Annotated in this window: 115 protein-coding genes, 1 tRNA gene and 1 pseudogene (1 of these 117 only partly in view); 64 read left to right on the forward strand and 53 right to left on the reverse strand. The window is 64.5% G+C overall.

Translation table 11 applies throughout. The features are described 5' to 3' along the window. The first annotated feature begins 33 nt into the window (after positions 1-33). Positions 34-222 carry a transposase gene (tnpB, locus tag AKG11_RS02535; RefSeq protein ID WP_256364416.1) on the forward strand — a complete coding sequence of 63 codons (189 nt, stop codon included), beginning with the start codon at positions 34-36 and terminating at the stop codon, positions 220-222. Positions 223-291: 69 nt separating this feature from the next. After that, positions 292-1,824, forward strand: coding sequence for an IS66 family transposase (locus AKG11_RS02540; RefSeq protein ID WP_050742833.1), 1,533 nt, complete (start codon positions 292-294; stop codon positions 1,822-1,824). 34 nt (positions 1,825-1,858) lie between these two features. Here the strand turns inward: AKG11_RS02540 and AKG11_RS34340 are convergent, their stop codons facing one another. From AKG11_RS34340 to AKG11_RS35075, 8 genes are all read right to left on the reverse strand, one after another. Beyond that, the gene (locus AKG11_RS34340) at positions 1,859-2,179 is read right to left on the reverse strand and encodes a hypothetical protein (protein ID WP_050742834.1); all 321 of its coding nucleotides are present in this window, start codon (positions 2,177-2,179) and stop codon (positions 1,859-1,861) included. 12 nt (positions 2,180-2,191) lie between these two features. Beyond that, positions 2,192-2,827, reverse strand: coding sequence for an SH3 domain-containing protein (locus AKG11_RS02550; RefSeq protein ID WP_078706666.1), 636 nt, complete (start codon positions 2,825-2,827; stop codon positions 2,192-2,194). A gap of 121 nt (positions 2,828-2,948) precedes the next feature. Then, positions 2,949-3,668, reverse strand: coding sequence for an ABC transporter ATP-binding protein (locus tag AKG11_RS02555; RefSeq protein ID WP_050742835.1), 720 nt, complete (start codon positions 3,666-3,668; stop codon positions 2,949-2,951). Next, a complete protein-coding gene (locus AKG11_RS02560; protein ID WP_050742836.1) occupies positions 3,665-4,828 on the reverse strand; it encodes an ABC transporter permease in 1,164 nt (387 codons plus the stop codon). The genes AKG11_RS02555 and AKG11_RS02560 overlap by 4 nt, the downstream gene beginning before the upstream one ends. Next, complete coding sequence (locus AKG11_RS02565; protein ID WP_050742837.1) at positions 4,825-6,123, reverse strand: efflux RND transporter periplasmic adaptor subunit; 1,299 nt, start codon at positions 6,121-6,123, stop codon at positions 4,825-4,827. The genes AKG11_RS02560 and AKG11_RS02565 overlap by 4 nt, the downstream gene beginning before the upstream one ends. Positions 6,124-6,129: 6 nt before the next feature. Further along, entirely contained in the window at positions 6,130-6,408 is a 279-nt protein-coding gene (locus tag AKG11_RS02570; RefSeq protein WP_245290093.1) for a cysteine rich repeat-containing protein, read from the reverse strand. Further along, complete coding sequence (locus AKG11_RS02575) at positions 6,405-6,899, reverse strand: sterol desaturase family protein (RefSeq protein WP_245290094.1); 495 nt, start codon at positions 6,897-6,899, stop codon at positions 6,405-6,407. The genes AKG11_RS02570 and AKG11_RS02575 overlap by 4 nt, the downstream gene beginning before the upstream one ends. Before the next feature lie 129 nt (positions 6,900-7,028). After that, the gene (locus tag AKG11_RS35075) at positions 7,029-7,544 is read right to left on the reverse strand and encodes a hypothetical protein (protein WP_197283952.1); all 516 of its coding nucleotides are present in this window, start codon (positions 7,542-7,544) and stop codon (positions 7,029-7,031) included. A gap of 9 nt (positions 7,545-7,553) precedes the next feature. Here AKG11_RS35075 and AKG11_RS02585 point away from each other — a divergent pair, with 9 nt between their 5' ends. Beyond that, the gene (locus tag AKG11_RS02585; protein ID WP_050742840.1) at positions 7,554-8,270 is read left to right on the forward strand and encodes a response regulator; all 717 of its coding nucleotides are present in this window, start codon (positions 7,554-7,556) and stop codon (positions 8,268-8,270) included. Beyond that, positions 8,267-9,634 carry a sensor histidine kinase gene (locus AKG11_RS02590; RefSeq protein ID WP_245293360.1) on the forward strand — a complete coding sequence of 456 codons (1,368 nt, stop codon included), beginning with the start codon at positions 8,267-8,269 and terminating at the stop codon, positions 9,632-9,634. Before AKG11_RS02585 ends, AKG11_RS02590 begins: the two co-directional genes overlap by 4 nt. 235 nt (positions 9,635-9,869) lie before the next feature. Here AKG11_RS02590 and AKG11_RS02595 read toward each other — a convergent pair whose 3' ends face one another. Together AKG11_RS02595 and AKG11_RS02600 are read right to left on the reverse strand one after the other, a co-directional pair. Continuing rightward, positions 9,870-10,142 (reverse strand): conjugal transfer protein TraD, encoded by a 273-nt coding sequence (locus AKG11_RS02595; RefSeq protein WP_050742841.1) that lies wholly within the window; start codon positions 10,140-10,142, stop codon positions 9,870-9,872. Between the two features lies 1 nt (position 10,143). Continuing rightward, complete coding sequence (locus tag AKG11_RS02600) at positions 10,144-10,470, reverse strand: conjugal transfer protein TraD (RefSeq protein ID WP_197283953.1); 327 nt, start codon at positions 10,468-10,470, stop codon at positions 10,144-10,146. A 171-nt stretch (positions 10,471-10,641) separates the two neighbouring features. Between AKG11_RS02600 and traA the strand changes: the two genes are divergently transcribed. The 6 genes and pseudogenes from traA to AKG11_RS35825 all read left to right on the forward strand — a co-directional run. Then, positions 10,642-13,596 (forward strand): Ti-type conjugative transfer relaxase TraA, encoded by a 2,955-nt coding sequence (traA, locus tag AKG11_RS02605; RefSeq protein ID WP_050743145.1) that lies wholly within the window; start codon positions 10,642-10,644, stop codon positions 13,594-13,596. 137 nt (positions 13,597-13,733) lie between these two features. Then, a complete protein-coding gene (locus AKG11_RS02610; RefSeq protein ID WP_050742843.1) occupies positions 13,734-13,961 on the forward strand; it encodes a helix-turn-helix transcriptional regulator in 228 nt (75 codons plus the stop codon). Beyond that, positions 13,951-14,268, forward strand: a complete 318-nt coding sequence (locus AKG11_RS02615; RefSeq protein WP_050742844.1) for a hypothetical protein — start codon at positions 13,951-13,953, stop codon at positions 14,266-14,268. Before AKG11_RS02610 ends, AKG11_RS02615 begins: the two co-directional genes overlap by 11 nt. A gap of 13 nt (positions 14,269-14,281) precedes the next feature. Beyond that, positions 14,282-14,536 carry a type II toxin-antitoxin system HicA family toxin gene (locus AKG11_RS02620; RefSeq protein ID WP_050742845.1) on the forward strand — a complete coding sequence of 85 codons (255 nt, stop codon included), beginning with the start codon at positions 14,282-14,284 and terminating at the stop codon, positions 14,534-14,536. Continuing rightward, entirely contained in the window at positions 14,533-14,865 is a 333-nt protein-coding gene (locus tag AKG11_RS35345; protein ID WP_012090880.1) for a type II toxin-antitoxin system HicB family antitoxin, read from the forward strand. The genes AKG11_RS02620 and AKG11_RS35345 overlap by 4 nt, the downstream gene beginning before the upstream one ends. Positions 14,866-14,905: 40 nt before the next feature. Next, positions 14,906-15,940 (forward strand): annotated as a pseudogene (locus AKG11_RS35825) (recombinase family protein); the annotation flags it as partial. 174 nt (positions 15,941-16,114) lie between these two features. Here AKG11_RS35825 and AKG11_RS34355 read toward each other — a convergent pair. Together AKG11_RS34355 and AKG11_RS02640 are read right to left on the reverse strand one after the other, a co-directional pair. Beyond that, on the reverse strand, positions 16,115-16,375 hold the full coding sequence (locus AKG11_RS34355) for a hypothetical protein (protein WP_050742847.1): 261 nt from the start codon (positions 16,373-16,375) through the stop codon (positions 16,115-16,117). 129 nt (positions 16,376-16,504) lie between these two features. After that, positions 16,505-16,594 (reverse strand) — tRNA-Ser (locus AKG11_RS02640). 781 nt (positions 16,595-17,375) lie between these two features. Here AKG11_RS02640 and AKG11_RS02645 point away from each other — a divergent pair. Beyond that, the gene (locus AKG11_RS02645; protein WP_024269985.1) at positions 17,376-18,431 is read left to right on the forward strand and encodes a porin; all 1,056 of its coding nucleotides are present in this window, start codon (positions 17,376-17,378) and stop codon (positions 18,429-18,431) included. 139 nt (positions 18,432-18,570) lie between these two features. Here the strand turns inward: AKG11_RS02645 and AKG11_RS02650 are convergent, their stop codons facing one another. Next, positions 18,571-19,446, reverse strand: a complete 876-nt coding sequence (locus tag AKG11_RS02650; protein ID WP_050742848.1) for an alpha/beta fold hydrolase — start codon at positions 19,444-19,446, stop codon at positions 18,571-18,573. Positions 19,447-19,821: 375 nt separating this feature from the next. Further along, positions 19,822-21,891, reverse strand: coding sequence for a lytic transglycosylase domain-containing protein (locus AKG11_RS02655; protein WP_050742849.1), 2,070 nt, complete (start codon positions 21,889-21,891; stop codon positions 19,822-19,824). Positions 21,892-22,215: 324 nt separating this feature from the next. On the opposite strand from AKG11_RS02655, the gene dapA reads away from it, so the two are divergent. Both dapA and smpB read left to right on the forward strand, forming a co-directional pair. After that, entirely contained in the window at positions 22,216-23,100 is an 885-nt protein-coding gene (dapA, locus tag AKG11_RS02660) for a 4-hydroxy-tetrahydrodipicolinate synthase (protein ID WP_023515411.1), read from the forward strand. Between the two features lies 1 nt (position 23,101). Further along, a complete protein-coding gene (gene smpB / locus AKG11_RS02665) occupies positions 23,102-23,581 on the forward strand; it encodes an SsrA-binding protein SmpB (protein WP_023515412.1) in 480 nt (159 codons plus the stop codon). Between the two features lie 29 nt (positions 23,582-23,610). Here smpB and AKG11_RS02670 read toward each other — a convergent pair whose 3' ends face one another. After that, positions 23,611-24,087, reverse strand: a complete 477-nt coding sequence (locus AKG11_RS02670) for a hypothetical protein (RefSeq protein ID WP_156334050.1) — start codon at positions 24,085-24,087, stop codon at positions 23,611-23,613. 255 nt (positions 24,088-24,342) lie between these two features. Next, positions 24,343-24,918, reverse strand: coding sequence for a LabA-like NYN domain-containing protein (locus AKG11_RS02675; protein WP_024269987.1), 576 nt, complete (start codon positions 24,916-24,918; stop codon positions 24,343-24,345). Positions 24,919-25,329: 411 nt separating this feature from the next. Here AKG11_RS02675 and rpoZ point away from each other — a divergent pair, with 411 nt between their 5' ends. The 8 genes from rpoZ to era all read left to right on the forward strand — a co-directional run bounded on the left by rpoZ (position 25,330) and on the right by era (position 32,010). Further along, on the forward strand, positions 25,330-25,734 hold the full coding sequence (gene rpoZ / locus AKG11_RS02680) for a DNA-directed RNA polymerase subunit omega (RefSeq protein ID WP_024269988.1): 405 nt from the start codon (positions 25,330-25,332) through the stop codon (positions 25,732-25,734). A 110-nt stretch (positions 25,735-25,844) separates the two neighbouring features. After that, complete coding sequence (locus AKG11_RS02685) at positions 25,845-28,073, forward strand: RelA/SpoT family protein (protein WP_050742851.1); 2,229 nt, start codon at positions 25,845-25,847, stop codon at positions 28,071-28,073. A 170-nt stretch (positions 28,074-28,243) separates the two neighbouring features. After that, the gene (locus AKG11_RS33590; protein ID WP_023513882.1) at positions 28,244-28,396 is read left to right on the forward strand and encodes a DUF3563 family protein; all 153 of its coding nucleotides are present in this window, start codon (positions 28,244-28,246) and stop codon (positions 28,394-28,396) included. A 106-nt stretch (positions 28,397-28,502) separates the two neighbouring features. Continuing rightward, the gene (locus tag AKG11_RS02690) at positions 28,503-29,096 is read left to right on the forward strand and encodes a DUF2062 domain-containing protein (protein WP_050742852.1); all 594 of its coding nucleotides are present in this window, start codon (positions 28,503-28,505) and stop codon (positions 29,094-29,096) included. Continuing rightward, positions 29,093-29,503, forward strand: coding sequence for a holo-ACP synthase (gene acpS, locus AKG11_RS02695; RefSeq protein WP_023513880.1), 411 nt, complete (start codon positions 29,093-29,095; stop codon positions 29,501-29,503). Before AKG11_RS02690 ends, acpS begins: the two co-directional genes overlap by 4 nt. Positions 29,504-29,570: 67 nt before the next feature. Then, positions 29,571-30,341, forward strand: coding sequence for a signal peptidase I (gene lepB, locus AKG11_RS02700; protein ID WP_165909292.1), 771 nt, complete (start codon positions 29,571-29,573; stop codon positions 30,339-30,341). After that, positions 30,338-31,057, forward strand: coding sequence for a ribonuclease III (gene rnc, locus AKG11_RS02705; protein WP_023513878.1), 720 nt, complete (start codon positions 30,338-30,340; stop codon positions 31,055-31,057). Before lepB ends, rnc begins: the two co-directional genes overlap by 4 nt. An 8-nt stretch (positions 31,058-31,065) precedes the next feature. Next, on the forward strand, positions 31,066-32,010 hold the full coding sequence (gene era, locus AKG11_RS02710; protein WP_050743146.1) for a GTPase Era: 945 nt from the start codon (positions 31,066-31,068) through the stop codon (positions 32,008-32,010). A gap of 4 nt (positions 32,011-32,014) precedes the next feature. Here era and AKG11_RS02715 read toward each other — a convergent pair whose 3' ends face one another. The 3 genes from AKG11_RS02715 to AKG11_RS02725 form a co-directional block, all read right to left on the reverse strand. Then, a complete protein-coding gene (locus AKG11_RS02715) occupies positions 32,015-32,980 on the reverse strand; it encodes a glycerophosphodiester phosphodiesterase family protein (RefSeq protein ID WP_050742853.1) in 966 nt (321 codons plus the stop codon). Between the two features lie 69 nt (positions 32,981-33,049). Continuing rightward, the gene (locus tag AKG11_RS02720) at positions 33,050-35,413 is read right to left on the reverse strand and encodes a putative bifunctional diguanylate cyclase/phosphodiesterase (protein WP_050742854.1); all 2,364 of its coding nucleotides are present in this window, start codon (positions 35,411-35,413) and stop codon (positions 33,050-33,052) included. Beyond that, positions 35,400-36,449, reverse strand: a complete 1,050-nt coding sequence (locus tag AKG11_RS02725; RefSeq protein ID WP_050742855.1) for a polyamine ABC transporter substrate-binding protein — start codon at positions 36,447-36,449, stop codon at positions 35,400-35,402. The genes AKG11_RS02720 and AKG11_RS02725 overlap by 14 nt, the downstream gene beginning before the upstream one ends. A 229-nt stretch (positions 36,450-36,678) precedes the next feature. On the opposite strand from AKG11_RS02725, the gene AKG11_RS02730 reads away from it, so the two are divergent. Further along, complete coding sequence (locus AKG11_RS02730; protein WP_050743147.1) at positions 36,679-38,988, forward strand: Tex family protein; 2,310 nt, start codon at positions 36,679-36,681, stop codon at positions 38,986-38,988. A gap of 147 nt (positions 38,989-39,135) precedes the next feature. Further along, entirely contained in the window at positions 39,136-40,029 is an 894-nt protein-coding gene (bla, locus tag AKG11_RS02735; RefSeq protein WP_050742856.1) for a BKC/GPC family carbapenem-hydrolyzing class A beta-lactamase, read from the forward strand. Positions 40,030-40,072: 43 nt separating this feature from the next. Here bla and AKG11_RS02740 read toward each other — a convergent pair whose 3' ends face one another. Next, the gene (locus tag AKG11_RS02740) at positions 40,073-40,396 is read right to left on the reverse strand and encodes an ArsR/SmtB family transcription factor (protein ID WP_023512988.1); all 324 of its coding nucleotides are present in this window, start codon (positions 40,394-40,396) and stop codon (positions 40,073-40,075) included. A 73-nt stretch (positions 40,397-40,469) separates the two neighbouring features. Between AKG11_RS02740 and AKG11_RS02745 the strand changes: the two genes are divergently transcribed. Further along, positions 40,470-40,958 (forward strand): SRPBCC domain-containing protein, encoded by a 489-nt coding sequence (locus AKG11_RS02745; RefSeq protein WP_050742857.1) that lies wholly within the window; start codon positions 40,470-40,472, stop codon positions 40,956-40,958. Positions 40,959-40,972: 14 nt separating this feature from the next. After that, on the forward strand, positions 40,973-41,335 hold the full coding sequence (locus tag AKG11_RS02750; RefSeq protein ID WP_050742858.1) for a glyoxalase/bleomycin resistance/dioxygenase family protein: 363 nt from the start codon (positions 40,973-40,975) through the stop codon (positions 41,333-41,335). A 45-nt stretch (positions 41,336-41,380) separates the two neighbouring features. Here AKG11_RS02750 and AKG11_RS02755 read toward each other — a convergent pair whose 3' ends face one another. Further along, positions 41,381-42,112 (reverse strand): L,D-transpeptidase, encoded by a 732-nt coding sequence (locus AKG11_RS02755; RefSeq protein ID WP_050742859.1) that lies wholly within the window; start codon positions 42,110-42,112, stop codon positions 41,381-41,383. A 204-nt stretch (positions 42,113-42,316) separates the two neighbouring features. Here AKG11_RS02755 and recO point away from each other — a divergent pair, with 204 nt between their 5' ends. Continuing rightward, positions 42,317-43,081, forward strand: a complete 765-nt coding sequence (gene recO, locus AKG11_RS02760) for a DNA repair protein RecO (protein WP_050742860.1) — start codon at positions 42,317-42,319, stop codon at positions 43,079-43,081. Then, positions 43,078-43,587, forward strand: a complete 510-nt coding sequence (locus tag AKG11_RS02765) for a PaaI family thioesterase (protein WP_050742861.1) — start codon at positions 43,078-43,080, stop codon at positions 43,585-43,587. The genes recO and AKG11_RS02765 overlap by 4 nt, the downstream gene beginning before the upstream one ends. Positions 43,588-43,708: 121 nt before the next feature. On the opposite strand, the gene AKG11_RS02770 is transcribed toward AKG11_RS02765, so the two are convergent. Beyond that, complete coding sequence (locus AKG11_RS02770) at positions 43,709-44,647, reverse strand: PhoX family protein (RefSeq protein WP_157255808.1); 939 nt, start codon at positions 44,645-44,647, stop codon at positions 43,709-43,711. A 161-nt stretch (positions 44,648-44,808) separates the two neighbouring features. Between AKG11_RS02770 and AKG11_RS02775 the strand changes: the two genes are divergently transcribed. The 3 genes from AKG11_RS02775 (at position 44,809) to AKG11_RS02785 (ending at position 49,283) form a co-directional block, all read left to right on the forward strand. Next, positions 44,809-47,670 carry a DUF2339 domain-containing protein gene (locus AKG11_RS02775; protein WP_050742863.1) on the forward strand — a complete coding sequence of 954 codons (2,862 nt, stop codon included), beginning with the start codon at positions 44,809-44,811 and terminating at the stop codon, positions 47,668-47,670. Between the two features lie 34 nt (positions 47,671-47,704). After that, positions 47,705-48,358 (forward strand): HD domain-containing protein, encoded by a 654-nt coding sequence (locus tag AKG11_RS02780; RefSeq protein WP_023512996.1) that lies wholly within the window; start codon positions 47,705-47,707, stop codon positions 48,356-48,358. A 79-nt stretch (positions 48,359-48,437) separates the two neighbouring features. After that, the gene (locus AKG11_RS02785; protein WP_050742864.1) at positions 48,438-49,283 is read left to right on the forward strand and encodes an MOSC domain-containing protein; all 846 of its coding nucleotides are present in this window, start codon (positions 48,438-48,440) and stop codon (positions 49,281-49,283) included. Between the two features lie 2 nt (positions 49,284-49,285). Here AKG11_RS02785 and AKG11_RS02790 read toward each other — a convergent pair whose 3' ends face one another. Together AKG11_RS02790 and AKG11_RS02795 are read right to left on the reverse strand one after the other, a co-directional pair. After that, positions 49,286-50,047 carry a Stf0 family sulfotransferase gene (locus AKG11_RS02790; protein WP_050742865.1) on the reverse strand — a complete coding sequence of 254 codons (762 nt, stop codon included), beginning with the start codon at positions 50,045-50,047 and terminating at the stop codon, positions 49,286-49,288. Positions 50,048-50,110: 63 nt separating this feature from the next. After that, complete coding sequence (locus tag AKG11_RS02795; RefSeq protein WP_023512999.1) at positions 50,111-51,103, reverse strand: magnesium transporter CorA family protein; 993 nt, start codon at positions 51,101-51,103, stop codon at positions 50,111-50,113. Between the two features lie 304 nt (positions 51,104-51,407). Here AKG11_RS02795 and AKG11_RS02800 point away from each other — a divergent pair, with 304 nt between their 5' ends. From AKG11_RS02800 to AKG11_RS02830, 7 genes are all read left to right on the forward strand, one after another. Further along, the gene (locus AKG11_RS02800; RefSeq protein WP_023513000.1) at positions 51,408-52,643 is read left to right on the forward strand and encodes an MFS transporter; all 1,236 of its coding nucleotides are present in this window, start codon (positions 51,408-51,410) and stop codon (positions 52,641-52,643) included. Between the two features lie 171 nt (positions 52,644-52,814). Next, a complete protein-coding gene (gene nadA / locus AKG11_RS02805; protein WP_050742866.1) occupies positions 52,815-53,894 on the forward strand; it encodes a quinolinate synthase NadA in 1,080 nt (359 codons plus the stop codon). A 167-nt stretch (positions 53,895-54,061) separates the two neighbouring features. Continuing rightward, the gene (locus tag AKG11_RS02810) at positions 54,062-55,660 is read left to right on the forward strand and encodes an L-aspartate oxidase (RefSeq protein WP_024271433.1); all 1,599 of its coding nucleotides are present in this window, start codon (positions 54,062-54,064) and stop codon (positions 55,658-55,660) included. A 60-nt stretch (positions 55,661-55,720) separates the two neighbouring features. Then, on the forward strand, positions 55,721-55,978 hold the full coding sequence (locus AKG11_RS02815; protein WP_050742867.1) for a type II toxin-antitoxin system ParD family antitoxin: 258 nt from the start codon (positions 55,721-55,723) through the stop codon (positions 55,976-55,978). Then, entirely contained in the window at positions 55,975-56,346 is a 372-nt protein-coding gene (locus AKG11_RS02820; RefSeq protein WP_050742868.1) for a type II toxin-antitoxin system RelE/ParE family toxin, read from the forward strand. The genes AKG11_RS02815 and AKG11_RS02820 overlap by 4 nt, the downstream gene beginning before the upstream one ends. Then, a complete protein-coding gene (nadC, locus tag AKG11_RS02825; protein ID WP_050742869.1) occupies positions 56,343-57,248 on the forward strand; it encodes a carboxylating nicotinate-nucleotide diphosphorylase in 906 nt (301 codons plus the stop codon). Before AKG11_RS02820 ends, nadC begins: the two co-directional genes overlap by 4 nt. A 70-nt stretch (positions 57,249-57,318) precedes the next feature. Then, entirely contained in the window at positions 57,319-57,834 is a 516-nt protein-coding gene (locus tag AKG11_RS02830; protein ID WP_050743148.1) for a superoxide dismutase family protein, read from the forward strand. 2 nt (positions 57,835-57,836) lie between these two features. Here the strand turns inward: AKG11_RS02830 and AKG11_RS02835 are convergent, their stop codons facing one another. The 5 genes from AKG11_RS02835 to AKG11_RS02855 all read right to left on the reverse strand — a co-directional run bounded on the left by AKG11_RS02835 (position 57,837) and on the right by AKG11_RS02855 (position 61,768). Continuing rightward, positions 57,837-58,667 (reverse strand): mechanosensitive ion channel family protein, encoded by an 831-nt coding sequence (locus AKG11_RS02835; protein WP_050742870.1) that lies wholly within the window; start codon positions 58,665-58,667, stop codon positions 57,837-57,839. A 122-nt stretch (positions 58,668-58,789) separates the two neighbouring features. Then, positions 58,790-59,764: an NUDIX hydrolase gene (locus tag AKG11_RS02840; RefSeq protein ID WP_050742871.1), complete on the reverse strand. Its 975-nt coding sequence runs from the start codon at positions 59,762-59,764 to the stop codon at positions 58,790-58,792. Further along, complete coding sequence (locus AKG11_RS02845; protein WP_050742872.1) at positions 59,761-60,294, reverse strand: tyrosine phosphatase family protein; 534 nt, start codon at positions 60,292-60,294, stop codon at positions 59,761-59,763. The genes AKG11_RS02840 and AKG11_RS02845 overlap by 4 nt, the downstream gene beginning before the upstream one ends. A 2-nt stretch (positions 60,295-60,296) precedes the next feature. Further along, entirely contained in the window at positions 60,297-60,926 is a 630-nt protein-coding gene (locus AKG11_RS02850) for a YfbR-like 5'-deoxynucleotidase (protein ID WP_050742873.1), read from the reverse strand. Beyond that, positions 60,923-61,768 carry a CAF17-like 4Fe-4S cluster assembly/insertion protein YgfZ gene (locus AKG11_RS02855; protein WP_050742874.1) on the reverse strand — a complete coding sequence of 282 codons (846 nt, stop codon included), beginning with the start codon at positions 61,766-61,768 and terminating at the stop codon, positions 60,923-60,925. Before AKG11_RS02855 ends, AKG11_RS02850 begins: the two co-directional genes overlap by 4 nt. A gap of 167 nt (positions 61,769-61,935) precedes the next feature. Between AKG11_RS02855 and AKG11_RS02860 the strand changes: the two genes are divergently transcribed. Next, a complete protein-coding gene (locus tag AKG11_RS02860; protein WP_088016388.1) occupies positions 61,936-62,544 on the forward strand; it encodes a nucleotidyltransferase domain-containing protein in 609 nt (202 codons plus the stop codon). Between the two features lie 3 nt (positions 62,545-62,547). On the opposite strand, the gene AKG11_RS02865 is transcribed toward AKG11_RS02860, so the two are convergent. From AKG11_RS02865 to AKG11_RS02880, 4 genes are all read right to left on the reverse strand, one after another. After that, a complete protein-coding gene (locus tag AKG11_RS02865) occupies positions 62,548-63,330 on the reverse strand; it encodes a hypothetical protein (RefSeq protein WP_050742875.1) in 783 nt (260 codons plus the stop codon). A 16-nt stretch (positions 63,331-63,346) separates the two neighbouring features. Then, positions 63,347-63,616: a hypothetical protein gene (locus tag AKG11_RS02870; RefSeq protein ID WP_037409294.1), complete on the reverse strand. Its 270-nt coding sequence runs from the start codon at positions 63,614-63,616 to the stop codon at positions 63,347-63,349. A gap of 92 nt (positions 63,617-63,708) precedes the next feature. Further along, positions 63,709-64,131, reverse strand: a complete 423-nt coding sequence (locus AKG11_RS02875) for a TIGR02301 family protein (protein WP_050742876.1) — start codon at positions 64,129-64,131, stop codon at positions 63,709-63,711. Further along, the gene (locus AKG11_RS02880; RefSeq protein ID WP_050742877.1) at positions 64,128-64,562 is read right to left on the reverse strand and encodes an NUDIX hydrolase; all 435 of its coding nucleotides are present in this window, start codon (positions 64,560-64,562) and stop codon (positions 64,128-64,130) included. The genes AKG11_RS02875 and AKG11_RS02880 overlap by 4 nt, the downstream gene beginning before the upstream one ends. A 60-nt stretch (positions 64,563-64,622) precedes the next feature. Between AKG11_RS02880 and AKG11_RS02885 the strand changes: the two genes are divergently transcribed. Beyond that, positions 64,623-65,402 (forward strand): SOS response-associated peptidase, encoded by a 780-nt coding sequence (locus AKG11_RS02885; RefSeq protein WP_050742878.1) that lies wholly within the window; start codon positions 64,623-64,625, stop codon positions 65,400-65,402. A 31-nt stretch (positions 65,403-65,433) separates the two neighbouring features. On the opposite strand, the gene AKG11_RS02890 is transcribed toward AKG11_RS02885, so the two are convergent. Continuing rightward, complete coding sequence (locus AKG11_RS02890) at positions 65,434-65,616, reverse strand: hypothetical protein (protein ID WP_023513237.1); 183 nt, start codon at positions 65,614-65,616, stop codon at positions 65,434-65,436. A 175-nt stretch (positions 65,617-65,791) separates the two neighbouring features. Then, complete coding sequence (locus AKG11_RS35650; RefSeq protein ID WP_023513238.1) at positions 65,792-65,917, reverse strand: hypothetical protein; 126 nt, start codon at positions 65,915-65,917, stop codon at positions 65,792-65,794. 304 nt (positions 65,918-66,221) lie between these two features. On the opposite strand from AKG11_RS35650, the gene cysS reads away from it, so the two are divergent. From cysS to AKG11_RS02930, 8 genes are all read left to right on the forward strand, one after another. Next, positions 66,222-67,655 (forward strand): cysteine--tRNA ligase, encoded by a 1,434-nt coding sequence (cysS, locus tag AKG11_RS02895; protein ID WP_023513239.1) that lies wholly within the window; start codon positions 66,222-66,224, stop codon positions 67,653-67,655. Continuing rightward, positions 67,637-68,134, forward strand: coding sequence for a GFA family protein (locus AKG11_RS02900; protein WP_037409296.1), 498 nt, complete (start codon positions 67,637-67,639; stop codon positions 68,132-68,134). Before cysS ends, AKG11_RS02900 begins: the two co-directional genes overlap by 19 nt. Beyond that, positions 68,131-68,628: a GFA family protein gene (locus tag AKG11_RS02905; protein WP_050742879.1), complete on the forward strand. Its 498-nt coding sequence runs from the start codon at positions 68,131-68,133 to the stop codon at positions 68,626-68,628. Before AKG11_RS02900 ends, AKG11_RS02905 begins: the two co-directional genes overlap by 4 nt. Positions 68,629-68,754: 126 nt before the next feature. Further along, the gene (locus tag AKG11_RS02910; RefSeq protein WP_023513243.1) at positions 68,755-69,237 is read left to right on the forward strand and encodes a GFA family protein; all 483 of its coding nucleotides are present in this window, start codon (positions 68,755-68,757) and stop codon (positions 69,235-69,237) included. Then, a complete protein-coding gene (gene pip, locus AKG11_RS02915; protein WP_050742880.1) occupies positions 69,234-70,193 on the forward strand; it encodes a prolyl aminopeptidase in 960 nt (319 codons plus the stop codon). Before AKG11_RS02910 ends, pip begins: the two co-directional genes overlap by 4 nt. A gap of 181 nt (positions 70,194-70,374) precedes the next feature. Next, positions 70,375-71,991, forward strand: coding sequence for a citramalate synthase (gene cimA, locus AKG11_RS02920; protein WP_050742881.1), 1,617 nt, complete (start codon positions 70,375-70,377; stop codon positions 71,989-71,991). 110 nt (positions 71,992-72,101) lie between these two features. Then, entirely contained in the window at positions 72,102-73,046 is a 945-nt protein-coding gene (gene rarD, locus AKG11_RS02925) for an EamA family transporter RarD (RefSeq protein WP_050742882.1), read from the forward strand. Between the two features lie 3 nt (positions 73,047-73,049). After that, a complete protein-coding gene (locus AKG11_RS02930) occupies positions 73,050-73,568 on the forward strand; it encodes a GNAT family N-acetyltransferase (protein WP_050742883.1) in 519 nt (172 codons plus the stop codon). 27 nt (positions 73,569-73,595) lie between these two features. Here AKG11_RS02930 and AKG11_RS02935 read toward each other — a convergent pair whose 3' ends face one another. Then, positions 73,596-74,216, reverse strand: a complete 621-nt coding sequence (locus AKG11_RS02935; RefSeq protein ID WP_050743150.1) for an LOG family protein — start codon at positions 74,214-74,216, stop codon at positions 73,596-73,598. Between the two features lie 159 nt (positions 74,217-74,375). Between AKG11_RS02935 and AKG11_RS33595 the strand changes: the two genes are divergently transcribed. Continuing rightward, on the forward strand, positions 74,376-76,739 hold the full coding sequence (locus tag AKG11_RS33595) for a LysM peptidoglycan-binding domain-containing protein (RefSeq protein ID WP_050742884.1): 2,364 nt from the start codon (positions 74,376-74,378) through the stop codon (positions 76,737-76,739). 189 nt (positions 76,740-76,928) lie between these two features. After that, positions 76,929-78,824, forward strand: coding sequence for an ABCB family ABC transporter ATP-binding protein/permease (locus AKG11_RS02945; RefSeq protein WP_050743151.1), 1,896 nt, complete (start codon positions 76,929-76,931; stop codon positions 78,822-78,824). On the opposite strand, the gene AKG11_RS02950 is transcribed toward AKG11_RS02945, so the two are convergent. After that, positions 78,825-79,472, reverse strand: a complete 648-nt coding sequence (locus tag AKG11_RS02950) for a VOC family protein (RefSeq protein WP_050742885.1) — start codon at positions 79,470-79,472, stop codon at positions 78,825-78,827. It lies immediately after the preceding gene. Positions 79,473-79,747: 275 nt separating this feature from the next. On the opposite strand from AKG11_RS02950, the gene AKG11_RS02955 reads away from it, so the two are divergent. From AKG11_RS02955 to AKG11_RS02975, 5 genes are all read left to right on the forward strand, one after another. Next, positions 79,748-80,446: a phosphatidylserine decarboxylase gene (locus AKG11_RS02955; protein WP_023512608.1), complete on the forward strand. Its 699-nt coding sequence runs from the start codon at positions 79,748-79,750 to the stop codon at positions 80,444-80,446. Positions 80,447-80,540: 94 nt separating this feature from the next. Next, positions 80,541-81,392, forward strand: coding sequence for a CDP-diacylglycerol--serine O-phosphatidyltransferase (pssA, locus tag AKG11_RS02960; RefSeq protein WP_023512609.1), 852 nt, complete (start codon positions 80,541-80,543; stop codon positions 81,390-81,392). Positions 81,393-81,525: 133 nt separating this feature from the next. Then, a complete protein-coding gene (locus tag AKG11_RS02965; protein WP_023512610.1) occupies positions 81,526-81,981 on the forward strand; it encodes a MarR family winged helix-turn-helix transcriptional regulator in 456 nt (151 codons plus the stop codon). A 107-nt stretch (positions 81,982-82,088) separates the two neighbouring features. Then, positions 82,089-83,663 (forward strand): MFS transporter, encoded by a 1,575-nt coding sequence (locus tag AKG11_RS02970; protein WP_050742886.1) that lies wholly within the window; start codon positions 82,089-82,091, stop codon positions 83,661-83,663. 5 nt (positions 83,664-83,668) lie between these two features. Then, positions 83,669-84,706 carry an HlyD family secretion protein gene (locus AKG11_RS02975; protein WP_050742887.1) on the forward strand — a complete coding sequence of 346 codons (1,038 nt, stop codon included), beginning with the start codon at positions 83,669-83,671 and terminating at the stop codon, positions 84,704-84,706. Positions 84,707-84,893: 187 nt separating this feature from the next. Here the strand turns inward: AKG11_RS02975 and AKG11_RS02980 are convergent, their stop codons facing one another. From AKG11_RS02980 to alr, 5 genes are all read right to left on the reverse strand, one after another. Then, positions 84,894-85,634 carry an SDR family NAD(P)-dependent oxidoreductase gene (locus AKG11_RS02980; protein WP_050742888.1) on the reverse strand — a complete coding sequence of 247 codons (741 nt, stop codon included), beginning with the start codon at positions 85,632-85,634 and terminating at the stop codon, positions 84,894-84,896. Positions 85,635-85,645: 11 nt separating this feature from the next. Further along, positions 85,646-87,139, reverse strand: a complete 1,494-nt coding sequence (gene purF / locus AKG11_RS02985) for an amidophosphoribosyltransferase (protein ID WP_050742889.1) — start codon at positions 87,137-87,139, stop codon at positions 85,646-85,648. 192 nt (positions 87,140-87,331) lie between these two features. After that, the gene (locus AKG11_RS02990) at positions 87,332-87,949 is read right to left on the reverse strand and encodes a CvpA family protein (RefSeq protein WP_023516732.1); all 618 of its coding nucleotides are present in this window, start codon (positions 87,947-87,949) and stop codon (positions 87,332-87,334) included. Positions 87,950-88,093: 144 nt separating this feature from the next. After that, positions 88,094-89,497, reverse strand: a complete 1,404-nt coding sequence (gene radA, locus AKG11_RS02995) for a DNA repair protein RadA (RefSeq protein ID WP_023516733.1) — start codon at positions 89,495-89,497, stop codon at positions 88,094-88,096. Between the two features lie 57 nt (positions 89,498-89,554). After that, the gene (gene alr, locus AKG11_RS03000; protein WP_050743152.1) at positions 89,555-90,724 is read right to left on the reverse strand and encodes an alanine racemase; all 1,170 of its coding nucleotides are present in this window, start codon (positions 90,722-90,724) and stop codon (positions 89,555-89,557) included. Between the two features lie 115 nt (positions 90,725-90,839). Between alr and AKG11_RS03005 the strand changes: the two genes are divergently transcribed. Continuing rightward, positions 90,840-91,427: a hypothetical protein gene (locus AKG11_RS03005; protein ID WP_156334051.1), complete on the forward strand. Its 588-nt coding sequence runs from the start codon at positions 90,840-90,842 to the stop codon at positions 91,425-91,427. Between the two features lie 167 nt (positions 91,428-91,594). Here the strand turns inward: AKG11_RS03005 and AKG11_RS03010 are convergent, their stop codons facing one another. The 6 genes from AKG11_RS03010 to rpsF form a co-directional block, all read right to left on the reverse strand. Then, a complete protein-coding gene (locus AKG11_RS03010; RefSeq protein WP_023515061.1) occupies positions 91,595-93,094 on the reverse strand; it encodes a replicative DNA helicase in 1,500 nt (499 codons plus the stop codon). Between the two features lie 187 nt (positions 93,095-93,281). Beyond that, entirely contained in the window at positions 93,282-94,568 is a 1,287-nt protein-coding gene (locus AKG11_RS03015; protein WP_050742891.1) for an SAM-dependent methyltransferase, read from the reverse strand. Between the two features lie 220 nt (positions 94,569-94,788). Beyond that, positions 94,789-95,367: a 50S ribosomal protein L9 gene (gene rplI, locus AKG11_RS03020; protein WP_023515799.1), complete on the reverse strand. Its 579-nt coding sequence runs from the start codon at positions 95,365-95,367 to the stop codon at positions 94,789-94,791. A 21-nt stretch (positions 95,368-95,388) separates the two neighbouring features. After that, entirely contained in the window at positions 95,389-96,363 is a 975-nt protein-coding gene (locus tag AKG11_RS03025) for a YybS family protein (RefSeq protein ID WP_023515800.1), read from the reverse strand. A gap of 265 nt (positions 96,364-96,628) precedes the next feature. Further along, positions 96,629-96,877: a 30S ribosomal protein S18 gene (rpsR, locus tag AKG11_RS03030; RefSeq protein ID WP_023515801.1), complete on the reverse strand. Its 249-nt coding sequence runs from the start codon at positions 96,875-96,877 to the stop codon at positions 96,629-96,631. 24 nt (positions 96,878-96,901) lie between these two features. Further along, entirely contained in the window at positions 96,902-97,354 is a 453-nt protein-coding gene (rpsF, locus tag AKG11_RS03035) for a 30S ribosomal protein S6 (RefSeq protein WP_023515802.1), read from the reverse strand. A 348-nt stretch (positions 97,355-97,702) separates the two neighbouring features. Here rpsF and AKG11_RS03040 point away from each other — a divergent pair, with 348 nt between their 5' ends. Together AKG11_RS03040 and AKG11_RS03045 are read left to right on the forward strand one after the other, a co-directional pair. Further along, the gene (locus AKG11_RS03040; RefSeq protein ID WP_050742892.1) at positions 97,703-98,068 is read left to right on the forward strand and encodes a hypothetical protein; all 366 of its coding nucleotides are present in this window, start codon (positions 97,703-97,705) and stop codon (positions 98,066-98,068) included. 164 nt (positions 98,069-98,232) lie between these two features. Next, positions 98,233-98,706 (forward strand): VOC family protein, encoded by a 474-nt coding sequence (locus AKG11_RS03045; RefSeq protein ID WP_023515804.1) that lies wholly within the window; start codon positions 98,233-98,235, stop codon positions 98,704-98,706. Positions 98,707-98,762: 56 nt separating this feature from the next. Here the strand turns inward: AKG11_RS03045 and AKG11_RS03050 are convergent, their stop codons facing one another. Then, positions 98,763-99,806: an aldo/keto reductase gene (locus tag AKG11_RS03050; protein WP_050742893.1), complete on the reverse strand. Its 1,044-nt coding sequence runs from the start codon at positions 99,804-99,806 to the stop codon at positions 98,763-98,765. A gap of 193 nt (positions 99,807-99,999) precedes the next feature. On the opposite strand from AKG11_RS03050, the gene fabD reads away from it, so the two are divergent. The 7 genes from fabD (at position 100,000) to gmk (ending at position 106,679) form a co-directional block, all read left to right on the forward strand. Then, positions 100,000-100,944, forward strand: coding sequence for an ACP S-malonyltransferase (gene fabD / locus AKG11_RS03055; RefSeq protein ID WP_050742894.1), 945 nt, complete (start codon positions 100,000-100,002; stop codon positions 100,942-100,944). Positions 100,945-100,967: 23 nt separating this feature from the next. After that, positions 100,968-101,705: a 3-oxoacyl-[acyl-carrier-protein] reductase gene (fabG, locus tag AKG11_RS03060; RefSeq protein WP_023513139.1), complete on the forward strand. Its 738-nt coding sequence runs from the start codon at positions 100,968-100,970 to the stop codon at positions 101,703-101,705. 283 nt (positions 101,706-101,988) lie between these two features. Beyond that, positions 101,989-102,225: an acyl carrier protein gene (locus AKG11_RS03065; protein WP_018327362.1), complete on the forward strand. Its 237-nt coding sequence runs from the start codon at positions 101,989-101,991 to the stop codon at positions 102,223-102,225. A gap of 106 nt (positions 102,226-102,331) precedes the next feature. Further along, a complete protein-coding gene (gene fabF / locus AKG11_RS03070) occupies positions 102,332-103,591 on the forward strand; it encodes a beta-ketoacyl-ACP synthase II (protein ID WP_023513998.1) in 1,260 nt (419 codons plus the stop codon). 118 nt (positions 103,592-103,709) lie between these two features. Further along, positions 103,710-104,891, forward strand: coding sequence for an endolytic transglycosylase MltG (gene mltG, locus AKG11_RS03075; RefSeq protein WP_050742895.1), 1,182 nt, complete (start codon positions 103,710-103,712; stop codon positions 104,889-104,891). A 237-nt stretch (positions 104,892-105,128) separates the two neighbouring features. After that, positions 105,129-106,016, forward strand: a complete 888-nt coding sequence (locus AKG11_RS03080) for a YicC/YloC family endoribonuclease (protein ID WP_050742896.1) — start codon at positions 105,129-105,131, stop codon at positions 106,014-106,016. 3 nt (positions 106,017-106,019) lie between these two features. After that, positions 106,020-106,679, forward strand: coding sequence for a guanylate kinase (gene gmk / locus AKG11_RS03085; RefSeq protein WP_023513995.1), 660 nt, complete (start codon positions 106,020-106,022; stop codon positions 106,677-106,679). 177 nt (positions 106,680-106,856) lie between these two features. On the opposite strand, the gene rsmA is transcribed toward gmk, so the two are convergent. The 4 genes from rsmA to AKG11_RS03105 all read right to left on the reverse strand — a co-directional run. Continuing rightward, positions 106,857-107,684 (reverse strand): 16S rRNA (adenine(1518)-N(6)/adenine(1519)-N(6))-dimethyltransferase RsmA, encoded by an 828-nt coding sequence (gene rsmA / locus AKG11_RS03090; protein ID WP_050742897.1) that lies wholly within the window; start codon positions 107,682-107,684, stop codon positions 106,857-106,859. Continuing rightward, positions 107,684-108,718: a 4-hydroxythreonine-4-phosphate dehydrogenase PdxA gene (gene pdxA / locus AKG11_RS03095; RefSeq protein WP_050742898.1), complete on the reverse strand. Its 1,035-nt coding sequence runs from the start codon at positions 108,716-108,718 to the stop codon at positions 107,684-107,686. The genes rsmA and pdxA overlap by 1 nt, the downstream gene beginning before the upstream one ends. Positions 108,719-108,801: 83 nt before the next feature. Beyond that, a complete protein-coding gene (locus AKG11_RS03100) occupies positions 108,802-109,740 on the reverse strand; it encodes a SurA N-terminal domain-containing protein (protein ID WP_023513992.1) in 939 nt (312 codons plus the stop codon). A 145-nt stretch (positions 109,741-109,885) separates the two neighbouring features. Next, on the reverse strand, positions 109,886-110,430 hold the 3' portion of the coding sequence (locus tag AKG11_RS03105) for an LPS-assembly protein LptD (protein WP_023513991.1). The gene runs 1,786 nt beyond the window's last position; 545 of the gene's 2,331 nt are visible here — the last part of the coding sequence; its start codon lies off the right edge, out of view — the gene reads right to left on this strand; its stop codon occupies positions 109,886-109,888.

The raw sequence follows: 110,430 nt of genomic DNA on the forward strand, positions 1-110,430 counted from the left end.
GAAACGGGTGCATGACCCGCACTAACTGCTGACCTGCGCTGGTCGGGGCTGCATTCTCAGATGAGGTACAAGCGGCTGGAGGATGGCGAGTTCCGCTGGCCGAAGGTGCAGGACGGGATCATGCGGCTGACCGCCGCGCAGCTGTCGGCGCTGCTCGAAGGTCTCGACTGGCGACGGGTCCATGAAGCCCGCCCGACGCGCGTTCCGGCGCAGGCGGGTTGATCCGCGACCAAGTGAATCAGCCCGGATTCCACGGTCGCCCGGTGCCGGCGAATATGGTCTGATCCGCTCATGGCGATGACGGCGGACCAGCTTCCCGACGATCCGGATGCGCTGAAGGCGATGGTCCTGGCGCGCGACGTCGAGAATGCGCGGCTGATCCAGATCATCAGGGAACTGCAGCGTCACCGCTTCGGCCGGCGCGCCGAGACGCTGCCGGAAGACCAGTTGCTGCTGGGCCTCGAAGAGGCCGAGCAGATCGAGGCCGCCGGCGAGGAAGAGGCCGAACGTGTCGACCCGCGCGAACGCAATGAGCGCGCCACAAAGCGGCGAGCCAACCGTGGCGCGCTGCCGGCGCATCTGCCTCGCATCGAAACGATCGTCGACATCGACAATCACGTCTGTCCGTGCTGTCGCAATGGCCTGCACCGGATCGGCGAGGATGTGAGCGAGCGGCTCGACATCGTTCCGGCGCAGCTGCGCGTGATCGTGGTGCGCCGGCCCAAATACGCCTGCCGCGCCTGCGACGATGTGGTCGTTCAGGCTCCGGCTCCCGGCCGGCTGATCGAAGGCGGCCTGCCGACCGATGCGACCGTCGCCCAGGTGCTGGTCTCCAAATACGCCGATCACCTGCCGCTCTATCGCCAGGCGCAGATCTACGCCCGGCAGGGCATCAATCTCGACCGCTCGACGCTCGCCGACTGGGTCGGCCGCGCCGCCTGGCACCTGCGTCCGGTGCACGAGCGACTGCTGGCGAAGTTGAAGGCTTCGCCAAAACTGTTCGCCGACGAGACGACGGCGCCGGTGCTCGATCCCGGCCGTGGCAAGACCAGGACCGGGCAACTCTGGGCCTATGCCCGCGATGATCGGCCGTGGCAAGGAGCCGACCCGCCGGGCGTCGCCTATGTCTATGCGCCGGACCGAAAGGCCGAACGTCCGATCACTCATCTGGCGGGCTTTACTGGCATCCTGCAGGTCGACGGCTATGGTGGCTATCGCGTGCTCGCCGACAAGAGCGGTGCCACGCTCGCCTTCTGCTGGGCACATGTGCGCCGCCGCTTCTACGAACTTGCCGCAGCCGGTCCCGCGCCGATCGCCAGCGAGGCGCTCCGGCGGATCGCGGAGCTCTACAGAATCGAAGATGACATTCGTGGACGATCGGCGGAGCAGCGTCGTGCCGTGCGCCAGGAAAAGAGCCTCCCGATCGTCGCCGATCTCGTACCCTGGCTGCGCGAGAAGCTCGAGCTGATCAGCCAGAAGACAAAGCTCGCCGAGGCGATCCGCTACACGCTCTCGCGCCGGGATGGCCTCTCGCGCTTCCTCGACGACGGTCGCATCGAGATCGACAGCAACACCGTCGAACGCTCGATCCGCCCGATCGCGCTGAACCGCAAGAATGCACTCTTCGCTGGATCGGATGGCGGCGCCGAGCACTGGGCCGTCGTCGCTTCGCTGATCGAAACCTGCAAGCTCAACGGCGTCGAGCCGCTCGGCTACCTCGCCGACGTGCTCACCAGGATCGTCAACGGCCACCCCAACAGCCAGATCGACGATCTCCTCCCCTGGGCCTACATTCAGGCTCCCGAGTTCAGGGCCGTGGCCTGACAACAGCGCTTACGAATAAGAACCGTACCGAGGGTTAGCAATCGATCAGGCGGACGGTTGAGGTCGCTAGAGAATCGTAGTCATCGCCCGGATAGTCCGGTTGACTATAGTAGCTCACGCAGCGTTCCGTTTCGGCAGCCTCGTCGGAAAGGCAGACCTGGTATCCATCCTCGTCAAGATAGAGACTCACGCATACCTCTCCCCGACCGCCATCCGGCGTGATGCAAAAAAATTCCAACGGCTCTTCCTCGAATTCGCTGCCGTCCATTCCGGCAAGTGCCAGTTCAAACGGACCAGCACCAGCCAGAAACAACGTCAATAAAAGCAGCGTCCATCGCACGCGGTGAGACGACATGGGCAGTCTCCTTTACCAACGGAAATGCCCTGCGCCGCTTCGCGTGCCGCCATTCGGACCGACGGCGCGATAGCCGCCGACACAACCATAGGGACCGCATCTACGGGCGCCCTGGACACTACCCCCATTGGGGCCGATGATTGTGCCAGCGCCAGCACAGCCGCGGGGACCGCATCCACGGGCTCCGGAGGCGGTGCCGCCATAGGGGCCTGTTACCGTGCCGGAGCAGCCGTTTGGTCCGCAGCTGCGAGCCGCCTGGCCGTAATAGGCGGGGCCGCGATAGTACCAGGGATAGCTGGCGTAGTGGTTGTCCCAATAGGCCTTGTTGAAGGCAACAACGGCGACCCCGACACTTGCGGCAACGGCCGGCGACAGGACGACCGGGGCACCATTGTAGACCACCTGAACATAGCGTGCCGACACCCAGCCCCGGTAGCTGCCGAAACCGATATCGCACCAGGTGTAGCCCGGCAGACAGCCATGGGTGACGATGCGTGCGCCGACCGGAACGACGACAACGACAGGATATCCCGTCGAGGGTCCGGCCCTTAGATTGACGTTGCCGGTGGCAACTGCAACGGTCGCCGCCGCAGCCATGGATGCCATGGCAAATACCATGACGATCGCGATGCATAATCTCTTGATCATATCCCTATCCCTTATGATGGACCGCGACTGCGGAGCCTTCCAACCGCGAGGCTAGGCCCCGAACATCGCTCGCCCATCTCGCGGACGTAGAAATTTGTAGCTTTTTGTTGCATGGCCGGACTCAGAGAACCTGCAGGCGGTCCGGCCCCGCTCGTTCGCCGACGACGCGACCATCGGTCAGCTCGATCGTCCGGTCAAAGAGATCGAGCGACCGGGGATCATGTGTCACAACCACGATCCCGGCTCCCCTCGTGTCGGCAATCTGACGGAAGAGTTCGATCACCTGACGCCCGCGAACACCGTCGAGCGCTGCGGTCGGCTCGTCCGCCAGGATGAGGGTGGGATCGTTGGCGAGAGCGCGGGCAATCGCCACGCGTTGCTGTTCGCCGCCGGAAAGCCGCGATGGGCGATTGCCGATGCGATGTCCGAGACCGAGCCCTGCCAGCAGCCGCTCGGCGTGGCGGCGGGCATCGCGGGCAGGCACGTCATCGATTTCCATTGCCAGCGCCACATTTTCCGAAGCCGTCAGGAAGGGAATGAGGTTGGCCTTTTGAAACACGAAACCGATATTACGTCGTCGGAAGTCGCGCAGCCTGTCGAGCTCTTCTCCTGCCTTCGAAACGAGGGCGCCGCGAATTCTCACCTCGCCTTCGGTTGGCGGCTCCAGCAGGCCGGCGATCAGAAGCAGCGTGCTTTTTCCCGATCCGCTCGGTCCGAGGATCGCAACCAGCTCGCCGGCATTGATATCCAGCGAGACCCCGTCGAGCGCCTTGACGATGCTGTCGCCGCTGCGGTAATGCCGGGTGGCATCGCGCACCGACAGGATCGGCTCGGCCGTCACGACAGCACCTCCTGCGCCCTGACTTTCAGCGCCCTCCAGATCCCGAGCAGGCTCGCAAAGGCGCAAACGGCTCCTACGGCGAGCGCAAGACCCGCGAAATCCCATGGATCGATGACAACCCTTCGCGGAAAGAACGGGAAAACCAGTTTCGACATCGCCAATCCGAGAACAAGCGCACCAGCGCCGATCAGGAAGGACTGCTGGGCGATCATCGCGACGATGACGCTGTTTCGCGCACCGATGAGCTTCAGCATGGCGATCTGATGAAGCTTTTCCATCGTCAGCATATAGATGATGAGGGAGATGACGATCGCCATCACCACCAGCAGGACGCCGGTAAAAGCCAGAATCTGCAGTCTGAGGCGCCAGAGGCGCTGGTTCAGCAAAAGGTCCCGCTGGTCCGCACGCGACAGGATGTTGGCATCGCCCCATGCAAGGACATCGGCTCGGACCCGATCCTCGTTCGCCCCCTTGTCGAGGCTGACGAGAACGGCGGCGATCTTGCTGTCCTGCGGCACGGAACTTTCGGAGGCATCCGCAGCTCCCGTCCTGCCCGCCGCGTTGCGCGCCAGCAAGACCTCTTCGCTGGTGCGCCGCTTTGCGATCGCCATCGCGTCGTTGACGGTAACGAACATCAGTCCATCGCCGCTGGCGTCGACCATGCCGCGCGTCAGACCGACGATCAGGTAGTCATCCTGACCCAGGCGCACCCGGTCCTCCAGCGAGAGCCCGATACTTTCGTCGGCGATCGCCTCGAAGTGCCCGGCAGTCAGATACCGTCCTCGCTGCAGCTCAACCCACTCTCCTCGATCCTTTGGAAAATCGAGGCCGGTGATGGAGGCGCGCAAATCACGTCCTTCGAAGCTGAATTGCTGACTGATCTGAACAAAGCGCCGGACCACAGATACGCCGGCGATACCCTCGACGCGCCGGTCCATGTTTGCTGAAACGGCAGAGCTTTCGGAGAAGGGCCCGGCCCGGCCCCCTTGGACCACCCAGAGATCCGCGCCGATCTTATCCACCACGAGAAGCGCATCTCCGACGATACCCCGGTAAAGACCGACCATTCCGGTCGAGGCCATGATCAGGAAGCCGACGCCTGCCGTCGTGAGCAGAAAGCGCAGGAAATTGTATTTGACGTCCTTGAAGGCAAGATTCATCGCCTTGTTCCACCTTCGGCTATCTTCATGCCGTAATAGGCATCGCGCGGCTCGCTCAGAATGACATCGTCCGGTTGAAGTCCATGCACGACCTCCACGAACGGCCCGCCGGTGTCTCCGAGCGTCACCACGATCCAGTAGGCCCGACCGCTCTCGATGATCCAGACGCCCGATTTTCCCTGTCGCCTTTCGATCGCGCCGACCGGCACGGCAAGGACACCTTTCCTGGTGCCGACTTCGATCGTCGTCATCGCACGCTGACCCAAGGCCCAGTTTGGCGGCAGTGTTCCAGGGTGCATATCGACGGAAAATTCGCGCGTTTCGGTGTCGACTTGCCGGCTGACGCGCAGCACGGTCGCCGTCACCGAATGTCCCTTGCCGGCGCCGTTGAACCGGATGACGGCCTTTTGGTCTGGCGAAAGGCGGTAAATCGCGCTCTCGTCGAAGCGCGCCGACAGGATGACCGAAGCCGGATCAACGAGCCGGACAATCTCGGCGCCGGGTGTGATCGTGTCGCCGACATAGTGATCGCGTGAGACGACAACGCCGTCGAAGGGTGCGCGAATGGTTCCTTCAGCGAGTTTAACCCCCTGGGCCTCCGCAGTCGCGGCGGCCGAGGTTTCCTGAGCCTTGGCCTGCTCTATCGCCGCCCGTGACCGCTTGAGATCGGCTTCGGCCTGCCGGAGCGTGGCCACCGCGGTATCATAGGATTCCTGGCTTGCGATGGTTTTTTCGAGTAGCCTTTTCTTGCGATCGAAATTCTGCTGGGCATTGGCGAGTACCGCTTCGGCGTGCTCACGGTCGGCGTTGGCCAGATCGACGGCCTTGCGGGCGGCGTCGACCGAGGCCAGCGATGCGCCAAGCTCACTCTTCAGATCGTCGGTGACGATCTCGGCAATGACATCCCCCTGGCTGACCTGGTCGTTGCGATCGACCCGCATCGTCGCGATCACCCCCTGCAGTCGGGAGCTGACCGCGCTTATGCGCGTCGCGTCCAGCGTGCCGGGGCCGGTCAATTCGATAGTCAGGTCGACAGGTTTCACGGTGAATTGGTCGACGGCGTGCGAGACCAGATAGCGGTTGCCCAGCCATACGACGCAAAGGACCGCGAGCGCCATGGTGACGGCGCTAACACGTCTGAACCGCCCGCCGGGGCGCGAGGGCGGCCGGGAACCGATGACCTTGGCATCATTGGAAGCGAAACCGTCCGGCGGGGCGCCGGCATTTCTGCCGGCGTCCTTGTCCTTGGCCGTTCGCTTCTGCCGAGCGCGCGCATCTTCAACCGTCTGATCCATGAGCCGTCACTTCGGAAGAGCCTCAGCGAGCGCGGCCTGGCAGCTCGGCGTGAGGTTCGCCCGATTTGCCTGAAGGCAAGCGGCAATCCGGCCGCCACCCGGCTGAATGCCCTGGCAATACTGCTTGAGATCAGCCTTGCAAGCCTGGACGACTTTCCTCGCCAGCGCCTGCATTTCGGGGGTCATCTGGCTTTGAGCCATAGCGGCTGCGGGCGCTGCGCAAGCAGCGGCGAGCAGCGCAATGCTCAGCCAACGGGTCGGGGTCAGGCGATTGATGGCACTCATAATATTTCCTTCCATTGATCTGTCTGTTGGGGAGCATCAGCCTTCGCTCGCCCGGTTGTGGGCGATTTAGGTTTGGCTGCCGACGCCTTTTTGCGCGTGACGGGGCCGAAGAGAACGGCGATTTTTTGCTTGAGCGTGGAAGCTGCGCGCACATCTCGTATCATTGCGCTCCATTCGGAAAACGCGATGCGCAGCGGATGATGCGATGCCGAGCCGCCACGCAGACCGTAGGTCAGCGGCTTGCCGTCCGGCGCTTCGGCAAAGGTGCCGAACAGCCGGTCGAAGACGATCAGTATGCCGCCGAAGTTCCTGTCGAGGTACTCGGCGTCCGAAGCATGGTGCACCCGATGATGGGAAGGCGTGTTGAATATCCATTCGAACGAGCCGAAGCCGGGTGAGAGCTCGGTATGAAGGAAGAACTGATAGGCAAGGTTTGCCGCGAGCGTCGCGACGATGGCGAACGGATGAAAGCCAAGAAAGGCCAGCGGCAATACAAAGGGACGAAGGACTGCATGGCCGAGCCTCGATATCGCGCGAGATGATCATGAAATTGCAAGCCGGCGGCTTCCTGGGGTTCGGCGTGCCGCCGGCTCGTCACGGTGCGGACTGGCTATGGTCGACTACCAGTTGACGCTCCCCTGACGGGTGACGGTATTGCCGTTCGGGCCTGTCGTGGCCGCCGATCCGCTGCAGGAGCCACCCTCCTGGCAGGTTACCGTTCGTGACCGGGAATAGGTCTGGCCGTCCGGACCGCTTCGGGTCACATCGCGCGAGCAGGAGCCGCCCGAGCAGCCGCCGCTTGCGTGCATCGAGGCTGTGCCGTTGGCGCCGCTCACCGAACGATCGCGGCTCCACGCATTTGCGTCAGCGGCTGCCGTCAATGCAAATGTGCCGGCCAGAACCGCGGCGGTGATGGTCTTCATCATGATCTTGTCCTCTCTGTCATCAGACTTTGCAGGAATGAGACTTTGCAGGAATGCCGAAAGCCGGGTGCATTCGACATACGGACAAGATTCGACGCTTTCGGTATCACGCCGATAAACAGCCTGTGTCGAGATGTTCGGTTTTGTTGCTGACGTGTAGAGAATTGTAGCAGCGGCCTCCGCATTCTTGATCGCACTCTGGTTTCGGTTCATTTTCCGGCCATGGAAGACTTGGTACGCACAATCCTCGTCGTGGACGATGATCCGGAGATAAGGCGACTCGTCGCAGCCTTGCTGTCACGCGAAGGCTTCGACGTCCGAACCGCCGAAAACGGCCTGGAACTGGACGATGTTCTGCGCAGGGTTCGGCCGGATCTGATCATCCTCGACCTGATGCTGCCGGGAGAGGACGGGCTTTCGATCTGTCGTCGCATGCGCTCCGAGGGCGCTTTTCCCATACTGATGCTGACCGCCAAGAACGACGAAATGGATCGGGTGGTGGGACTGGAGGTCGGTGCCGACGACTATGTTTCGAAACCGTTCGGACCGCGCGAACTCCTTGCGCGCGTGCGCGCCCTTCTTCGCCGCAGCCAGTCCCAGCCTCTCCAGGCCGCGAGCCGGCGGTACGGTTTCGATCGCTTCATCATCGATCTCGATGCTCGCCAATTGACTGACGAGGACGGCGAACCGGCAACACTGACGAGCGCGGAATTCGACCTTCTGACGTGCTTCGTGCTGCGCCCTCGCCGCGTTCTCTCTCGCGATCAGATTCTCGACTGGACGCATGGCCGCAATGCCGATCCGCTCGACCGGACGGTCGACATCCTGGTGTCGCGGCTGCGCAAGAAACTGGAGAGTCTCAGCCCCGGCAACACCCTGATCAGTACGGTCCGCAACGGCGGCTATCTGCTGACGGTGCCGGTGCGGCAGGTACTATGATGTTCCGTCTTGGGCTGTCCACTCGGATCCTCGGCGTAGGCGTAACGTTCCTTTTGACCGCCTGGATCGCGCTCGTGGCGTTTTACTACTGGTCGAACGGCCTCAGTCGCATCTCCACCTATCCCCCCACCACCCAGATTCTCATGGTGGCAGATGTATTGTCGGAGGCCGGACCGCAAGCGCGCAGAAAACTTGCTGCGGCGATCGGTTCGTCCGTCCTGACCGTGGAGATCGATCCGCCCGGCGTGACGGCGCCGGAACCGGTCACGCGCGAGCATATGGAAGATCTGCCGGAGTTTGCCGGCTACCGCGATGCGCTGGGAGAGAGGCTTGTTTCGATCAGTAGACTTGGCGCTGCCGAATCCGGTGCCAGGCGGCCGCGTTTGTTGGCAGGAGCGATAGACCCCATCGAGTTCCGGGTGCGGCTGAACGATGGCGCCATCGCGCGGCTGCAAACAAAGACGCCGTTTATCGTCACACTGTTCGGTCTTCCGGCCGGCATGGGTGCCGGCTTGGTGGGAACGCTTTTCGCGCTGGCTGCCTTCATTCTTCTTCACCGGGAAATACGACTGTTGACCCAGCTTGCAGCCGCGGTGGACAGGATGGATCCCTCCGTGGAGCCGGTGCAGTTGACCAAAATCCCTTTCCGGACGCCGGAAACCGTTGCTCTCGTGAAGGCATTCGAGCGGCTGCAGAACCGGCTTCAGTCCATAATCAGCAGCCGGTTCGCGCTCATCAGCGGCGTTCAACATGACGTGCGATCTTTTGCGACGCGTCTGCGGCTGAAAATCGACCACATCTGCGATCCGACAGAGCGGGAGAAGGCGATCCGCGATATCGCCGATATGGTTGACCTTCTCGACAACGCTCTGCTGACCGCCCGGGCCGGCGTCGGCGCACTCGATGAAGAGCTTCTGGATCTCGTCGCCCTTGTCGAGCAGGAGACCGCCGATCTGAAGGCATCGGGCTGGAATGTGGCCCTGAAACCCCCGCCACAATATCGAGAGATACTCGTTATAGTCGATCGCCTCGCAGTCAGGCGAATCCTCGCGAACCTCGTCGACAACGCCATGAAGTATGGGCAGATCGCAAATGTTACGCTAAAGGAGCGCGACAACACAGCGGTCATCCTGGTCGAAGACAATGGTCCGGGCATTGCTGAAGGCGAAATCGATCTTCTTTTGGAACCGTTTGTTCGCGCGGAGCCCTCGCGTGCCCGCAAAACCGGTGGGGCCGGGCTTGGCCTTGCTGTGGTTAGAAACCTTGTAGAAGCCCAAGGCGGGACGATAGTTCTAGGCAACCGTCCCGAAGGCGGAGCCCGTGTAGAAATCCGCTTCCCACTATTCGAATCTCAAAAGGCATAGCCTTGGGTCAACGACTCTTATCACATCTGCGCCCGAGACGACGCCAATCGCCTTCAATCGCAAGGGCGCTGATCCGGGACAACGCGGAAGATCGCGATCGCATCTTCAACCATCTCTTCAGTCGGACCTTACGCGAGGTATGCGAAACTCCGACTTCCTGATCCACATCAATTTTGCGCGGCAAGCCGCGCGATAGCGGGCGGCGCTGCGATATGTGGGGTCTCCGCACCGCCCGCTATCGCTCACGCCCTGTCGTGCTGGTCGCAACCGAAGTGAGATTCATGCCGTCACGTTCCGCCTCGAACGCCTCTTTCCCCTTTCCGGCCCACAGCGCCCGCGCCCGTTCGCTGTCCTCGCTCTGCAACTTGTCCGCCATCCAGATCATCGCGCCGTAGATCATGGCGCGATCGTCGCCGGTCAGGTCCACGATCCCGGCTTTGACGACGAGACCACCCAGCTCAATCAGATGCCGCGTGCGCTTGCGGCGCTCGACCTGCCAGCTTCGCATGTCATGCCGCGCCCGTGCCGCCTGATGGCGGTTGCGCGCCGCCCGATTGCGCCGGAGCGCCGCCGTTGTCGCGCTCAGATGCCGGAGCAGATCGCCGCGATCGGCCCTGAAAAAACGCGGCCCCGCGCTTCGCCCACGCCTCCCTCTTTCCGGCTTCCTTGGTTTCGGCCAGCACGATCAGCGCGCCCGCCAGTTCCTCGGCGCTGAGGGCGTCGGCGCCAGTCGAGATGACCAGCTCGCCAAGCTGTTGCACTTTGCGGGCTTTCAGGTCTCGCGCCTTGTCTTCCAGCGACTTCAGTTCCGCATCGAAGTCCCGTGGCTTGCGCATCGCCATCTCCATAAGCTGTTGCTGGAGCGATGATAGTTGAGCGTCTGCCGCAATGCTGTAAGGTTGCCGAGACAAGCTGAAACGGCGCGGGATGTCCCGAGAAATTCATTTCGAGGGCGCGCTTATACGTCGTTCCGACGTGCGCTCAGAGGTGTAGATGATTTGATCGCGATGGCGATCTATCATCTTCACGTCAAGGTCATTGGCCGTAAGGCCGGAAGCAGCGCGGTGGCCTCCGCCGCCTACCGCTCGGCCTCGCGAATGCGCGACGAGCGCATCGACCGCGTGCAGGATTTTTCCAACAAACGCGGCGTCGTCCATTCCGAGGTGCTATTGCCGGACGGTGCGCCCGAAGTCTGGTCCGACCGCGAACGCCTCTGGAACGATGTGGAGGCATTCGAGGTGCGCAAGGATGCGCAGCTTGCGCGCGAGGTCGAATTCGCCATTCCGCGCGAGATGAGCGAGGAACAAGGGATTTCCCTTGCCCGCGACTTCGCACAGTCGGAATTCGTCGATCAGGGCATGATCGCCGATCTGAATGTGCATTGGGATTTTGCCGAGGACGGCAACCCCAAGCCCCATGCCCATGTGATGCTCACCATGCGCAGCGTGGATGAAAACGGTTTCGGCCAGAAGGTGCGCGACTGGAACCGGACGGAGATGGTCGAGCGCTGGCGGGAACGCTGGGCCGATCATGTCAACGAGCGGCTTGCCGAACTCGACATTGACGCGCGCATCGATCACCGCAGCCTAGAAGCACAGGGCATCGGCCTTGAGCCGCAAAGCCAGATTGGCGCACCGGCGCAGCGCATCGAGGGCGAAGGCGTTGAAGCCGCCGACCGCACGGACATGCACCGCGAGATTGCCCGCAACAATGGCGAGCGGATCATTGCCGATCCTTCCATTGCACTGGACGCGATCACGCAGCAGCAATCAACCTTCACGCGGCGCGACATGGCGAAGTTCGCCCATCGCCACAGCGACGGGTTGGACCAGTTCAACGAGGTCATGGGCGCGATGGGAAACGCCCCTGACCTGATCGAACTCGGCAAGGATTCTCGTGGCGAGGATCGGTTCACCACGCGCGACATGATCGAGGCCGAACAGCGCCTGCACCGCGCGGCGGAAATGATGGCCGAGAAGCAGTTGCACGAAGTCAGCGACCGGGACCGCGAAGCCGCATTGGTCCGCGCCGAACAGCGCGGCCTTGTCCTGTCCGGCGAGCAGGCCGACGCGCTGGCGCATGTCACGGACGGGCGCGACCTTGGTATTGTCGTCGGCTACGCCGGAACGGGAAAGAGCGCCATGCTCGGTGTGGCGCGCGAGGCATGGGAGGCGGCAGGCTACGAGGTGCGCGGCGTGGCCCTGTCGGGTATCGCCGCCGAGAATCTGGAAAGCGGTTCTGGCATTGCGTCCCGCACCATCGCCAGCATGGAACACGGCTGGAAAAACGGTCGCGACATGCTGACTTCGCGCGACGTGCTGGTGATCGACGAGGCGGGCATGGTCGGCACGCGGCAGATGGAGCGCGTCCTGTCCTATGCGGCCGAAGCCGGGGCCAAGGTGGTGCTGGTCGGCGATCCGCAGCAGTTGCAATCCATTGAGGCAGGCGCGGCATTCCGGTCGATCCATGAGCGCCACGGCGGCGCGGAAATCGGCGAGGTGCGCCGCCAGCGCGAGGATTGGCAGCGCGACGCCACCCGCGATCTGGCGAGCGACAGGACCGGCAAAGCGATCAACGCTTATGATAGTCACGACATGGTGCATTCCGCTGAAACCCGCGAACAGGCACGCGGCGATCTGATCGACCGCTGGGACCGCGACCGGCAGGCTAACCCCGACGCAAGCCGCATCATCCTCACCCACACCAATGCCGAGGTGCGAGAACTCAACGAGGCCGCCCGTGACCGGATGCGGGAGGCTGGCGATCTGGGCGAGGATGTGCGCGTCAAGGTCGAGCGCGGAGACAGAAATTTCGCCAGTGGCGAGCGCGTGATGTTCCTGCAAAACGAACGCGGGCTTGGCGTGAAGAATGGCACGCTCGGCACAATCGAACAAGTCAGCACCCAGAGCATGACGGTTCGCACCGATGACGGGCGCAACGTCTCGTTCGAATTGAAGGACTATGACCGGATCGACCACGGCTATGCCGCGACCATCCACAAGGCGCAGGGCATGACCGTGGACCGGACGCATGTGCTGGCAACGCCCGGCATGGACGCCCACGGCAGCTATGTCGCCCTGTCTCGGCACCGTGACGGCATGGACCTGCATTATGGCCGCGACGACTTCGCCAGTCAGGACAAGCTCATCAGCACCCTGTCGCGCGACCGGGCCAAGGACATGGCGTCGGACTACGAGCGCGCCGACCCGGCCCAAAGCTTTGCCGAGCGGCGCGGCATCACTTTCCGCGAGCGGATGGAGCGGGTTGTCAAGATCGTCAAGCGGGTTCCCGAAAAGGTGCGCGGCATGTTTGATGGCCTGCACCTGGCCGCAGACGGTGCAGCCGTTTCGGACGCGGTTAGGCAGCCGGAAAGGAAGGATGAGGAAGACCCGGAAGCCGCCTTGCGCCGCGCCCGCAGGCAGGCGCTTGTCCGCCATGCCCGCGCCTCCGATGCGATCCTTGACGCCAAGCAACAGGGTCTCACGCCTTCCGACGAGCAGCGGCGTGAGTTGGGCGCGGCACGGCGGGCCTTCGAGGAAGTCCGCCCGCACGGCTGGCAGGATGCGGAGGCGGCTTACAGCAAGGACAACAGCCTTGCCCGCGAGGCGGGCGGCGGCAGGATCGACCGCGCCATCCGCGCCCTCCAGCTCGAAACAGAAATCCGCACCGATCCGGCCCGTGATCCGAACTGGCGCGCGGATCGTTTCGTGGAGCGCTTTCAGGAACTCGGGCAGGCGGGCGAACACAGATATGCGGCTGGCGACTATTCCGGCCACAGAGCCGCGCGGGCGGAGATGGGCAACATGGCGATGAGCCTCGAACGCGATCCGCAGATGGAATCCCTGCTCGAAGGCCGCAAGAAGCAACTCGGCATCAGCATGGATTTCGACTCAGGCATGAGGCTTGGTCGGCAACTCGCCCTCAGTCACGGTCTCGGCAGGGGCCGGGGCATCGGTTTGTAGATCGTAGAACCTACCTTTTTGCCGCCCTTTGTACGCCGCAGCACTACGACGGCTAAATACTTCTTGCACAACGACAAATCGTTGCTCTGTCTGGTCTCTGTAATCGCCAGAAACAGCCAGCAGGAGGCAGCGCAGCCATGCGTCAACCAGACCGCATCATCCGCTTCAACACCGTCCGCGCCCGCACCGGCCTGTCGCGGTCCACCATCTACCGCAAGATCGCAGAGGGCACGTTCCCGGCCCAACTCAAGATCAGCACCAACGGCGCGGGATGGCGGGAATCCGACATCAACCGATGGATTGCCGATCCCGCCGGGTGGCGGCAGCGTCCGCGCAACGAGTTCGACTTCCTCGATGACTATTGATCGCAGGAACGACGACAAGCCCGAGACAGCATCCCGTTCCCGGCACGCCGAACGCCCGCCCACGGCATCGGAACAGCTTGAGGAACTGCTGGGCTATCCGTGGCCGTTCCCCGGCAGGCCGCCCAAACACGACCTCAGCACATGGACAGTCACCGACGACTGGCCCGACCCCGTTCCGGTTACGGAGGCCGAAATCGAGGTGTTCGAGCGATGGTTCGGCGACCTGTTCGATGAACTGTTCGGCCCCGACATTGCCTTGCCTGACGCCGGGACCGAAATCGACCTTGAAAACGGTACTAGAAAATGATACTGGATGCTCCATGAAAAAGCGTCACAGAGCCACGCTGGAACTGATCTTCGCCCGCCCGGTCAACGGTTCGATCCGCTGGGCCGACATAGAGGCGCTGTTTTTAAGCCTCGGGGCGGAAGTCAGTGAGCGGGAAGGTTCGCGCGTCGGCGTGTTCCTGTTCGGCGAAGTGCGCGTCTTTCATCGCCCGCATCCGTCACCGGATACGGACAAAGGTGCGGTTGCCAGCATCCGTAAATGGCTGGACGAACACGGAGTAAAGCCATGAACAATGTCGTTGAAATCAATGGCGAGAAGGCGGTTATCGCTTTCGATCCCGAGATTCAGATGCTGCGCGGCGAGTTTGTCGGCCTCAATGGCGGGGCCGACTTCTATGCCGAAAGCGTCCACGATCTGATCGAGGAAGGCCGCAAGTCGCTGGCCGTCTATCTTGAAATGTGCCGGGAAAAGGGGATTGAGCCGCGCCGGAAGTTCTCCGGCAAGTTCAATGTCCGCCTCACGCCTGACGACCATGCCGCCGCAGTCATTGCCGCCGCAGCATCGGGCAAGAGCCTGAATGAATGGATCGTCGGGACGATCCGGGAGGCCGCTGAGTAGCGGCCTCGTTCGTTCGACCGGGTTTGAAAGGGGACTGATTATGACCGCTTCTTCCGTGCCGCTACGCGCCGCCCTCTATCTGCGTGTTTCGACGGCGCGGCAGGCCGAGCATGACGTGTCGATTCCCGACCAGAAGCGGCAGGGTGAAGCCTATTGCGAGTCACGCGGGCTGCAACTGGTCGAAACCTTCATCGAACCCGGCGCATCGGCCACCAACGACCGCCGCCCCGAGTTTCAGCGCATGATCGAGGCCGGAACGTCGAAGCCCGCGCCATTTGATGTTGTTGTAGTCCACTCGTTCAGCCGGTTCTTCCGCGATCACTTCGAGCTTGAGTTCTATGTCCGCAAGCTGGCGAAGAATGGCGTCAAGCTGGTTTCGATAACACAGGAAATGGGGGATGACCCCATGCACGTCATGATGCGGCAGATCATGGCGCTGTTCGATGAATACCAGTCCAAGGAGAACGCCAAGCACGTCATGCGAGCCTTGAAGGAGAATGCCCGGCAAGGCTTCTGGAACGGCTCGCTTCCTCCTATCGGCTATCGCACCGTCGCCGCCGAGCAGCGCGGAGCCAAGGTCAAGAAGAAGCTGGAAATCGACCCGCTCCACGCCGACACGGTGCGCCTGATCTATCGCCTCGCGCTGGAAGGCGACGGCACGACCGGCCAAATGGGCGTCAAGAATATCGTTTCTTACCTCAACAGCCGACGCATCTTTACCCGCGACGGCGGGCGTTGGGGCATCGGTCAGGTTCACCGCATCCTCACCCGCCGCACCTATATGGGCGAGCATGAGTTCAACAAGCGTAGCAAGACCAAGGAATTGAAGCCGACGAGCGAGATCGTCACCGTCCCTGTTCCGCCGATCATCGACAAAGAGACGTTCGACGCGGTTCAGAAACTGCTCAAGGCGCGCAATCCCAAGGTCATGCCAGCCCGCGTCATCAGCGGCCCGACCATGCTGACCGGCCTGATCCATTGCGCCAAGTGCGGCGGGGCCATGACCATCCGCACCGGCAAGGGCGGGCGCTATCGCTACTATGCTTGTTCGATGAAGGCGCGGCAGGGGCCGACCGCGTGCAGCGGCATGGCCGTGCCGATGGACAAGCTGGACGATCTGGTCGCCGACCACCTTGAGGGCCAGCTTCTCCAACCCGAGCGGCTGGAAACCGTCCTTGCCGCCGCGCTGGACCGCAGGGAAGAACACGCCGAGCGCCGCCGCGAGCATATCGCCGAGTTGAACAAGCGCTCAGCCGAATCGGAATTGCGCCTCAAGCGGCTTTACGACGCCATCGAGGCGGGCATTGCCGATCTGGACGACCCGGCGCTGAAAGACCGCATCGAGGGACTCAAGGCCATCCGCGATCAGGCCAAGGCGGACGCAGAGCGTGCGCAGGCGATGCTCCAGAACACAGGACAGAAGGCGGTGACGCCGCAGATGCTGCGGAAGTTCGCCGCAACCGCCCGCGACCGTATCCGGCTGGAAAGTGGCGGCTATCGCCGCGACCACCTGCGCGCGCTTGCACAGCGTGTCGAGGTCGCGGAGGGCGAGGTTCGCATCATGGGATCGAAGTCCCGGCTGCTACAGACGCTTGTGGCGGGAAGTGGTGTAAACTCAGTGCCCACTCAGGGACTGAAGTGGCGGAGAAGAAGGGATTCGAACCCTCGATACCGTTTCCGGTATACTCCCTTAGCAGGGGAGCGCCTTCGACCACTCGGCCACCTCTCCGCTCGCGGTTTCACTATGCGGCAGAGCTTGCGATTGCAAGGGCTTTTTGTTTTTCGCCCACATTTTGATGACAGGACCGGGCCTTCGGGTTGAAAGCCGTGTGATGCTGCAGCCGAATTCGACCTTCTCCTCGTGATGCCGTTTGTAAAAACGGTGCAAGGCGGATCGATGGTGGCGGTCGCGAGCGCGTGATTCCCGATGAGAGCAAGGCCGGCAGATTGCGTTTTCCAACTCGGTGGGGACGTGGCTGGCGTACTCTATATATAGGGCCTTGCAGAGGAGGACTTGTTTTGGGCTCGCGGCCGTGGCCGGAAAACCCGTCGCGTGATTCCCCGAATCGACGTGGGAAAAGCGAGCGCCTCGCCCTCCGGTTCGGGCTGCCGCCGCGTCCCCGGCAGGGAAGGGACGGGGCGGAAATCGCCCCAATGCCATGTGAAAGAGCGGTCCTTGCCCCTGTTTTGCCCGGTCTGTGGCAGGGCAATTGCAGGGTGTCTCTTTGCTAAGTGCCCGCTTCATAAGGCCTTTTGTTAATGATCCATAAACTTTTAGCGATCTGCCCCGCCATTTTGTGTCCTTTCCGCAACAGCGCTGGGCGAAGGCTGACACAAACCCTGCCTCCTTTCAGTTTGGAGATTGCTTACGGAAGCGCGTCTTGTATTTTCACTTTCGGAAGCAGGGGCGGTTGATCGTCCGCTTCCTGAACTTGGGGATGGGGCAGGGAACGCTGTCCTTCAGCAAAAAACCCAGACCCGTTTGAAACTTTTTGACTGGAGGTCAGAAAATGAACATCAAGAGCCTTCTCATCGGCTCCGCTGCTGCTCTCGCAGCAGTCTCCGGCGCTCAGGCCGCCGACGCTATCGTTGCCGCCGAGCCGGAGCCGATGGAATACGTTCGCGTTTGCGACGCATTCGGCACGGGTTACTTCTACATTCCGGGCACCGAAACCTGCCTGCAGATCAGCGGCTACGTCCGTTTCCAGGTTAACTTCGAAGAAGACTCGGCCGGCACGCGTGGCGACGACTGGGGCTACCGCGCTCGTACCCGTGGTTACCTCTCGCTTGACGCCAAGAGCGACACCGAGCTCGGCACGCTGACCGGTCACATCGACCTCCAGGCTGACTCCCACCAGGACGTCTTCCTCGACGGCGCATGGATCCAGCTCGGCGGCTTCAAGGCTGGTTACTTCTACACCGAGTGGGATAAGGGCATCAACGGCGAAACCGACGCTCTCGACAGCGGTTTCCTGAATGTCATCGGCGGCGAAAGCCTCCTGAACGCTGTATCGTACAAGTATGAAGGCGGCGCCTTCTCCGCTACGGTCGCTCTCGAGTCCTTCACCAACGCCAACGCTGGCTTCGTTCGCTTCGAAGACGGCCTCGGCATCTCGGGTGTTGTCACCGGCTCGTTCGGCGCTGTCAGCGTTGACCTGCTCGGCTCCTACGACTTCGACAACGAAAACGGCGCGATCCGCGGTCTCGTTTCCGCTGACGTCGGTCCGGGCACCCTGCAGGGCGCAGTTGTTTGGTCGTCGGGCGCAAGCCGTTACTGGGACGCTTCCGAGTGGTCGGTTGCTGCCTCGTACAAGGCTAACCTGACCGACAAGCTGGCAATCACCCCCGGCTTCCAGTACTGGGGCACGATCGACTATGACGCAGCTGGCGACTACCGCGGCAGCCGCGATGCATGGCGCGCTGGCCTGACGCTCGACTACACGATCGTTACGGACCTGACCACCAAGGTCAGCCTGCAGTACACGGACATCGACAACGGCGCTGGCAACAAGGGCGCTGGCGACGACAACTGGGGCGGCTTCGTCCGTCTGCAGCGTTCGTTCTAATCTGATCTGACCTCTGTCAGTGATGGGAGACCCGGCTTTCGAGCCGGGTCTTTTTCGTTTTGGAATACGTGATTGAAAAATGTGCACAGCTCTTCTGCGCCTTGCGTAAGGTGGATGGATCCGGGAAATCGGGAAGGGGTCAGCCGAGGCCGGCGAGGAATGCCCTGACCGATGGGAAGACATCGGCGTGATGCAGCAGCGGGGCATGGCCCTGACCGGGCGCGGTGATCGTCTGCACGGTCGTCGCCTGGGCAGCCATGCGGGCAAGCGTCTCGCGGGAGAACAGGCGGGAATGCTCGCCGCGCACCACGAGCAGCGGTGTCTTCGCCAGAAGCTCGAATTGCGGCCAGAGCGTCGGCAGCGGCTTGGAAAAGTCGATCGCCTGCAACTGTTCGGTCAGCCTGGGGTCGAAGTCTGCAACGACCCGCCCCTCGCGCTCGGCATAGATCGCGTCGGCCATGTCGCGCCAGTCGCCATCGGACAAAGCGGGGAAAGTGGAGCCGTGAATCGCCTTCAGGTCCATGCCCGCCGCGTCGAAGCTGGCGGGAGCCGTCGCGCGCACGAGATAGTCGCGAATGTCCCTTAGTCCATCGGCCTCGATTTCCGGCCCGATATCGTTGAGAACGGCACCCGCAATGCGATCGGGCTGCGCGGCCGCCATGACATGCAGGATGAGGCCGCCGCGCGAGGTCCCGGCAAAGAGTGCGCGGGGGAGATCGAGAGCGGAGAGGACCGTCAGGACGTCCCGGCACTCTATCACCACGTTGTAGTTGGCAGGATCGCTGTCACGGCCGGACTGGCCACGCCCGCGATAGTCGAGCGTGATGACCCGGCGGGGCCGCTCGGCATCCCGCGCAAGGCGCAGGGCGAGCGGATGGAAGTCGCGCCCGTTGCGGCTGAGGCCGGGCAGGCAGACGAGCGGCAGCCGGTCGCTCGCCTCTACCGGTGCATAGTCGCGTGCATGCAGCCGCAGTCCGTCTTCAGCTGAAAAGAAGCGGCTCTCAAATCCATCCATCGCTATGCACTCGCCTTGCGGTCAGGGAGGGGCGTTCGAGCGTGGTGCGCGTCGAACGGGTGAGGGAAGGGAAGCCTAGAGTTTGTCAAGGAAAAGTGAAACCCGGTTCTCCTGAAAAACAAACGAAAACAAAGAACCCTAGAGTCTGCCAGATTGAGTATGAAGCTGACAGACCCTAGTTCCAGGCGAAACGGTATCGCCGTGGCTTTGGACAATCTGGGAAAAGATGCGTTTCGGCGGCAACTCTGGCCGATGCGGGGGCATGAACCGCGTCTGAGCCATACGCAAACGGGTGAAGCGCTTTAACGATTCGAACGGCAGCGCACGCATGCCGGAGCGGACCGACAAAGGCAGGTGCGCGATCGGCCGGCCGCCTCAGCGACCGACACTGAGATCGTGGACGATATCGGCCTTTTGGCCGAGCCGGGTCTTGTAGACCTGGTAGTTCTCCATCACGCGTTGCACATAGCCGCGGGTTTCGGAGAAGGGGATGCGCTCGATCCAGTCGACGACCTCGTCGATCGGCTTGCCGCGCGGATCGCCGTAGCGGGCGATCCACTGCGGCACGCGGCGGGGACCGGCATTGTAGGCGATGAAGGTCAGCACGTAGGAGCCGCCGAAATCGCTGATCTGCTCACCGAGATAGTGAGCGCCGAGCGTGGCGTTGTAGGCGGCATCCGTCGTCAGCCGCTCCTTGGAATAGGCAAGGCCATAGCGTTTCGCCACGCCCTGCGCCGTGCCGGGCATCAGCTGCAGCAGGCCCTGGGCATTGGCGGGAGAAACGGCCGCCGGGTTGAAGGCGCTCTCCTGGCGGGCGATGGCATAGGCCAGCGCCTTGCCGGAACCGGCAATGTTGGCGCTTTCGGGGATGACGCCGATCGGGAAGGCGAGCGCGGCCACATCGATGCCGCGCCCGAAGGCAATCTTGCCGATCTGCAGGGAAAGCTGATGATTGCTGCCCTTCTCCGCCTGCGCCGCAAGCAGGGCGAGTTCGCCCGGGCTCATCAGCTCGCCGGCGAGCGCCCGATAGAGGCTGTCGCCGCGCCAACCGTGGCCGGCGGCCTGCAGGCGGGCGATCGCCTGCACCGCCTCGCGCTGGTTGAAGCGGGTGCGCTCCTCGGCGCTCGGCTTCGGATAGGCGACGTTCAGTGCCGTGCGGCCGAGCCGTGCGGCGGCAAGCTGGCCATAGAAGGTGCCGGGGAAATTTGCCGCCTTGGCGAAATAGTCCTTCGCCGCCTTCGCATCGCCCTTCTCCGCCGTCCGCCCCAGCCAGTACCAGGCGCGGGAGACTGAGAGCGGCCGGTCGGAGACCTGCAGGATGCGCTGGAAATGGCCGGCCGCGGTCTTGGGATCGTCGAGGTCGCGCAGCGCATACCAGCCGGCATGGAATTCCGCCTCGACGATATCGGCCGGATCGTCCGCACCGTGTCGTGCCGCGACGCGATAGGCATCGCGGGCGTCGCCGAGATCGGCGAGGCCGCGGCTGACGATGCGCTGCTCGTTCCACCAGGCGCCGGGATTGACCAGTCGTGCCGGGTCCTCCGGCATGGCGGAAAAGAGCTTGCCGGCCGCGCGGTATTCTTCGTTGTTGCGCAGGTGGCGGATGCGCAGGAACGTGTAGGCCGGATCCTTCTGCCAGCTCGCATCGACGGCCTTGATCAGCGTGCCCGCCGTCTTGTTCTTGCGGATGACCGCCGCCCAGGCGCGGTAGAGCGACTGCGCCTTGCCGAGATCGCCGAAACGCTGCGCCTGGTCGGCGCGGTCGCGATAGAGCAGTATCTCCATGCGCATCTTGTGATCGCCCGCCGTCAGGAGCGTGCCGAACTCGTCGAGGATCTTCGTCTCGACATCCTTGGAAAGTGTCTCCTTCTGCCAGAAGGAACGCAGCACCTCGCCGGCGCGCGCGGCGTTGCCGCTCGCGACGAGCGCGCGGCTGAGCACGATGGCGCCGTCCACCGTTTCCGGGCGTGTCGTGCCGAAGGCGGCGATGACATCGGCGGTCGGCGGGTTCTCGCGGGAAAGCGCCCGCTCGGAATTGGCGCGCAGCGCCTTCAGGCCCGGCCAGCCTTTCAGTTCGTTCTGGGCGGCGGCTATTTCCCAGGAGGGAACGCCGCGTTGGCCGGAAACGGCGATCGCCCAGGTCAGGATATGCCGGTCGAGGTTGTCCTTCGGCAGGCGGTTGCGGGCCGCAATGGCGGTGGCCGCGTCACGGTTGGAGAGCGCATCGAGCCCTTCGCGCAGTTCCACGCTTGCCGGCTGCACGCTGTCGGTGCGCGGAATGGCATTGGTGATGATGTCCTTCGAGGGCATATCCGCAGCAAAGCCGAGCGGCTTCACCGCCGGCACGCCGGCGTTGTCGGCCTCGACAGGCGAAGAGCGCAGTGCAAAGCCGGCCACACCGGCTAGGAGCAAGGCGCAAAGGGCAAAACTGTTTCGCGAGATCATGTCACATCCCGGGTGCCTGACCGGCGGTGCATTTCGACCGTCATTTTCCGCCAGATCCTTGACAATCAGTTAACCCTTTGTTGCCTTAACGAAACCTTAAGCGCCGCGCTCACTAAGCCGTGAAGGCGTCCGCTTTCCAGGCGACGGATCAGGGGACGCGAATATTCGCGCATCCGCCGCCCTTCCGCCTTGATCATGCATGAAAAACGCCCCTCGCGCCGCTTGCCGCATGACTGTCACATGATTATTGTGCGGGCGTTTTTAACCACGGAATACGGCCAAAGCATGTAAGCCCACGGGCGGCTCTGGCCTCAGGAGTTCTCGATGCTCAAGGGATCCTTTCCCGCTCTCGTCACCCCGTTCACCGATGCCGGCGCCGTCGATGAAGACGCCTTTGCCGCGCATGTCGAATGGCAGATCGGCGAAGGCAGCCATGGCCTCGTCCCGGTCGGCACGACCGGCGAATCGCCGACGCTGTCGCATGACGAGCACAAACGGGTGGTGGAACTCTGCATCAAGGTCTCGGCCGGCCGCGTGCCCGTGATCGCCGGCGCAGGCTCGAACAACACGAAGGAAGCGGTCGACCTCGCCCAGCACGCCGAAAAGGCGGGCGCGAACGCGATTCTCGTCGTCACGCCCTATTACAACAAGCCGACGCAGAAGGGGCTCTTCGCGCATTTCGCGGCGATTGCCGAAAGCGTGAAGCTGCCGATCGTCATCTACAACATTCCCGGTCGCTCGGTGGTCGACATGTCGCCGGAGACGATGGGCGCGCTGCACAAGGCCTATCCCTCGATCGTCGGCGTCAAGGACGCAACCGGCAAGATCGAGCGTGTGTCCGAACAGCGCATCACCTGCGGCAAGGATTTCATCCAGTTCTCCGGTGAGGACGCGACCGCGCTCGGCTTCAACGCCCATGGCGGGACGGGATGCATCTCGGTGACGGCCAATGTCGCCCCGCGCCTGTGCGCGGAGTTCCAGCAGGCGACGCTTGCCGGCGACTATGCAGCGGCGCTGGAATACCAGGACAAGCTGATGCCGCTGCACAAGGCGATCTTCCTCGAGCCCGGCCTTTGCGGTGCGAAATATGCGCTGAACCGCACGCGCGGCATGAACCGGTTCGTCCGTTCGCCGCTGCTGTCCTCGCTGGAGCCGGCGACGGAGGCGGCCATCGACGCGGCGCTTCGCCACGCCGGCCTCTTGAACTGACATGGCGACGAAAGCCCGCCCGACGACGGTCAAGAAGATTGTAGCGGAGAACCGAAAGGCCCGCTTCAACTACGAGATCATCGACACCTACGAGGCCGGTCTTGTCCTGACCGGCACGGAGGTCAAGTCGCTGCGCGAAGGCAAGGCGAACATCGCGGAATCCTATGCCTCGGACGAGGGCGGCGAGATCTGGCTGATCAATTCCTATCTGCCGGAATATCTGCAGGCCAATCGCTTCAACCACGAGACCCGCCGGCGGCGCAAGCTCCTGCTTTCGAAGCGTGAGATCCATCGCCTGCGCATCGCGATCAACCGAGAGGGCATGACGCTGGTGCCTTTGAAGGTCTACTTCAACGATGTCGGCCGGGCCAAGCTCGAACTCGCGCTTGCCAAGGGCAAGAAGCTGCACGACAAGCGCGAGACCGAGAAGGAACGCGACTGGAATCGCCAGAAGGGCCGCCTGCTGCGCGAACGCGGCTGAGGCGACCCTTCTTCTTCGACGTCTTTTCCTTAGAACTGGCTGTAGAGCTGTGCGATGACCGACTGGTGCGCGCTGCGGGCGGCCTGCTGGTTGCCGGTATCCGCAGGCACGTCCGGCGACGCGGCCGGGTTGGCGCTCGGCGTGCGGGCGGTCAGGAAGCTTGCCATCAGGCTGTTGAGATCGTTGCTCTCGATGGCAAGGCGTGCGGTCGGGTTGCGGCCGTTGGCAACACGCTCATCCGCCGCCGCCTGCGACGGTGGGACGGCGTAGGAGGGCAGGGCGGAGATGCCCGGTAGCCCGTTGGACGTATAGAGGAAGCTGAGATCGCCAATCTCCTCGGCGATGTCGGACGGGGTCGATACCTGGGTGACCGGCTGCGGCGCTGCAAGCGCGGCAAGGGCCGAGACCGCCGGGCGGGTTTCCGCCGCCATGGCCGGTGCGCGCACGTCCAGCGTGCTCGATGCTCCCCGGTAGCTGTTTGCCGAAAGCGATACTGCGTCCACCATCGTCCCGATGTCCCAATGCGAAATGACTGTCCGATATCGGGAATAGCAGGGGAGTCTTGAAGAACCTTAAGACCCGGCAAGGGTATTTGATTCAATGTTTAAGGAAAGCTTGAAAAGGCCGGATTTCGGCACTTCTCCCTCGTGCGGCCACACACGAAATCCTTGTCAGGTGAGCGTCGCCCCGCTCATTGCCGCCATCCTCGGCCCTGTGCCGAGGATCGACATTTGCACCTGGAACATGGGCGGAGGGCTGCCTTATTCGCCAACGGTTTCCACTGGCTCGACGACGCGCTGCGGGCGTTCCGAAGGATCGCGGCCGATTTCGGCCTTCAGTGAGCCGAGGTCGATGAAGTAGTCGGCCTGGCGGCGCAGGTCGTCGGCAATCATCGGGGGTTGTGTCTGCATGGTCGAGACGACGGAAACCTTGCGGCCACGGCGCTGCAGCGCCTCGACGAGCGTGGTGAAATCGCCGTCGCCGGAGAAGATGACAAGGTGGTCCACGGTCTCGGACTGCTCCATCGCGTCGATGGCGAGTTCGATGTCCATGTTGCCCTTGATCTTGCGGCGGCCGAGCGAGTCGGTGAATTCCTTGGCAGGCTTCGTGACGACCTTGTAGCCGTTGTAGTCGAGCCAGTCGATCAGCGGGCGGATCGAAGAGTATTCCTGGTCTTCGATCAGAGCCGTGTAGTAATAGGCGCGCAGCAGATAACCACGCTTCTGGAAGGCCTTCAGGAGCTTTCTGTAGTCGATGTCGAACCCGAGTGTCCTGGAAGCCGCATAGAGATTTGCACCGTCGATGAAGAGGGCGATTTTCTCGCGGGGGTCGAACATACTGTGCAATCCTTTTAAATAGAAGTGGATACAAACGGTTGAGTTTTGGCCGAGTGCCGAGGTGGCCGGATGCACTATCCGGTTGAATTAACTCTTTTTCATATAATCTTCATTTAGGGCAGAGGGCCCGGCTTTCCAAGCAAACCTAGGTTGCGAAGGCCATTTTTCCCCCCGGCATCGTTTCAGAAAAATCAAGGGCGTCGGAATTGGGGAATAGTTCCCGCGCTTTACCCTATTTGTCCGATCTTTTGGCTTTTTACTTTCCGTAACGTGAGGGCTAAATCAGAAGTTACATGGGCAGCCTTACGACACGCGCCACAGCGCCTTGGGGAAGGAAAAACTTGAATTTGCCGTCCATTGCCTGTATCGGGCATGCAAACTCATGAAATTCTCGATCACAAAGGACAGGCAATGGCCCGTGTCACCGTTGAAGATTGCATTGACAAGGTAGACAACCGCTTCGAGCTGGTTCTTCTTGCAAGCCATCGTGCCCGCCTCATCTCGCAGGGCGCCGCCATCACCATCGACCGCGACAACGACAAGAACCCCGTCGTCGCGCTGCGCGAGATCGCCGACGAAACCCTTTCGCCTGATGACCTCAAGGAAGACCTGATCCATTCGCTGCAGAAGCATGTTGAAGTGGACGAGCCCGAGCCCGATCCGGCCAGCATGGTCGTCGATGCCGCCACCGGTACGGTTGCGATCGAAGAGGACGAGGACCAGCCGGAAACCATCGCCTTCGACCGCATGTCGGAAGAAGAGCTGCTGGCCGGCATCGAAGGCCTCGTGCCGCCGGAAAAGAGCGACGATTACTGATTTCGGTTACTTTACCGAAGCCTTTGATATTGCGAATGTCGGTGCGCCCCTCTTAAGGTCGGGGCGCACTTTTTTTTGCCCCGCCGTGCCGGGGAGGGAGCCGATCGAGAATGATGCGTCAATATGAACTCGTCGAACGGGTTCAGAAGTACAAGCCCGACGTCAACGAGGCCTTGCTGAACAAGGCCTATGTCTATGCCATGCAGAAACATGGCCAGCAGAAGCGGGCGAGCGGCGATCCCTATATTTCGCATCCCCTCGAAGTGGCCGCCATTCTCACCGAGATGCGGCTCGACGAATCGACCATCGCCGTCGCCCTGCTGCATGACACGATCGAGGACACCAGCGCGACGCGCGCGGAAATCGACGAACTGTTCGGCGAGGATATCGGCGCTCTGGTCGAGGGCCTGACCAAGATCAAGAAGCTCGATCTCGTCTCGAAGAAAGCCAAGCAGGCGGAAAACCTGCGAAAGCTGCTGCTCGCCATTTCCGACGACGTGCGCGTGCTCCTCGTCAAGCTCGCCGACCGGCTGCACAACATGCGCACGCTGGACCACATGACACCGGAAAAGCGCGCCCGCATCTCCGAGGAGACGATGGACATCTATGCGCCGCTCGCCGGCCGCATGGGCATGCAGGACATGCGTGAAGAGCTGGAAAACCTCTCCTTCCGTCATATCAACCCGGAAGCCTTCGACACCGTCACGCGCAAGCTGGAAGACCTGTCCCAGCGCAACGAGGGCCTGATCCGCAAGATCGAGGACGAACTGCGCGAGTTGCTTGTTGTCAACGGCCTGCCGGACGCGCTCGTCAAGGGCCGGCAGAAGACGCCCTATTCGGTCTTCCGGAAGATGCAGTCGAAGTCGCTCTCCTTCGAGCAGCTTTCCGACGTCTACGCCTTCCGCATCCTCGTCGACGACATTCCCGCCTGCTACGCGGCGCTCGGTATCGTGCACACCCGCTGGCGTGTCGTGCCGGGCCGGTTCAAGGACTACATCTCGACGCCCAAGCAGAACGACTACCAGTCGATCCACACGACGATCGTCGGCCCGTCGCGCCAGCGCATCGAACTGCAGATCCGCACCAAGCGCATGCACGAGATCGCCGAATACGGTATCGCCGCCCATTCGCTCTACAAGGACAAGGAAGTGGCGAACGGCGAGGTTGCCCGCTCGCCGGGCTCCAACGCTTATGCCAGGTTGCGCCGCACGATCGAATCGCTGGCGGAAGGCGACAATCCGGAAGAGTTCCTCGAGCACACCAAGCTCGAGCTCTTCCAGGATCAGGTCTTCACCTTCACCCCGAAGGGCCAGCTCATCACCCTGCCGCGCGGCGCGACGCCGATCGATTTCGCCTATGCGGTGCACACCAATATCGGTGATACCTGCGTCGGCGCGAAGATCAACGGGCGCATCATGCCGCTCGTCACCCGCCTCAGCAACGGCGACGAGGTGGAGATCATCCGCTCGGGCATCCAGGTGCCGCCGCCGGCCTGGGAAGAGATCGTCGTCACCGGCAAGGCGCGCGCCGCGATCCGCCGCGCCACCCGCGCCGCCGTGCGCAAACAATATTCCGGCCTCGGCTACCGCATTCTGGAGCGCACCTTCGATCGCGCCGGCAAGTCCTTCTCGCGCGACGGCCTGAAGCCTGTCCTGCACCGGCTGGGCCAGAAGGAAGTGGAGGACGCCATCGCCGCCGTCGGTCGCGGTGAGCTTTCCTCGCTCGACGTGCTGCGCGCCGTCTTCCCGGACTACCAGGACGAGCGTGTCACGGTGAAGCCGAGCTCGGACGACGGCTGGTTCAACATGCGCAGCGCGGCAGGCATGGTGTTCAAGCTGCCGGGCAAGGCGAAGACGGCGCTGGAGGAGGGGGCGAGCGAAACCGGCCCTGAAGCCCTGCCGATCCGCGGCCTCTCCGGCAATGCCGAGGTGCATTTCTCCGTCGGCGGTGCCGTGCCGGGCGATCGCATCGTCGGCATCATGGAGAAGGACAAGGGAATCACCATCTACCCGATCCAGTCGCCGGCACTACAGAAGTTCGACGACGAGCCGGAACGCTGGATCGACGTGCGCTGGGACCTCGACGAGGCGAACAACACCCGCTTCATGGCGCGCATCATGATCAATGCGCTGAACGAGCCGGGCACGCTCGCCGAAGTCACCCAGACGATTGCCACCAGCGACGTCAACATCCGCTCGATGTCGATGACGCGCGTGGCGGCCGACTTCACCGAGGTGCATATCGATCTGGAGGTCTGGGACCTGCGCCAGCTCAACCAGCTGATGAGCCAGTTGAAGGAGCTTCAGTCCGTCTCGACGATCCGTCGCGTCTTTACATGACAGTTTCTATGCAAAAATGTGGCATCCTGCCTTGAATAAGGCAGGTTTGCCCAAGATTTGACCAGTCATTATGCGCCTGTTGCATGGCTGTATTGGCATAGTGTCGCTGGTGTCTTTGGGGTGAAATCCCTATCTTCTGCATCGGGAGGTCAACCGAAAGAGGTTTACCAATGTTGAAGCAGATCAAGAATTTCACCCGCGCCCTGCGCATCCCGACTCCTGAAGACCGCGAAATGGCCTATCTCAACGGCGCCATCGACCGGATCGACCTGGAATACCGCCAGCGTCAGATCGACCGCGGCCTCTTCCGCAAGTCCTACTAAGCTCCGCGGATCCGTGTGGCGCCCCTCCGGCGCCACGGCGACCGTCTTGTCTGGCGCCATGAGGGCGCCATTGAAATGCCACCAACGGATCGGCTATGTCTGAGCCATGTTGTTCCGACGCCGAAAGAAGACAAGCTGGCCTGACCGATTGCGCGAATTCTTCTGGCCGCGCAAAGGCTTCACGCGTCCGGCGCGCTACCTCGCCAAGCGAATCCTGCGCCTGTCCGCCTCGCCGCATGCGGTGGCCGCGGGCGTTGCAGCCGGTGCCTTTTCGGCCTTCACGCCGCTCATCGGTTTTCACGTCATCCTGGCGCTTGCGCTCGCCTATCTGATGGCCGGCAATCTGCTGGCCGCCGCGCTTGCCACCACCATCGCCAATCCGCTGACCATTCCGCTCATCGCGCTTGCGACCTTTCGCGTCGGCGAGGCGCTGCTCGGCATCAAATCCGCCGAGGCGGTGACGGCGGCCGAGCTGTTTCACCGGCTGGAGCATCTGCAACTGTCCGAGCTCTGGCAGCCCGTGCTGAAGCCCATGCTTGCCGGCGCCGGCGTTCTCGGCATCGTGGCCGCCGTGTTTGCCTATGGCGTCACGCGTTTCGCCGTGCGCTCCTTCAAGGCCCGCCGCCATGCCCGTCTTCTCGAGCGCGCCGGCCTTGCAGCGGCTCATCCTGCCCTTTCCCGCGGAGACAAATCCCTATGATCATCGGCATCGGCAGCGACCTCATCGACATCCGCCGGGTGGAGAAGTCGCTGGAACGCTTCGGCGAGCGCTTTACCCGGCGCTGCTTCACCGAGATCGAGCAGGCGAAGTCCGACGGGCGCAAGAACCGCGCGGCCTCCTATGCCAAGCGTTTCGCTGCCAAGGAGGCCTGTTCCAAGGCGCTCGGTACAGGCCTCGCACAGGGTGTGTTCTGGAGGGACATGGGCGTCGTCAACCTGCCGGGCGGAAAGCCGACCATGAAGCTGACGGGCGGCGCGCTGGAACGGTTGACGCAGATGCTTCCCGCGGGCCACGAAGCGCGCATCCACATCACCATCACGGACGATTTTCCGCTGGCTCAAGCTTTCGTGATCATCGAGGCGCTGCCGGCCGGAACGCCCGGATAACAGGCGCCCAGCGTCTTTTTGACCGACACGATTTCCAACAGGCAACCTTTCCTCTATAGAGGGCCCCATGTTTGCAGATAAGGACAGATCCGGCGTGGCAGAGAAGACTGAAAAGGCCGAAGGCGGCCTGTGGGAAAACGTCAAGGTGATCATCCAGGCGCTGCTGCTCGCCGTCGTGATCCGCACCGTGCTTTTCCAGCCCTTCACCATTCCCTCCGGGTCGATGATGCCGACGCTGCTCGTCGGCGATTATCTCTTCGTCAACAAGTTCTCCTACGGCTATTCGAAATATTCGCTGCCGTTCTCGCCGAACCTGTTCTCCGGCCGTATTTTTGCAAGTGAACCCGAGCGCGGCGACATCGTCGTCTTCCGCTTCCCGCCGAACCCCGACATCGACTATATCAAGCGTCTCGTCGGCCTGCCGGGCGACCGCATCCAGGTGCGTGACAGCGAGTTGTTCGTGAACGGCGTTGCCGTGAAGCGCGAACACAACGGTTTCTTCCGTGCCGACGACCAGTACGACACCGGCGAGGATGTTCCGGTCTTCCGCGAAACCATGGACAACGGCGTCGCCTACGACACGCTGGACACCCGTCCGGGCACCGTCGGCGACAACACGCGCGAGTTCATCGTGCCGGAAGGCCACTATTTCATGATGGGCGACAACCGCGACAACTCGGCCGACAGCCGCTTCGATGTTGGGTTCGTTCCGGCGGAAAACCTGATCGGCCGCGCAAGCCTCATCTTCTTCTCGCTCGGCAACGACACGTCCTTCTCCGAGATCTGGAAGTGGCCGACGAACCTTCGCTGGGACCGCCTGTTCAAGGTTGTTGAATGAAGGGCGCCATTCCGCTGAACGACGTCAACCGCAAGGCCCTCGAGGACCTGATCGGCTACGCCTTCACCGACAAGGACCGTCTCGACCGGGCGATCACCCATGCCAGCGCCCGGCCCGGCAAGGGCAGCAATTACGAGCGGCTGGAATTTCTGGGCGACCGCGTGCTTGGCCTGTGCGTCGCCGAGATGCTGTTCCGCACCTTCCGCGAGGCGAAGGAGGGCGAGCTTTCGGTTCGCCTGAACCAGCTCGTCAGCGCGGAAAGCTGTGCGGCGGTCTCCGATGATCTTGGCCTGCACCGCTTCATCCGCACCGGCGCGGACGTCAAGAAACTCACCGGAAAAGCCATGCTGAATGTGCGGGCCGATGTGGTAGAGTCGCTGATCGCCGCGATCTATCTCGATGGCGGGCTGGAAGCGGCGCGCGGCTTCATCCTCGCCAACTGGCAGGGCAGGGCGGCGCGTGCGGAAGGCGCGCGGCGCGACGCCAAGACCGAATTGCAGGAATGGGCGCATGCCAGGTTCGGCCTGACGCCGAACTATAGGGTGGACGAGCGCTCGGGACCGGACCACGACCCCCGCTTCACCGTGACGGTGGAGATCAGGGGCGTCGCACCGGAAACCGGCATCGACCGCTCGAAACGGGCCGCCGAACAGGTGGCCGCGACGAAGATTTTGGAACGCGAAGGCGTCTGGCCCAAGGGTCAAACCGCGGATTGACGGATATCATGAACGAAGAAAACACAAACCCCGCCGAAGGCAGCACGAACGGCGCGGGTCCGACCCATTCGGGCTTCGTCGCGCTCATCGGCGCGACCAATGCCGGCAAGTCGACGCTGGTCAACCGCCTCGTCGGCGCCAAGGTGTCGATCGTCAGCCACAAGGTCCAGACGACGCGTGCCATCGTGCGCGGCATCGCCATCCACAACAACGCCCAGATCGTCTTCATGGACACGCCCGGCATCTTCAAGCCGCGCCGCCGGCTCGACCGCGCCATGGTGACGACCGCCTGGGGTGGGGCGAAGGATGCCGATTTCATCATGTTCCTGATCGACAGCGAGCGGGGCCTCAAGGGCGATGCCGAGACGATCCTGGAGGGCCTGAAAGAGGTTCACCAGCCGAAGATCCTTGTCCTCAACAAGGTCGACCGGGTCAATCCGGAGGACCTTCTGAAGCTGACGGCAGCGGTGAACGCCGTGGTTCCGTTCGAACGCACCTTCATGATTTCGGCGCTGAACGGTTCGGGCTGCGACGACGTGATGAACTATCTCGCGGGCGCTTTGCCGGAAGGCCCCTGGTACTATCCGGAGGACCAGATTTCCGACCTGCCGATGCGCCAGCTCGCCGCCGAAATCACCCGCGAAAAACTCTTCCTGCGCCTGCACCAGGAGCTTCCCTATTCCTCGCATGTCGAGACGGAGAAGTGGGAGGAGCGCAAGGACGGCTCGGTGCGCATCGAGCAGGTCATCTATGTCGAGCGCGACAGCCAGAAGAAGATCGCGCTCGGCAAGAACGGCGATGCCATCAAGGCGATCTCCATGGCCTCGCGCAAGGAGCTGTCGGAAATCCTCGAACAGCCCGTGCATCTCTTCCTCTTCGTGAAGGTGCGCGAGAACTGGGGCGACGACCCGGCCCGCTTCCGCGAAATGGGCCTCGACTTCCCGACCTCGTAAGGGCCTACGGCCGCGCCTTGATGGCGGGGCCGACCTCCAGGATGCGGTTGGTCCAGACATAGCCGGGGAAGGGCTCCGGCAGGTCTTCCACCTGTTCGGTTGTATCGATGCCGACCGTACCGCCGCCGGAATAGGGGCCGATGAGGACCACATCGCTGCCGGCATCCTCCATGCGCGTCAGGAAGCGGTTCGGCCAGCCCCAGAGCAGGAACGCATAGTTGCTCGGTACCGGCACCAGCGTGTTTCGGCAGGCCTCCGGCACATAGCCGATCCAGCCTGTGCCGAGATAACGCAGCAGGCAGCTCTTCACCGAGGTCTTTGTGTAACCCTTGAGGCCGGGTGTGGCGGCAAGCGCCGCATCCGTCGGCTCCGCGCCGCCGTAGATACCGAAGATCTTGTCCTTCCAGGCCGGATTGGCCGCCAGCAGCGCGGCAAACGCCACGCCTTCCTCCGCCCGCCGGCTCTTGAAGTTGATCAGCAGCTTGCCCGCCGGGTTGGCGGCGAAGATCTCTTCCAGCATCGGCATCTGCCCGACACCCTTGCCGCGGAACGGGTAGGTCTTGCCGCCATCGGGCGTATAGCCGTAGCCGATGTCGAGCGTCTTCAGCGTGGCGCTGTCCGTCTCCTCAGTCACGCCCTTGCCGTCCGTCCGGCAGTCGAGCGTCCAGTCGTGGAAGACGGCGAACTTCTTGTCGGGCGTCAGGTGCACGTCGATCTCGACGACCTCGGCGCCCGCCGCAAAGGCTGCCTGCATGCCGGCGACCGTGTTTTCCAGGAAATCGTGTTTGGGCGGGTCGATGAGGCTTGCCGTGCAGGTGTCGTCGTCGACCGCCTCATGGCTGAAGGTCTGGTGGGCGCCGCGATGGGCCATCAGCTTCGTCGCGCCATCCGGCGTGCTCGCGATCAGCGAGCTGTTGAACGACCAGATCAGCAGGGCGAGGCCCAGCGTGAAGATCGGCGCGTTTCGCATAAAAGTCCTCCTGCGGCCCCGGGCATAGGGATAGGGGCTCGCCGGAGAGACGGCAAGTCGTGGAAAGTATCAGGCGCGGGCGCGGCGGTCGGGGCTCTGGGCGGCCTCGCGGGCCTTTTCGACAAGCCGCTGCATCGCCCAGATGCCGATCTCCTCGAGGGTGAGGGGGCGGCTGATCAGATAACCCTGATAGAGGTCGCAGCCGGCCGCGGCGAGCAGCGCCATCTTCTCGGTCGTGTCGACGCCTTCCGCGATCACCGACATGTCCTGTGCATGGCAAAGCGCGACGAGAGCCCGCAGCGTCGGCAGCGCCGCCGAACGGGTGAGGCTCTCGACCAGCTCGCGGTCGAGCTTGATGGTCTCGGCCGGGTATTCGATGATCTGCTGCACGGACGTGTAGCCCGCGCCGAAATCGTCGATGGAAATGCGGAAGCCGCGGGCGCGCAGGATCTCGATGTTGCGGCGGGACTGCTCGCCGAGCTTGACGGCGAAAGTCTCGGTCAGCTCGATCTCGATCAGGCGGGCATCGATGCCGTGCCGGTCGGCGCTGTCGCAGAAATGGTCGCTGATCGACTTCGTGTAGAGCTCGGCGGACGAGATGTTGATGCACAGGATCGTCTCGGTGCCGAACAGCTTGCGGATCTGGCCGTATTCGGCCATCGCCCGGTCGATCACCCACCAGTCGATCTTGCTGAAGAGGCCGGTCGTCTCGGCGATCGGGATGAATTCGTCGGGCGTCACGCGGCCAAGCACCGGCGAGGTCCAGCGCAACAGCGCCTCGCAACCCGTCACCTTGCCGTGGCCATCGACGATCGGCATGTAGACGAGGTAGAATTCGCGGTCCGGGTCGAGGACGCGCAACTCCTCTTCGATGCGGCGCTGGCGGTTGCGTTTTTCGTGCAGCGAGCGGGAATAGCGGGCCGAGCCGTTCTTGCCCTGGGATTTCGCCTGGTACATGGCGGCATCGGCATTGGCGACGAGTTCGGGCAGCGTGCGGGCATCCTCCGGATAGACGGCGATGCCGATACTGGCGGTGACCGGATAGGCCTTGTCGAGCACCTCGAACCCCTCGGCAAAGAGGGCGAGGATCTTTTCGGAGATCTCCGTGATCGTGCCGCTGCCCGGCTGGCAGCGCAGCATGATGGCGAATTCGTCACCGGAAAGGCGGGCGAACAGGCCGTCCGGCAGGCCGCGCTCGGAAACGACGCAGGCGACGATGGTCGAGATGCGGTCGGCCAGCGTCTTCAGCAACTCGTCGCCGATCTTGTGGCCGTGCTTGTCGTTGACGAACTTGAAGTTGTCGACGTCGATGAAGAGCAGCGTGCAGCCGATATCCTCGGCCTCCGCCTCCTGCAGGATCTGCGTGGAGCGGATATTGAAATATTCGCGGTTCGAAATGCCCGTCAGCGTGTCCGTCCACGAGGCGTTCTGCACGAGGTCGAAGGACTGCATGGAGTGGTCGTGCAGCCGCTTGACGTTGGCCGACAGGCGGCCGATCTCGCCGATCTCGTTCATTTCTGGCAGGGCGCTGCGGTTGCCGGTCATCACGTCGGTGAGCTGGCGGTCGAGCTTGGCGATCGGGTTGGTGATGTAGCGGCGCACCAGGCCGAGTACGAGGACGATCGTGCACAGGCTGAGCGCAATGGCGCCGAGCGCGAGCAGCGATTTCAGCGTCGAAAGCCGGTTGTCGAGGAAGGTGGGTTCCGGCGTCAGCCGCGCAAAGAGCGAGGGGCTGAGTGTCGCGGTCGCGGAAAGCCCGCCCTGCGCCAGAAGCTGGTGCTGGCCGATTTCGATCGTCGTGCCATATTCCTTTTCCAGCGCCCGCTTCATGTCGAGGAAGAGTTTGGGCCGAACCGCGGTCTGCACCAGGATCGCGCCGTTCTTGGCGCTGGCGACCGGTCGGTTGAAGGTCAAGGGATCGATGAACTCCGAATGCACGATCAGCGGCTCGATGCCGGCCGTGTTGAGATAGCTCCAGGAGGAGAGCCGCGGGCTCTCGATCACCTGCCTTGCGTGCTGGATCTGCTGCGGTGTGATCTCCGCGAACGGATCGTCGCTGTCCTCGAAGTAATAATCGACGGTCAGCGGCGGGCGGATGATCGCCACCGAGATGAAGCGCTTGCGGTCGTCGGAGAGCGAGGTGATGCTCTGCTGCAGGCGCACGCCGAGCGCGGTGTTGCGATAGGCGGCATCGGGCTCGTTGACGAAGAGGCGAACCGCGCCGCCCTCGACGAGCGAGTAGATGAAGCTGCGGTTCTGCGTCACCTCGTTCTGGAAGACGGCGGTGAGCAGGCCCATCTGCTGCCACAGGCGGGCGCGTTCCAGCGCGAGGATGGACGAGCTCTGCACGTAGTAGATCAGCGAGGCGGCGAGCACATAGCCTGCGAGCACGACCGGGAAAATGAGGGAAAGGGCGCGTTTACCGAGCGTCACTGATCTGGGCCAGACTGCTGATGATGCGGCGGCGGGCCTGGACCGATTGCACGGTCAGTTCCTCCTGAAACTGGCTTTTGGCCAGGATTTCCGGTGCGGCATAGATTTCGGGATTGGAGCGTATGTCTTCCGGAAGCAGCGCCAGTGCGGCGGTGCTTGCGGTGGGCATGTTGAGCTTGACGGCGTTGCGGGCGCCGTTCCTGGCGTTGCTGATATAGTCGATCAGCTTCAGCGCCAGGGCCTTGTTGTTCGAGCGTTCGCTGACGGAGACGCAGTCGAGCCAGGAAAGCGTGCCTTCCTTCGGCACGACGTAGCGCCAGAGGCCCGGTGAGGAGACCTTGTCGTTCAGCGTGTACTGGTCGCCGCTGTAACCGAGCGCCATGTAGATGTTCGGCCCCTTGTCCGGGCTCTGCACCGAGGTGACGACATAGTCGTAGGTGAGCACATAGGGCGCCTGCGCCTTCATCAGCTCGTAGGCCGCCTTCAGCGTCTCGTTGTCATTGGCGTTGACCGACTTGCCGAGCAGGGCGAGCGGCGCGACGAAGGCTTCGGCGTGGTCGCCGTACATGGCGATATGGCCGCGTAGGCTTTCGGCCGGCTTCATCATGTCCGCCCAGGAGGTCGGCGGCGTCGTGATCTTGTCGGAGCGGTAGAGGATGCCCATCGTGCCCCACAGATAGGGCACGCCGTAGCCGCCGCAGCGGCCCGACCAGCTTTCCGCATAGTCCTTCAGCGATGGGACGTTGTCGGCACTCAGCGTGGCGATGACGCCGCGTTTGCCGTAGAGCCGTGCGCCGTTCTCATTGGTCACGACGACGTCGACATTGGCGTTCGGATCGGCAAGGATCTTGTCCCGCACGTCGCCGCTGTCATAGAAGGTCTGGCGCACCTCGATGCCGGTTTCGGCGGTCCAGTCGGCAAGAATCTGCTCGTCGATATAGGCTTCCCAGATCAACAGGTTAAGCGTGGTCGCATGCGCCGGGCCCGTGGTGCCGAAGGCCGCCAGTGAGACTGCTGCAAGAAAAGCGCCGCGCATGCCGAAGGCCCCGTTGCCGTTACGTGCGGTGAGGATAGTCGGCAAGACTTTATGAAGCGTTACAACCTCTAAGCCTGTATTCGCTGGTGTTCAACCGTGGCACAGTCCTGCCGCTTTTACCGGTCGTGATATATATTGTGGACGTGGCCGCGGGCTGCCGGGCCTGTGGTTGGCCTATAGCCGGCCGCGCACTATGGTCGCCGACCGCGCCAACCCAGAGGAATTCGACATGGCCCCGACACCGCTCAAGATCGCGAACCTGATCGCCGCCGAGATCAAGGCGACCTCCGCGCAGGTTTCCGCCGCCGTGGCGCTCATCGACGAGGGGGCGACGGTGCCCTTCATCGCGCGCTACCGCAAGGAAGTGACCGGCGGTCTCGACGATACGCAGCTGCGCACGCTGTCCGAACGGTTGACCTATCTGCGCGAGCTGGAGGCGCGCCGTGCCTCGATCCTCGAATCGATTGCGGGGCAGGGCAAGCTGACGGACGAGCTTGCGGCGAAGATCGCCACGGTTGCGACCAAGGCGGAGCTCGAGGACATCTATCTGCCCTACAAGCCCAAGCGCCGCACCAAGGCGGAGATCGCCCGCGAGCGCGGCCTCGGGCCGCTTGCCGAACAGATCCTCACGGACCGTGCACTGGTGCCGGCGGAGCTTGCCGAAAAATTCCTGTCGGCCGAGGTGCCCGACGTCAAGACGGCGCTGGAAGGCGCGCGTGACATCGTCGCCGAGCAGTTTACGGAAAATGCCGATCTCCTGAAGCGCCTGCGCGAATACATGAAGGACAACGCCTTCCTGCGCTCGCGGGTCGTCGAGGGGAAAAAGGAGGCCGGGGCGAAGTTCTCCGACTACTTCGACCATACCGAACGCTGGGCGACGGTGCCGGGGCACCGGGCGCTCGCCATGCTGCGCGGCTGGAACGAGGAGTTCCTGTCGGTCGACATCGTCGTCGACCAGGACAGCACCGAGGCCGTCAAGCCGGTGGAACGCATCATCGCTTCCTTCTATGCCATCGGCACGAAGCCGGGCGACAAGTGGCTGGCCGAGGTGATCGGCTGGACCTGGCGGGTGAAACTCTCCATGTCGCTGTCGCTCGACCTGATGCGCGAGATGCGCGAACGCTCCGAGGAGGAAGCGATCCGCGTCTTTGCCCGCAATCTCAAGGACCTGTTGCTCGCCGCTCCTGCCGGCACGCGCGCCACGATGGGCCTCGACCCGGGCATCCGCACCGGCGTCAAGGTCGCCATCATCGACAACACCGGCAAGGTGCTCGAGACGACGACCGTCTACCCGTTCCCGCCGAGGAACGATGTGCGCGGCACACAGGCTGAGCTAGCGTCGCTCATCCGCAAGCACAAGATCGAGCTGATCGCCATCGGCAATGGCACCGGCAGCCGCGAGACGGAAAAGCTCGTCGCCGATCTGCTCGACCAGCTGCCGGCACCCAAGCCCACCAAGGTCATCGTCTCGGAAGCCGGTGCCTCCGTCTATTCCGCCTCGGAAACGGCGGCCGCCGAATTTCCGAACCTCGACGTCTCGCTGCGCGGCGCCGTTTCCATCGCCCGCCGTCTGCAGGATCCGCTTGCCGAACTGGTGAAGATCGAGCCGAAGTCGATCGGCGTCGGTCAGTACCAGCACGATGTCGACCAGGGAAAGCTCTCCCGCTCGCTGGATGCGGTTGTGGAAGACGCGGTGAACGCCGTCGGTGTCGACCTCAACACCGCCTCCGCGCCGCTTCTCGCGCGCGTCTCCGGCCTCGGCAAATCCTCCGCCGAAGCGATCGTCGCGCATCGTGATGCCAATGGCCCGTTCGAAAGCCGCAAGGAGCTGATGAAGGTCTCGCGCCTTGGTGCGCGCACCTTCGAGCAATGTGCCGGGTTCCTGCGCATTCCGAACGGCAAGGAGCCGCTTGACGCGTCCTCGGTGCATCCCGAAGCCTATGGCGTCGCCAAGAAGATCGTCGCGGCCTGCGGGCGGGACGTGCGCGCGCTGATGGGCGACAGCGCGGCGCTGAAGCAACTTGACCCGAAGGTGTTCGTCGACGAGCGCTTCGGCCTGCCGACGGTCAAGGACATCCTTGCTGAACTGGAAAAACCCGGCCGCGACCCGCGTCCGGAATTCCGGACCGCGACCTTTGCCGACGGCATCGATGACATCAAGGACCTCAAGGTCGGCATGCTCCTGGAGGGCACGGTGACGAACGTCGCCGCCTTCGGCGCCTTCGTCGACATCGGTGTGCATCAGGACGGCCTCGTGCATGTGTCCCAGCTCGCCGACCGCTTCGTCAAGGACCCGCACGAGGTGGTCAAGGCCGGCGACGTGGTGAAGGTGCGCGTCACCGAGGTGGATGTGCCGCGCAAGCGCATCGGTCTCACCATGCGCAAGGACGGCGGCGCGCCAGCCGCCCGCGACAATGCTCCGCGGGGCGACAAGAATGCCCAGATGCAGCCGAAGTTCAGCCAGGCGGCCCCCAAGCAGCAGGCGCCCTCGCAAGGCGCTTTCGGTGCAGCGCTCGCCGAGGCGATGAAGCGAAAATAAGGCAAAGCCCTAGTTTTCCTAATGGCTGTCGGCAGAAATCGTCGTTTGTCTTGAATCGCCTCACCGCCCATAGTCGCGGTGTGGGCGGGCTCAAGCGGGCCGGGCGTTGCAAAGCGCGCCCGGTGTCCGGCAAACAGGAAACAAGACATGACGATGACGATTTCACGCCGCCAGGCCATGGCCGGCGCTCTCCTTGCCATTCCCGCGGTTTCCGCGCTGACGGCCGGCACCAGCCGCGCCGCCGGCGAGGATCTCGCGCAACGGCTTGCCGCGCTGGAGGCGCGTCACGGCGGGCGCATCGGCGTTGCCATACATAATCTTTCGACGGGCGCGCGGCTCGGCCACAACACGGATGAACGCTTCCTGATGTGCAGCACCTTCAAGGCGCTGCTGGCGGGCCATATCCTCGCCCGGGTGGATCGGGGCGAAGAGACGCTGGACCGGCGCATCGTCGTGAAGAAGGCGGACCTCGTGGACTGGTCGCCGGTGGTGGAAACGCGTGTCGGCGGGAAGGGCATCTCGATCGCCGAACTCTGCGAGGCGACCATCACGTTCAGCGACAATGCCGCCGCCAACCTGCTGCTTGCCGCATCGGGCGGGCCGGAGGCCGTCACGGCGTTCCTGCGCGGCCTTGGCGATGCGGTAACGCGGCTCGACCGCACGGAGCCGACGCTCAACTACCATGAGACGCCGGACGACGTGCGCGACACGACGACACCGACCGCCATGGTGGAGACGCTGCGCAGGCTGGTTTTTGCCGACGTGCTGTCGGCGCGTTCGAAGGCGCAGCTTGCCGCCTGGCTGGTGATGAACAAGACGGGCGACGCGCGGCTGCGCGCGGGTTTTCCGGCGGACTGGATAGCCGGCGACAAGACCGGCACCAACGGTGACAAGGCCGGCAATGCCAACGACGTCGCCATCGCCTGGTCGCCGGACCGCGGCGCCATCATCGTTGCAGCCTTCTGCGAAATCCCCGGCATTTCCGGCGACGAGCGCAATGCCGTCATTGCCGAGATCGGGCGCATCGCGGCCGAGGTCTGAGACGTTACGGTTCAAGCCGAGGCGCCGCCCTTGCGACGGTGCCTCAGTCCTCCAGGTCGCCCTTGAGCGCTGAAAGAACGTTCATCGCATGGCCGGCATACTGGCTGATCCAGCGGTCATGGATTGCCTGGATCGGCAGGGCATTGAGGTGGTTCCAGCGTTCGCGGCCCTCACGGCGGGCGACGATCAGCTCCGCCTCTTCCAGCACCTTGAGGTGTTGCATGACCGTGCAGCGGTCCATTTCCCCGAAGCGCTCGCACAGTGCGCCCGTCGTCAGCGGCGCATCCTTGATTGCGTCCAGCATCTGCCGCCGTTTGCCATTGGCCAGCGCCTTGAAAACGGCGTCCTGTTTCGATTCGCTTGACATGTTATATTTTTATAACATATTTTGACGGCAAACAAGATCGAAAGGGGCGCTTCTGCCCCGGAAGGAGGACGGCATGACGCTGGAATTTCGTGTGAACGGGCGTATCGGCAAGCCGATTGCCGAGGTGTTCGATGCGGTGGTCAATCCGAAGAAGCTCAGCGGCTACTTCACCACCATCGGCGGGGCGAGCGCGCCGCTGGTCGAGGGCACGACGGTCACCTGGTGGGGCATGGCCCCGGTCGTCGTCGACGAGGTGGAGGAGAACGCCCTGATCGTCTTCCGCTGGGATGCCATGGTGGACGAGGGGGAGGCGCCCTACAGGACGCGCGTCGAGATGCGCTTCAAGCCGCTGGAGGACGGCGGCACGATGGTGACCATCGCCGAGACCGGCTGGCGCGACAACGCCCGCGGCCAGAAAGCATCTTACATGAACTGCGAGGGCTGGTCGCAGATGCTGGCCTGCATGAAGGCCTATGTCGAATACGGCATCAACCTACGCGAGGGCTATTACCCGAGCGAGCTCAAGGGCGTCGTCGCCTCCGAGCAGCAGGATTTCACTTGAAACGGGAGGTTGCAATGACAGCTAACATCAAGGGCGGCATCAACATCGCCATGAAGGTTCCCTCGCACCAGTACGAGGCGACACTCGCCTTCTACCGCGACGTCGTCGGGCTCGAGCCCTTCGACGACAAAGCCCCAGCAAGGGGGTTCCTGCTCGGCCCGAACCGGTTGTGGATCGACGAGGCGCCGGGCTACAGCCAGGCGGAGGTCTGGCTCGAACTCTTCACGCCCGACCACTCGGTCGCTCTCGGCCATCTCGAGCAGAACGGCGTCGTGCGCTGCGATCCGATCGAGGATCTGGGCGCAGGCTTTCGCGGCGGCTGGGTGATGAACCCGGCCAATATCGTGCACATGGTGCGCGAGCCCGACGCCTGGTGATGAAACGGTTCGGGGACGGGCGCAAGGCCGTCCCCGAACGAGGCCTCAGATGGCGGCGGGCGGTGTCAGGCCGTCGGCGGCCGCCATCGGCACCGGCTGGTCGACCGGTGCCTGGTGCTGCAGCACGACGACGCGGCTGCCGGTCGGCACGCGGCCGTAGAGGTCGATGATGTCCTGGTTGAAGAGGCGGATGCAGCCGCTCGACACGGCCTTGCCGATCGACCAGGGCTCGGACGTGCCGTGGATGCGGAAGAGCGTGTCCTTGCCGTCCTTGTGCAGATAGAGCGCGCGCGGCCCCAGCGGGTTGGTAAGGCCCGGCTCCATGCCGCCGGCCCATTTCAGGTTCCGCTCCGGCTCGCGCTCGATCATGTTCTGGGTGGGAGTCCAGCGCGGCCATTCCGCCTTTCGGCCGATGCGTGCGCCGCCCTCGAATTCCAGTCCCGCCTTGCCGACGCCAATGCCGTAGCGCATCGCCATGCCTTCGCCCTGCACGAGGTAGAGGAAGCGGTTCTGCGTGTCGATGACGATGGTGCCGGCCGGCTCGGCCGTCTGGTAGGCGACCAGCTGGCGGAAATATTTCGGGTTCACCTTGCTGATGTCCATCGCCGGCAGGGGAAAACGCTCTTCCGGATGCGGTCCGTACATGGCGACATGTATCGGGTCCGGTCCCTTCTTCACCGGCTTTGCGGTGGTGGCGCAGCTTGCGAGCGTTGCCGCAAGGGCGAGGAGGGCGAAGGGGCGGAGAGCCGCGAAAGCGCGGGCACGGGACACACACATGAGGGGGGCACCTGTCGTTTTTCAATTCCGAAATCTGGCTTGAAAGCCTTGCGCGGGTTCTTTGTCGGCAAAGCGGGCATCGGCGCGGCGAGAAAAAAGCGAAACTGTGGCAAGGGCTTGGGTGTGTCCTTGCGGCCACGCGTCGTTCCGTCGCACATGCCATGCCGCTTGCTCCCGCGCGGGCGAGGGCGTAAGGCTTTTGCCATGCAATGGAGTGAGGAAGCCATCGTTCTCGGCGTGCGGCGCCACGGCGAAAGCTCTGTCATCGTCGAGGTGATGACGCGCAGCCGTGGCAGGCACCTCGGCATGGTGCGCGGCGGGCGCTCGCGGACCATGCAGCCGGTGCTCCAGCCCGGCAATTCCGTCGATGTCACCTGGCGGGCGCGGCTCGACGAGCATCTCGGCGAGTTCCGCATCGAGCCGCTGGAACTGCGCGCCGGGCGGCTGATGGAGACGGCGACCGCTGTCTACGGCGTGCAGGCCATGGCGGCGCTGCTGCGCTTCCTGCCGGAGCGCGACCCGCATCCCCATCTCTACGAGGCGCTTTCCGTCATCCTCGATCACCTGCACGAGCCGGCCGATGCCGGCGAACTCTTCGTGCGTTTCGAACTCGCCGTGCTCAACGATCTCGGCTTCGGCCTCGATCTTTTCGAATGTGTCGCAACGGGCAGCCGCGAAAACCTCTGTTACGTGTCGCCGAAATCCGGCCGTGCCGTTTCGCGCGAAGCCGGCGCACCCTGGGCGGACAAGATGCTGGCACTGCCGGCCTTTCTTGGCGACGAGCGCCGGCACGCCGCCGATGCCGCCGCCCTCGCGGACGGCTTCCGGCTGACCGCCTTCTTCCTCAACCGGCATGTCTGCGAACCGCGCGGGCTGGAACTCGCCAGCGCCCGCGACGGCTTCATCCAGGCGGCCCTGAAGGCGCTCGGCACGCCGAGGCACGATCAACCCCGAGAGGCGCATGCATGACGGTCGAAATCTACCCCGGGCTGACGGTTTCTGGCGTCGGTACGCTGCCGCTCGACGTGGTGAAGCGCGACGGCGGGCTGAAGGTACTGCAGGCGATGCTGGCCGGCGACCTGCCGGCCCCGCCGATGGCGAAGACGCTCGCCTTCAGCATGACGGAGGTGGAGGACGGCCGCGTCGTCTTTGCCGGCCTGCCGTCTGTCGACCATCTCAATCCGCTCGGCACGGTGCACGGCGGCTGGACGGCAACGGTGATGGATTCGGCGCTCGGCTGCGCCGTCTTCTCCGTCATCAAGCCGGGCGAAGCCTATACGACGATCGAGTTCAAGCTGAATCTCGTGCGCCCCGTCCTGCCCGGCATGGGTGAGGTGTTCTGCGAAGGCAGGATCGTGCATCGCGGCCGTACCATTGCGACATCCGAAGCATGGCTGCGCGACGGAAACGGCAAGCTGCTCGCCCATGGCACTGAAACCTGCGCCATCTTCCCGATCGAAAACCTGATGCGTTAGTGTCTCCAGCCGAAGCGGCGCCGGATGCGGCGGCCAGAAGGCATGTGGGGCAATTCCACTGAACCGGGGGCTGCGAAGTTGCTCCAGACAGGCCGCAGCCATCGGCCCTGCTGCCGATGGCTCAATGGCCGTTACAGGTCGAAAGCACTTCCCAGTGCGCGTGCAGCGCTGCGAAATCGCCGCCGGCTTCGATGATCTCGACGATATGGCTGAACCGGTCGCGGGCGCCCGTTTTTTCGCCGGCCAGCCGGAGGCGGGCCGTGCCGGCCGCAGGATCCCCGGTCACATCCGCAATTCCGTCGAGGCGGGTGGCGCGCAGGAGGGCGGCGGCGCGGCGCGTTTCGTTCTGCACGTTGATCGGTGTGGCACAGCCATAAGCGGTGGTCAGCGGGCTCTTTCCGGCAGCGACCGGCATCCATGTCAGCGTGCCGTTTTCCATCACCAGCGGCGCCGCGTCGAAGGTGACCGGCATCCAGTCCTCTTCCGCGTCGGCGGAAAAATGCGCGACATGGAGCGTGCCGTCGTCGAGGAGGTCCGGGCCGTCGGCGCGGCTGCCGGACTGCCAGGTGCGGTTTGTGACGAACTTGTAGAGATGTCCGGATTCGCCGGCATCGCCGCAATAGACGACCACGCGGCCATCCCGGTTGACGAGGCAGGCGAGGGCGCCATGCCGCAAGCGGCCGAGGGCGGGCCGTTTTTTCGGGGCGGCGTCCGGATTCCGCGGATCGACCTCGACGACCCAGCCCGCAGGGGTGCCGGATCCCTCATCGAAGCAACGGGCGTCGCCATGAAAATCCGCCTCTGCCATCAGCCGCGTGCCCCAGGGGGTAAGGCAGCCGGCGGTGGCGATGCGCTGGCTTGAAGCCATGCGGAGCGCGACGGGGGCCAGGGGTTTTACCGGGGCCCCGCCGGCGGCCGGCGTCAAAGGCTGTCCGTCCGTGCGGGCGGCGGTGCATCGACCGAGAAGATTGCCGAGGCTGCGAACGATGGCATGCGCATAGCCGTCCCGGGGCTGCCGGCCCGCCTGCGTGGCGGTGGCATTGCGAAGGGTCTGGGTCATGGCGGGCTCCGGTTGCTCCTGGAAATAGGTCATTGTGCCCGCCTTGCATGAAAACCATGCGACAACCCGAAGAGAATACCGGCTTCAAACGTAACCCCGTTTAGTCTTTGGAAAAAACCGGGTAGTCTCCGCGCCCGGACAATGCCCGCCTTGGAGTCGCAATGCTCGAAATCCTCTCCCTGGTCGCGATCGGCCTGGCGCTCTATACCCTCAATGCATCGCGAAACAGCGCGCAGAAACTCGGCGAGGAGGTGATGCGGCTGAAGCGCGAAGTCGAGGCGCTGAAGGCCGGAGATTTGACGGCGCCAGTGGAGACGGTGGCTGTGGAAGCGACCGAGGCCATCTCCGAAGAGGCGGCCGAGGAGCCGGTGCCGGCCGATTTCGCAAGCCCCTGGGCTGCGTCGCAGGCGGCGGGGATGGACGAGGCCGAGAAGGGCCGGGCGATCTTTGGCGGCACGCCCGCCGGTCCCGCCGAAACGGTTGCTGCGAGCGAGGGGCTGGACGAAGCCGTTGCGGCGGCCTCTGCCACTCCCGCGGCCGCGGCAAAGCCGAAGGAAAGCTTCGAAAGCCGCATCGGCGCGCGCTGGGCCGTCTGGGTGGGCGGCATCGCGCTCGCGCTCGGCGGCATCTTCATGGTCAAGTATTCCATCGAGGCAGGGCTGCTCAGCCCGGCGGTGCGGCTGTCGCTGGCCGCCGTCTTCGGCCTCGTGCTCATGGCCGTCGGCGAGTTCGTGCGCCGCCGCACGCTGCCGGTCATCGCGAATGCCTTCCAGAACGCGATGATCCCCGGCGTGCTGACCGCTGCCGGCGCCATAACACTGTTTGCCGTCACCTATGTTTCCTACGAGTTCTACGGCTATTTCGGCCCGCTGACGGCCTTCGTGCTGCTCGCCGCCGTGGCCTTCGCGACGATCGGCCTGTCGCTCCTGCACGGGCAGGCGCTGGCCGGCCTCGGCCTGCTGGCCTCTCTCGTGACGCCTGCGCTGGTCGCGACCGAGGAGCCGAGTGCCTGGGGCCTTTTCGGTTTCCTCTCCGTCGCCTGGCTTGCCACCTTCGCCGCCGCGCGCATCCGTCGCTGGCTGGTCGTGCCGGCGCTGGCCAGTGCCGGCATGGCGCTCTGGGCGGTGCTCTATCTTTCGGAGGCGAGCACGGTCGAGGTCGTGCCGATGCTTCTCGCCCTGCTTGTGATGGCGCTTGGCCTGGGGCTGATCTGGCCGGGCCACATTACGGCGGACGACCTGCCGCCCGCAACGGGCGCCGCCGCCGCCGATCCGCTGGACCGCCTGCTTGCCCCGCCCGCGGTCGCCGTATCGCTGACCGGCGCGCTGGCCTTGACCTTCCCGGCGCTGATCCTCGCCAATGCCGTCCCGGCGCTCGCCCGGGCGGACTATGGCTTTGCGGCGATCGTGATGGCGCTTGCCCTGCTCGGCGCGCTGCGCGGCTGGGCGATCTATCCCGCGCTCTTTTCCGCCATCACGGCCGTGGTCGGCGTCGGGGCGATGGTGATCCGGCCCGGCGGCCTGCTGTTCGACGATTTCTCCTCGCTGGCCCCGCCGATACTGGACAACGCCTCGGTGCTGCCGCCGCCAGCATCGTTGCCGGTACCGATGATCGCCGTCGTGCCGGTCAATCTGCTGCTGCTCCTTGCCGTGGCCTATGCGGCGGTCGGTCTTGCGGCGGTGCGCCTGCGCATGACGGGGTCCTCCGCCTTTTCCGCGCTCTGGAGCCTCATCGCTCCGGCCGTGCCCTTCGTTGTTGTCGCTCTGAACTTCCTCCATTTCGGCAACCTCTCCTTTGACCTCAAGCACGGTCTTCTCGCCGTGGCGCTCGGTCTCGCCTTCTTCGCTGCGGCAGAGGTCTTTTCGCGCGGACGGGCGGAGGAGGGCCTGTTCATTCCACAATGGACGCTCGTTGCCGGCGGCTTTGCTTTCCTCGTGCTGGCGCTGCACGCCATGACGGACGGCCTTGCCACCACGCTCGGCATCGCGATCCTCGGCGCTGCCGCCGTCTTCGCGACGCGCCTTCGCCGCTGGCCGGTCCTGCCCTGGCTGATGGCCGGGGCGGCGGCCGTGGTTGCCGGCCGCATCGGCTGGGAGCCGACCATCGTCGGCGCGGCCAACCTTTCGAAGACGCCGGTCTTCAACCAGCTGCTTGTCGGCTACGGCATTCCGGCTGCTCTCCTCGCGCTCTCGGCCTTCGAACTGCGCCGCTGGCCGGGCGAGAAAATCCGCAACCTGCTGCAGGCGCTGGCCAGCCTGTTCGTGCTGCTGACGGCGGCGATCCTCGTGCGCCACGGCATGAATGGCGGGGTGCTGGACAGCTCCGTGCCGACGCTCGGCGAGCAGTCGATCTACACGCTGCTGGTCATCGGCGCCGCGGGTATCCTGATGTCGCTCGACCTGAAATCGCCGAGCCCGGTCTTCCGCTACGGTTCCATGGTGGTCGGCGGGCTCTCGGTCCTGTCCATCCTCAGCGCCCATTTCGTTGGCCTCAACCCCTATTTCACCGGCGAACTGCTCGGTAAATGGCCGTTCCTGGATCTGCTTTTCGTCGGCTATCTCCTGCCTGGCATCGCCTATGGCGGGCTTGCCCTCTATGCGCGCGGCCGGCGGCCGATGCCCTATGTGATCATGCTGGCGCTGACCGGCGTGGCGCTCGCCTTCGCCTGGGTCACGCTCAGCGTGCGTCGCTACTGGCATGGCGAGGGCATTGCCGACTGGAAGGGGTTCCTCCAGCCGGAGACCTACACCTATTCGGTCATCTGGCTGCTGCTCGGCGTTCTGCTGCTGGTGGTCGGCTCGAAGTTCGATTCCAAGAGCATCCGCCTTGCCTCCGCCGGTCTCGTGCTGATCGCGGTGGTCAAGGTCTTCCTGATCGACATGGCCAATCTCGAAGGCATCCTCAGGGCGCTCTCCTTCATCGGGCTCGGCGCGGTGCTGATCGGTATCGGGCTGTTCTACCAGAAGATCCTGTCGGGAAAGTCCGGGACCGGCGAAAAGGCGGAATTGAACGCCGAGGCGTGACAGGATAGTCAGGGCAACCAATGATGGATTGCCCATGACCTTCGCCTGTCTCGCCGCCGCCTTCTCGCCCCTCGGGGCCCTTGCCGAACGCCTGCTGCCGCAGGCCTTCTCTGCCGATGACGGCTCGCACGATGCCGCGCATCTCATCCGTGTGTGGAAGAGCGCGCGCCGCATCCAGGCGGAGGAGGGCGGTGACATACGGTTGCTGGCCGCCGCCGTGCTGCTGCATGATTGCGTGGCGGTGGAAAAGAACTCGCCGCTGCGCGCCGAAGCGTCACGCCTTGCAGCCGAAAAGGCGGCCGACCTGCTTGCCGCCGAAGGCTGGAGCGAAGCGGACGTGGCCTCCGTCGCCCATGCCATCCTGACGCACAGTTTCTCCGCCAATCTCGCTCCCAAGACACTGGAGGCGAAGATCCTGCAGGACGCCGACCGGCTCGACGCGATCGGTATGATCGGTGCTGCGCGCTGCTTCTACATTGCCGGCCGCATGGGCAGCGGCCTCTACGATCCGCTGGACCCGCTCGGCGAAAACCGCCCGCTCGACGACAAGGCCTTCGCCATCGACCATTTCGAGGTCAAGCTCTTCAAACTGGCTGACGGGTTCCAGACGGCGGCGGGTGCGCGCATGGCCGGCGAACGGACGGAGCGCCTGCGGGCGATCCGCGCCATGCTGCTGGATGAAATCTGAAGAAAAACATGCTTTTGTGCCGCCGCATTGAATCCGATCGGCAGGCCGTTGAATCAAAGTTTTAGGAAAGGTCGCCCGCATGAAGGTCGAAGGTCTCAACATCCACCCGCTGAAGAGCGGCCGGGCCGTTCCCGTCGAAAGCGCCGCCGTGCGTCTCGACGGCCTTGCCGGCGATCGGCGTTTCATGGTCGTGGAGCCGGACGGCCGCTTCATCACCCAGCGCGAGCTGCAGGCGCTGGCCCGCGTCGAGGCGACGGCCGTCGGCGACAGCCTGCATCTCGAAATGGAAGGCCGCCAGCTTTTTGCGAGCTTCGATCCGGAGGACCGCCTCGACGTGACCGTCTGGGACAGCCCGGTCAACGCTGCCGTCGCCGACGAGGCCGTCAACGAGGTCCTGTCGGACTGGCTCGCCCGTCCGGTCAGGCTCGTGCACATGGACGCGCGGGCCGAGCGACTGGAGGGCGAGGAGTGGGCCGGCAGCCCGGCGCCTGTCGGTTTTGCCGACGGCTTCCCCGTTCTCGTGACGACCACCGGCTCGCTTTCCGACCTCAACCGTACCCTCGTCGCCAAGGGCCAGGAGCCTGTCGGCATGGAGCGCTTCCGCACCAACATCCTCGTCTCCTGTGACGATCCCTGGGTGGAGGACCTGTGGGAAGCGATCGAGATCAACGGCATCACCTTCGATTTCGTCAAACCCTGCGCCCGCTGCATCATGACCACGCAGGACCAGAAGACCGGCGAGCGCATCGGCGGCAACCCGATCCAGGGCCTTGCTGAAAAGCGCATGTCTGCCGACCGCCGCGTGCCCGGCGTGCTCTTCGGCTGGAACGCCGTGCCCCGCAGCCAGGGCGAGATCCGCCTCGGCGATACGGTGCGCGTGACGAAGACGCGCACCGAGCGCTGGCCGATGAAGGTGCGGGCTTGAAGTCAGGCTAACGTGTTTTCCGCGCGAAACCGCGCCCCCCATTCCCGGCTGGTTTCGTCGGCCAACTTCCTCACGCCGGGCGCAACGCGATCGGCGGCTGCCGGATCCAGCCCCAGGTGGAGGAGGATGGTCCGTAAGGTGGCGCGCGGATCGTCGGATAGATCGTCATAAGAAAGGCGAAGCGGTGCTATCGCCTCGCGTTCGAACCACGTCTCCCACGCGCGGTCATAGGCCGTCATCGTCTCGACGTGGGCTCGGATGGCGTCTCGGTCGTAGACGGGCGCGCGATTCGGCGCGGTCCGCTCCAGTTCCGTGCCGTCCGGGGCGAGATGCCACAATCCGGTCTGTTCTGCTTTAAGGTAGGAAACCGCCTGCGCGAGCTTGTCGGTGCGCGTCAGGTGAATGAAGAGCGTCGTGCCGAAGATCCGTTGGATGCGTTCGCAATCGCTGAGATTGCCGGGGTGGAGGATCGCGAGCTTCTCGCAGAGGAAATCGAAGCCGTGCCTCTGCTGGCGAAGTCCGAAAGTTGCTGTATCCCCGCGTCCCTTGCGGTTCGCAGCCTCGAAGATCGTTTCGAGCAATTCGCGCTCCGCCATTGTTTCCACCAGTATGAGACCAAGCCTCGTCAGCCAGTCGGGCAAGGTCGGACGGTAGAAGAGTGAGGCCGGGTTTCCGGCGATACCAGTCGCCGCCAGGAGTTTGCACGGCAGGGTGCTTCCGCTGCGCGGAGAGGTGCAGATGATATACGAGTTGTATCGTGCCATGTCGGCCCGACTATCGTCGGCGTGTGACAGCCTGATGTCGGGCCGGCGTGCTCATGCTGCCTTTCAAACCCAGCCGCGTCGCTTGAAATAGAGGAACGGCATCAAAGCCGAGATGATCATCAGGCCGACCGCATAGGGATAGCCGAAGCGCCATTGGAGCTCCGGCATCAGCTCGAAGTTCATGCCGTATGCCGAGGCGACCAGCGTCGGTGGCAGGAAGACGACCGAGGCGACGGTGAAGATCTTGATGATCTGGTTCTGCTCTAGATTGATCAGGCCGAGCGTCGCGTCGAGCAGGAAATTGATCTTGCCCGAGAGGAACGCCGCATGGTCGCCGAGCGATGCGGCATCGCGCTGCACGAGCTTGACGAGCTGGCGGATGTCTTTCGACGGTCGTCGGGCCGGGCTCTCCACCGCCGCGTGATAGGCGACGAGACGCGAGATGCTGACGAGGCTTTCGCGCACGCCGGAGAGGAAATCGCCCTTGCGGCCGAGCTGCTCGATCAGCGCCTCGAGGTCGCGCGTCTTCTTGGTGGACGAGCCCTTCTTGCTGCGGAAGACCTCGCGGGAGATGCCGTCGATCTCGTTGCCGAGCCGCTCCAGCACGTCCGCCATGCGGTCGATGACCGCCTCGATGACGCCGAGCATCACGTCCTCGCCGGTCTCGTAGCTGTGGCCGTTGCCGCGCAGCGCCCGATTGCAGAAGGTCACGAAGGGCTTTGCATCCGCATGGCGCACCGTCACCAGCGTCGGGCCGGTGAGGATGAAGGTTACCGGCATCTTCATCGGTTCGTCGCCGTCGAGATTGGTGAGCGCCGTCATCGTCATGAATTCCGCGCCGTCTTCCTGGTAGAGGCGGGCCGACAGCTCGATATCCTCCATTTCCTCCCGCGTCGGGATCGAAATGCGGAGCGCCGCCTCCACGTCCGCCACCTCTTCGGGTGTCGGGCTCAGGAGATCGTACCAGAGGGCAGGGGCGATCGCCTGCTCGATGGCCGGGTTGGAAATTTCGCGCAGGCAGAAGCGGTCTGCCCTGCGGGCATAGATTTGCAGCATGCTTTACTCCTTGGAGGCATTCTCGCCGTCCGGAGCAAAGCCTTTTCGGGGGCTTTTACCGGATCGGTCGCTCGATTGCTCTCGATAGTCGACTGTCGGGGTCCATGATCTTATCCGGGTTCGGTTGGCGCCGTGTGACGCCTGGAGGGGACATGCGCTCAAAATGCCGTGGCGTCAAGCACATCCGGCGCCATGCCCGGTGCCGGGATTTCATCAATCCGGCTGATCGTCCGGTCAATTAAATTCGCTTTTGTTAATGCATGGCGCCGCGTAGTGTCCGGCCACACACTCCCGGAGACCCACCATGTCCACCCCATCCGTCGTTGCGGCGCCTGCCGCGAGCCGGCCCATGCCGTGGCTCATCATTCTTGCCGGCTCGCTGATCGCCGTGCTCACCTTCGGCCCACGCTCGGCGATGGGCTTTTTCCAGCTGCCCATGCTGCAGGATACCGGCTGGGACCGCACCACGTTCGGCCTCGCCATGGCGCTGCAAAACCTTGCCTGGGGCGTCAGCCAGCCGTTCTTCGGCGCGATTGCCGACAAGTTCGGCACCTGGCGGGTCTTGCTTGTCTCGGGTCTCGTCTATGCGCTTGGCCTGGTCCTCATGTCGTTCGGCACGTCGCCGCTCTGGCTGCATGTCGGCGGCGGCGTGCTGGTCGGGCTTGGTGTCGGGGCCGGCTCCTTCGGCATCCTGCTGTCGGCCTTCGCGCGCAATGTGACGCCGGACCAGCGCTCCATGGCCTTCGGCATCTGCACGGCCGCAGGCTCTGCCGGCATGTTCCTCTTCGCGCCGCTGTCGCAGGGCCTCATCAGCGCCTATGGCTGGTCGGACAGTCTCGTCTATCTCGGCATGCTGATGCTCATCGTGCCGTTGCTCGGTATTCCGCTGCGCGGCAATTCCTCCTCCGGCATCACGTCGGCAAACGAATACAAGCAGACCATCGGCGAGGCGCTGCGCGAGGCGCTCGGCCATCGCAGCTACCTGCTGCTGGTCGCCGGCTTCTTCGTCTGCGGTTACCAGGTCGCCTTCATCACCGCGCATTTCCCGGCCTATCTCGGCGATATCGGCATCGATGCGCGTTATGCGGTCATCGCACTGGCGCTGATCGGCTTCTTCAACATCATCGGTTCGCTCGCCGCCGGCTTCATCGGCCAGCGCTACTCGAAGCCCTATTTCCTCGCCTATATCTATCTCGCGCGCTCGGTCGCGGTGGCGGCCTTCATCCTTCTGCCGAAGTCGCCGGCCTCGGTCATCGTCTTCGCCATCGTCATGGGCCTGCTCTGGCTCTCCACCGTGCCGCCGACCAACGGTCTCGTCGCCATCATGTTCGGCACGAAACATCTCGGCCTGCTCGGCGGCATCGTCTTTCTCTCGCACCAGGTCGGCTCGTTCCTCGGCGTGTGGATGGGCGGCTATCTCTACGATCATTTCGGCACCTACGATCCGGTCTGGTGGCTCGGCGCGGCGCTCGGCGTCTTCGCGGCGATCGTGCACTGGCCGATCGAGGAAAGGGGCGTCGTACGCCCGGCCGTCGCCTGACCTAAAACGGTACCGCCGCCCGAAGGAATTCGGGCGGCGGTTCTTGCAAACCGTCACAAAAGTTTCTAAATCTGAACCACCGGCAATGCCGGTTTTGTTTTGGAGCTATTATGCTCAAACTGAGCAAAATAGCCTTTCCGCCGGAGGATGGCGGGAGAAAGGGAGGGTTCCATGACCGTTCTGGCCCAGCATGCGGGGATGGCCGAAGCCGCTCGTCCGCTGACTGCCGCGGAGCGCTTCGGCGTCGTCGAGAAACCGGATCTGGCCTTCACGCCGGAGATCGCCCGCGAGACGGAACACCTCTACGAGAAGGTGAAACAGTTCATTCCCGCCTTCGAATGGCCGGTCTACGCGCCCTATGTCGCCGCCATCAACCGGTTGAAGAAGGAGCGCGGCGCGGTCATCCTCGCGCACAATTACCAGACGCCGGAAATCTTCCACTGCGTCGCCGATATCGTCGGCGATTCGCTGCAGCTCGCCCGTGACGCCACGAAGGTGGATGCCGAGATCATCATCCAGTGCGGCGTGCATTTCATGGCCGAGACCTCGAAGCTGCTGAACCCGGAAAAGACGGTGCTCATCCCCGATGCCCGGGCCGGCTGCTCGCTGTCGGATTCGATCACCGGGGAAGATGTACGCCTGCTCAAGCAGCGTTATCCCGGCGTGCCGGTCGTCACCTATGTCAACACCTCGGCCGATGTGAAGGCGGAGACGGACATCTGCTGCACCTCTTCCAACGTGCTTGCCGTGATCGAGAGCCTGGAGAGCGACACCGTGCTCTGCATCCCGGATGAGTACCTGGCGATGAACGTCGCCAAGCAGACGAACAAGAAGATCCTGACCTGGAAAGGGCACTGCGAGGTGCACGAGCGCTTCACGGCGGCTGAGCTGCTTTCCTACAAGGAGGCCCATCCCGGTATCGAGATCATCGGCCATCCGGAGTGCCATCCCGACGTCATCGCCGTCTGCGATTTCGCCGGCTCCACCTCCGGCATGATCAACTACGTGAAGGACAATCGTCCCTCGCGCGTGCTGCTCGTCACCGAATGCTCCATGGCCTCCAACATCCAGGCCGAGCTGCCGGGCGTCGATTTCGTCAAGCCGTGCAATCTCTGTCCGCACATGAAGCGTATCACGCTGCCGAAGATCCTCGACAGCCTGGTCAACATGACGGAAGAGGTCGTGGTCGATCCGGCGATCGCCGATCGCGCCCGCCTTGCCGTCGAGCGGATGGTGAACCTGAAGCAGTAGAGGCGCAGGAGGCCCTGCGGCCCCTCATCCCCCTGCCGGGACCTTCTCCCCGTAAACGGGGAGAAGGGGAAAACGGCGAGCCCAGCGCTCCTCGCCCCGCTTGCGGGGAGAGGATGCCGGCAGGCAGGTGAGGGGCGCAGTTCGGCGGCGCGTCGGAGGAGTAAGACATGCCCATTGATAGTTTTCGTCCGCAATCCTGGAACGGCATCGACGATATCGTCATCGTCGGCGGCGGGCTTGCCGGCCTGTTCTGCGCGCTGAAACTCGCGCCGCGTCCCGTCACCATTCTCGCGGCTGCGCCGATCGGCCAGGGTGCGTCCTCCGCCTGGGCGCAGGGCGGCATCGCGGCGGCGATGAGCCCCGGCGATACGTTCGAAAAGCACGTCGCCGACACGCTCGAAGCCGGTGCCGGCATCGTCGATGAGAAGATGGCGCGCTTCATGGTTTCCGAAGGCCCGGCGCGCATCCACGACCTGCTCGAATACGGCGTGCCCTTCGATCGCGATCTCGAGGGCAAGCTGCTGCTCTCCCGGGAGGCTGCCCATTCGGAACGCCGCATCGTGCGCGTCAAGGGCGACATGGCCGGCAAGGCGATCATGGAGGCGCTGATTGCTGCGGTTCGCAAGACGCCGTCGATCCGGGTGCTCGAAGGCTATGTCGTCGAGGAGCTGGTGCGCGAGGGCCGCTTCATCTCGGGCGTCGTCGCCCGCCCCGATGCCGGCCAGTCGAAGAACCGCGTTCATTTCCCGGCCCGCGCCGTCGTGCTCTGCTCGGGTGGCGTCGGACATCTCTATGCCGTCACCACCAATCCGTGGGAGGCCTGCGGTCAGGGGGTCGGCATGGCCGCGCGCGCCGGGGCGATCATCGCCGATCCGGAGTTCGTGCAGTTCCACCCGACCGCCATCAATATCGGCCGCGATCCTGCACCGCTCGCCACCGAGGCGCTGCGCGGCGACGGTGCGCACCTCATTAATTCCGCCGGCCACCGCTTCATGCTCGATATCCACGCGGACGGCGAACTCGCCCCGCGTGATATCGTTTCGCGCGGCGTCTTTGCGGAGGTGCAGGCCGGCCGCGGCGCCTTCCTCGATTGCACCAAGGCGGTCGGTGCGCATTTCCCGGAAATGTTCCCGACGGTCTATGCCTCCTGCATCGCCGCCGGCATCGACCCCGTCACCCAGCCGATCCCCGTCGTGCCCGCCGTGCACTACCACATGGGTGGCGTCTTGACGGATGCGGAAGGCCGCACCTCGATCGACGGCCTGTGGGCCGCCGGCGAAGTCACCTCCACCGGCGTGCACGGTGCAAACCGCCTTGCCTCGAATTCGCTGCTTGAAGCGGTGGTCTTCGCCGCCCGCATCGCGGAAAACATCAAGGGCATGCTGCCGGAGCCGAAGATCAACGACTGGGGCAAGAATGCCGGCGAGAGCGACGACCTCGTCACCATCGAGGACAGCCCGGCGCTGAAGCGCCTGCGCCGCATCATGAGCGACCATGTCGGCGTCATCCGCAGCCGCGACGGTCTGAAGACGGCAATCCGCGAGATCGCTGCGCTGGAGCGCGAAAACAGCCGCATGCGCTTCCACAACATCGTCACCACGGCAAAGCTCATCGCGACGGGTGCGTATCTGCGCGAGGAAAGCCGCGGCGGCCACTTCCGCTCCGATTTCTCCGAGCAGAAGGCCGGCTGGAAGCACCGTACCTTCCTTACCCTTGCCGATGCCGAGAAGGTGGTTGCGGACCTTGCGGAAACGGCGGCGGCGTGAAGTTTGGCAAAAATTGACAATCGCTCTTTGCGCACTAGAATCGGGCGAAAGGATCGCGCCATGCCGACGCTGAATGTCAGTCTCACCCCGGAATTCACCGACTTTATCGAGGACGCCGTCGCAAGCGGCTCCTACGTCTCTGCAAGCGAGGTCGTTCGTGATGCGTTGCGTTTGATGCGTCAGGAACAGGAAAGCGAGGCGGCCAAACTCGCGCTCCTGCGCAAGGCGGTCGATGCCGGGCTGGCGCAGTCGGAGCGGGGCGAGTTTTCCCGGCGCTCCGTCACGGACATTTTTACGGCTTCAATCGGCGAAAAATGATCGTTCGGCTGACGGTTGAGGCCGAACGGGACCTTACCGAGATCGCGCGCTACACGGTGACGGCCTTCGGCGTTGTCCAGGCCATGAACTATGCCGCGTTGATCGAGCATGCCATGAGCCTTCTCGCCGAAAACCCGCTCCGACCGGCGTCGCGGGCACGCGACGAGCTCCGCCCCGGCGTGCGCTCCATGCATTTTTCCCGTGCGGCAGCCCGGCGCCATGCTGCTGCGCACGTTCTTTACTACCACCTCGTAGCAGGCGCGGACGAGGCACAGGAAATCGTCATTCTCCGCGTTCTGCATGAACGCATGGAGCCGTTGAAGCGGCTCGTCGATGCCAACAGTCCAGAGAAGGATTCTCCGCCATGACCACCCCCCATCTCCCCGTCCTCTCCCCGCTGATGGTCGAGGATCAGGTGCGCGCCGCACTGTCGGAAGATCTCGGGCGCGCCGGCGACATCACCAGTCAGGCGACGATCGCACCGGGCAGTCTGGCGCGGGCGGAGCTGAATGCGCGGGAGGAGGGGGTCGTCGCCGGCCTCGATCTCGCCCGCGCGGCCTTCCGGCTGATGGATCCTGCGATCCGCTTCGAGGCCTTTGTGAAGGATGGCGACCGGCTTTCGCCGGGTATGGTGATCGCGCAGGTTTCCGGCCCCGCCCGCGCCGTGCTGTCGGCCGAACGGGTGGCACTGAATTTTCTCATGCACCTTTGCGGCGTGGCGAGCTACACGGCGCGGTTCGCCGCCGAGATCGCCCATACGCAGGCGAGGGTCTGCTGCACGCGGAAAACCATCCCGGGCCTGCGGGCGCTGGAAAAATACGCCGTGCGCATGGGCGGCGGCTCGTCGCACCGCTACGGCCTCGATGACGCGATCCTCATCAAGGACAACCATATCGCCGTGTCCCGCGGTGTTGCGGGCGCCATTGCGGCCGCCCGCGCCTTTGCCGGACATCTCGTCAAGGTGGAGGTGGAGGTGACGACGCTGGAGGAGCTGGAGGAGGCGCTGGAGGCGCAGCCCGACGTCATCCTGCTCGACAATATGGGGCCGGAGCTCCTGCGGCGCGCCGTCGAGATCAACCGCGACTGTGCGGGGTTGACCGAGGCGGCCTACGCCGCCGACCCGCGCCGCGTGAAGCTGGAAGCCTCCGGCAACGTGAATCTGAAGACGATCCGCGCCATTGCCGAAACCGGTGTCGACTATATTTCGACCTCCAAGATCACCATGGCTGCGCCGACGCTCGACATCGGCCTTGATGTCGTTGTGAGCTGATCGGGCCGGAACACCCCGGCGGACGACGCGTTCCGTTTCCATGGACAATGGCAATCGGAAGGACGCATCCATGTGGAAGATCGTTGCACGCGCCGTGCTGGCCGCCCCGCTCATCAGCCTGCCCGCCGCCGCCCAGCAGGCGGCGGATACGGCCCGGGCGGATTTCGTCGATCGCGCAGGCAAGGAAACCGGCCGTGCACAGGTGACCGCAGGGCGCGACGGCGTGCTGTTCGAAGTGGAGATCTCCGGCCTCGAGCCGCGAAAATGGGTGGCGCTGCACATCCACGAGAGCGGGAGCTGCGATCCGGCTGGCGGCCACGCATCGGCGGGCGGGCATTTCAACCCGGATGAAAAGAGCCACGGGTTCATCTCGGCGGACGGTCCCCATGCCGGCGACCTGCCGAACCAGTATATCGCCGAGGACGGCGTGCTGCGCGCGCAGGTCTATTCGACGCTGGTCCGTCTCGACGATGCCGAACGCGGTATCCGCGGCCGGGCGCTCATCGTGCATGCCGGCTCGGACGATTACCGCACCGACCCGTCAGGCGGCGCGGGCGACAGGCTCGCCTGCGCCGTGATCGAATAGGCCTATTCGGCCGGGGCCGCATCCGGCTCCGGTGCGGCGAGCTTCTGCCCGAAGGCGACGCGCACACGCCGGTTCATCTCCCGTGTCGTCCTGAACCATTGCGGCGTCGCCACCCAGTAGCGCAGCGTCAGGATGGCGGCACTGGCTTCCAGGCTGTCGACGAAGACCTGCGGCGGCGGCACGGATTCGATCGTGGGATCGTTCTGTGCGATCGACAAAAGCCGGTCGATCTCACCGTCGATATCGCGATCGTCGGGCACCTTCACCTGGAGATCGTGCTTGCGGGTGCGCTCGCGGCTGTAGTTGGTGACGGGCGTGTTCCAGAGAGTCGCGTTCGGTGCCAGGCGATAGAGCCCGTCGCTGGTCTTGAGTTCGGTGGCAAACAGCCCGACCTCGGTGATCTCGCCGGAAACGTCCTTCGTCTCGATGTACTCGCCGACCCGGAAGGGCCGCAGCACCAGAAGCATGATGCCGGCCGCAATGTTCTGCAACGTGCCCTGCAGGGCGAGGCCGATGGCAAGGCCTGCGGCACCGAGGGCGGCGATGATCGAGGCGGTCTGCACGCCGAACTGGCCGAGCACCGTGACGAAGACCAGCACGAGGACCGCATAGCGCAGGATGTTCGCGAAGAAATGCGCGAGCGTCGCATCAATGCCGCGCACACGCGAAAGCCCCGTCAGCGCCCAGCGGTGCAGCAGCCGTGAGAGAAACCAGCCGAGCACGAGCAGCACGAGCGCGCCGAGGATCGAGAAGGAGTATTGCACGGCAAGCGCGCTCGCCTGCGCCAGCGCCGCCCGTGTTGCGACGATGATGTCGGTTGCCTGTTGTTCCATGAAAGCTTTCCCCATTGATATCAAAGGGGGAATGGCAGGATGCAGGATAAGTTCCGGCGAGAGCATTTCCAGCCGAAGCGGGGCCGCTTCGGCGTCGGGCAATGCGGAAGAAACAAAATGCTTTAGCGCATGCCTACCTTGAGCCCCGGGGCCGGACGTTCCTCGAGAATGCGGCGGCGGAAGCGGAAGAGTGCGGCGGGGCGCCCGCCGGTGGCGGCGGTGGAGCCGCCGGTCGCCTCGACCAGCTCGGCACCCTCGACCAGGCGGCGGAAGTTTTGCTTGTGCAGGTGTCGTCCGGAGATTGCCTCTACCGTCGCCTGCAATTCGGTGAGCGTGAATTCCGGCGCCATCAGCTCGAAGATCACCGGACGGTATTTTATCTTGCCGCGCAGCCGCGCCATCGCGGTCGCAAGAATCCGGCGGTGGTCGTGGCGCATGGCGATGCCGGGCACGGGATGGCACGATCCGGTGCGCCCGTCCGTCACCGCCTCCTCGGCAAGGCCCGCTTCATAGAGCAGCTCGTAGCGCTCCAGCACGCGCTCCTCGTCCCAGGGAAAATCGTCGAGGCCGAAGGCGAGGCGCAGGCGCGTGCGCATCGAAGGCAGGGCGCTCACCCGCTCCTTGCGCGTGGTATCGGCGGCGAAGGCCTTCAGGGCGGGGAGAATGATCTGGTCGATGAGGGCCGGCCGGCCCTGCCGCCAATCCTCCCAGGGAAGGTAGGTGTACCAGTCGCGCCAGGCGGCGCCGGCTTCCGCCAGCCGCTCGTTCGCCTCCGCATCTGTACGGGTGAGCGCGATATAGCCGACGGAGACCATGTGTGTGCCGGCCTCGTCCGGCAGCTTCTGGCGGCCGCGGTCGCCGAAGGTGTAGAGCTGTTCGATATAGCCGAGCTTCAGCGCCGTCTGCGCCTCGACGCTGGCGCGCAGGCTCGTCTCGAAGGTGCGGTGCTGGTGGGGATCGAAGGGGCCGAAGGGCAGGGCATCCCGGCCGCCTGCGCCGCCGCCGATGGCGAGGATGCAGGGGGTGCGGCCGGAAATCGCGACGACCGCTGCGTTGAGGCCGATCTCGACGGGCGGACGGACGCGGCTCTCCGTCATGGCTGCGCCGTCTCCGGCGCTGCGGAAAAGGAGAAGGGGCTGTCGCCGACATAGTCCGCCCCGCGGCCGATGGCCTTGACGGCGGCGACGAGCCGCCCGCCGCGCGACAGCACATGATCGCCGATTTCGACCAGCCGGGCGTTCGGCGTCGCCTGCACGGAGGCGTGGCGAAGGCGGGTGGCAAGCTCGTGTTCGTCCTGGTCCGGTTCCACGGCGAGCGCGGCGATCAGCGCGGCGGCGGGTGAGCGGGAAACGCCCATCATGCAATGGACAAGCAGCGGCGCCTGCCGGTCCCAGCCGCGGGCGAACCCGATGATCGCAGCCACATGCTCTTCGCCGGGCGCGACAAGGTTGCCGGTGCCGGCAAAGGCGATGTCGTTGACACCGAGGATCAGGTGGCGATCGGCGGCGATGACGGCCGGGCGGTGGAAACTCTGCTTCGGTGCGACGAGGCTCAGCATGTCGCGGCAACGGTGCCGCACGGCGAGCTCCGCGATCTTGCCGATGGGCGCGACGACGATCGTGCCCATCGTCAAACCGCCGCGGCGAGCGGGCCGCGCTCCCGTTCCAGCGCTTCGAAGCGATCCGCAAAGCGCTGCTGCGCAAGGGGCGCGGTGAGCGGGGCGATCTCGATCATGTCGAGTGTGATGCCGCGCGGCGCGCCGAAGAACTTGACCGCCTCGGCATGGGAGAAGCCGGCAAGCTCCGTCGCCTCGAAGAAGGCGGCGACCTGGTCGGCCTTCTTGATCTTCGCCTTCAGGCTCGCGGGCGTGGCGGACGGCAGGCCGAAGCGCAGATGCACGGCCGCCTCCAGCCGCTTCTCCACCGTCTTGTAGCCGCCGCCGACCACCGCCTTGAAGGGCGAGATCATGTCGCCGATCACATATTCCGGTGCATCGTGCAGCAATGCCATCAGGCACTCGTCGGCATTGCAACGGTTCTGCTGGCGGAAGATCGCCTCGACGACAAGCGAATGTTGCGCCACCGAAAAGGCGTGGTCGCCGTTGGTCTGGCCGTTCCAGCGCGCGACGCGGGCAAGCCCGTGTGCGATGTCGGACAGCTCGATGTCGAGCGGCGACGGATTGAGCAGGTCGAGGCGGCGGCCCGACAGCATGCGCTGCCAGGCGCGGGGTTCCGTCTTGGCGCGGGCGGCTCCGCTCATTGCGCCGGCACCTCGGTGGTTTCCTGCGGGAAGGCAAGGCCCGTCCATTGCGGCAGGGCGACGGTGACAGGCATGCCGTCGGCGGTGATCGGCGTGCTGCCATGCATGGCGTCGGCCGCGCGGTCGATGCGCACGATGGCAAGGCCGCGCGTGCCGGACACGCTGCCGAGCGTGCCGATCGGCTTGCCGCCGGCCAGAAGCTCGGTGCCGGTCGCGGGAAGGTCGGCCTCGCCGGTGACGATGACGGGACGGCGGCGCGCGGTGCCGCGGTGCTGCATGCGGGAGACGACTTCCTGCCCGACATAGCAGCCCTGGCGGAAGGAAAGGCCACCGGTGAGGTCGAGCAGCACATCGTGCGGGAAGGCATCGCCGAGCGCATAGTCCTGGCCGGCTTCGACAAGGCCGGTGCCGATGCGCAGGGCGTCGTAGAGCGCCGGGTCGTCGCCGCCGCCAGTGCCCGCGCGGCGTGAGAGGAGAAGGCCGGCCTTGGCGAAGCGACCGTCTTGCGGCGCGCCGGCCTCGGGCGCGTCCCAGGCGATCGCCACCGTGTCGCCCTCGACGGTTGCAAGGTCGACCGCGGCGCGCAGCTTGTACATGGTCAGGCGCTTCAGGAGTGCATCGCGCTGCGCGTCCGTCGTCTCGATCAGGAAGGCGCCGTCGCCGTCGCGGCATATCAGAAAGTCGAACAGGATCTTGCCCTGCGGCGTCAGCAGGGCACCGGGACGAATCTCGCCGGTCGCAAGGTCGGGCAGGTTGGTGGTGATGAGCGATTGCAGGAAGGTTTCGGCATCGGTACCGGAAATGCGGAGGAAGGCGCGGCCGGAAAGTGTGACGGAAGGCATGATTCGATCCAGATTGTGCGCCCGCCGGCACCATGCGGCAGCGGGCGGTGCATGATCGCACCCGTTGAAACAGAGGTAGAACGGCCGGGCGCCTTTCGCAAGGTCGTGCCGCCTTGCGCTGTACGTCCGGATGGCGGAGAAGGGCGCCGCGCGAAGAAAGGTGATCCATGATGACGGCAACGCCGACACTTCCCCACGATGCATGGGCCGCTTGGCACCCGCAGGAGCTCGCCCACCGGCTAGCCGGCGTCACACGGCCCTGGTGCATCGTCGGCGGCTGGGCGCTCGATCTCTGGCACGGGGAACAGATGCGGCCGCACGACGACCTCGAATTCACCATTCTGCGCACCGATTTTGCGGATTTCCGCGCAGCCTTGCCGGGCCTGCGTCTCCATACGGTCGGTGACGGCCATGTCGAGCCGCTCGGCGCGGAGGACGTGCTGCCTTCAGGCATCGCGCAGGTCTGGTGCGAGGATGTAGCGGCGGGCTGCTGGCGTGTCGACATGATGCTGGAGGACGGCACGCCCGAGACCTGGGTCTACAAGCGCGATCCGTCGATCCGCCTGCCGCGCGCCGATGCCGTGCGCAGGACGGGCGGTGGCATCGCCTATCTCGCGCCGGAGATCGTCCTGCTGTTCAAGGCAAAATACCGGCGCGACAAGGACGAGGCGGATTTCGCCAAGGCGTTGCCGCGGCTCGACGCAAAGCAAAGGTGCTGGTTGCAGGCGTGCCTCGCGCAGGCCTATCCGGATCATGCCTGGAGCGTGGTCTTGTAAGGCTCAGTCGCCGGTGACGAAGAATTTCCACTGGCCGTCCGGCGTGATGCCGACGCGATAGAAATTGTAGCTGCCGAATTCCTTCATGTCGGCGAAGTCGCCGGCGGTGACGATGCGCAGCAGCTCCACCTTTTCCGGCGGTGTCAGCGTGGCGAGCGACTTTTCGGCGAAATAGGGCCAGACATACATTTCGTCCGCGGTGCCCTTGCCGACATGCACGAAGCCGGTCGCCAGCACGTCGAGCAGGATCGCCAGAACCTCGATGCCTTCCTCGTCGCCCGACTGGCCCTTGAGGGTTTCGACGGGCCCTTCGTCGGTCTCGACGATGGAGACCTGCGTTTCCGTCATGCCCTTGCCGAGCAGGGGGCGCAGGCGCTCGATATCGCCGGAGGCGGCAGCCTCGACGATGAGTTCGCGCATGCGGCGCACGGGTTCCGGCGCCTTGGCGATGTCGGAGAAGAACTCGACCGGAACCTCCGGTTCGTCGTCAGCCTTGTCGTCGGTGGCGGGCGCGTCGTCGGAGGGTTCAGTCACCGCCTGGTTACGGCGAATCAGCGGATCGGGCAGCGGCAGTTCGAGAGGGCCGGTTTCTTCCTGCTCCTCCTCGACGGGCGGCGTCTGGCCGTCCTCGGCCGGCTTCTGCGGCACCTGCCCCTGTTCGTTCTTCAACTCGCTGAGCCCAAAGGCGGGACGGACGGGTGCCACCAGTGCCGTCGTCGTGAAAAGCACGGACAAGACGATGAGGCTGCTGCGAAACAGCGTTTTGCCGTCAGGCGACGTCTGCATGACTTGTCTTTCCAGCCTATTGCAGGATGCGCTCGGGGGAGAATTCTCCAGCCAGCATGCGCTCGCGCAGCGATTCGAGCATCGCCTCCGCGCCACGTTCGCCGTGAATGCGAATCGTCTCGCGCATGGCGAGCGCGATGGCGGCATCGGCGATGATTTCCGGTTCGATGCCATCAGCCATGCCGTCGGCCCAGGCCTCGTTCTGGTATTCCAGAGCCGCCTGCATCTTCTCGTGCACGATCATCTCGTCGATATCGTTGAGAGTAGGTTCCATTGATCGGTCCATGCGGGGCATTCAGTTCTTACTTGACTGTTAACGACCTTAGCAGCCTTTTCCCAAAACGGCACTGGGTCCTGTAAAAAGAGGTTAATTAACCGCTAATTTCCGAAGCGTGCGGTAATTTCTGTGGCAAGTGTTGCACCTTCGTTACGGTATCTCTCTTCTGCGACAACAGCCGAGTCGGTGCAAGCGGTATAGATGGCCGCAAAGGAACGATATCCACGGTTGAATGCCGCGGTCAGTTTCTCCTGTCTTTTCGGCTCGTTAGCGGCTTCCAGCTCGATGAGGCGCTGCATCGAGGCCCGCCAGCCGTCCTCCGGCTTGTCCATGCAGAGATTGCGCAGGTAGTGCACGGCGCCGAGGATTTCCGAGAGCCGTTCCAGCCGTTCGTCATAGGGTGCGGGCTTTTCCTCGACGGCCGCCGCGGGCGGTGTTTCCTTCGCGTCACCCTTTGCCTTCTGGGCGAAGGCGGGCGCGGAAAGCGTCAGGGTGAGAAGGAGGGCGAGCCGAATCACCGTCATGCGGTCTGCCCCGTGCGTTCCGCCTCGAGGCGCCGGATGCATTCGCGCACGCTGTCCGGCGCCGGCAGCTTTTCGATCTCCCCGGCCGTGTACCAACCGACGGCCGCCGCATCGTCCGAGGCGACGGCGATGGCCGTGGGATCCGCCTTCACCTTGAAGACGGAGAGGCGGAACGACGGGCTGCCGGGGCCGTCTTCCCTGCCGGGCAGGTCGTAGGTCGCGAAAAGCAGTGGTTTTTCGGCGCTGATGCCGGTTTCCTCGAAGAGTTCGCGCAGCGCCGTCTCGGCCGGCGTCTCGCCCGGCTCGCCGCGCCCGCCGGGAAAGGCATACATGTCCGCCGAGGGCGGGTTGCTGCGCAGGACCAGGAGATAGCGCCCGTCGCGTTCGATGATGGCGGAGGAGGCGGGCTGGGGCGTCTTGGATTTCTTCATCGCGGTCCGGTTCGGTTGCGCTCGATTGACCCCTTATAGGCAAAGTGCGATGACGATGCCATGTGTGGACGATTTGCATTGCTGGCCAAGCGGGATCTTGCGCGCGACTATCTCGATCTCGCCGAGCTGGACGACCTGACCGAGCGCTACAACATCGCCCCGACGCAGCCGATCCTGGTCGTCGTTGCGGGGGAAAGGCAGGAGCCCGGCAGCAACCTGCCGGAGCGCAAGGCCATGCTGGTGCGCTGGGGTTTCATGCCTGGCTGGGTGAAGGACCCGCGCGACTTTCCGCTGCTCATCAATGCGCGCGCCGAGACGGCGATCGGCAAGGCCTCGTTCCGCGCCGCCATGCGCCATCGCCGCGTCCTCGTGCCGGCCTCCGGTTTTTTCGAATGGCGCCGGCCGGAAGGAAAGGGCGCCAAGGCGCAGGCCTACTGGATCCGCCCGAAGAAGGGCGAGATTCTCGCCTTTGCCGGGCTGGTGGAGACGTGGTCTTCCGCCGACGGTTCGGAGGTCGATACCGGCGCGATCCTGACGACAGCGGCCAACAACGACATTGCCCGCATCCACGACCGCATGCCCGTCGTCATCCGCAGGCAGGACTTTTCGCGCTGGCTCGACTGCAAGACGCAGGAGCCGCGTGAGGTGGCCGACCTGATGAAGCCGATCGACGACGGTTTCTTCGAGGCGATCCCGGTCTCCGACAAGGTGGGCAAGGTCGCCAATATGGGGCCGGATATCCTGGAGCCGGTGGAAGAGCGGGCCGACGAAGCGCCGGCGGAAAAGAAAAAGGGCGCGGAAGCGCCCCCATCATCGTCCGACCAGCTGTCGCTGTTCTGAAATCGCGCCGGCGAGGCCGCCTTGGAGCGGCTCAATCGTAGAGCGGCTGGAGCACGGCCGGAATATCGCGCTTGGAGCGCTTGTCCTCTGTCTTCGCCTCGGGCTTGCAGCGCGTGGCGGCCACGACGGCGGGCAGGCCGAGCGGCTTGTAGCGCGCCTGGAGGTTTTCGTTTGCCGCATGGTTCTGCGGCGGCTGTTTTCGTGCGGTCGACATTGTCTTTCTCCTGAATTGTCAGGCAGCCCCGTTTCGATCCCCCGGTTGCTACCCCCGATGCGTTATGCATTTACGCGACCCATTCGGCCAAATTCTGCTCAAATTTTGATCGATCTGCGGCAAGCGACTGAAAACACAGGTTTTCGAGATCAACTATTGTGACGGCCGCAAACATTCATTTCCTCGGAACCTGCCGCACCTTGATCATCAGAAAGGCCGCGATGACGGCGCGGATGCCGATCGGATTGTAGCGGCTGGCAAGATCGGTCTCGGGGCGTGTCTCTGTCTTCCGGGTCGTCATGATGCTGTCCCTTCGGTTTGCCGGCGGGCACTGCCGGTCTCACCCCTTCTTTTTCCCATGCGGGCAGGGGCGGCCGTGTCACCGCGGGAACAGGAGGCCTGGCGAGAATTTCGTCCGGGAACGGGCCGCGCCCGCTTGACCGGACGCCCGCACGGCGCGATAAAGCAGGCCATGAAAACGGTACTCTGCATTCGCCGGAGCATTATTCGCTAGCGCACGCGCTGGCCCGGCCGTTTTCGTCCCTCAAAATCCCCGGATGACAACGACCCGGCCAGCCGGGTTTACGCCTTTTGGGGAGATTTCTATGGCCGAAAAGCCGGTCCTGACGCTGTACAACACGCTCACGCGCTCGAAGGAGCCCTTCGCTCCCATCGATCCCGACAATGTGCGCATGTATGTCTGCGGCCCGACGGTCTACGACTTCGCCCATATCGGCAATGCGCGGCCGGTCATCGTCTTTGATGTGCTGTACCGCCTGCTGCGCCATGTCTACGGCGAAGACCACGTCACCTATGCCCGCAACATCACCGACGTCGACGACAAGATCAACGCCCGGGCACTGCGCGATTTCGGAAAGGAGATCGGGGACGGCACGCTTTCGCTCAACGAGGCGATCCGCCGGGTGACGGAGAAGACGGCGAACCAGTTCCACGCGGATATCGCCGCGCTCGGCACCATGGAGCCGACGCACGAGCCCCGCGCCACGGAGTTCGTCCAGCCGCGCGGCGACGGCAAGGTCGACATGATCACGCTGATCGAACGCCTTATCGAGCGCGGCCATGCCTATCAGGCGGGCGGCGAGGTGCTGTTCGACACGCAGTCCATGGCCGACTACGGCCAGCTGTCCAAGCGCAACCTCGACGAACAGCAGGCCGGCGCCCGCGTCGCCGTCGACGTGCACAAGAAGAACCCCGGCGATTTCGTGCTCTGGAAACTCTCCTCGCCGGAAGAGCCAGGCTGGGAAAGCCCCTGGGGCCGCGGTCGTCCGGGCTGGCACATCGAGTGCTCCGCCATGTCTGCCGCCTATCTCGGCGAGACCTTCGACATCCATGGCGGCGGCCTCGATCTCATCTTCCCGCACCACGAGAACGAGATCGCCCAGTCGCGCTGCGCGCATGGCACGCCAGTCATGTCGAATGTCTGGATGCATAACGGCTTCCTGCAGGTCGAAGGCCGCAAGATGTCGAAGTCCGAGGGCAATTTCTTCACGATCGCGGAACTCTTGCACGAGGAAAAGTTCGGCGGCCGCAAGTGGCCGGGCGAGGTGCTGCGCCTCGCCATGCTGATGACGCATTACCGCGAACCGATCGACTTCTCCGTCAAGCGGCTGGAAGAGGCGGAGCGCCTGCTTGCCAAATGGCCCGCCGGTGGCAATCCGGCCGAGGGCCGGGTGGATGAAAGCGTGCGTGCGCCGCTTTTCGACGATCTCAACACCGTCGCGGCCGTGCAGGCGCTGCATGCGCTCGCCCAGTGCGCCAATGCCGATCCGCTGATGCTGCCGGTCTTCGCCGCCAGCGCCGAACTTCTTGGCGTCCTGCCGAAGAAGGCCGAGATCTCCAAGGCGCTCGAGGATAGCATCGAAACGCTGATCCAACTTCGCCTGGAAATGCTCAAGGCGAAGAACTTCGCCGAAGCCGACAAGATTCGCGACGACCTCGCCGCCAGGGGAGTCCAGCTGAAGGACGGCAAGGACGCCCAGACGGGCGAGCGCGTGACGACATGGGAGGTGAAAAGGTGACCACCCCCTTCTACACCGGCGGGTGCCAGTGCGGTGCCGTGCGCTTTCATGTCGAAGGGGCGCTCGGCGATGCGTCGGTCTGTCATTGCCGCATGTGCCAGAAGGCGAGCGGCAATTTCTATCTGCCGCTGGTCTCCGTGCGGCAGGCCAAGCTGACCTGGACGCGGGGAGAGCCGAAGCGCTTCCAGTCGTCGAACCATGGCTATCGAGGCTTCTGTGCCGATTGCGGCACGCCGCTGACCTATGAGGCGCCGGACGGCGTGGCGCTGACCATCGCCGCTTTTGACGACCCGGCGGAGATCGCCCCGCGCATCCAGTGGGGCGTCGAGGCGAAGCTGCCCTATGTGGACGCGATTTGCGACCTGCCGGGCGAAGAGACAATGGCGGACCAGGAGGCGGCGTCCTTCCTCGCCGACCTTGTCTCCTACCAGCATCCGGACCACGACACGGACGCATGGCCGCCGGAGCGCAAGCCATGAGCATTTCCCGCATCTATACCGGCGGGTGCCAGTGCGGCGCGGTGCGCTATCGGGTGGAAGGCACACTCGGCGATCCGCATCTGTGTCATTGCCGCATGTGCCAGAAGGCGGCCGGCAACTATTTCCTGCCGCTTGCCAATGCGCCACGCGACCGTTTCACCATGACCCGCGGCGAGGCCGGCTGGTTCCAGTCCTCGGAGATCGTGCGCCGCGGTTTCTGCCGCGATTGCGGCACGCCGCTGTTCTACGACGCGCTCGCCGCCGACCATATCAATGTGACGCTCGGCTCGCTCGACGATCCCGACGATGTCCGCCCGGTCGCTCAGGCGGGCGTCGAATCGCGGCTCGTCTGGTTCGCGCAGCTGGCGAAACTGCCGGAAAGCGAGAGCGAGGACGGCGAGTTCGGCGCGGCGCGTCACATCGTGGTCCGCGCCTCCAACTGTCAGCACCCGGACTATGACACGGACCATTGGCCGCCGGAGGACATTCCATGACCGAGACCCGGCCGGAGCTCGGTTTTCCGCGCAAGTGGCTCTATTTCATCGCCGGCAAGCTGATCCTGATCACCGCCGTGGTGGTCGCCGTCGTCGTCTATTCCGCCTATCGTTGAAGGAGCTGCCATGAGCGTCGAACAGGAAGAGACAAGAACCGGGGGCTGCCAGTGCGGCGCCGTGCGTTTCCGTATCAAGGGCGGGCTCGGCCGCCCGTCGATCTGCCATTGCCGCATGTGCCAGAAGCAGTTCGGCGGTTTTTTCGGCCCGCTCGTCACGGTCGAGGGCGAGGTGGAGTGGCCGCGCGGCGAGCCGGCCTATTTCCAGTCCTCGATCAACATCGCCCGCGGCTTCTGCCAGCAATGCGGCACGCCGCTGGCCTACAAGCATCCCGGCGGGCTGGAGATCGCCATCGGCGCCTTCGACAGGCGCGATGACCTCGCGCCGCAGATCCAGGTCAATTTCGACGCCCGGCTTCCCTGGGTCGAGGCGATCTTTTCCGCGCCCGCCCACAAGGACCCCGATTACTACAGCCAGCAGGAGAAGATCATCTCCTTCCAGCACCCCGACCACGAAACAGAAAACTGGCCTGCCCACGGAATGAAATTATGAGCGAGACCCTGCGTACCCTCTATCCCGAAATCGAACCCTATGCCTCCGGCCATCTCGACGTCGGCGATGGGCATGTCATCTACTGGGAGCGCGCCGGAACGCCCGGTGCGAAGCCGGCGGTGTTCCTGCATGGCGGCCCCGGCGGCGGGTTCTCGCCCGCCCACCGCCGCCTGTTCGATCCCGCCCTCTACGACGTGACGCTGTTCGACCAGCGCGGTTGCGGCAAGTCCACGCCGCATGCGGAGCTGGAGGCCAACACGACCTGGCATCTCGTTGCCGACATCGAACGCCTGCGTGAAATGGCCGGCGCCGAAAAATGGCTGGTCTTCGGCGGCTCCTGGGGCTCGACGCTGGCGCTTGCCTATGCGGAAAAATATCCCGAGCGCGTCTCCGAACTCGTGGTGCGCGGCATCTACATGCTCACCAAGGGCGAGCTCGACTGGTACTACCAGTTCGGCGTCTCGGAAATGTTCCCCGACAAGTGGGAGCGTTTCATCGCGCCCATCCCCCCGGAAGAGCGGCACGAGATGATGCATGCCTATCACCGCCGCCTGACGAGCGATGACAAGGCGACCCGTATCGCCGCGGCGCTTGCCTGGAGCCTGTGGGAAGGCGAGACGATCACGTTGCTGCCGGAGCCCTCGACGAGCGACAAGTTCGGCGAGGACGAGTTCGCCCACGCCTTTGCCCGCATCGAGAACCACTTCTTCGTCAATGCCGGCTGGCTGGACGAGGGGCAGCTCCTGCGCGATGCGCACAAGCTGCAGGGCATTCCCGGCCTCATCGTGCACGGGCGCTACGACATGCCGTGCCCGGCAAAACAGGCCTGGGCCCTGCACAAGGCGTGGCCTGAGGCGGAATTCTACCTCGTCGAGGGGGCGGGGCACGCCTATTCCGAGCCGGGCATTCTCGACCGGCTGATCTACGCGACGGACAAGTTCGCGGGGAAAGTTTGAGAGACTGCCCCTCACCCAAACCCTCTGCCCGCACGCGGGGAGAGGGGGCCTGTCGAATGCAGGGTTCGGGTTCGAGGTTTTCGGCGCGGCATATTCCTTCTCCTCGCCTGCGGGGAGAGGGTGGCGGCAGCCGGATGAGGGGCGGATTGAAGTGTTCAATGAGTTCCCAGGGAGGGAACAGATGAAAAAAGACCGTATCTACCTTTTCGACACCACGCTGCGTGATGGCCAGCAGACGCCCGGCATCGACTTTTCCGTCGAGGACAAGATCGCCATTGCCGGCATGCTGGACGCGTTCGGCCTGGACTATGTCGAGGGCGGCTATCCCGGGGCCAACCCGACGGATACGGCTTTCTTCTCGAAGAAGCGCACCGGCCGCGCGAAATTCGTCGCCTTCGGCATGACGAAACGCGCCGGCATTTCCGCCTCCAACGATCCGGGCCTTGCCGCGCTTCTCGACTCGAAGAGCGACGCGATCTGTCTTGTCGCCAAGAGCTGGGACTATCATGTGCGCGTGGCGCTCGGCTGTTCCAACGAGGAGAACCTCGAGAGCATTGCCGAATCGGTCAAGGCCGTCGCCGCCTCCGGTCGCGAAGCCATGGTCGACTGCGAGCATTTCTTCGACGGCTACAAGGCCAATCCGGCCTATGCGCTGGCCTGTGCCGCCACGGCCTATGCCTCCGGCGCCCGCTGGGTGGTGCTGTGCGACACCAATGGCGGCACGCAGCCGTCAGAGGTGCAGGCGATCGTCCGGGCGGTGATCGCCGCCGGTGTGCCCGGCGACAATCTCGGCATCCACGCCCACAACGACACGGGGCAGGCCGTTGCCAATTCGCTTGCCGCCGTCGAAGCCGGCGTGCGCCAGATCCAGGGTACGCTGAACGGCATCGGCGAGCGCTGCGGCAATGCCAATCTGGTGACGCTCATCCCGACGCTGGCGCTGAAGGAGACCTATGCGACGCGCTTTTCGATCGGCATCGACACGGAGGACCTGACGGGCCTCACCAAGCTTGCCCATACCTTCGATGAATTGCTGAACCGTTCGCCGGACCATCAGGCGCCCTATGTCGGGGCTTCCGCCTTCGCCACCAAGGCCGGCATCCATGCCTCGGCGCTCCTGAAAGACCCGCGCACCTACGAACATGTGACGCCGGAAAGCGTCGGCAACCTGCGCAAGGTCATGGTGTCCGACCAGGGCGGCAAGGCGAACTTCATCAATGCGCTCAAGCTGCGCGGCATCACCGTGGGCAAGGATGACCCGAAGCTCGATCGTCTCATCCAGATCGTCAAGGAACGCGAGGCGACCGGGTATGCCTATGAGGGCGCGGATGCGAGCTTCGCGCTGCTGGCCTACCGCACGCTCGGCACGGTGCCGGAGTTTTTCCACGTCGAAAGCTTCCGCGTGATGGTGGAGCGCCGCTACGACGCCAACGGCCAGCTCAAGACCGTCTCGGAGGCCGTGGTGCGCGTCGTCGTTGATGGCGAGACGATGATGTCCGTTGCCGAAGGTCACGGCCCGGTCAACGCGCTCGATCTCGCGCTGCGCAAGGACCTTGGCAAGTATCAGGCCGAGATCGCCGACCTGGAGCTGGCGGATTACAAGGTGCGTATCCTCAACGGCGGCACCGAGGCCATCACCCGCGTCCTGATCGAATCCACTGATGCCAGCGGCGCGCGCTGGTGGACGGTCGGGGTTTCCGACAACATCATCGACGCGTCCTTCCAGGCCTTGATGGATTCCATCATCTACAAGCTCCTGAAGAACCGCGGGGAGGCGGGGCGGGTGGCCGCGGAGTAGCGGGGCGAGGTTCAGCGCCGCTCATCGTCCCTTCACCGGAATGAATTGGTGCATAACCTTCCTTTGGAGTATCCCGTCGAAAAATCCATGAAATGACGGGATACCACGCCATGGCCGACGCTAAATCCACCAGCGGCCCCGAAACCGGCGATTCGCCGCGCGGTTTCGCCTTCGCCTTGACGGCCTACGTGTTCTGGGGGTTCCTGCCCTTCTTCATGAAGGCCGTCGCCCACATTCCCGCTGCCGAGGTGGTGGCGCACCGGATCGTCTGGTCGGTGCCGCTCGCCGGGCTGGTGCTGATCTGGCTCGGCCGCACCGCCGATATCAAGGTGGCGTTGCGCTCGCCGCGCATGCTCGCCATGGCGACGCTGACGGCGGTGCTGATCACCATCAACTGGGGCATCTATGTCTGGGCCATCGGCGCCGGCCGGGCCATCGAGACGGCCCTCGGTTATTACATCAACCCGCTTTTCTCGATCTTCCTCGGCGCCGTCCTCCTGAAGGAAAAACTCGACCGGACGCAGATTCTGGCGATCGGGCTTGCGGCCTTGGCGGTGGGGATCCTTGCCTTCGACGCCGGCGGGCTGCCGTGGGTGTCCATCAGCCTCTGCATCTCCTGGGGCTTCTATGCCTTCTTCCGCAAGACGCTGCCGATCGGTCCGAATCAGGGTTTCTTCCTGGAGGTTCTGCTGTTGAGCGTGCCGGCGCTCGGCTATATTTTCTGGCTCGAATCCTCGGGGCAGGGCCATTTCGGTGATACCGGTGCCGCCGATGTTCTCTGGCTGCTCGCCTGCGGCGTCGTCACTGCCATCCCGCTGATGATCTATGCCAATGGCGCCAAGCTGCTGCGCCTGTCCACCATCGGCATCATGCAGTACATCGCGCCGACGATGATCTTCTTCATCGCCGTCTTCGCCTTCAACGAACCTTTCGGCACGACGAAGCTCATCGCCTTCGCCTTCATCTGGGCCGCGCTTCTCCTCTATTCCAGCTCCATGCTACGGACGGCGCGGGCAAAGCGTCTTGCGGCCATGGAGCTCAAGCCGGCGGAATAGACGATGGCCATTTTGCAGACGGCGCGTCTGACGCTCAGCCCTTGCCGGCCAGGCGACCGCGCGGACTTCATCGATCTGGAGCGTGATCCGGAGGTGATGCGCTTTTTGAACGGGGGATATGCCGTCGATCGGGAGACGGTCGCGCCGAACGCGACCTTTCTGATGCCGACCGGCACGGAGCCCTATGTCTGGACAGCCCGTCGGACGGCCGATGGCGTCTTTGTCGGCTGGTTCTGCCTCTGGCCGGAAAGCGAGACGCTGGCCGAACTCGGCTACCGCCTGCATCGCATGAACTGGGGCCAGGGGCTGGCCGCAGAGGGGGCGGCAGCTCTCGTCGACTGGGGTTTTGAAACCGCCGGATACGAAAAGATCGTGGCGACGACGATGACCGTGAACCAGGCTTCGCGCCGCGTCATGGAAAAGATCGGCATGAGGCATGCGCGGACGGTTTCCGGCGATTTTCCCGATCCGGTCGCGGGCAGTGAGCACGGCGAAGTGTGGTACGAACTCGACCGCCCGTAAGGCGGGCTTCCGTTTCTCTTGAGAAGATCAGAGCCGGGCGATGATGTCGGCTTCGCCTTCGCGGTCGACCTGGCCGGCCCAATGGTCGACGAGCGCCGCGACGATCTCTTCCGGTTCGTCGATCACCATCGGCTGCACGAGATGGGCCGTGTGGATGAAGCCTTCGTCCGCCATGTGGCGGATGAGCTTGAGCATCGGGTCCCAGAAGCCGCCGATATTGGCGAAGACCATCGGCTTGCGGTGGCGGCCGAGCTGTGCCCAGGTCATCACCTCGACGATCTCCTCCAGTGTGCCGATGCCGCCCGGCAGCGCCACGAAAGCGTCGGCGCGCTCGAACATCTTGTGTTTGCGCTCGTGCATGTCAGGCGTGATGATCAGCTCGGAGAGCTGGCCGAGCGAATGGCGGGTGGCCTCCATATCCATGAGAAACTGCGGTATGATGCCGGTGACGCGGCCGCCATGCGAGAGCACGCCGCTGGCCACCGCCCCCATGATGCCTTTCGTGCCGCCGCCATAGACGAGGCGGAGATGGTTTTCGGCCATCGCCTTGCCGAGGCGTCGCCCGGCGGAGACATAGGTGGTTTCGCGGCCCGGCTGGGAGCCGCAGTAAACGCAGACGGATCGAATCGGCAGGGTTTGTTCGCTCATGACGGGATTCAGCCACCCGGCTGGCAGCCCGTCAAGGATAATGACGAAAAAGCGCGGGGCGGCGGCTCCGGAACGTCCCGGGAACCTTGTGCAAAACATTGGGAATCGATAGCAATTTCAGGAGGGGACCCCCGGGAAACCGGGACAGAGAGAGAGTTGATGATGAAGAACAAGACCGGTCTGGTGGCCTTGATCGTGCTGGCGGCGGCAACGCTGCTCATGGTTTTCTTCGTGCTGCCCAACATGAACAAGGACAAGCCGGCCGAAACCCCGGTCGCGAGCCTTACCAATACGACGACGCAAGGCGGCGGCGAGACCACGACGGCCGAGGGCAAGCAGGCCCGTCCGACGACGGGAACCGGCGAGGCAGCGACGGGTGGAGAAGCGACCGGCACGGGCTCTGCTGCCGGAAGCGAGAAGCCGGCCGATGCGACGACAGGCGAGGCTGCGACCGCGACCCAGGAGGTCGCCAAGGCGGAAACGACGCCGGCCGATCCGGCCGCCGGCTGGGTCACGCCTGCCTTCGATCTCCTGCGCGTCGAGCCCGATGGTTCGACGGTGATCGCCGGCCGCGGCCAGCCGAACACCAAGCTGGAGATCAAGAATGGCGAGACCGTCGTCGCGACGGCCGATATCGGCCCGTCCGGCGATTTCGCGGCCGTCTTCGATCAGCCGCTCTCGGCCGGCGACTATCAGCTCACCCTGAACACCAAGGACGACAAGGGCGTCTCGAAGACCTCGGACGAGGTGGCGACCGTCTCCGTGCCGAAGGATGCCGGCGGCGAGCTCCTGGCCATGGTCTCCAAGCCCGGCGAGGCGAGCCGCCTGATCACGGTGCCGGACACCGCGGACAAGGCTGCCGCTACCGCGGAAAAGACCATCGACCAGCCAGCCGGCGAAACCGCCGCTGCCACCGATGCGGGCGCAGCCGGCACCGCGGGCGAACAGCCTGCCGGGACGGAAACGGCCGGGACGAGCGGCGGCAATGCGGCAGCCACGGGCGAAACCGCCACGGCCGCTGCGACGGAGACGGCGGGTGCAGCCGGCAGCGCGGCGACGGAAACGGCGGCCAAGCCCCAGGCCCGTGTTTCGGCCGTCGAGCTGGAAGGCGAGCGCATGTTCATTGCCGGCACGGCTAAGCCGGGCGCGCTTGTGCGTATCTATGCCGACGACACGCTCGTCGGCGAGGCGAAGGCGGATGATCAGGGCCGCTACGTGGCCGATGGCAAGATCGACCTGTCGGTCGGCCGCCACACCGTCCGCGCCGACGTGATGAGCCCGGATGGCAGCAAGGTCGAATTCCGCGCTTCCGTTCCGTTCGATCGGCCGGAAGGCGAACAGGTCGCCGTTGTCGCGCAGGAGAATGCCACCGGCGATACCGCCCCGGCGCTCGGCCTCATCGGCGGCGGCACGTTCGACAAGCTGCGCACCGAGGCCGACAAGGCGCTGGCGCTGCTCAAGGGCCTCTATGCCGATGGCCGCCTGCCGACCGTCGAGGAGCTGGCGGCTGCCCGGTCCGCGACGGAGATCGCGCTGAAGTCGCTATCGGAGTTCAAGCCCGGCCCGGAAGAGGGCGATGCGGCCCGCGACATGGCCGCCAAGGCCTCGGCCGCTGCGGCCACGGCGCTCGCCCGCCTCCAGGCCCTGCCGAAGGACGCTGCCGCTGTCGGCGGTGCTCTCGGCTCGATCGAGACGGCCGTTGCCGATGCGCTGGCTCCGGCCATCGAGAAGGCGGAGGCCGTGGTCGGCGCGGCGTCGGCCGCGGCGGACAGCTCCATCGAGGCGCTGGCCGGCCAGGCGACGGCGCTCCAGCAGCAGTTCGTTGCGCTGTTCTCCAACGGCCGAAATGCGACGTCGGCGGAAATCCAGACCGCCCGCACCGCGCTTGAGGGCGCCCTCAAGGGCATCACCGGCTTCACGCCCCCGGCGGGCACGGCCGCGGATGTGACGGCGGCCATCGAAAAGCTGAAGGGCTGGGCCTCGACCGCGCTCGACCGCTTCGCCGCGGTTCCGGCCGGCGCCGGCAAGGAGGCCTATCAGCAGGCGCTCGTGGCGCTGGAAGGCATGCCCTCGCTGACGGCCGCCGCCAACGCCGTTGCGTCGGGCAGCGAAGCGGTGGGCGGTGCGCCGGTTGCCGACGCTGCGAGCCCGGCGGAGGAAACCACGACGGCCGGCGGCACCGCGGCTGCGACCGGCAGCGAGAGCGGCACCGCCACCTCGGGTGAAGCCGCCGCAACGGGCAGCGGGCAGGCGGTTGCCGAGGAGCCGGAAACGGTCGAGCAGGCGCCGCTGCAGCAGAGCAAGACCTCGGTCATCATCCGCCGCGGCGACACGCTCTGGCAGATCTCCCGCCGCATCTACGGCAAGGGTGTACGCTACACGACGATCTACCTCGCCAACGAGGACCAGATCACCGATCCGGACCGCATCATCCCCGGCCAGGTCTTCGGCGTGCCGGACAAGACGGTGGAAAGCGATGCGGAGGCGGAAGAGCTGCACCGCAAGCGCGTTCGCGGCAATTGATCCCTCGCAGGTCCGGCAGGGCGGAGTTTGCCGGACTTGCACAAGGACAATTTTCCTCCGGCCGTTGCGAAGCGGCCGGCAAGGACCTATCTCCCCGATGCGGCGCCCCTACCGGGCGCCGCATTTTCATTCGGCAAGTCCGGCAAGAAACGAAGACCGGGGCGTGACGGCGACCCGGCGGAGGCCAGCGTGGCGAGAACGACGAAAAAGACGGTTTCGGCCGACAGCAGCAATCCCCTCCACACGCTGGTGAACCTCTGGCCCTATATGTGGCCTTCCGACCGGCCCGACCTGAAGATGCGCGTCGTCTGGGCGTCCGTCTTCCTGCTCGCCTCGAAAATCGTGTTGCTGCTGGTTCCCTACTTCTTCAAGTGGGCAACGGATGCGCTGAACGGCAAGGCGGATGCCGTCTCGCTTCTGCCGACCTTCCTGCTTGGCGCCGTCATGCTGGTGCTTGCCTACAACGGTGCGCGCATCCTGCAGGCCGGCCTCAACCAGCTGCGCGACGCGCTGTTTGCCAGCGTCGGGCAATATGCCGTGCGCCAGCTCGCCTACCGCACCTTCGTGCACCTGCACCGCCTGTCGCTGCGCTTCCATCTGGAGCGGCGCACCGGCGGCCTGTCGCGCGTCATCGAGCGCGGCACCAAGGGCATCGAGACGATCGTGCGCTTCACGATCCTCAACAGCGTGCCGACCTTCATCGAGTTCCTGCTCACCGCCGCCATCTTCTGGTGGGGTTACGGGCTGCAGTATCTTCTCGTCACGGCCGTCACTGTCTGTCTCTACATCTGGTTCACGGTGCGTGCGAGCGACTGGCGCATCTCGATCCGCCGCTCGATGAACGACAGCGACACCGAAGCCAACACCAAGGCGATCGACTCGCTGCTCAACTTCGAGACGGTCAAGTATTTCGGCAACGAGGAGATGGAGGCGCGCCGCTTCGACCAGTCCATGGCGCGCTACGAGAAGGCGGCGACCCAGGTCTGGACCTCGCTCGGCTGGCTCAATTTCGGCCAGGCGCTGATCTTCGGTGTCGGCATGGCGGTCATGATGGCGATGTCGGCGCTTGCCGTGCAGCGCGGCGAGCAGACGGTCGGCGATTTCGTCTTCATCAACGCCATGCTGATCCAGCTCGCCATCCCGCTCAACTTCATCGGCTTCGTCTACCGCGAAATCCGCCAGGGCCTGACGGATATCGAACAGATGTTCGATCTGCTCGAAGTGGAGGAAGAGGTACAGGACAAGCCCGGTGCCAAGGACCTCATCATCGCCGATGGCGCGATCTCCTTCAGGGACGTGCATTTTTCCTATGATCCGGCGCGGCCGATCCTCAAGGGCGTCTCCTTCGATGTTCCCGCCGGCAAGACCGTCGCCGTCGTCGGCCCGTCCGGAGCAGGGAAGTCGACGCTCTCGCGGCTGCTCTATCGTTTCTACGACGTGCAGGAGGGCGCGATCACCATCGACGGGCAGGATGTGCGCGATGTCACGCAGAAGAGCCTGCGCTCGGTGATCGGCATGGTGCCGCAGGATACCGTGCTCTTTAATGACACGATCGCTTACAACATCCGCTACGGCCGACCTGGCGCCAGCGACGAGGAGGTCACCGCCGCCGCTGAGGCGGCGCAGATCGGCCCCTTCATCCGCCACTTGCCGGAAGGCTTCAAGGCGATGGTCGGCGAGCGTGGACTGAAACTCTCCGGCGGCGAGAAGCAGCGCGTCGCCATCGCCCGCACCATCCTGAAGAGCCCGCCGATCCTCATTCTCGACGAGGCGACCTCGGCGCTCGACACCCGTACGGAGCAGGAAATCCAGGCGGCACTCGACGTCGTCTCGAAGAACCGCACCACGCTCGTCATCGCACACCGCCTCTCCACCGTCATCGCGGCGGACGAGATCATCGTGCTGAAGGACGGCGGCATTGCCGAACGCGGCACGCATGGCGAATTGATGCAGCGCGACGACGGCCTCTACGCCTCCATGTGGAACCGCCAGCGCGAGGCCGTGCAGGCCGAGGAGCGCCTGAAGCAGGTGCGCGAAAGCGACGAACTCGGTATTATCGTGCGCGGTGCGCCCGCCGCGGAGTGATCACGCTCCCGGCGCGGCGAAGAGGATCAGGTTGCCGTCCGGATCGAGGAGGATGAAGGTCCGCGCCCCCCAGGGCTCCGTCCGGAGCGTTTTGTGGAACGCGACGCCGGCCGCCTGATAGTCGAGGAAAAGCGCCTTGATCTCCGCCGCGCTGTCGAGCGTGATCGAGGCCGAAAGCAGTTCTTCCCGTTGGCGGATGTCTCCGACGAAGACGGGCTCGTGCACCAGTCGCAGGCAGAGCCGTGCCCGGTCACGCACAACGACCCCGTAGAATGGCGGGTCGCCATAGGCGAAATCGACGGCAAAGCCGAGTTTTTCCGTAAAGAAGGCGAGGGAGGCGGCGAAATCGGCGACGTAGAGGATCGGCTCCGCTCCGCTGAGGATCGGGCCTTGCTGCATGCTTTCGGTCGTGCTGTTCATGATGGGGGCTCCTGTTCTGAGCGCCTGCCAGTCCGCAAACCCGTTCTGACGGGCGACGAGCGCCTGCGCATCGGCAAGCGAGAATGCGGCGTCGAGCACCTCCCGATCGGTCAGATCCCGGAAAGCGGGCAGACCGGCGCGGATGATCGCGGCCACCGGGTGGTGTCGTTCACGATGCCAGCGCAGGAACTGCTTGGCCTGCTTGCGGAGGTTTTCGATGTTCGGCATGGGCGCTGCTACGGTTTCGGTCGTAGGTGGGCATTGCCCCTTCGGCTCCCGCCGATGCGCCCTACAGCAACACGGAAAGTGTGCCCGCACCGCCCGGCGGTTGTCAACCGCAGGGCGGGAAGGCACGGTATCGGACGGTTGAGAACCGCACTTGCACCTGGTGGGTCGGGCACCGGAGAGGGCCGTGCGCCTGGGGGCTAATCGCCACGCCGCATTGCCCCCATCGCCATTTCACGCTAGGTCGATGGCGTGAAATCATCAGGAGATGTCGGAAGATGAGTTTGGTCGATACGATACGCAGCACCCTGGTGCCGATTCATCGGGAGGGCTGGAAGTTCGTGGCCGGCTTCTTCGTCGCCTCGCTGCTCCTCGGCGCAGCCTGGGAACCGCTGATGTGGATCGGTTTCGTGCTCACGGCCTGGTGCGCCTACTTCTTCCGCGATCCCGAGCGCCTGACGCCGCAGGATGACGACCTTGTGATCAGCCCGGCCGATGGCCGTGTCTCGGCCGTCGCCATGGTGACGCCGCCGGCCGAACTGGAACTCGGCGACCAGCCGATGATGCGCATCTCGGTCTTCATGAACGTCTTCAATTGCCATGTGAACCGCGCGCCGATGCGTGGCCGTGTCACGCGCGTCGCCTATCGTGCGGGAAAATTCCTCAATGCCGATCTCGACAAGGCGAGCCAGGAGAACGAGCGCAACGGCCTCGTCATCGAGAGCGCGCACGGGCCGATCGGCGTCGTGCAGATCGCCGGCCTCGTCGCCCGCCGCATCCTGTGCTGGACCAACATGAACGACAGCCTGGAGGCCGGCGAGCGCTTCGGCCTCATCCGCTTCGGCTCGCGCCTCGACGTCTTCCTTCCGGCAGGCGTGCAGCCGCGCGTCAGCGTTGGTCAGACGGCGATCGCCGGTGAGACGGTGCTGGCAGAATTCGGCTCGGCCAAGGGGCCGGTCATCAGCCGTCGCGGCTGAGGAAACGAGAAGAGAGGCAACAGGCAGTCGCCAACAGGGTTTCGCAACATCGACCCTTTCTGCCTGCAGCCCGAAAACAGCAAAGCGAAAAGCGATGGACACACCCTTTCCGCCCTATGAGCCGAATGGACCGAACGACGAAGCGCGCGGTCCGCGCCTGCGGGAAATCCCGCTGCGCATCATCATCCCGAACCTCATCACGGTGCTTGCCATCTGTGCGGGTCTCACCGGTATCAGGCTCGCCTTCGAAAACCGGTACGAGCTCGCCGTCGGCATGGTGCTGCTCGCCGCCTTCCTCGATGGCATCGATGGGCGTATCGCGCGCCTCCTGAAGGCCACCTCGAAGTTCGGCGGCCAGATGGATTCGCTCGCCGACATCGTCAATTTCGGCGTGGCGCCGGCACTCGTGCTCTACGTCTTCATCCTCGACCAGGCGCGCTCCTTCGGTTGGATCGCGGCGCTGATCTATGCTATCGCCGCCGGCCTCAGGCTGGCGCGTTTCAACGTCATGGCCGAGCGTGAGACCAAGGCGAAGTGGCAATCGGAATATTTTGTCGGGGTGCCGGCACCGGCCGGCGCCATGCTGGTGCTGTTGCCGGTCTATCTCGGTTTCCTCGGTCTCGCGCCGAGCCCGCTTTTTGCCTATCTCGCGTCCGGCTACACCGTGCTGATCGGCTTCCTGCTGGTCAGCCGCCTGCCGGTCTGGTCCGGCAAGTCGGAAGGCAGCCGCATCCGTCGTGACCTCGTGCTGCCGGGCATTCTGCTCGTCGTGCTCTATGTCGCAACGCTGATGAGCTTCACCTGGGAAACCATGGTGGTGACGGTCGTCGCCTATCTGGCGACCCTGCCGTTCGGCGCCCGCTCCTGGCAGCGTAAATATGGCGGCTGGACGGCGCCAGTGACACCGGGGGCCAGCGAGTTCCCCGAGGATCCCGACGGGCAGTAGCAACGCCCATCACATCCATGTGAATTTTCAGAAAGCCCTGTCCACATGCTGTGGGCAGGGCTTGATTTTTTATTGCAGGTCGATTAACTAGCAATCAAATAGATAGTAAGCTAATTGTATTTGGACTACTGAGATGAACACACCCGATCCGCGCGAGCGTATCCTGGACGACCTTTCCCGCGTGCAGCGCAAGATGCGTGCCTTGTTCGATGCCCGTGTGAAGGAGCGGGGGCTGACGCTGCCCCGCGCCCGCGCACTTCTGATCCTCGGCCGTGGCGTCAATCTCAACCAGCGTGAGCTGGCCGACGAACTCGACATCGAGACACCGACGCTCGTGCGCCTGCTCGACGGCATGGAGAAGCAGGGTTTCATCCAGCGCCAGTCGGTGGAGGGCGACCGCCGCGCCAAGCAGATCGCCATGACGCCGCGCGGTGCCAAGGTCGCCGGAGAGGTGCTGGAGCTCGCCCGCTCGCTGCGCGCCGACGTGCTGAAGAGCATTTCGGCGCAGGACATGTCGACCACCGTCAAGGTGTTCGCCGCCATGTCCGACAATATCGCGCAGAGCTGTCGGGAGTGCGTCGAGGCATGAGCGCCGTTCCCGCTGCCGACGGGCGCGGAGGGGAGGGCGAGTCGCCGCGATCCGGGGCGCAGGAGCCGGCCGAGGAAAAACCCGCCGCCCCGCCACCGCCGCCGCCCATGGCGCCGCCAAGGGCTGCCGCCTACATGGTCGCCTCCACCCTGCTCGCCATGACGCAGGGCTTCGGCCTGAACCTCGTCGCCGCCAACATCCCGCAGCTCCAGGGCCCGTTCGGCGCCACCGCTGCCGAGGCGACCTGGCTGATGGCCGCCTACATGGCGCCGAACGCCTCGCTCTCGCTGGCGCTCATCAAGATCCGCAACCAGTTTGGCCTGCGCCCCTTCGCCGAACTCGGCATCGCCGCCTTTCTCCTCGTGTCGGTGGCGCATATCTTCATCACGGACCTGCAGTCCGCACTCGTGCTGCGCTTCTTCGCCGGCATCGCGGCGGCACCGCTTTCCTCGCTCGGCTTCCTCTACATGCTGGAGGCCTTCAGCCCGGCGCGCAAGCTGACGATCGGCATCTCGCTCGCGCTGACCAATATCGGTCTTGCCGCCCCGCTCACCCGGTTCATCTCGCCGGCGCTCATCGATCTCGGCGGTGTGCGGGCGCTGCTGCATTTCGAGCTGGCGCTTGCCATGCTCTCCTTCGCAGCGATCTATCTCCTGCCGCTGGCGCCGCCACCGCGGGCAAAGGTCATCGAGAAGCTCGATATCGTCAGCTACTTGTTCATCGCCGTCGGTTTCGGCTCGGGTGCCGTCGTGCTGGTGCTCGGCCGGCAATATTGGTGGCTGGAGGCCCCCTGGATCGGCACGCTGCTCGTTGTCATGGTCGGCGCGCTCACCATCGCCGCCGTCATCGAGCTGAACCGTGAAAGGCCGTTGATCGACCTGCGCTGGCTGTTCAGCCGCGAGATGCTGCACTTTGCCGCCGTGCTGGTACTGTTCCGGCTGATGCTGGCCGAACAGACCGCCGTCGCCGGCAATTTCTTCCAGATCACCGGTCTGCAGAACGATCAGCTGGCCGGGCTCTACGGCATGGTGGCGCTCGCCACTGCCGCGGGCGGCCTTCTCTGTGCGGCCATCCTGAAGCCCGGCCGGGAGCCGGGTATCCATATGGTGGCACTGCTGCTGATCGGCGCCGGCGCCTTTCTCGACAGCCGGGCGACGAACCTGACGCGGCCGGAGCAGATGTATGTCAGCCAGGCGATGATCGCCGCCGGCGGCAGCCTGTTTCTGCCGCCGGCCATCGCCTCCGGTTTCACGCTGGCGCTGCGCAAGGGGCCGCAATACATCCTCAGCTTTATCGTCGTCTTCCTGGTCACGCAGAGCCTCGGCGGCCTTGCCGGCTCGGCGCTGTTCGGCTCCTTCATCACGCTGCGCGAGAAGTTCCACTCGAATATCCTCGCCGAGGCGATGACGCTTGCCGATCCGCTCGTTGCCGGCCGCGTGGCGCAGCTTTCCGCCGCCTATGGCCGCACGATCATCGATCCGGCCGTGCTGAAGGCAGAGGGCGTCGCGCTGCTCGGCCAGCAGGTGACGCGGGAGGCCAATGTGCTCGCCCACAACGATGCCTTCCTCGTCATCGCGCTGCTTGCCGTCGGCGCCGCCGCGGCGCTCGCCATCCACATGCTCTACATCCGTATCAGAGAGGCCAGCGCTCGCAATGGCGAGCCGATGGCCGTTGAAGGTTGACCGAAATGAAGACTTACATCCGCAATACCGCCACGGCGCTTGCCCTCGTCCTCGGCGTGACCGGCATCGGCGCGGTGCTCTACGCCTGGCAGCTGCCGCCCTTTGCCAGCGACGTCCAGACGACGGACAACGCCTATGTGCGCGGCTACGTGACGCTGATCAGCCCGCAGCTTGCCGGCTACGTCACCGAGGTGTCCGTGAAGGACTACGAGACGGTCAAGGCCGGCGCGGTGCTCGCCCGGCTCGACGACCGTATCTTCCGCCAGAAGGTCGAGCAGGCCAATGCCACGCTCGCCAGCCAGAAGGCGGCGCTCGCCAATTCCGAGCAGCAGGAGAACGCCGCCAAGGCGCGCATCGGCGCCAGCGAGGCGGCGCTCGACAGCGCGACCTACGCCAAGCGCCGGGCGGAGGAGAACTGGAACCGCATCGAGGAGCTGTCGAACAAGGGCATCGCCACCCAGAGCGATCGCGAGCAGAGCCGCACCACGCTCGACCAGGCGGAAGCCTCCATTGCGCAGGCGCAGGCGAATCTTGAAGTCTCCCGGCAGGACCTGCAGACGATCATCGTCGGCCGTGATTCCCTGCGCGCCGCGGTGGCGGGTGCGGAGGCCTCGGTGGAGCTCGCCAGGATCGATCTTTCCAACACCGTCATCACCGCCCCGCGTGACGGTGCCGTGGGCGAGGTGGGCGTCAAGCTCGGCCAGTATGTCGCCGCCGGCACACAGCTGATGGCCGTCGTGCCGCATGACACCTGGGTCATCGCCAACTTCAAGGAAACCCAGCTCGCCTATATCCAGCTCGGCCAGAAAGTCGAGGTCAGCGTCGATGCGCTGAAGCACGCGACGCTGACCGGCCATGTCGAGCGCTTCTCGCCTGCCGCCGGCTCGGAGTTCAGCGTGATCAAGCCCGACAACGCCACCGGCAATTTTACAAAGATCGCCCAACGCGTGCCCGTGCGCATCAGCATCGACCAGGGGCAGGACATGGCAAAGCACCTCGCACCGGGGCTTTCGGTGGTGGTGAAGACGGTGGTGGGGGAGTAGGAAACTTCGGCGCGTACTGCCGGGTTCTGCTGTGACTGCCCCTCACCCTAACCCTCTCCCCGTAAACGGGGAGAGGGGACTTGCCCCGCAAAGGGGCATTGTCTGAGGAAACGGTGCGGCATATCTCTTCTCCCCGCTTGCGGGGAGAAGGTGGCCGACAGGCCGGATGAGGGGCAACTTCCTGGGATCACTCCGGCAGGCGATAATCCAGCAGCCGCCCCTGGCGCATGTCGAAGAGCTTGCCCGTCTCCGCAAAATCCGGCGCCACCAGCGACAGGATGACCTTGGCGACCTCCGAGGGATGCTGCAGGGTCGAAGGATCCTCGCCGGGGATGGCCTGTGCGCGCATGGCGGTGCGGGTGGCGCCGGGGTCGAGCGAGGTGATGCGCAGGGCGGTGCGCTGCGTCTCGCCGGCCCAGGTGCGCGCCAGCGCTTCCACAGCGGCCTTGGAGGCCGAGTAGGGGCCCCAGAAGGGCTTGCATTTGTGTGCGGCGCTGGACGAGAGGATGACGGCGCGGCCGGCATCCGATTTCAGGAGCAGCGGCTCAAGCGAGCGGATCAGCCGCCAGGTGGCGGTGACGTTGATCGCCATCACCTTGTCGAACACCTTCGCTTCGATATGGCCGATCGGCGAGATCGTGCCGAGCACGCCGGCGTTCGCGACGAGAATGTCCAGCTTGCCCCAGCGCTCGAAGATCGAGCCGCCGAGCTTGTCGATCGCCGGCATGTCGGCGAGGTCGAAGGGCACCAGCGTTGCCGCGCCGCCGGCGGCCTTGATGGCATCGTCCAGTTCTTCGAGGCCACCGATCGTTCGGGCGCAGGCGATGACATGCGCGCCGGCCTTTGCGAGTTCGAGGGCAGTGAAATAGCCGATACCGCGCGACGCGCCGGTGACCAGCGCGAGGCGGCCTTTCAGGTCGATGCTCATACTATCTTCGATTATCCGTTGCTTGCCATTACCGAGACCTTCCGTCCCATCGTCTCGCCTTCCTTGTCAAGGAGGCGCGTCGGATAGTCGCCGGTGAAGTAATGGTCGGTGAACTGCGGGCGGGCCGGGTTGCGGTCCTCGCCGCCGACGGCGCGGTAGAGCCCGTCGATGGAGAGGAACTCCAGCGAATCCGCCCCGATATACTTCGCCATCGCCTTGACGTCGTTGTACTGGTTGGCGAGCAGCTTGTCCCGGTCGGGCGTGTCGATGCCGTAGAAGTCGGGGTAGAAGATCATCGGGCTGGCGACGCGGATATGCACTTCCTTGGCGCCTGCATCGCGGATCATCTGCACGATCTTCAGCGACGTCGTGCCGCGCACGATCGAATCGTCGACGAGGATGACGCGCTTGCCGGCGATCATCGCGCGGTTGGCGGAATGCTTCAGCTTCACGCCGAAGGCACGGATCTGCTGTGTCGGCTCGATGAAGGTGCGGCCGACATAGTGGTTGCGGATGATGCCGTATTCGAACGGGATGCCGCTTTCCTGCGCGTAGCCGAGTGCCGCGGGCGTGCCGCCATCCGGGACGGGAACGACGACGTCGCCCTCGACCGGGTGTTCCTTGGCAAGGTTCATGCCCATGTTCTTGCGTGCGACATAGACCGAACGGCCACCGACAACGGAATCGGGGCGGGCGAAATAGACGTATTCAAAGAGGCAGAGGCGTTCCGGCTGCGGATTGCCCGATTTCTTCGCCTCGATGGTGATCGAGCCGTCCGGCTGGATTTCGCAAACGATGATCTCGCCGTTCTCGACGTCGCGGATGTACTTCGCGCCGATGATGTCGAGCGCGCAGGTTTCCGAGCAGAAGATCGGCTTGCCGTCGAGCTCGCCCATGACGAGCGGACGGATGCCCGTGGGGTCGCGCGCGGCGATCAGCTTGGTGCGGGTGATGCCGAGCATCGAGTAGCCGCCTTCCATCTGGCGGATCGCATCGATGAAGCGGTCGGTCGTGGAGGTGTAGCGCGAGCGGGCGATGAGGTGGAGCACCACTTCCGTGTCCGATGTCGACTGACAGATGGCGCCGCCCGCGATGATCTGCCGGCGCAGCGTCAGGCCGTTGGTGAAGTTGCCGTTATGGGCGACGGCGATGCCGCCGACTTCCAGTTCCGCAAAGAGCGGCTGTACATTGCGCAGCGCCACTTCTCCCGTCGTGGAGTAGCGCGTGTGTCCGATCGCCATGTTGCCGGGCAGCTTGGCGAGCGTCACCGGGTTCGTATAGTGGTCGCCGACGAGGCCCATATGCTTTTCCGTATGGAACTGCTTGCCGTCGAAGGAGACGATACCGGCGGCTTCCTGGCCGCGGTGCTGGAGCGCGTGCAGGCCGAGCGCCGTCAGCGTTGCGGCTTCCGGATGACCGAGAATGCCGAAGACGCCGCACTCTTCGTGAAGCGTGTCGCCATCGAGATCGTCGTCGTGGCGGCCGGGGAACTGGAAGTCGCTCATTGCTGCAAGCCTTTGCTCGGGACCGTAAGAGGTTGCACGGGGTTCTGGGTCATTCGGCAAGGCCCATATGGGTATTGCCTAAAGCATTTGCCACCGAGGCCCGGAAGCGTCAGTGGCTGATGGTCTATCCTACCAAAAAATCGGGGAGCCTGCCTTCGCCATTTCTCGCGAGTATCAGCTCCCCTGATCGATTTATCCGTTTGTGGCGGGCGTCTCTTCGGCGGGCGCCTGGTTCGTGCCGCCGGAGGCGCCATCCGGATCCTCCGTGCCGCCTTCGGTGGGCGCGCCTTCGGCGGATTTGCCGCGCAGGCGGTCGAGGATCGTCGCGTCGGCATCTTCCGGCAGGAGCGCCACGAGGCGCGAGCCGAGATTGTCGAGCAGCGGCTTGGATTTTGCCGTGGTGACCCAGGACGGCTGCTGCTGCGGCGCGACCAGCCAGTTGAAGAACAGCATGGCGACGACGACGAGCAGGATGCCGCGCGCTGCACCGAACAGGAAGCCAAGCGTACGGTCCAGCGCGCCGATGCGGCTGTCGATGATGAAATCGGCCATGCGCATGGTGATGAAGGAGATCACGATGAGCGCGACGAGGAAGACGGCAGCAGCCGAGCCGACCATGGCGACCGTATCGCTCGTCGTATAGTCCTTCGCATAGGGCACGAGGACCGGATAGAGGAAGTAGGCGGCTGCCGCGGCACCCACCCAGCTGGCGACGGAGAGCACCTCACGCGAAAAACCGCGCACCATCGCCAGTACGGCGGAGAACAGCGCGACGCCGATGACGATACCGTCGAGAATTGTGATGGGCATGTTCGTCCTACTCCAAACCCGAAATGTCGCCGGGCCCCGCCTCGTTCAAGCGGGGGCACCTTAGCGGAAGGCGTCTTCGCCGTCTCAGTTCGGCACGCCGGCGACCGATGTTTCCCACAGGCCATTGCCGTTTGCCGGAGGGCGTCAAACGTCCTCGTCTTCCCGCTTCAGGGCGCTCTTCGAACCGGCAATGCGCGCCACCAGATCCGGCAGGCTGTCGATCTCGCTCCAGCGGCCGCCATTGCCCTTGGGCAGATCGGCGGAACCGGCGGGCAGGACGGCCTGCGAAAAACCCAGCTTTTCCGCCTCCTTGAGGCGCTGGGCGGTGTGCGCCACCGGGCGGATTGCGCCCGACAGGCTGACTTCGCCGAAATAGACGCAATCGGCAGGAAGGGCAAGACCGGCAAGCGACGAAACGAGCGCCGAGGCGACCGCAAGGTCTGCAGCCGGTTCCGAGATACGGTAGCCGCCCGCCACATTGAGGTAGACGTCGTGTTGACCGAGGCGCACGCCGCAATGGGCCTCCAGCACGGCGAGGATCATCGAAAGCCGCGCCGAATCCCAGCCGACGACCGCACGGCGCGGCGTGCCGAGCGAGGTGGGGGCGACGAGGGCCTGCACCTCGACCAGCACTGGCCGCGTGCCCTCCATGCCGGCAAAGACCGCCGCGCCCGGCGATTTCGCATTGCGCTCGCCGAGGAAGAGTTCGGACGGGTTTGAGACTTCGCGAAGGCCCTTGTCGGACATCTCGAAGACACCGATCTCGTCCGTCGGGCCGAAACGGTTCTTGACGGTGCGCAGGATGCGGTAGTGGTGGCCGCGGTCGCCTTCGAAATAGAGCACGGCATCGACCATGTGCTCGACGACACGCGGGCCGGCGATCTGGCCTTCCTTGGTGACATGGCCGACGAGCACCATGGCGGCGCCCGTCTGCTTGGCGAAGCGGATCATCGCCTGCACGCCGGTGCGCACCTGCGTCACCGTCCCGGGCGCGGCCTCGGCGGTGTCGCTCCACAGGGTCTGGATCGAATCGATGATCACGAGATCGGGCCGCTTGCCTTCGCCGACGGTGGCGAGGATGTCCTCGACATTGGTCTCGGCGGCGAGCAGCACGTCGGTCTCGGCGGCCTGCAGGCGCTGGGCGCGCAGGCGCACCTGCGCCACGGCCTCTTCGCCCGAGACATAGATGATGCGGTGGCCGCGGCGGGAGAGGGCGGCGGCGGCCTGCATAAGAAGGGTGGATTTGCCGATGCCGGGATCGCCGCCGATCAGCACGGCCGAGCCCCGCACGAAGCCGCCACCTGTGGCACGGTCGAGCTCGCCGATGCCGGTGTGGATGCGCGGGGCTTCCTCGATCTCGCCGGAGAGAGCGGTCAGCGCAACGGGGCGGCCCTTCTTCGGTACCTTGCCGGGGCCGGAGCCGATGCCGCCCATCGGATCTTCCTCGACGACGGTGTTCCACTCGCCGCAGCCCTCGCATTTCCCGACCCAGCGGGAATGGGCGGTGCCGCAGTTCTGGCAGACGAATTGGGTGCGGGCTTTCGCCATAAAATCTCGCTTTCCGGAATCGTTCCGGAAGTCCCTAGCACAAAAGGGGAACGTGTCCTATTTTTTCGCCGCTTCGTAGCGTCGTTCGTAACGCCTTCCGAGGCTGGTCAGGAGCTCGTAGTCGATCGTGCCGCCGGCGCGGGCCACATCCTCGATGGGCATATTACGGCCGAAGAGCTCGATGAAGTCGCCGGGCCGGACGCTTCCCTCCGGCAGGTCCGTCACGTCGAAATGGGTGAGATCCATGGTGACGCGGCCGATCAGCGGTACCGCGCGGCCGTGCAGCACGCCGCTGGCACCCGGGACGTTCGTCTTGCGCAGCGGCACGCCTGAGCCAGAAAGGGCGCGCATGTAGCCATCCGCATAGCCGACCGCGGCGACGGCGATGCGCGTGTCGCGGGTGAAGACGGTGGTGGCGCCGTAGCTGACGCTTTCGCCGGCTTTCGCCTCGCGCACCTGGAGGATACGGGCTTCGGCGGTGACGACCGGCTTCATCGGGTTCGGCGCGTCGTTGACGGCCGCGCCGCCATAGAGCGAGATGCCCGGGCGGGTGAGGGTGAAGTGATACTCTTCGCCGAGGAAGATGCCGGCCGAATTGGCCAGCGTCGCATCGATGCCGTCGAAGGCATCGACGGCGGTGCGGAACCGCTGGAGCTGCTGGCGGTTGAGCGGGTGGTTCGGATCATCCGCGCAGGCGAGATGGCTGAGCAGCATGATCGGCGAGAAGCTCGCCGGCCGCGCCACGTCGCCGGCAAGCGCCAGGGCATCTTCGACGCGCAGGCCGAGCCGGCTCATACCCGTGTCGACATGCAGCACGCAGGGGTGGTCGCTTCCGTCGGAGACCGCGGCCATGAAGACGGCGAGCTGTTCCTCCGAGGCAATGACCGGCACGAGGTCGAACTCGAAGAACAGCCGCTCGGAGCCGGCCCACATGCCGGACAGAACGTAGATGCGGGCATCCGGCAGCGTCGCGCGCAACGCAGCGCCTTCCGCCGGGGTGGCGACGAAGAAATCGCGCGCACCTGCCAGATGAAAGGTCCTTGCCGCCGGTTCGAGGCCGATGCCGTAGGCGTCGGCCTTCAGCACCGCGGCGGTGCGCGCCGCGCCGGAGCGCCGCGCCATGGCGCGCCAGTTGTCGGCAAGCGCAGAAAGATCGATCGTCAGACGAGCATGGTCCTCGCCGGCGACGGGCAGGGTGGAGCGGGTGGGCGTGTGGTGCGTGCTCATTTCAGTGAGATACAGCCTGTGGACCATGGCGGCAATACGGCCGCCGGCTGCATTGCCGGTACGAAACGCGGCCTCTATGGTGCCGCGCCGAAAGGGAGAGACGATGCGGGCAGGAATGAGAACGGCCGTTGGGGCGATGGCCCTCGCTCTTTCGGGCGAGGCGGTGGTTGCGGAGAGCGTGCCGACGGATGCCGCGATGCGCGAGGCGCATGCGGTGCTGCTCGGCCTTGCCCAGGACGGTGCTGTGCCGGTGCGCGAGGCGGGCGCGGACATCTACTATTCCATCGTCGACAATCCCGAGGCGCCCCGGCTGGTGACCCGGCTGGAAGTCTCCGGAGCGCCCTGTCGTGCCCGCACGACCGCAGCCCTGCAGTTCCCGGAAAAGTGGGCGACGCTGACGCTCGGCCTGGTCGATCTCAGCCGCGTGACGGCGGTCACGGCCTATGCCTCTGCCGATGACATGATCGCGGAGGCAAAACCCATTCCGCTCGCCTCTCCCGACGTGGAGCAGATCGTTCTGACGGGCGAGGGGCTCTATTGTTCGAGCCGCATGGCGCTTTCAGGGGAGAGTGGGGCCTCTGACGGCACCTGCTCCGACAGGCTGGACCTGTCGATGATGGACGAGGAGCAAAAGGCGCGCGGCCGACGGGCGCTCGCCATCGTGGGCGATTTCTGCAAGGCCCCGGCTTTCGGGAAGCGGTGAGCGGGCAAGAGGAGGATTGCCCCTCATCTGGCCTGCCGGCCACCTTCTCCCCGCAAGCGGGGCGAAGGGGATGTGCGGCACCGGTTTCCCCAACCAATGATGGTTCGTGAGGCAAGTTCCCTCTCCTCGCTTGCGGAGAGAGGGTGAGGGGCGAGCCCCGGCTCCCGTCAATGCTCGTACTGGGTGAACGACGGATCGGCGAGGTCGGTGAAGCGGGTGTATTCCGACTGGAAGGCCAGTTTCACCGTGCCGGTCGGTCCGTGGCGCTGCTTGGCGATGATGACGTCCGCCGTGCCCTTCACGGCCTCGAACTTCATCTTCCACTCTTCGTATTTCGGGTCGAACTCGTCGCGCGGCTCGAGGTTCTTCACGTAGTATTCCTCGCGGAACACGAAGAGCACCACGTCGGCGTCCTGTTCGATCGAGCCCGATTCGCGAAGGTCGGAAAGCTGCGGGCGCTTGTCTTCGCGGCTTTCCACCTGACGGGAGAGCTGGGAGAGCGCGATGATCGGCACGTTCAGCTCCTTGCCGAGCGCCTTGAGGCCGGTGGTGATCTGGGTGATTTCCTGCACGCGGTTGTCGCTGGATTTTCCCGAGCCGGTCATCAGCTGGATATAGTCCACCACGAGGCAATCGAGGCCGCGCTGGCGCTTGAGGCGGCGGGCGCGGGCGGAAAGCTGGGCGATCGAGATACCACCGGTCTGGTCGATGTAGAGCGGCACCTTCTGCATCATCTGGCTGCAGGCGACCAGCTTTTCGAAATCGGCCTCGGAAATGTCACCGCGACGGATTTTTGACGAGGAAACTTCCGTCTGCTCGGAAATGATACGCGTTGCGAGCTGTTCGGACGACATTTCGAGCGAATAGAAGCCGACGACGCCGCCATTTTTCGCCTTGAAGGAACCGTCCGCCTGCACTTCCGGCTCGTAGGAGGCGGCGATGTTGTAGGCGATGTTGGTGGCAAGCGAGGTCTTGCCCATGCCGGGGCGTCCGGCGAGCACGATCAAGTCCGAGCGCTGCAGGCCGCCCATGCGGCCATCGAGCGAGTGGATGCCGGTGGAAATGCCCGACAGCGAGCCATCGCGCTCGAAGGCGGCGCCGGCCATGTCGATCGCCAGCGCAACGGCATCGTTGAACGACTGGAAGCCGCCATCGTAGCGGCCGGTTTCGGCCAGTTCGAACAGGCGCCGTTCGGCATCCTCGATCTGGTTCTGCGGCGGCATGTCGAGCGGCGCGTCATAGGCGATGTTGACCATGTCCTCGCCGATGGTGATCAGCGAGCGGCGCAGCGCAAGGTCATAGATGGCGCGGCCGTAATCCTCCGCGTTGATGATCGTCACGGCTTCGGCGGCAAGGCGCGCGAGGTACTGCGGGATCGTCAGGTCGCCGACCTTGCCGTCGGCCGGCAGGTGGGTCTTCAGCGTGATCGTCGTCGCGATCTTGCCCATGCGGATCGTGTCGCCGGCAAGCTCGTAGATCTTGCGGTGCAGCGGCTCGTTGAAGTGCATGGGCTTCAGGAAATCCGAGACGCGGTAATAGGCATCGTTGTTGACCAGGATCGCGCCGAGCAGCGCCTGTTCGGCCTCGACGTTGTTCGGTGCCTCGCGATGATGCAGCTCCGCATTGTCGCGGCCCGCCTGGCTGAGTTTGCGCACGGCGTCGTTCATCGTCCCGAATCTCCCCATCCCTGTTTGCGAAGGCCGCTGGTTTGGTTTCTTTGTCGCCGGGGGTCAAGCGCTTCCGACTCGGCCCGACCATTAAGCCCGTTGTTAGACTTTTCCACAGGCGCGCGGGACACAGCAAGCCCGGATTGCGCCGGGCCTGCTCGCTTTCGGTTGACACCGCTTTCGAATCTCAGAGCGAGGCTTCCTGCGGAAACTGCCGCGCACCGCGGCGTTCGCCCTTGGGATTGCCCTCGTGCGCCTTGAGACAATCCTCGCCGCGGCCGATATATTCGCGCGTCAGCGGCGCGGCCTGCTGGTCATGCGCCAGCTGAAGCTGGAAGACGACGAGGTTCTGCCAGCGAAAGGCACTCTCGGAAGCCGCGAGGTAGAACTCCCAGATCCGGCAGAATTTCTCGTCGTAGAGCGCCTTGGCCTCGTCGCGCCGGGCCATGAAGCGTTCCCGCCAGTGGCGCAACGTTTCGGCATAGTGCAGGCGCAGGATTTCCACATCCGTCACGGCAAGCCCGCTTTTCTCCACCGCCTGCATGACCTCCGAAAGGGCAGGGATATAGCCGCCCGGGAAGATGTACTTCTCGATGAACGGGTTGTTGGCGGAAGGACGGTCCGTGCGGCCGATCGTGTGCAGCAGCATCACCCCGTCCTGCTTCAGGAGCGACGCGCTCTTGCGGAAGAAGGTCAGGTAGTTCGGGCGGCCGACATGTTCGAACATGCCGACCGAGACGACGCGGTCGAACGGGCCGTCCGTGTTGCGATAGTCCTGCAGCAGGAACCTGACCTCTTCCGAGAGTCCGGCTTCGCTCGCCCGCGTCATGGAAAGGGCGTGCTGCTCGTCGGAGAGCGTTACGCCCGTGACCTTGGCGCCGAGCTGCCGGGCGAGGTAGAGCGCCATGCCGCCCCAGCCGCTGCCGATGTCGAGCACGCTCTGCCCTGGCCGGATGATGTTGAGCTTCGCCGCGATGTGGCGCTTCTTGGCAAGCTGCGCGTCGTCGAGCGTCTGGTCCGGCCGTTCGAAATAGGCGCAGGAATATTGCCGGTCGTGGTCGAGGAAGAGATCGTAGAGTGCACCCGTCAGGTCATAGTGGTGCTGCACGTTCTTGCGCGAGCGTACGATGCTGTTCTTCTCCCGTATCCAGCGGAAGAGGTAGCGCGCCCGTTCGAGCAGGTGGTTCCAGCGACTGTCGTAATATTTGAAATCGGGATTGCCGGTAAAGATGGTCTTCAGGAGGTCGTAGATATCGCCCTCCACGATCTCGATATCCCCCGTGCCATAGTGATGCCCGAGATAGTAGGCAGGGTCGAGGGCGAGGCCCCAGACCGCTTTCTTCGTGTTGAGACGCATGTGGACGGGATTTCCGGTGCCGTCGCCGAAGCTCTGGCGGGTGCCGTCCGGGTAGGTGATCGTCAGATTTCCGGTCTCGACGAGGCGGGAAACGAGAGCCTGTACAATGAATTTCATTCGCTAAACTCCGTCGCGCTTAAAAAATCTGGCGGAACGGGTCTGGTCGCAAACCGGCCTAAAAAAAGCGGCCCGACCGCCAATCCAGTCTAACGACATATAAATATTGATGCGAAAATCCGGATTTCAAGCCGTGCCTTTCGGCTGCCGCAAAAGCAAAGGGCCGGCAAAGCCGGCCCCAAAAGGCAGATGAGCCGGCAAAGCCGGCTCACTGTTGTTCTCAGGCTTCGTCTTCGTCTACGCCGTCGGCTTCCGGATCGAAGAAGTCGGCTGCCGTCAGGGCGTCTTCGTCAACGCCGTAGATGGCGTCGGCAGAGGTCAGGCTTTCGCCCTTCGACTGACGTTCGGCTTCTTCGACGGAGCGGGCAACGTTGACTTCGACCGAGATCTCGACTTCGGCGTGCAGGTGCAGGACGACCTTGTGCAGGCCGATCGCCTTGATCGGGGTGTTGAGCTCGACCTGGTTGCGGCCGATGTTGAAGCCTTCGGCAGCCAGCGCCTCGATGACGTCGCGGGCAGCGACCGAGCCGTAGAGCTGGCCGGTTTCGCCGGCGGAGCGGACGATGATGAAGGACTTGCCGTCGAGCTTCTCGGCGACGGCCTGGGCTTCCGACTTGCGCTCGAGGTTGCGGGCTTCGAGCGTCGCACGCTCGGATTCGAAGCGCTTCTTGTTGGCTTCGTTGGCGCGCAGCGCCTTGCCGAGCGGCAGCAGGTAGTTACGGGCAAAGCCGTCGCGAACCTTTACGGTTTCGCCCATCTGGCCGAGCTTGGCGATGCGTTCGAGGAGAATGACGTCCATTTTAGAGTTCCTTTCTGAATGTCAGGTGTTCTGGTTTTTCTTCTCTGCCGGGCCGGCTGGCGTCAGCGCGATGGTGCGCCGCGTGTCCATCAGGCCCAGAATGAGGATGGCGAAGATCGGTATGGTGAAGAGCAGTACCGAGATATAGGCGAACCACAGGGCGAACAGCCGCCACGGCTTGCCGCGCGTCCTGAAATGCAGGCTCGCAAAGCCGGCAAGCACGAAACCGGCCCCGAAGGTGCCGCAGACGAGCGCGCCGATGATCGCCGGCACGCCGCCCATGAAGGCGAGAACGAGACCGGCGAGGAAGAAGAAGATCGCGTTGCGGTGCATGCGCAGCGTCGAGGGCATATCCTCGCGCGGGCGAAGGCCGCGGCCGGACAGGCGCACGATGAAGGTCGCAACGTAGTATGCGGCGAACAGCAGGAACACCCAGAGAGCGCCCTGCACCAGCGGCAGCGCCAGCGCGAAAACGGCCTTGAGCTGCGCGACGGCGGTCGCATCGGGATTGTAGAGCGGTTCCTGCGCTTTCAGCGTCGCGATGACGATATCGACGAGCTGGCTCGCCATGGCGCTGTCGTAGCCGACGATCGCGCCGACGGCGACCATGCCGAGCGTCACCATGACGGCGAGATGTGCGAGGATGTTGGACAGCGGATACCAGGCGAGTGCATTGTCCGGGCCGCCGAGTTCGGAGGCGGGGCGGGCAAGATTCGCGAGATTGGAGAGCCAGCCGGCCGGGATCAGCGTGATGATGACGATCAGCAGCGCGAAATGCGAGGAGACCAGCATGGAGGCGGTCGCGCCGCCGGCGACGACGGCGATCAGCGCGCTGGCATTGCCCCAGCCGAGGCCGGCAATCAGAATCGGAAGAGCGGACGCGGCGTAAAGCACGATCGCGAGAGTCGACTGCGCGTTCGCGCTCAGCGAAAGCAGAGCGGCGGTCACACCGGCAATCAGGCCGGTCGCAATCGAGGTCGGCGTCAAGGTCTTCACGGGTTCGCTGTCCTGTCTCATCAGACAGTTAGAGGAGATTCCTGACAAACCTGTTCAGGACTGTTTCCCCAACATGGGATTTGGCTTCAGATTTTTTGCAATCCCGGACGCAAAACCGTTTCACACTTTTGCTGGAATTTCTCTGAAAGCCGGCGGCTCCGATCCGCGCCCAACGCGGAAGGGAAAGGGGGAAGGCGGCAGAACCGTCTTCCCCGGAGTCATGCATCCCGGCCCGACGTCGAGTCAGGCCGCAGAGTCAGTATGCTTACGCTACGACGTAGGGCAGCAGGCCGAGGAAGCGGGCGCGCTTGATCGCCTTGGCGAGTTCGCGCTGCTTCTTCTGGGAAACGGCCGTGATGCGGGACGGAACGATCTTGCCACGCTCGGAAATGTAGCGCGACAGGAGACGGACGTCCTTGTAGTCGATCTTCGGTGCGTTTGCGCCCGAGAAGGGGCAGGTCTTGCGGCGGCGGTGGAACGGACGGCGTGCCGGAGCGGAAGAAACATCAGCCATAGTCAAAATCTCCTTCTGCTTCGATTACGCGCGGTCTTCGCGGGCCGGACGGTCGCCACGCGGCGGGCGGTCACCGAAGTCGCGGCGCGGACGGTCACCGAAATCGCGGCGCGGGCCACGGTCGTCGCCATCACGGCGCGGACGGTCGTCGCGGTCACGCTTCTGCATCATGGCCGACGGGCCTTCTTCGTGGGCTTCCACAGCGATGGTCATGTAACGAAGAACGTCTTCGTTGATGCGCATCTGGCGTTCCATCTCGTGGATGGCGGCGGCCGGAGCGTCGATGTCCATCAGCGCGTAATGCGCCTTGCGGTTCTTCTTGATGCGGTAGGTGAGGGACTTGAGGCCCCAGTTCTCAACCCGGCCGACCTTGCCGCCGAGCGATTCGATCACACCCTTGTACTGTTCGACGAGAGCGTCGACCTGCTGGGCGGACACGTCCTGGCGGGCCAGGAATACATGTTCGTAAAGAGCCATGTGGCTTTGCCTTTCTTGCGTTTACACCCGAAACCGGCGCCAAGCCTCAACGACAGTTCTCAAGGGCGGGAAGCCCGAAGCAAGAAAAGCGTTAATCCAGACGGTCGAGAGCGGAGACACGGGAGGCCGGAGCCCTTGGCTCCAACGGCGGTCTTTTGGGATCGCCGGCCCTCCGTTCAGCCACCAGCCGATTGACCGGGTGTGTTGAACAGCGCGCCTTATACGGATTTTCCGGCGGAAAGCAAGTCTTGCACTCCAGAAGCGTGCTGACCCGTTTTGCAACAGGGCGGGAACCAAATGGAAGACGCCGCGTTGTTCATTCCGATCCAACCAGATGGAGTGACAGACATGCAAGACCCGAACCTTGTCAATCGTCCCCCGGAAGATCGCGCGACGCGTCCGGTGGATGACCGCGGACCGACCGTCGTGAACCAGAGCAGCGGGAGTGGCACGGGCGGCTGGGCAGTGGCCGTGATTCTCGCAGTGCTCGTTGCCGTGGGCATCTTCTATTTCGTCGGCAGCGGAACGCCGGGTGACGGCGTCGACCCGAATGCCAACACCTCGGCCATCGGCACGACGGACACGACGCCGGCCGGCGGCACGGCAACGGATGGCCAGACGGGCGGTGCTACCGGCACGCAGCCGCTGGAAGGCCAGCCGAGCGGCGGCCAGCAGCCCGCCGAAGGTGGTGGCGCGACCACGACCATGCCGTAACGTCACCCCGCAAAGAGCAGGGCGAAAAGAAACCCGTCGGCAACGGCGGGTTTCTTTCGTCGTCTCGGTTTTTTTGAAGCCCGGTGTCGGGTCGCGGCCGCGCCGAACGTCTACACTGCATGGGCCGCGATCGATGGCCTCGTAACCGGATGGAGGATGCACCAATGCCGAAGAACACGATCTGCCTGTGGTTTGACAAGGATGCCGAAGCGGCCGCCCGCTTTTATGCCGCGACGTTTCCCGACAGCGCCGTGGGCGATGTCACCCGTGCGCCGGGCGATTACCCCGATGGCAAGCAGGGAGAAGTGCTGGTCGTCGGCTTCACGGTCGCCGGCATTCCGTGCATCGGCCTGAACGGCGGGCCGACCTTCAAGCACAACGAAGCCTTCTCCTTCCAGATATCCACGGAGGATCAGGAAGAGACCGACCGTTACTGGAATGCGATCGTCGGCAATGGCGGGCAGGAAAGCGAGTGCGGCTGGTGCAAGGACAAATGGGGTATCTCCTGGCAGATCACGCCGCGCGTCCTCATGGATGCGCTTGCCGCCGGTGGCGACGAGGCGAAACGCGCCTTCAACGTGATGATGACGATGAAGAAGATCGACGTCGCCGCCATCGAGGCGGCCCGGCGTGGCTGAGTCGCGAACCCTTTCGGAGGATAAGAGACGGGCGGCCAATGGCCGCCCGCTTCTTGTCAGATCGGCGCCGGATAGAGACGGTGGATGCGGCGGATGCCATTCGTCACGTCGGCCGAGAGAGTTACGTCGACCGCGCCGATATCCGTCTTCAGCTGCTCCATCGACGTCGCGCCGATGATGACGGAGGCCATGAAGGGCCGCGCCAGGCAGAAGGCGAGGGCCATCTGGCCGGCGTCGAGCCCGTGCTCCTTGGCAAGGTCCACATAGGCGCGCACGGCCGGCTCCTGAAGCGGCTGGTAGCGGCCGCCGAGGTCGCCGTTCTTCGTCAGGCGCGACCCCTCGGGGCGGGCGCCGTCGAGATACTTGCCCGTCAGAAGTCCGGCAGCGAGCGGCGAATAGGCGAGCAGGCCGATATCCTCGTGGTGCGAGACTTCGGCAAGGTCGAGGTCATAGGCCCGGTAGAGCAGATTGTATTCGTTCTGGATCGAGGCGACGCGCGGCAGGCCCCTGGCCTCGGCGTGGCGCAGGAACTGCATCGTGCCCCAGGCCGTCTCGTTGGAAAGGCCGAGGGCCCGCACCTTGCCGGCCTTGACGAGCTCCCCGACGGTTTCGAGGGCTTCCGCCAGCTCGGCGGCAACCGCCTCGCGATCCTGCTTCGACGGGTCGTAGCTCCAGGCGTTGCGGAAATGATAATGCCCGCGGTTCGGCCAGTGCAGCTGGTAGAGGTCGACATAGTCGGTCTTCAGCCGCTGGAGACTGCCGTCGATGGCTTCGAGGATGCCGGCACGGTTCATCGGCGCGCCGCCGCGGATATAGGGGCGGCCGGGGCCGGCGACCTTGGTGGCGAGGATGACCTTCTCGCGGTTGCCGCGCGCCTGCATCCACGTGCCGATGAAGCGTTCGGTGTCGCCGTAGGTTTCTGCGGAAAGCGGTGTCGTCGGATAGAGTTCGGCAGTATCGATAAAGTTCACACCGTGGGCGAACGCATAGTCGAGCTGGTCGTGCGCGTCCTTCTCGCTGTTCTGCGAGCCCCAGGTCATCGTGCCAAGGCAGATTTCCGACACGCTGATGCCGGTCCGGCCAAGCGGATTATACTTCATGGGAGGAGAAATCCTGTTGTGGAAACGGCGCGACTGTAGGCGGCTCCTCGTGAATCGCAAGACGGAAAGCGCCTTTTCCCTGTGTGAAGGCCTTGGAAATGCCGGCTTTGAGGTGCCGGAAGCCTGCCGCACGCCTTGACTCGCCGGGTCGGAATGTGAATGGAAAAGAAAACATGAGACGGGAGAGACCCCTATGAGCGTAGCATTCACCTTCCCCGGCCAGGGCAGCCAGGCCGTCGGCATGGGCAAGGATCTCGCGGAAGCCTTCCCGGAGGCGCGCGCCGTTTTCGCGGAAGTCGACGAGGCGCTCGGTCAGAAGCTTTCCGCCATCATGTTCGAAGGACCGGAAGAAACGCTGACGCTGACGGCCAACGCCCAGCCGGCGCTGATGGCCGTGTCGATCGCCGTCATGCGCGTGCTCGAGGCGCGCGGCCTGTCGCTGAAGGATCAGGTCTCCTATGTCGCCGGACACTCGCTCGGCGAATATTCGGCGCTCTGTGCCGCCGGAACCTTCACGCTGGCCGATACGGCACGCCTTCTGCGCATCCGAGGCAATGCCATGCAGTCCGCGGTCCCGGTCGGCGAAGGCGCGATGGCTGCCATCATCGGCCTGGAACAGGCGGATGTCGAAGCCATCTGCAAGGAAGCCTCCACCGGCGGCAGCTGCCAGATCGCCAACGACAACGGCGGTGGCCAGCTCGTCATTTCCGGCTCCAAGCCGGCCGTCGAGGTCGCGGCCCGGCTTGCGACGGAAAAGGGTGCCAAGCGTGCGCTGATGCTGTCCGTCTCCGCCCCTTTCCATTCCGCCCTGATGGGCCCGGCCGCCGACGCCATGCGCGAGGCGCTGGCAGGCGTTTCGGTCAAGGCGCCGGTCGTGCCCGTCATTGCCAATGTACGCGCGGCTCCGGTCAGTGAGCCGCAGGAGATCGCCCGCCTGCTCGTCGAGCAGGTCACCGGCCAGGTGCGCTGGCGCGAGACGGTCGAATGGTTCGCGGCAAACAATGTCACCACGCTTTATGAGGTCGGTTCCGGCAAGGTGCTGACGGGCCTTGCCCGCCGCATCGACAAGTCCGTCACCGGCATCGCCATCAACACGCCCGCCGATATCGACAGCGCGCTCGCAGCCCTCATCGGTTGATCTAATCTTAAAGGAACGGAACCATGTTTGATCTTTCCGGCCGCAAGGCTCTCGTTACCGGCGCTTCCGGTGGCATCGGCGAAGAGATCGCCCGCATCCTCCATGCCCAAGGCGCCATCGTCGGCCTGCATGGCACGCGCGTCGAAAAGCTCGAAACGCTTGCCAATGAGCTTGGCGAGCGCGTCCACATCTTCCCGGCAAACCTCTCCGACCGCGCCGAAGTCAAGGCGCTGGGCGAGAAGGCGGAAGCCGATCTCGGCGGCGTCGACATCCTCGTCAACAATGCCGGCATCACCAAGGACGGTCTCTTCGTGCGCATGAGCGACGACGACTGGGATGCGGTTCTGGAAGTCAACCTCACGGCCGTGTTCCGCCTGACGCGCGAGCTCACCCATCCGATGATGCGCCGCCGCTACGGCCGCATCATCAACATCACCTCCGTCGTCGGCGTCACCGGCAATCCGGGCCAGGCGAACTATTGCGCCTCCAAGGCCGGCATGATCGGCTTCACCAAGTCGCTCGCGCAGGAGATCGCCACCCGCAACGTCACGGTCAACTGCGTCGCGCCCGGCTTCATCGAAAGCGCGATGACCGGCAAGCTGAACGACAAGCAGAAGGAAGCCATCATGGGCGCCATTCCGATGAAGCGCATGGGCACCGGCGCGGAAGTTGCATCCGCCGTCGCCTATCTCGCCTCCTCGGAAGCGTCCTACATGACAGGCCAGACGCTGCATGTGAACGGCGGCATGGCGATGATCTGATACAGGGCCAAGTGCCCGGCGTTGCAGCACGAATAGCATGTTGACCGCTGGCGCACCGGGCATTTTCGGACTTTGCGGCAGACTTAAACCGTGTTAATCGGGCCATGACTGTCAGCAGTCGATCGGCAAATGCCTCGCGCGTTCAGGCGGTACGCAACAGTATCGTCAATGCCGCATTGCCAGTTGAAGGGATTGCCGGATGTGTTCTTGAGGCACATCGGGCGTGTTGAGTGTCCGGTGCCGTGACAGGCGCCGATCAAAAACAAAGGTCGAGGAATCCGACATGAGCGACGTAGCAGAACGCGTAAAGAAAATTGTCATTGATCATCTGGGTGTTGACGCCGAAAAGGTCAGCGAAGGCGCAAGCTTCATCGATGATCTTGGCGCGGACTCGCTCGACACCGTCGAACTGGTCATGGCGTTCGAAGAAGAATTCGGCGTCGAGATCCCGGACGATGCGGCTGACTCGATCCTGACGGTCGGCGACGCCGTCAAGTTCATCGAGAAGGCCCAGGCCTGATCGAACATTCCGGCGGGCCTCCTTCGGGTGGCCCGTCCCGGCCTTCCCGGGCCGCACCTCCTCTTGGGGCAATAGACATAGAATACATAAGGGTGGATCACGGACGATGAGGCGTGTCGTTATCACGGGTACCGGCATGGTATCCCCGCTTGGCTGTGGCACCGAAGTTACCTGGAGCCGGCTTCTCGAAGGCCGCAGCGGCGCTGCCAGGGTAACCACCTTCGAGGTCGATGACCTCCCTGCAAAGATAGCCTGCTCCATTCCCCTCGGCGACGGTACCGGCGGTACCTACAATGCCGACCAGTGGATGGAACCGAAGGAGCAGCGCAAGGTCGATCCTTTCATCGTCTACGCCGTCGCTGCCGCCGACATGGCGCTGGCAGACGCCGGCTGGCATCCGAAGACCGACGAGGACCAGATCGCGACCGGCGTGCTCATCGGCTCGGGTATCGGCGGCCTCGATGGCATCGTCGAGGCCGGCTACACGCTGCGCGACAAGGGTCCGCGCCGCGTCTCGCCCTTCTTCATTCCCGGCCGCCTGATCAACCTCGCCTCCGGCCAGGTCTCCATCAAGCACAAGCTGCGCGGCCCGAACCATTCCGTCGTCACCGCCTGCTCGACCGGCGCGCACGCCATTGGCGATGCCAGCCGCCTGATCGCGCTGGGCGATGCTGACGTCATGGTGGCGGGCGGTGCCGAATCGCCGATCTGCCGCATCGCGCTCGCCGGCTTTGCCGCCTGCAAGGCGCTCTCCACCGACCGCAACGACGACCCGACCGCCGCCTCGCGCCCCTATGACCGGGATCGCGACGGCTTCGTCATGGGCGAGGGCGCCGGCGTCGTCATCTTGGAAGAGCTGGAGCACGCGAAGGCGCGCGGCGCGAAGATCTACGCCGAAGTCGTCGGTTACGGTCTTTCGGGCGATGCCTACCACATCACCGCGCCGTCGGAAGACGGCGACGGCGCCTATCGCTGCATGCAGATGGCGCTGAAGCGCGCTGGCATTCCGGCAAGCGAGCTCGACTATATCAACGCACACGGCACCTCCACCATGGCCGACACGATCGAGCTTGGTGCGGTGGAGCGTCTGGTCGGCGATGCCGCATCGCGCGTCTCCATGTCGTCCACCAAGTCGGCGATCGGCCATCTGCTCGGCGCCGCCGGCGCCGTCGAGGCGATCTTCACGGCGCTGGCGATCCGTGACAATATCGCTCCGCCGACGCTGAACCTCGACAATCCCGACGTCGAGACGGCGATCGACCTGGTGCCGCACAAGGCGCGCAAGCGCGAGATCAACGTGGCGCTGTCCAATTCGTTCGGCTTCGGCGGAACGAATGCGTCGCTGGTTCTCAAGCGCTACGCCTGAACCGGGGCTTCTGCCCCGGCACGCTACACACCCGAATGCGCAGGGCAGGCCCATCCTGCTTTTGCCGTATTGCTCTGCTGGAAGACAGTCGAGCAATGCCCGAACATGAGGACAGTCCGTGAGCGACACGAACGAACCCGGCGAGACGCAGTTTGGCCGCGGCGAGGCCTCCGGCCAGTCGCGCATCATTCCCAAGTCCGCCAATGAGGCCCTCCGGCCGGAACAGGTGCCGCAGCCGCCGAGCAAGCGCCGCTCGCGCAAGGCGCGCAGCCAGATCGTCATCTTCCTGAATTTCGTCATGACCGTGGTCGTCTTCGCCACGATCATCGGCATCGGCATCTTCTATTACGGCGTGAAGAGCTACGAGGAACAGGGCCCGCTGACGGCCAACACGAACTTCATCGTGCGTGGCGGCGCCGGCACGAACGAGATCGCGGCCAATCTCGAGCGCAACAACATCATCACGGACAGCCGCGTTTTCCGTGTGCTTTCGCGCATCTATCTCGACGGCGAGACGCTGAAGGCCGGCGAATACGAGATCAAGTCCGGTGCGACGATGCGCGAGATCGTCGAACTCCTGAAGTCGGGCAAGTCGATCCTCTACAGCGTTTCCGTGCCGGAGGGGCTGACGGTCAAGCAGATATTCAAGCGCCTGTCCGACGATCCGGTACTCGAAGGCGATCTGCCGGCCGACCTGCCGGCCGAAGGCTCGCTGATGCCCGATACCTACAAGTTCTCCCGCGGTACGAAGCGTGGCGACATCCTGCACCAGATGCAGGATGCGCAGAAGGCGCTGATCGACCAGATATGGGAACGCCGCGACGACAATCTGCCAATCGCCACGCGCGAGGAGTTCGTCACGCTCGCCTCGATCGTCGAGAAGGAGACGGGCCGGGCCGACGAGCGGCCGCGCGTCGCCTCGGTCTTCCTCAACCGCCTGGACAAGGGCATGCGCCTGCAGTCCGATCCGACGATCATCTACGGCATCTTCGGTGGCGACGGTAAGCCGGCTGACCGCCCGATCTACCAGTCGGATCTTGAGAAGCAGACGCCGTTCAACACCTATATCATCAAGGGCCTGCCGCCGACGCCGATCGCCAATCCGGGCCGTGCCGCCCTCGAGGCGGTCGCCAATCCGTCGCGCACGCCGGATCTCTACTTCGTCGCCGACGGCACGGGCGGTCACGTCTTCGCCGAGACGCTGGACGAGCACAACCAGAATGTCCGCCGCTGGCGCAAGCTGGAAGCGGAAAAGGCGGCCGAAGCCGCCAAAGAGGCGGAAGCGGCAGGCTCGCAGTAAGAACGCCTTTTTTCATGCTGAAGGCCCCGGCAAATCCGGGGCCTTTTCGTATTCCGGGGCATGCTTTCCTGTTCATCCCCACCTTTGATGTGGATCGCGTATCGTTCCCGGCGCTCCCCCGTTTCCAACCCCGTGAAACTGCTCCACTTTGGGGGATGGTTTTCGCGCCTGCCGCGCGTTTCGGCTGCCCCGCCTTCCGGCTTGACCTGCCGTCGCCGGGCGCCACAGGAGGACGACATGACATTGCAATCGATGACCGGCTTTGCGCGGGTCGAGGGAACCAGCGGGCGCACGCGCTGGGTCTGGGAGCTTCGCTCGGTCAACGGCAAGGGTCTCGACATCAGGCTGCGCCTGCCACCCGGCTTCGAGGCGCTGGAGAGCGATGTGCGGCGCCTTGCAGGTGAGACCCTCGCGCGCGGCAACCTCCAGATCGGCCTCTCCGTCAGCGTCAGCGAAGCCCAGGTCGAGGCGGTGGTGAACCAGGGTGCGCTTGCGGCCGTGCTGGCGCTGCGCGAGCAGCTGGCCGGCAAGATCGATCCGGCGCCGCTCAAGCTCGACACGCTGCTCGCCATGCGCGGCGTCGTCGATTTCCGCGAGGCTGACGAGAGCGAGGCCGAGCGCGTGGCGCGCGATGCCGATATCCGCACGGGGCTCCTGGAGGCGATCCGCTGTCTTGCCGAGATGCGCTGCAAGGAGGGCGTGGCGCTTGCCGGGGTGTTGCTCGGCCAGGTCGCCCGCGTCGAGACGTTGACGGCGACCGTCGAGGCCGATCCCTCACGCAGCGTTTCGGCCATTGCCGAGCGGCTTTCGGCCCAGGTCGCCGTACTCCTGCAGGGAACGACGGCGCTCGACCGCGACCGCTTGCACCAGGAGGCGGCGCTGCTTGCCACCAAGGCGGACCTGCGCGAGGAGATCGACCGGCTGAAGGGACACGTCGCCGCGGCGCGGGAGCTGATCGCCGAAGGCGGGCCGATCGGCCGCAAGCTCGATTTTCTCGCACAGGAATTTAACCGGGAATCGAATACGATCTGTTCCAAGTCGAACGCCGCTGCTGTAACGGCTGCGGGTATCGAACTGAAGGTCGTCATCGATCAGTTCAGGGAACAGGTCCAGAATCTGGAGTAGGCCATGGCCGAGCCGTCGAAGCATATCCAAATCGAACGCCGCGGGCTCATGCTCGTCATCTCCTCGCCGTCGGGCGCCGGCAAGTCGACCATCGCCCGCAATCTCCTGGAGGCCGATCCCGGACTCAGCCTGTCGGTCAGCGTCACGACCCGCCAGCGCCGGGCCAGCGAGATCGCCGGGCGCCACTACCATTTCATCAACCACAAGGAGTTCGAGCGGCTGCGCGACAGCGATGCGCTGCTCGAATGGGCCGAGGTGCACGGCAACTTCTACGGCACGCCGCGCGAGCCGGTGGAGGAGGCGATGTCCGCCGGCCGCGACATGCTGTTCGACATCGACTGGCAGGGCGCCCAGCAGCTGCAGGAGAAGATGCCGGCCGACGTGGTCTCGATCTTCATCCTGCCGCCCTCGATGACGGAGCTGCAATCGCGACTGCACCGGAGAGCCGAGGATACGGAAGAGGTCATCCAGACCCGTCTCGCCAATTCCCGTGCCGAGATCGAGCACTGGCGGGAATACGACTATGTCATCCTCAACGATGACCTCTCCGTCGCCTTCGACGCCGTGCAGAGCATCGTCAAGGCCGAACGCCTGCGCCGCGACCGGCGGCATGGCCTGTTCGAGTTCGTGACGAAGCTGGTGACGGAAAAGCCGGCTTTGTAGGCGTTCGTTCGCATCCTCTTTTCGTGGGATTGTCCCTCACTCTACCCCTTTCCCCGCAAGCGGGGAGAGGACTTGCCCTGTAAACGGCATTGGTTGAGGAAAACGGATCGGCCTGTCCCTTCGCCCCGCTTGCGGGGAGAAGGTGGCCGGCAGGCCGGATGAGGGGCTGTTTAAAGCCTACAACGCGTTCGCCAGCCGTACGAACTCTTCCACGCTCAGCGTCTCGGCCCGTCGCTGCGGGTCGATCTCCGCGCGCGCCAAGAGGGCTTCGCCGCCGAGCGACTTGACGCTCTGGCGCAGCATCTTGCGGCGCTGGCCGAAGGCGGCATGGGTGGTGCGCTCCAGCGCGGCCACATCGCAGGGCAAGGGGTTGGGCACCGGTTCCAGATGCACGACCGACGAGGTGACCTTCGGTGGCGGGGTAAAAGCCTGGGGCGGAACGTCGAAGGCCATGTGGGCATGGGTGCGCCAGCCTGAGAGCACGCCGAGCCGACCGTAGTGGTCGTCGTTCTCTTCCGCCACGATGCGCAGGCCCACCTCACGCTGGAACATCAGCGTCAGCGATTCCCAGAAGGGCGGCCAGGCTTTCGGCAGCAGCCAGTTGACGAGGAGCTGCGTGCCGACATTGTAGGGCAGGTTCGCGATGATGCGCACCGGTTCGCCCGGCGCCAGCGCCTCGAAATCCGTCTTCAGCGCGTCCCCTTCGATGACCGTCAGACGGCCCGGATAGTGCTCCGCGATTTCGGCGAGCGCGGGCAGGCAGCGCGCGTCGCGCTCGATGGCGATCACGCGCTTTGCGCCGAGCGCCAGGATGGCGCGCGTCAGGCCGCCCGGGCCGGGACCGACCTCGATCACCGTATGGTTTTCGATCGGGCCGGCGGTGCGGGCGATTTTCTGGGTGAGGTTGAGGTCGAGCAGGAAGTTCTGGCCAAGCGCCTTCTTCGCATCCAGCCCGTGGCGCTGGATGACATCGCGAAGCGGCGGCAGCCCGTCGAGTGCAGCCATCAGGCGGTCTCCTTTGCGGCCCGTTCATGTAGGGCGAGGTCGTGGGCGAGGCGAAGGGCGGCGAGCAGGCTGTCGGGCTTGGCGATGCCCTTGCCGGCCAGCGAAAAGGCCGTTCCATGATCCGGCGAGGTGCGGATGAAGGGCAGGCCAAGCGTGGCATTGACGGAATCGTCGAAGCCGAGCGCCTTGGCAGGGATCAGCGCCTGGTCGTGATACATGCAGAGCGCGACGTCATAGGTGGCGCGTGCGGCGTCGTGGAACATCGTGTCGGCCGGCAGCGGGCCGACCGCGTCGATGCCGGCTGCCTGCAGCCGCTCCACGGCCGGGCGCACGATGGCATCGTCCTCAAGGCCCAGCGCACCGCCTTCGCCGGCATGCGGGTTGAGCCCGGCAAGCGCTAGGCGCGGACGAGCAATGCCGAAGCGCTGACGCAGGTCGCGCTCGGTGATGGTCGCCGTCTCCACGATCAACTCTTCCGTCAGCATGTCCGGCACATCCTTCAGGGGAATGTGGATGGTGACGGGCACGCTGCGCAGCTTCGGCCCGGCCAGCAGCATGACGGGCAGGGCCTGTCGTCCCGTTTTCCGTGCAGCGAGGTCCGCGAGGAATTCCGTATGGCCGGGAAAGCCGAAGCCGGCATCGTAGAGCACGGCCTTGGCGATCGGGTTCGTCACCACGGCGGCGGTGCGGCCGGCGAATGTCAGCGTGACCGCGGTCTCGATCGCGCCGGTGATGGCGGCGGCGTTGCGGGAATCGGGCGAGCCGGCGACAGCCGGCACGGTGCAGTCGCAGGCAAGCACCGGCAGGGCGTCCGGGAAGAGGGCGGTTGCCGTTTCCGGCTCCGCCAGCGCGACGGTGACATCGATCCCGAGAGCTGCGGCGCGTGTGCGCAACACGGCGGCATCGCCGATGAAAAGGAAGGGCGGCAGGGAGAGCGCCCTGCGGGCCGACCACAAGGCGAGCGTGATATCAGGCCCGATCCCCGCCGGATCGCCCATGGTGAGAGCCAGCGGAGGAAAACTTGTCGTCGTCATGGAGACCCTGCCGGTCAGCGGGTTGAAAGGGGAACGCCTCTGCAGCAGCGCTTCATGGGAAGCGCCGGGCGGAGCTCCGGGTATCAACGTTCGGTGATCGTCGCCTTCTTGCGCAGTTCGGCGATGTACTTCTCGCTGTTCTCGTCGCCTTCGTTGCTCTTGGCCTTGCTGAGGTCCTCGGCGCGGAAGACCATTTCGGCCGCCACGTCGTCGTTGACCTCGCGCTTCTTGCAGATGGCGAGGTATTCGACGCCGCGCTCGGTGACGCGCGTGCCCGTCGTCATGCCGTTCGCCTTCTCGATGAACGGCTTCCAGTCTTCCGGCATCTCCGGCGCCAGGACGCGGCCGAGATCGCGGATCGAGACGTCACGCATGGTCGCGGCGAAGACCTTGGCCTGTTCGCAGCCGGGGAATTTCGAACGCGAGGCTTCGGCTTCCTGCTTGCGCTTGCCGAGAATGGCGTTGCGGCGCTTTTCCGGCACGACGAAGATGACCTGCTTGAGGAAATATTCGGTGGTGACCGGCTTCTTGCCGCCGTTCTCCTGCATGCGCTGGACCAGGGTCTTGCTGTCCTTGGCGGCGCCATAGCGGGCATTGACGACGCGCGGCCAGCTCATCTGGATGGCGATATACTGCTTGAAGTGATCCGAACCGACGCCGGCGCGGTTCAGGATCTCGCCGAGCTGCTGTGTCGACATCTTGTTGGAGGCGGCAAAGCGCGCATAGGCGGCCTCCACCTCGGAACTGCTGACGGACATCTTGAGACGCAGGATCTCCGTGCGCTTGAGCACTTCGTCGATCATCTGCTCGCGAGCCTTGGCGCGCAGGTTCCCGCCGGCGCGCTGCAGGCGCAAGAAGGCGGCGCGGCGCTCGATCTCGCCCGAGGTGACCGGCGTGTTGTTGACGACGGCCACGATGCCGCTTGCGGCCTGGACCGTGCCGGCCGGAACCGCGATCGTCGCCGCAGCGGCAAGTGCCACGCCCATCATCATGGAGCGAACCAGAGAGTGTCTGCCCGTCATGCCAGTCCCTTTCCCAAACCCATTTCGCGCGCACCGGTGTCGTTCGTGCGGGAATGCCGTCCACGCAGGAGGCCTTCACCGGCGGGCGTTTCTCCCGGATGTGCATAATACATGCGGCCAAACGATGACAAGAGCGCGGCGACGCTTACTCGAAGCCGGTCAGCGTCGTGTCGCCGACATTGATGTCGCCGAGCGTGCGGAACATCAGCCGCGCACCGATCGACCAGTCGTTCGCCGTCGTGCCGGATTTGTCGCGCGTCTGCTCGTAGACGATCGAGAACACGGTGTCGCGATCGTCATAGGAGAAGCCGATGCCGTTGCGCGACAGGCTCTGGCGCTTGATGTCGTAGGTCAGCGACCCGAACACCGACCAGTAGTCCTGGAACTTGAAGGCCGCGGCGCTCTGGATTTCGCTGGAATCGTCCGCCAGACCATAGGCCGGTTGCGCGGCGATGCGCGTATAGGTGATTTCCGTCTCGAAGCGGGCACCGTCGAAGCGCACCGAGGTGTCGGCACGACGCATCGAGAAGTCATCCTTGTCGAGGCGCGCACTGTGGGCAATCGACAGGCCGTTCGGCAGATCGATGCCGGCCATGCCGACATAGTCGGACGAATCCGTCTCCAGGCCCGAATTGGCGCCGACATTGACGAGATCGGGCGTTGCGAAGGAGTTCACGCCGCCTAGATGGA

Source organism: Shinella sp. SUS2 (genome assembly GCF_001262505.1).
Taxonomy (GTDB): Bacteria; Pseudomonadota; Alphaproteobacteria; order Rhizobiales; family Rhizobiaceae; genus Shinella.

Bases quoted from the DNA above. Each gene is read 5' to 3' on its own strand.
- AKG11_RS02540 (WP_050742833.1), top strand. From the start codon at position 292: ATGGCGATGACGGCGGACCAGCTTCCCGACGATCCGGATGCGCTGAAG.
- AKG11_RS34340 (WP_050742834.1), bottom strand. From the start codon at position 2,179: ATGTCGTCTCACCGCGTGCGATGGACGCTGCTTTTATTGACGTTGTTT.
- AKG11_RS02550 (WP_078706666.1), bottom strand. From the start codon at position 2,827: ATGATCAAGAGATTATGCATCGCGATCGTCATGGTATTTGCCATGGCA.
- AKG11_RS02560 (WP_050742836.1), bottom strand. From the start codon at position 4,828: ATGAATCTTGCCTTCAAGGACGTCAAATACAATTTCCTGCGCTTTCTG.
- AKG11_RS02565 (WP_050742837.1), bottom strand. From the start codon at position 6,123: ATGGATCAGACGGTTGAAGATGCGCGCGCTCGGCAGAAGCGAACGGCC.
- AKG11_RS02570 (WP_245290093.1), bottom strand. From the start codon at position 6,408: ATGAGTGCCATCAATCGCCTGACCCCGACCCGTTGGCTGAGCATTGCG.
- AKG11_RS35075 (WP_197283952.1), bottom strand. From the start codon at position 7,544: ATGAACCGAAACCAGAGTGCGATCAAGAATGCGGAGGCCGCTGCTACA.
- AKG11_RS02585 (WP_050742840.1), top strand. From the start codon at position 7,554: ATGGAAGACTTGGTACGCACAATCCTCGTCGTGGACGATGATCCGGAG.
- AKG11_RS02590 (WP_245293360.1), top strand. From the start codon at position 8,267: ATGATGTTCCGTCTTGGGCTGTCCACTCGGATCCTCGGCGTAGGCGTA.
- AKG11_RS02595 (WP_050742841.1), bottom strand. From the start codon at position 10,142: ATGCGAAGCTGGCAGGTCGAGCGCCGCAAGCGCACGCGGCATCTGATT.
- AKG11_RS02600 (WP_197283953.1), bottom strand. From the start codon at position 10,470: ATGCGCAAGCCACGGGACTTCGATGCGGAACTGAAGTCGCTGGAAGAC.
- traA (WP_050743145.1), top strand. From the start codon at position 10,642: ATGGCGATCTATCATCTTCACGTCAAGGTCATTGGCCGTAAGGCCGGA.
- AKG11_RS02610 (WP_050742843.1), top strand. From the start codon at position 13,734: ATGCGTCAACCAGACCGCATCATCCGCTTCAACACCGTCCGCGCCCGC.
- AKG11_RS02615 (WP_050742844.1), top strand. From the start codon at position 13,951: ATGACTATTGATCGCAGGAACGACGACAAGCCCGAGACAGCATCCCGT.
- AKG11_RS02620 (WP_050742845.1), top strand. From the start codon at position 14,282: ATGAAAAAGCGTCACAGAGCCACGCTGGAACTGATCTTCGCCCGCCCG.
- AKG11_RS35345 (WP_012090880.1), top strand. From the start codon at position 14,533: ATGAACAATGTCGTTGAAATCAATGGCGAGAAGGCGGTTATCGCTTTC.
- AKG11_RS02645 (WP_024269985.1), top strand. From the start codon at position 17,376: ATGAACATCAAGAGCCTTCTCATCGGCTCCGCTGCTGCTCTCGCAGCA.
- AKG11_RS02650 (WP_050742848.1), bottom strand. From the start codon at position 19,446: ATGGATGGATTTGAGAGCCGCTTCTTTTCAGCTGAAGACGGACTGCGG.
- AKG11_RS02655 (WP_050742849.1), bottom strand. From the start codon at position 21,891: ATGATCTCGCGAAACAGTTTTGCCCTTTGCGCCTTGCTCCTAGCCGGT.
- dapA (WP_023515411.1), top strand. From the start codon at position 22,216: ATGCTCAAGGGATCCTTTCCCGCTCTCGTCACCCCGTTCACCGATGCC.
- smpB (WP_023515412.1), top strand. From the start codon at position 23,102: ATGGCGACGAAAGCCCGCCCGACGACGGTCAAGAAGATTGTAGCGGAG.
- AKG11_RS02670 (WP_156334050.1), bottom strand. From the start codon at position 24,087: ATGGTGGACGCAGTATCGCTTTCGGCAAACAGCTACCGGGGAGCATCG.
- AKG11_RS02675 (WP_024269987.1), bottom strand. From the start codon at position 24,918: ATGTTCGACCCCCGCGAGAAAATCGCCCTCTTCATCGACGGTGCAAAT.
- rpoZ (WP_024269988.1), top strand. From the start codon at position 25,330: ATGGCCCGTGTCACCGTTGAAGATTGCATTGACAAGGTAGACAACCGC.
- AKG11_RS02685 (WP_050742851.1), top strand. From the start codon at position 25,845: ATGATGCGTCAATATGAACTCGTCGAACGGGTTCAGAAGTACAAGCCC.
- AKG11_RS33590 (WP_023513882.1), top strand. From the start codon at position 28,244: ATGTTGAAGCAGATCAAGAATTTCACCCGCGCCCTGCGCATCCCGACT.
- AKG11_RS02690 (WP_050742852.1), top strand. From the start codon at position 28,503: ATGTTGTTCCGACGCCGAAAGAAGACAAGCTGGCCTGACCGATTGCGC.
- acpS (WP_023513880.1), top strand. From the start codon at position 29,093: ATGATCATCGGCATCGGCAGCGACCTCATCGACATCCGCCGGGTGGAG.
- lepB (WP_165909292.1), top strand. From the start codon at position 29,571: ATGTTTGCAGATAAGGACAGATCCGGCGTGGCAGAGAAGACTGAAAAG.
- rnc (WP_023513878.1), top strand. From the start codon at position 30,338: ATGAAGGGCGCCATTCCGCTGAACGACGTCAACCGCAAGGCCCTCGAG.
- era (WP_050743146.1), top strand. From the start codon at position 31,066: ATGAACGAAGAAAACACAAACCCCGCCGAAGGCAGCACGAACGGCGCG.
- AKG11_RS02715 (WP_050742853.1), bottom strand. From the start codon at position 32,980: ATGCGAAACGCGCCGATCTTCACGCTGGGCCTCGCCCTGCTGATCTGG.
- AKG11_RS02725 (WP_050742855.1), bottom strand. From the start codon at position 36,449: ATGCGCGGCGCTTTTCTTGCAGCAGTCTCACTGGCGGCCTTCGGCACC.
- AKG11_RS02730 (WP_050743147.1), top strand. From the start codon at position 36,679: ATGGCCCCGACACCGCTCAAGATCGCGAACCTGATCGCCGCCGAGATC.
- bla (WP_050742856.1), top strand. From the start codon at position 39,136: ATGACGATGACGATTTCACGCCGCCAGGCCATGGCCGGCGCTCTCCTT.
- AKG11_RS02740 (WP_023512988.1), bottom strand. From the start codon at position 40,396: ATGTCAAGCGAATCGAAACAGGACGCCGTTTTCAAGGCGCTGGCCAAT.
- AKG11_RS02745 (WP_050742857.1), top strand. From the start codon at position 40,470: ATGACGCTGGAATTTCGTGTGAACGGGCGTATCGGCAAGCCGATTGCC.
- AKG11_RS02750 (WP_050742858.1), top strand. From the start codon at position 40,973: ATGACAGCTAACATCAAGGGCGGCATCAACATCGCCATGAAGGTTCCC.
- AKG11_RS02755 (WP_050742859.1), bottom strand. From the start codon at position 42,112: ATGTGTGTGTCCCGTGCCCGCGCTTTCGCGGCTCTCCGCCCCTTCGCC.
- recO (WP_050742860.1), top strand. From the start codon at position 42,317: ATGCAATGGAGTGAGGAAGCCATCGTTCTCGGCGTGCGGCGCCACGGC.
- AKG11_RS02765 (WP_050742861.1), top strand. From the start codon at position 43,078: ATGACGGTCGAAATCTACCCCGGGCTGACGGTTTCTGGCGTCGGTACG.
- AKG11_RS02770 (WP_157255808.1), bottom strand. From the start codon at position 44,647: ATGACCCAGACCCTTCGCAATGCCACCGCCACGCAGGCGGGCCGGCAG.
- AKG11_RS02775 (WP_050742863.1), top strand. From the start codon at position 44,809: ATGCTCGAAATCCTCTCCCTGGTCGCGATCGGCCTGGCGCTCTATACC.
- AKG11_RS02780 (WP_023512996.1), top strand. From the start codon at position 47,705: ATGACCTTCGCCTGTCTCGCCGCCGCCTTCTCGCCCCTCGGGGCCCTT.
- AKG11_RS02785 (WP_050742864.1), top strand. From the start codon at position 48,438: ATGAAGGTCGAAGGTCTCAACATCCACCCGCTGAAGAGCGGCCGGGCC.
- AKG11_RS02790 (WP_050742865.1), bottom strand. From the start codon at position 50,047: ATGGCACGATACAACTCGTATATCATCTGCACCTCTCCGCGCAGCGGA.
- AKG11_RS02795 (WP_023512999.1), bottom strand. From the start codon at position 51,103: ATGCTGCAAATCTATGCCCGCAGGGCAGACCGCTTCTGCCTGCGCGAA.
- AKG11_RS02800 (WP_023513000.1), top strand. From the start codon at position 51,408: ATGTCCACCCCATCCGTCGTTGCGGCGCCTGCCGCGAGCCGGCCCATG.
- nadA (WP_050742866.1), top strand. From the start codon at position 52,815: ATGACCGTTCTGGCCCAGCATGCGGGGATGGCCGAAGCCGCTCGTCCG.
- AKG11_RS02810 (WP_024271433.1), top strand. From the start codon at position 54,062: ATGCCCATTGATAGTTTTCGTCCGCAATCCTGGAACGGCATCGACGAT.
- AKG11_RS02815 (WP_050742867.1), top strand. From the start codon at position 55,721: ATGCCGACGCTGAATGTCAGTCTCACCCCGGAATTCACCGACTTTATC.
- AKG11_RS02820 (WP_050742868.1), top strand. From the start codon at position 55,975: ATGATCGTTCGGCTGACGGTTGAGGCCGAACGGGACCTTACCGAGATC.
- nadC (WP_050742869.1), top strand. From the start codon at position 56,343: ATGACCACCCCCCATCTCCCCGTCCTCTCCCCGCTGATGGTCGAGGAT.
- AKG11_RS02830 (WP_050743148.1), top strand. From the start codon at position 57,319: ATGTGGAAGATCGTTGCACGCGCCGTGCTGGCCGCCCCGCTCATCAGC.
- AKG11_RS02835 (WP_050742870.1), bottom strand. From the start codon at position 58,667: ATGGAACAACAGGCAACCGACATCATCGTCGCAACACGGGCGGCGCTG.
- AKG11_RS02840 (WP_050742871.1), bottom strand. From the start codon at position 59,764: ATGACGGAGAGCCGCGTCCGTCCGCCCGTCGAGATCGGCCTCAACGCA.
- AKG11_RS02845 (WP_050742872.1), bottom strand. From the start codon at position 60,294: ATGGGCACGATCGTCGTCGCGCCCATCGGCAAGATCGCGGAGCTCGCC.
- AKG11_RS02850 (WP_050742873.1), bottom strand. From the start codon at position 60,926: ATGAGCGGAGCCGCCCGCGCCAAGACGGAACCCCGCGCCTGGCAGCGC.
- AKG11_RS02855 (WP_050742874.1), bottom strand. From the start codon at position 61,768: ATGCCTTCCGTCACACTTTCCGGCCGCGCCTTCCTCCGCATTTCCGGT.
- AKG11_RS02860 (WP_088016388.1), top strand. From the start codon at position 61,936: ATGATGACGGCAACGCCGACACTTCCCCACGATGCATGGGCCGCTTGG.
- AKG11_RS02865 (WP_050742875.1), bottom strand. From the start codon at position 63,330: ATGCAGACGTCGCCTGACGGCAAAACGCTGTTTCGCAGCAGCCTCATC.
- AKG11_RS02870 (WP_037409294.1), bottom strand. From the start codon at position 63,616: ATGGACCGATCAATGGAACCTACTCTCAACGATATCGACGAGATGATC.
- AKG11_RS02875 (WP_050742876.1), bottom strand. From the start codon at position 64,131: ATGACGGTGATTCGGCTCGCCCTCCTTCTCACCCTGACGCTTTCCGCG.
- AKG11_RS02880 (WP_050742877.1), bottom strand. From the start codon at position 64,562: ATGAAGAAATCCAAGACGCCCCAGCCCGCCTCCTCCGCCATCATCGAA.
- AKG11_RS02885 (WP_050742878.1), top strand. From the start codon at position 64,623: ATGTGTGGACGATTTGCATTGCTGGCCAAGCGGGATCTTGCGCGCGAC.
- AKG11_RS02890 (WP_023513237.1), bottom strand. From the start codon at position 65,616: ATGTCGACCGCACGAAAACAGCCGCCGCAGAACCATGCGGCAAACGAA.
- AKG11_RS35650 (WP_023513238.1), bottom strand. From the start codon at position 65,917: ATGACGACCCGGAAGACAGAGACACGCCCCGAGACCGATCTTGCCAGC.
- cysS (WP_023513239.1), top strand. From the start codon at position 66,222: ATGGCCGAAAAGCCGGTCCTGACGCTGTACAACACGCTCACGCGCTCG.
- AKG11_RS02900 (WP_037409296.1), top strand. From the start codon at position 67,637: ATGGGAGGTGAAAAGGTGACCACCCCCTTCTACACCGGCGGGTGCCAG.
- AKG11_RS02905 (WP_050742879.1), top strand. From the start codon at position 68,131: ATGAGCATTTCCCGCATCTATACCGGCGGGTGCCAGTGCGGCGCGGTG.
- AKG11_RS02910 (WP_023513243.1), top strand. From the start codon at position 68,755: ATGAGCGTCGAACAGGAAGAGACAAGAACCGGGGGCTGCCAGTGCGGC.
- pip (WP_050742880.1), top strand. From the start codon at position 69,234: ATGAGCGAGACCCTGCGTACCCTCTATCCCGAAATCGAACCCTATGCC.
- cimA (WP_050742881.1), top strand. From the start codon at position 70,375: ATGAAAAAAGACCGTATCTACCTTTTCGACACCACGCTGCGTGATGGC.
- rarD (WP_050742882.1), top strand. From the start codon at position 72,102: ATGGCCGACGCTAAATCCACCAGCGGCCCCGAAACCGGCGATTCGCCG.
- AKG11_RS02930 (WP_050742883.1), top strand. From the start codon at position 73,050: ATGGCCATTTTGCAGACGGCGCGTCTGACGCTCAGCCCTTGCCGGCCA.
- AKG11_RS02935 (WP_050743150.1), bottom strand. From the start codon at position 74,216: ATGAGCGAACAAACCCTGCCGATTCGATCCGTCTGCGTTTACTGCGGC.
- AKG11_RS33595 (WP_050742884.1), top strand. From the start codon at position 74,376: ATGATGAAGAACAAGACCGGTCTGGTGGCCTTGATCGTGCTGGCGGCG.
- AKG11_RS02950 (WP_050742885.1), bottom strand. From the start codon at position 79,472: ATGCCGAACATCGAAAACCTCCGCAAGCAGGCCAAGCAGTTCCTGCGC.
- AKG11_RS02955 (WP_023512608.1), top strand. From the start codon at position 79,748: ATGAGTTTGGTCGATACGATACGCAGCACCCTGGTGCCGATTCATCGG.
- pssA (WP_023512609.1), top strand. From the start codon at position 80,541: ATGGACACACCCTTTCCGCCCTATGAGCCGAATGGACCGAACGACGAA.
- AKG11_RS02965 (WP_023512610.1), top strand. From the start codon at position 81,526: ATGAACACACCCGATCCGCGCGAGCGTATCCTGGACGACCTTTCCCGC.
- AKG11_RS02970 (WP_050742886.1), top strand. From the start codon at position 82,089: ATGGCGCCGCCAAGGGCTGCCGCCTACATGGTCGCCTCCACCCTGCTC.
- AKG11_RS02975 (WP_050742887.1), top strand. From the start codon at position 83,669: ATGAAGACTTACATCCGCAATACCGCCACGGCGCTTGCCCTCGTCCTC.
- AKG11_RS02980 (WP_050742888.1), bottom strand. From the start codon at position 85,634: ATGAGCATCGACCTGAAAGGCCGCCTCGCGCTGGTCACCGGCGCGTCG.
- purF (WP_050742889.1), bottom strand. From the start codon at position 87,139: ATGAGCGACTTCCAGTTCCCCGGCCGCCACGACGACGATCTCGATGGC.
- AKG11_RS02990 (WP_023516732.1), bottom strand. From the start codon at position 87,949: ATGCCCATCACAATTCTCGACGGTATCGTCATCGGCGTCGCGCTGTTC.
- radA (WP_023516733.1), bottom strand. From the start codon at position 89,497: ATGGCGAAAGCCCGCACCCAATTCGTCTGCCAGAACTGCGGCACCGCC.
- alr (WP_050743152.1), bottom strand. From the start codon at position 90,724: ATGAGCACGCACCACACGCCCACCCGCTCCACCCTGCCCGTCGCCGGC.
- AKG11_RS03005 (WP_156334051.1), top strand. From the start codon at position 90,840: ATGAGAACGGCCGTTGGGGCGATGGCCCTCGCTCTTTCGGGCGAGGCG.
- AKG11_RS03010 (WP_023515061.1), bottom strand. From the start codon at position 93,094: ATGAACGACGCCGTGCGCAAACTCAGCCAGGCGGGCCGCGACAATGCG.
- AKG11_RS03015 (WP_050742891.1), bottom strand. From the start codon at position 94,568: ATGAAATTCATTGTACAGGCTCTCGTTTCCCGCCTCGTCGAGACCGGA.
- rplI (WP_023515799.1), bottom strand. From the start codon at position 95,367: ATGGACGTCATTCTCCTCGAACGCATCGCCAAGCTCGGCCAGATGGGC.
- rpsR (WP_023515801.1), bottom strand. From the start codon at position 96,877: ATGGCTGATGTTTCTTCCGCTCCGGCACGCCGTCCGTTCCACCGCCGC.
- rpsF (WP_023515802.1), bottom strand. From the start codon at position 97,354: ATGGCTCTTTACGAACATGTATTCCTGGCCCGCCAGGACGTGTCCGCC.
- AKG11_RS03040 (WP_050742892.1), top strand. From the start codon at position 97,703: ATGCAAGACCCGAACCTTGTCAATCGTCCCCCGGAAGATCGCGCGACG.
- AKG11_RS03045 (WP_023515804.1), top strand. From the start codon at position 98,233: ATGCCGAAGAACACGATCTGCCTGTGGTTTGACAAGGATGCCGAAGCG.
- AKG11_RS03050 (WP_050742893.1), bottom strand. From the start codon at position 99,806: ATGAAGTATAATCCGCTTGGCCGGACCGGCATCAGCGTGTCGGAAATC.
- fabD (WP_050742894.1), top strand. From the start codon at position 100,000: ATGAGCGTAGCATTCACCTTCCCCGGCCAGGGCAGCCAGGCCGTCGGC.
- fabG (WP_023513139.1), top strand. From the start codon at position 100,968: ATGTTTGATCTTTCCGGCCGCAAGGCTCTCGTTACCGGCGCTTCCGGT.
- AKG11_RS03065 (WP_018327362.1), top strand. From the start codon at position 101,989: ATGAGCGACGTAGCAGAACGCGTAAAGAAAATTGTCATTGATCATCTG.
- fabF (WP_023513998.1), top strand. From the start codon at position 102,332: ATGAGGCGTGTCGTTATCACGGGTACCGGCATGGTATCCCCGCTTGGC.
- AKG11_RS03080 (WP_050742896.1), top strand. From the start codon at position 105,129: ATGACATTGCAATCGATGACCGGCTTTGCGCGGGTCGAGGGAACCAGC.
- gmk (WP_023513995.1), top strand. From the start codon at position 106,020: ATGGCCGAGCCGTCGAAGCATATCCAAATCGAACGCCGCGGGCTCATG.
- rsmA (WP_050742897.1), bottom strand. From the start codon at position 107,684: ATGGCTGCACTCGACGGGCTGCCGCCGCTTCGCGATGTCATCCAGCGC.
- pdxA (WP_050742898.1), bottom strand. From the start codon at position 108,718: ATGACGACGACAAGTTTTCCTCCGCTGGCTCTCACCATGGGCGATCCG.
- AKG11_RS03100 (WP_023513992.1), bottom strand. From the start codon at position 109,740: ATGACGGGCAGACACTCTCTGGTTCGCTCCATGATGATGGGCGTGGCA.